Below are 115343 nucleotides of genomic sequence, written 5' to 3'. Positions count from 1 at the left end.
GGAACCTGCGCTTCTCTCACCTGTTGGGCGGCAAGAAGAGCCGATCCCGTCTGGTCAAGCTGTGTCTGCGCCCGGTTTATGCCGGAGGACAGCCCGCTCATCATCGTGCTGAACTGGTTGGCGGCCTGCTGCGCTTTAATGGCATTCAGTCCGGTTGTGATTTGCTTTTGATTTTGTTCCTGCGCGGCCATCAGCAGTTTTTTCTGATTTTCTTGATATTGTTTATAGCGCTCGACCGTATCGGCAAAGTCTTTGAGCGTGGTTTTGGCTTCATCTGCCGAGGTCAATTTTTCTTTTGCCGCGCCCTGCGCTTCATTCATTGATTTTTTCAGTTCGTCAATCATATCTTTTTGCCGTTTGATTTCACCTGCCAAGTCATTGGAGCTCGGCTTGTAAAAGTTGTACATGACGTTTTGAAACTCTGATTCTTTATTGACGATCTTGTCAAAATCGCCTCGGACATTGTTCACTTTTTGTGAGACGAAATTCCAATATAATGCCGACATTTTTTTGTTCATTGATTTTTGGGCGTCTTCTAGCTCACGCTGCACCTTTTCTTTGTTGACGGCGTTCAGGTTGCTTTGAATATTGAATGTCAGCGTGGCTTTTTGCGGGCGCTCCTTGTCATAGCTTAAGATGTCTTTTGAAAAATCGGAGGGAATGTAAACGACGGCGTCATACTTCTTAGCCGCCAGACCGTTTTCAGCCGCGCTCCTGTTGACAACCGTCCATGAATAATCCGGACGGCCGCCGAGAGCGGCCGCTACTTCTTTGCCGAAATGGACGGATTCCTCTTCCTCATTTTCATCTGTTTGTAAGCCCATATCTTCATTCACGACTGCGATTTGGCGGGTGGCGTTGATTTTTTGTTTTCCCGGGTCATCGCCGATAAACCGGAAAAACAGCACCGGCAGCAGCAGAATGATGACGACCGCGGCTATTAATTTGATCAGGCTTTTTCGTTGTTCAGTCATCTGACGGCCTCCCTTTCCGCTGAACATAAAGGTATTTGGATTTTTTGCTCCTTCCCGTTTTCAACCAAATAGCCGAAGCCCGGCTGAATGTCCGGTTCCTGCCTTTGGTAAGGCAGCGGAATGACATTTTGTTCGGATTTTTTCACAAGCAGCATCGCGTGGCGGATCTGTTTCATTTCCGTCGTTAAGGAATCATAGCCTTTTGAGAATTCGCTGTGATTGCCCGCCGGGATAAAACTGAAGCCCACATGCGCGTACGATTTCATAAACATCGCCAGTTTGTCCTGAATGGCGGTGTCGATCGTCTGCTGGAATCTTGTAATACCGTCGGCCATTAACACGACCGGAGAGAAACTGAGTTTGTGCACATCGCCATTTTTGACGGCCTGCGCATACTGAGCTTCGCGCTCCGTGAAAATGGCTTCTGCCGTTTCGATCCACTGCCGGACGTCTTCTTTTGTGTCCAGATAGCTGACCTTTGTTTCCTGCGCATACTGCGACAGTCCGCGGTCAATCGAGTCAAACAGCCCCACCCGTTCCGTACCTTCACGCAGCAGGTGATTCAGCATCACTTTCAGAATGTTTGTTTTTCCACGCTGTGTCTGGCCCAAAATAAGACAATGTTTATTTTTGCCCAGATCAAAGTACACAGGGCTGACCTTTTCCTCATGAAGCCCGACAGGAATGCGGAACGGTTCTTGATCCGGGCCGAGACGGAGTGAAAATTCGCCGGCCGTCAGCCTATCCGGAAGCATCGGAATCGGGTCTGGGCCGGCTGTTCCGGCGTGGCGCTCAGCTAAAGCTTTGACATCATCTTTCAGCGCCTGGAACATCTCGAGGTCATTTTCCGCTTCAGCCGGAAGACACATTTGCGCGAAATACAGTTCTTCTTTTTGGATCATGACGCGGCCCGGGATCGGTTCGAGACTGAACGGCGGACGCCCGTAAATGGAGTATCCTTCTGACTGATCCATTAAATAATGGACGACTTTCGTTTTTATGTTGTTTAACAGCGACTGGCGGACGGCGTTTACCCTCGTTGCGGTCAGCAGGAAGTAAATGCCTAAGCTTTGCCCGTCGCGTGAAATCTGGATAAATTCCGTTTCTAATTCATGCATTTCATCTTTGACGATGTCGAAATTGTCAATTGTGATAAATATAAACGGCAGCTCTTCTTCACTGAGCGAATTGTACATTTTGATATGGCTGACTTCTTTTTCTCTGAACAGCCGTTTCCGCCGCTCGATTTCTTCCTTGATGCGGATCATGAATTTTTCGATCTTTCTCATTTGATCCATTAAGAAATAGTCTGCGGTGTGCGGAAGCTTTGCCAATGGCAAAAGCGTGCCGTTTCCGAAATCAAAGATGTACATATGAAGCTCTTCCGGCGTGTATCCTTCCGCGAAGTTCATCAGGAAGGTGATGGCAGCCACTGACTTGCCGTAGCCGGATGAGCCGAAAATGCCGATGTTGCCGTCATCCATCATCGTATAAGCGAGAGGCGCCTGTCTTTGCTGATCAGGCTCATCAACGCAGGCGATAAAGAAGCGGTCTTTTTCCTGCGCGGGGTAAAGCGTGCGCGGGATACGTTCGGCAAGCGGCGGAAGCCACGGGCTCGGCAGCTTTTCAATGCCCATTTCATTTTGAATCCGCTCGATTTCTTCGACTACGGCTTCTATTTCTGCCGGGGCGTCTTTTTTCGCCGCATCATCCGCGTCCACCTCAGACAGCGGAATTAAGCCGGTGTCGGTAACGATGGCAATGTCATCCTCGGTGCCGTATACATCTTCCATGTAAGGGGCGCCGCTCCAGGCAGACTGGAACTGCTCATACACTTCGTTATTTCCGACTTGCAAGTAGCCGCGTCCGGTGACCGTAATATTCGCCGCATCACTGTTTTTCAGGATTTCTTTACTGTCACTTGCATCCTGCACTTTCAGCGCGACCTTAAAGCGTGAGTTGCTCCATATTTGGTCGTCAATGATGCCGCCCGGCTTTTGCGTGGCGAGAATTAAATGCACACCAAGGCTCCGTCCGATGCGGGCCGCGCTGACAAGCTCCCTGATAAAGTCAGGCTCTTCGCTTTTCAGCTCGGCGAATTCATCTGAAATCAAAAACAGGTGCGGCATCGGAATATCCGTTTCTCCCTGTTTATACAGCTTTGTATAGTCATTGATGTGATTGACGCGATATTGATCGAACAGCCGCTGCCGTTTTTTCAGCTCGCTCTTAATGGATGCAAGCGCCCTGATACTGAAGTTTCTGCTTCCTTCAATATTCGTGATGGTCCCGAGAAGGTGCGGCATTTTGCGGAACGGCTGCGCCATTCCTCCGCCCTTATAGTCAATCAGCAAAAACGCCGCTTCATGCGGGTGAAAGTGAACGGCCAATGACAGGATGTACGTTTGCAGAAATTCACTTTTCCCGGAGCCGGTCGTTCCCGCCAGCAATCCGTGCGGCCCGTGCGCTTTTTCATGCAGGTTTAAATAGACGATGTCGTCTTTTCCTTTATAGCCGATCGGAACAGCCAGCGATTTTGCAGACTCACTTGTCTCCCACTTCTGCCTGATGCCGATTTCTTTTACTTCCTTCGCATGAAACAGCTCCAGAAATGAGACCGTTTCAGGAATGGAATTCGTCATTCCGACCTGATGGTGCAATGTCCGAAGCGTCCGGGAAAACCGCTCGTTGTTTGTCCATTCATGCCTGTCCAGCTTAAACGGGATCTGCACCGCTTTTTTCTGCTGAATGAGAATGTCTCCCTCATCTTCATTAATGTAGCGGACGAGGGTGTGAATGTTTTCCGCCAGGCTTTCCTTCGTTTCCGCGGCGATGATTGCCGAGATGCCGAGATGCTCATGCCGGCCTTCGATGTATTCTAAAATGACGTGCTCTGCGATCAGCTGCTGATTTGTGATGACAAAGACAAAATGCGGCTGGAAGATCTTCTTTTCTTTATCTTCTTCCAAATCCCGCTCCCGCAGCAGCTCGTAAATGGACGATAACAATTGATCGCGGGTCTGTTCATTGTAAATAAATCCTTTCGCGTACATATGAGGCAGCTGAAATTGCGGCAGCCACTTCATCCATTCCCATTCCTTATATTCGTCCTCATGAAAGATAAAGACAAATCGCAGGTCATGGTAGCTGTTGAAGAACGCGAGCTGGCCGATCAGCTGGTGAATTTCATTTTTGACGATCTGAGGTTTCCCGACAAGCCCCATCGGCCCTTCTTGTAAATCAACGGTTACGGGCGCATGGCGGATATCTTTATACACACGCTGCATGTGCTGCGACTGCTCCATCAAATCATCCACATCACGGTTCGCAAGGTCTCCGCCGCTCATTGAAATCTCGTAGCTTGCCGGGACCGTGCCCGTTCCGAGCCGAAGCATCAGAAAATCCCTGCTTTCCAGCGATTTCTCCCAAATGCGGCCGCTGATTTCAGAGGTGAAATATTTCATTTTTTCAAACGGGGGAAAATGATGCGTCAGCACTTGCAGCTGTTTTTCCGACAGCGCCTGAAGTTCTTTCCGTTTGTTTTCCAAATACTGCTTGTACACACGCTCCCGCTTCTCCTCCCGTTTTTTCCGCTGGTTTTTTTCACGGAAATACTGCACGGTGGAGGTAATGAGAGTCATCATAAACATCGCCAAAGAGACAAGGATGAAAATGCCCCTCGGCTGTATAATGGCGACAACCCCCATTACAATCAGCATGACCAAAGGAGGCAGAATGACGAGCCACAGCCCCCTGTTATTCTGTTCGCTTTCCTGCGAGGGAAAGCTGAATGAAACGCGGTCTTCTGGAAGATCGTAGACCATGCGCGGCGTTCTTCGATATAGCGGGTATTTCTTTTTCGTTTCGGTGCTTGGTTTTACCGTTTTGGTTAAACCGGTTTGGAGCTTTTCGTGATGAACGATTTCTAAAAGGTCGTCCTCCGTCAGCCTCACACGCAGAAAATTCCACAGCAGCTCATCTCCCGTGCGGAGCCTTTCGGGAGCTTCTGCAAGCTTTCCGTTCACATAAACGTCCTGGCCATCAGGGACGACAGACCAGCATCCTCCCGACTTTCGCAGATAAAAAGCCCCTGTTTGAGCGGAGGACGGCTCTTTGTATATATCCGCTTCCTCTGTTTCTGATGAGAAAACGATCTCATCCTTCCCGCCGATAAAATAAACGGAGGATTCTTCTTTGTCAGGGGTGAGCAGAAGCCGCATCGTTTCTTCTTCAATCCGGCAGGGCATTTCATTTCCTATTGTCAATTCGCCGGCACAGTTATTTCCCAGGAAAACATCATAACGATCTGTTTCTTTTCGATAAAGGGTTGCGGCGTTTTGCCGTAACGGAAGTGTGCCGACCGTGATTGTATCTTTCATATCCGGACCGATCGTAATCGGCTGAGACGGCGGGAGTTCAGACAGCTGAACCTTTTGTACGTGCTCTCGGTAAAAAACCCATAACAGACTCATATGGCGAACCTCCTGACAGCCTGATCGTTACCTGCGGCCATTTGATGTGTGCTGTTATTTTTTTTCATCTTTTTTCTCATCTTTCTTGTCGTTCTCTTTGTTATCTTTCGCTTTGTCTTGTTTGCTCTCATCCTGTCCGGCGGAAGCTTCGGCGGTGTCACCGTTTTCCTCCGCATCTTTATGCTGCTCCTCCGCCTCTTTTTTCGCCTTCGCAAGCTCGCTTTCCACGGCGTCCAGTTCTTTCTGCTTTTCGTCGTCTTTCATACTGTCATCCGCTAATAATTGCTGTTTATATTTTGTAAGTCCGAGCCAGATGTACGGGTTGTACTCAAGATTGCGGCCGATTTTGATGGCTTCTTCATTTTCCCCTCTGCCGATATCAATCCAATAAAGGAAATGCTTCGGGTCTGATTGCAGCGTGACCAGATTCCCGATGTTTTTCCGCTGCTCTTCCCTCAGATTTTCAACTGCCACATAAGAGGAAGCAAGCTCGTACTGCACAGATTCCGGGAGGCTTTCCGCATCGTATTTAGCGAGTGTGTCAATGACTTTGCTGTACTGCTGATTTAAAAAATAGCGGTTGCTTTCCGTAATTGCCTCTTGCTTTGGCTGGGCGAAAAACAGAACGTATAAGGAGTAAAGAAGTGCCGGCACAAGGAGGACGGCAAGCGCCAGACCGGCGTATCTTTGGATTTTCCATTTCTTTTTCGGCAGTTTTATGTATGTCTTGTCCCTTTCTTCGAGGGAATCAATTGCGGTTTGAATGGTTTCTTCCAGTTCTTCAATCGTCTCCGCCTCTAGCACGCTTTTCACCTCAGGAGAGAAGTGAAGCGTCTCCTTGTACTTCAAATATTCATCGAAGGTGTACGCCCCGTCAGCTGCAAGCGCCGCACAGGCTTTAAGCTCTTTTAACACCCTTTCTCTATCTTCCTCATAAGGCGGAAGGCTCTCCTTTACGCCGTAATGAAGAAAGTAAGGCGTCAGCGCTTTATCAAACACGATATTTTCAGGGGCGGCAATCAGATTGAGACGTTTCAGCTTATGCTGTTTCACGGCTTGGACGAGACGGTAGGCAAATTGCCACCTGCTTTTTTTATCTTTTCCTTTTATATAGCGGAAAGCCTGATAAGAAGAAGGAGGTTTGATTGTGATGGTTACTTCGTCTTCTGAAACTGAGACCTCTTTTTGAAAAAAAGGATCAGCATCTTTAATCACGTTTGCTTCCAGCCCGTCAAGAAGCTTGATTTTTTCCCGCTGGAAGGTGAACGTGAAGCCTGATTCGGTTTCTTCCCGGACGGCGTCTAATTCTGTTTCTAAATAAGATCGGTTATGACCTGTCATTCCACCATGTCCTTTCATAAAATTTCAAGGCGGTCTCCGTTCGTAATGCCGCAGTCAGATAGCTTTTGTTCTCCGGAAAAAACCGCTTCTTTATTGACCACTCTGATCCAATAGCCTTCACGCGGCGGAACGGATACATGCTGAGCCTGCCGGGCAATATCAATGACTTTTTTCACAGAATGGTAATCTGACAATCTGAGATCGAAGACGCTGCCATTATAATGTGTTAAATCTATTGTAATATCGATATACATATTCATATCACCCTTACATAGAAAGAGCGCCGTCTTCTTGATTGAATCAGGCGCTCCGTTTCTTCATTCATCTTATTATCCGCGAATTTGGTTAGCGATATCTTGGTCAGTAGACTCAAGCGTATTTGCCGTTTGATCGAGCTGATGATTCACATCTTGAAGCAATTCAGACATTTTAATAAATGAAGGTTTCAGCTGCTCATATTGATCTGCAAATGCTTCACTTGAAGCACCTTCCCACATGCTTTTCAAATCAGAAATCATGCGGTTCAGGCGGTCAACCTGATTCATGACTTCCTGACTTTCAACGCCATATTGCTTAGCCATCGCTCTTAGCTCTTCGGGTGTGACACGAATTAATCCAGACATATTCCTTATACCCTCCTGTGTCATCAGCCTAAATATGGGCTAATTCACTTATTTTTTGAACGTCATTATTATAAAAACAACCATTCGGCACAGTCAAACAAATCTGTTTTAATTTTACAAAATGAGTCTTATGATATATTGGATTTTTCGGTATATTTACACATTTTGTAAATGAAGTAGTATGATTTTCTTATTATTTTCGTTTTCATCGAATGATCTTATTGTCCTAGTCTATTTACCTGCAAAGATGCCTTTCAGTCTGAAAAGCAAGATGGTAAGATCAAGATATGAAGCTATGAAAAAGTAGGGATACAGATGACCAATCCAAAGGATCCATTTAAGTACAGTTTCGACAGGCTTGAAGATGTTGCCGACCATATCAGTGAAGTTCTTCAATGCCCCATTACAATAGAAGACGTTAATCATAAACTGCTTGCATACAGCACGCACAGCGATTGTACAGATCCGGCCCGGACGTCGACGATTATCGGGCGAAGGGTGCCGGAAAAAGTCATCAACAAACTGTGGAAAGACGGAACCATTCCGGCTCTATTAAAAACGGACCAGCCGATCAAAGTGAAAGAAATTGACGAGGTGGGGCTAAGCAACCGCGTAGCGATTTCCATCTGGAAAAACAGTCAGGTTCTCGGATTTATTTGGGCGCTTGAGATCAAAAAAAAGCTCAATGACGAGGACCTGAAGACACTTCAGCTGGCAGCCAAAGCGGTGCGGAACAAACTTTTGCACCTGCAGATCCGCAAAACGAAAATCGAAGAGCGGGGCCAGGAGTTTTTTTGGAAAATGCTGACCGGCCATATTTATCAGGAAGCCGAGATGGCCGAAGGGTTTCATAAGCTCGGAATGGCGCTGCCGTCCGTGTTCAGCGTCATGATCATCCGTTTACATGATGAGCTGACTGAAAAGACGGAACAGCAGCTGCAATATTTGCAGGAAACGACACAGCAGATTCATGTCATGCTGGCGACTGTCGATTCAAATGAATTAATCTTATTAGCCGCGCCGAAAACCGATCAGCCTTTTAAAGATTTAAAGCACTTCGCCCTTCATATTCAAAAACAGCTGAAGGAACGATATAAAATTGAGGATGCGTCGATTGCGGTCGGCGGTATTTACGAATCGATTTCTTACGTTTACCGCTCCTATCAGGAAGCGCTTTCCGTATTAAAAGCGAAAGAGCGGTTTGTGAGAGAAACCAAACACCTTTTCAGCTTTTCGGAACTCGGCATTTATCAGTACCTGGATGTGTTGGATGAAAAACGCAAGCACAGCGGCTATATGAACTATTCCCTCTCAAAGCTTGAGCAGTATGACAGGGAGCACCAAGCCGATATGGTAAAAACGCTCGAACATTTTATTGATGCCGACAGCAACGTCAACACCGCCGCTAAAGCGCTTAACATCCATGTCAATACATTGAATTACAGGCTGAAAAGAATCAGCCAGATCGCAGAAATCGACTTAAAAAATGTGAATGAAAAGTTTACGATTTACCTTGATATCAAACTTCGCAGCATGGGTTCGTGAAATTTCACAAATCCGTGTTTTTTTATTTTCTGTTTCAAACAAAGAATTTTCGCAAAAATCGCGCTACACTTGAAGCATCACACAAACATTGGGGGAAACAGACATGATTATCGGGGTTCCAAAGGAAATCAAAAACAATGAAAATCGAGTGGCTTTAACACCTGGAGGCGTTTCACAGCTTATCGGAAACGGCCATCGGGTTCTTGTGGAATCCGGAGCGGGACTCGGAAGCGGCTTTACAAATGAAGATTATGTATCAGCAGGGGCGGAAATTCTGGAGGACAGAAAGCAAGTATGGGATGCGGAAATGGTCATGAAGGTAAAAGAACCGCTGGCTGAAGAGTATGCGTATTTCCGTCAAGGTCTGGTCTTATTCACTTACCTTCATTTAGCTGCAGAGCCGGAATTAGCTAAAGCGCTTACAGAAAAAGGCGTGACAGCTATCGCGTACGAAACGGTAACGGACGGACGTTCCCTTCCGCTGCTTACGCCGATGTCCGAAGTGGCCGGCAGAATGGCCGCGCAAATCGGAGCTCAGTTTCTTGAAAAACCAAAGGGCGGAAAAGGAATTTTATTAGCCGGCGTACCGGGTGTATCCCGCGGAAAAGTCACGATCATCGGAGGGGGCGGCGTCGGAACAAATGCCGCGAAAATGGCTGTCGGACTCGGTGCCGATGTGACAATGATCGATTTGAACGCAGACCGCCTGCGTCAGCTTGATGATATTTTCGGGCATCAGATTAAAACATTGATGTCAAACCCTGTAAATATTGCAGATTCCGTCGCGGAAGCGGATCTTCTGATCTGCGCCGTGCTCATCCCGGGAGCCAAAGCGCCGACTCTCGTTACGGAAGAAATGGTTAAACAAATGAAACCGGGTTCCGTCATTGTTGATGTTGCCATCGATCAGGGCGGCATTGTGGAAACCGTTGATCATATTACAACCCACGATAATCCGACTTATGAAAAACACGGCGTCGTTCACTACGCTGTCGCCAATATGCCGGGCGCCGTACCGCGTACGTCTACGCTCGCATTAACGAATGTAACCGTTCCTTACGCGCTTCAAATCGCCAATAAAGGCGCGGCACAAGCCATTGCAGACAGCCCTGCGCTCAAAGCGGGCTTAAATACGGCTAACGGACATGTCACGTATGAAGCGGTAGCCAAAGACTTAGGCTATGACTACGTGCCTGCTGAAAAAGCAATGCAAGGTTCGGCTGCAAAAGCTTAATAGATATGAAGAGGACAGCCTGATCAGCGGGCTGTCCTTTTTTCTTTCTCATAAAAGGAAAAACGCCCCCCTGTCTCGAATATCAATTCATATCCCGAAAGAAAAAGGAGGATTCATATGGCTGTTCAGCACTATGGTGTATTAAAAGGCACTGTGTCAGATATGAAAAGGGAAACAGATGATGATTCTCCGCATTTTCAAGTCGAGGTGCTAGGCGAGCCTGATACGCGCTATCGCTGTGCGATCAATGTCATGTCAAGTTCAAAAGAATCAGAGGTTCTGTATGCGGCACGCGATCATTTTGACGCAAGCGCGATCACCCTGCTGCCCAACATTCCGTATGGATATACCCCAATTGATGAAACCAGCCGTGAGCTGGCGCTGGATTATGTCCGCGGCGGATTGTTTGATCCCCGGAACATGGTGCCCCTCCCGCATGAAGTCACCGGTCCGGATAATGACTTAAATGACTTTATTGAGACGTACATGCAAAAAGCCAAATCAGAAAAAGCCACCGTCTATATTTACGGCTCTAAATTCGGGCCGGAGCCGGGCGCTGATAAGATTTTCGGGTTCAAGCCGACAAACGGCATGCATAATATTCATATGAATCAGGGAAACCCAATTGATACACGCTGGAAGAAGGATAACGGAACGTGGCACGACGGCGGTATTTTAATCCAGTTTGCAGACCAGTGGGCCGCGGTCTTTTTGGCTTTTCTGTCTCAGTCATGGTGCACGAATGAAGAAGGCCACCCTTATACATTTTGTGATCATACACAGCTTAACGGCTGATGTCCGCATAAAAAGCCTGCCGAAATAACGGCAGGCTTTTCTTATTACATTTTAGCGGTTTCGTCCTGTTTCAGGCTTTCCGGCCTCATATCACGCCAGTTTGTTTCAATATATTCGAGACAAATGGGGCGGGTTTCATTCGTGAGGCGGGTTTCCCAGCCGTCCGGCACATCCAGATAGGCCGGCCACAGTGAGTACTGGCCTTCAGCATTGACAAGCACGTGGTATGAGCCGTCTTCCCGTTCAAATGGATTTGTCATATCATCTCTTTCCTTTCTCTACCGGACTGTACGCCGTCCGTTTAATTTCTCTGCCAGAATCGCGCCGATGTCGGCAAGCGGGCCCGGCTGGCACATATCTTTATGGCGGCAGTCTAGGTCATACCGCTCGATTTTCCCCGTAATATACGGTTTCCAAGTATCCGGCTCAATCGGGTCAAACCACTCCGGAATAATCGTGGATCTGAAGAACAGCACATCTCCGTGGAACGGCTTCGGCTTGTATGTTCCTAACAGCCCGACAGAATTAACGTACGTGTCTTTCAGATTCATCATCACTGACTCGTCCAGACTGGCTAATGCGCTTCCCTCACGGCGGAGAATGGTCAGCGCGGTGTCAAAATCAAGCGGCTGATCCCCGAGGCTGTCCGGGTCGTACCCTCCCAGGGCAAGCAGCGCGATGACGGCTTCCTCGTCATCAGGCGCATTTTTTATCGGCAGAAAATGATTCGGATACGCGTCAAGCATCACCAATAGCGAAACCTCTTCACCCCGGCTCTGTAATTGTGTCGCCATGGCCTGAATGACATTCCCTCCAAGAGACCAGCCGAGCAGACGGTACGGTCCTTTCGGCTGCACGGTGCGGATTTTTTCAATATAATCCGCCGCCATGTCATCTAAGCTTTGCGGAAGCGGTTCTTTTTTTCCGATGCCTCTCGCCTGTAAGCCGTATATCGGATAATCAGCCTCTAAAGAAGACATCAGCCCGGCATAACACCAGCTGAGACCGCCGGCCGGATGGACACAGAACAACGGTGTTTCTTCTCCTGCCGTTCTGAGCGGAAGAAGAACATCAAGCGCGCTTGCGCCCGTTCCTGACTCAAGTCTTTCAGCAAGACTTGCCACCGTAGGAGCTTCAAATAGTGTTCCGATACTGAGCTCGGCTCCCATCGCTTCCCGAATACGGCTCATTAAATGAACCGCAAGCAAAGAATGGCCGCCTAAATCAAAAAATCTGTCATCAATACCGACACGCGGCAGATGAAGCACCTCTGCGAACAGCTCACACAGCATTTCTTCCTGCGGCGTTCTCGGTCCCCGGCCGGTGACCTCCGTTTGGAAGTCAGGCGCAGGGAGCGCTTTTCGGTCAAGCTTTCCATTCGGTGTCAGCGGCAGTTCATTCATTTGGACAAAAGCTGACGGAACCATGTAATCCGGCAGGCTTTCTTCGGCAAACCGGCGCATGTCCCCCGTGTCCAAGGTGCTGCCGGCAGATCGGACAAGGTAGGCGGCCAGCCGTTTATCTCCCGGCCGGTCTTCACGGACGACTGCGGCGGCATCCTCGACATCCGGATGTTTGACGAGAACCGCTTCGATTTCTCCCAATTCAATCCGGAAGCCGCGGATTTTAATCTGGTGGTCCGCCCTGCCCATATAATCAAGAGAACCGTCTGTCCGCACACGGGCTAAATCCCCCGTCCGGTACATTCTCGTTCCCGGCGGGCCGTACGGATCAGCCACAAAGCGTTCGGCGGTCAGGCTTTGCCGCCCTAAGTAGCCGCGTGCCACGCCTCCTCCGGCAACATACATTTCGCCAGTGATGCCCGGGGGCACAGGCTCCAGCCGGTCATCAAGCACATATACGTTCAGATCAGGAATGCCGCAGCCGATGAGGCTGTTTGCTCTCAGCTCGGCAATGTTTTTGTCTAATTCAAGGTAACTGACGTGCACCGTCGTTTCCGTAATGCCGTACATATTCACGAGCACCGGCTGATTGTCCGCGTGGCGGCTGTACCAATCCTCAAGCCGGCTCAGCTCAAGCGCCTCGCCGCCGAAGATGATATATCTGAGTGCGAGCTGACGCCCCAGCTCTTTGTGTTCTTTTTCCGCATGCATCAGCTGGTAAAACGCTGACGGCGTTTGGTTAAGCACGGTCACCCGCTCTTTCACGAGAAGATGTAAAAACGCTTCCGGCGATCTGCTGATGTCATGCGGCACGACGACGAGACGCCCGCCGTGAAGCAGCGGCCCCCACATTTCCCAGACAGAGAAATCGAAAGCGTAGGAGTGAAACATCGTCCATACATCATCAGAATGAAAGTGATACCAATGCCGCGTCGACTCAAACAGCCGGATAACATTGCTGTGCGGAATGATGACACCTTTCGGCACACCTGTTGATCCCGACGTGTAAATGACATAGGCCGGGTGAAGCGGTGACAGCGGACGAATACGGTCGGCATTCTCAGGGTTCGTGACGGCATATTGCCGAAGTGTTTCCTTGTTCTGCGGATCATCCAAGATGAAGGCCGGCATGCCGCTTTCGATAGAGAGCTTACTTGCGCCTTCACGGTTGGTGAGCATAAATACAGGCTTGGCATCATGTAACATAAAAGCAATGCGGTCCGCGGGATAATCAGGATCAAGCGGCAAATACGCTGCCCCCGTCTTCAGGACGGCTAACAGCCCGACAATCATATCTAAAGAACGCGGCAGCGCCAGTGCGACAAACTGCTCCGGGCCGACGCCGCGGGCAATCATCATGTGCGCGAGCTGATTGGCTCTTTCATTCAGCTCTTTATAACTGAGTCCGCTCTCTTCAAATACTGCCGCCGTTTTATCCGATTTTGCGGCGGCCTGTATTTCAAACAATTCAGGCAGTGTCTGCCGAGGCTGAATATGCTGTTTTGCCCGTTTAACCGGCAAAAGCTTCCGGCGCTCTTCATCAGAAAGAATGGTTAAGCTTCCGATCGGTTTATCCGGATGTAATACGGCATCTTCGAGCAGAAGAAGCAGGCGTCCGGCAAGTGCTTCAGCCGTTTCTTTTCTGAATAAGTCTGTACTGAACTCCAACAGGCCTTCAATACCGGCAGGCGTGCCGTCATCATGGCGCTGTTCAGCCAATTCCAATGTCAAATCAAATTTGGACGATCCGACACTGCTGATTTGCAGGCTTGTTTCCATATCAGGAAGACTGAGTACAGGGTCAGGCGTATTTTGGAATGCGAGCATCACTTGGAACAGCGGATGTCTTGACCGGGAGCGAACCGGATTCAATTCTTCCACGAGACGTTCAAACGGCACGTCCTGATGTTCATATGCTGCGAGATTCATTTCCCTGACCCTTTCAAGAAGCTCACAAAAGCTCGGATCGCCAGAGGTATCGGTTCTCAGTACGAGTGTATTAATGAACATACCCACAAGGTCTCCTAATGCGTCATCACTGCGGCCGGCTATCGGACTGCCGATCGGAATATCGGTTCCCGCCCCGAGCCGGGTCAGCAGTGCGGAAAGCCCTGATTGAAGCACCATAAACAGGCTTACGCGCTGATTTCTGGCTAGTGAGAGAAGACGGGCATGAAGCTCTTGGCCGATGTTGACCTGAATGACGCCGCCCCTGTAGCTTGATTCAGCGGGACGCGGAAAATCAGACGGCAGCTCCAGCTGATCCGGTACATTTTCAAGCGTTTTCTTCCAGAAATCCAGCTGACGCGCAATTAAGCTCTCAGAATCAGACGCGCTGCCTAAAAGCTGCTGCTGCCAAAGCGCATAATCCGCATATTGAACCGCCAGCGGCGCCCATTCTGCTTTTTCACCTGTTTGCCGGGCGATATAGGCTATGGATAAGTCACGCATGAGCGGATTCAAGGACCAGCCGTCACCTGCGATGTGATGCAGGAGAATCATCAGCGTATACTCGCCGTCACCAAGATCAAACAGCTCAGCCCGGACGGCCGGCTCTTTAGCGAGATCAAACCGATATCGTGCCGCAGCGGCAAGCATGTCTTGGAGCTCGTTTTTGTCCGCACGTGTCACGGTAAACACAGGGCGGGCTTCTTCAGCAGATAAAATGAGCTGATGAGATGATCCCTTATTTTCCGGAAAAACGGTGCGCAGGCTTTCATGACGGCTGACAACATCGTAAAAGGCGTGTTTCAGCGCTGATTGGTCAAGCTTGCCTGACATGCGGACAATCACCGGAATGTTGTAAGTCGGGCTTGGCCCTTCAAGACAGTAGAGAAACCAAAGACGCAGCTGCGCAAATGACAGCGGGATGTGCTCCGGCCGGTCAAATGGCTTGAGCTTAGGCCGCGCGCTCTTTGCGGTGTCAAGCTGTGCGGCGAGCCCGGCAACGGTCGGCGTATCAAACAGACGGCCGATGCCAAGCTCTGCGCCCATCGTCTCCCGGACCCGGCTCATCAGGCGTCCGGCTAAGAGCGAATGTCCGCCCAATTCAAAGAACCCGTCATCAATTCCGACCCGCGCGAGACCGAGAACCTCGGCAAACAAATCGCATAATATTTCTTCCTGCGGTGTCCGCGGCCCTCTGTCAGACAGGACAGCGGAAAAATCAGGTGCAGGCAAAGCGCTGCGATCGAGCTTCTTATTCGGCGTCAGCGGCAATTCTTTCAGCTGTACAAACGCGCCCGGCACCATATAATCCGGCAGGCTTTCGGCCATATATGCACGAAGTCCGCCGATATCAAGGGGCTGATCCGAGACAGCATAAGCCGCCAGCCGCTTATCTCCCGGCTGGTCTTCACGGACAATGACGGCGGCCTGCGAAATACCCGGATATTTCGACAGCACTGACTCAATTTCTCCTAATTCTATCCGGAACCCGCGGATTTTAATTTGGTGATCGGCTCTGCTGATATAATCAAGCGAGCCGTCCTCACGCCAGCGCACGAGATCTCCCGTCCGGTACATCCTCGCGCCCGCGGGGCCGTATGGATCGGCAATGAATCTTTCAGCTGTTAAATCAGGACGGTTATAATAACCTCTGGCAAGCCCCTCGCCCGCGATATAAAGCTCGCCCGCGACTCCCGGCGGGACGGGCTGCAATGCGGCGTCCAGCACGTATACCCGCGTGTTCCAAATCGGCTTTCCGATCGGAGGCGCCCCTGTATGGCCTTTTGCAAGCGGCTGTGCGGCCGACCAGATTGTTGTTTCAGTCGGCCCGTACAGATTCGTCACGGTACAGCCTGATTCAAGCAGAGCATGCATAAGCGCCTTCGGAAGCGCCTCACCTCCGACAAGCACCTGCAGCGCCCGGAGAGAATCCGGTTCATTGGTGACTAATGAATGCCACAATGTCGGCGTTGCCTGCATGATTGAAATACCGTATGAGTGAATCATGTGCGCAAGCGCCCGCGGTTCCTGAATCGTCTCTTTACGTGCGATAACGCACCCCGCCCCGCTGATGAGCGGAAGGAAGAGCTCAAGTCCGGAAATATCAAACGCCGCAGTCGTAACGGCAAGCAGGCGGTCTTGTTCGCCGAGCGGGAACATTTCCCGCATGGATAAGAGGAAATTGCTTACGCTTTTTAATGTGACGACTACGCCTTTCGGTTTGCCCGTTGAACCCGATGTATAGATGATATAAGCGGGGTGCAAAAGCGAACATTCCGCCTGAGCGGGACAGTCAGCATTTTGAGCGGCAACGGTTTTTACCGTATCCGGGTCATCGAGAATGATCCTTTTTGCATCACTGTCTTCCGGCATGCGGCCGGATAATTCCATCGTTGTAATCAGGCATGCAGGCTGTGCATCTTTGAGCATGTATGTGATCCGCTCAGAAGGAAAATCAGGATCAAGCGGCAGGTATGCGGCTCCCGTTTTCAAAACGGCCAGCATGCTCACGGCCAACTCCTGTGACCGCGGAAGCAGCAAAGCGGCAAATTGTTCCGGTCCGAGCCCCTTTTTCTTTAGCATGCCGGCAAGCTGGTTCGCGCGCTTGTTCAATTCGGCATAGCTGAGCTCTTCGTTTTCGGTGATGATTGCCGGCCGGTCCGGTGTTTTTACGGCCTGTTCGTAAAACAGCTCCGGCAGACTTTTCTGCTTCTCGGCCTTGCGCGTGTCATTCCAGCTTTCCAGTACGCAGAGACGTTCACTTTCAAGCAGAAGGTTGAGTGTGCCGATTTTTTGTGTCTGGTCTTTCACAGCGGATTCCAACAGAAGCAGGAAGCGTTTTTGATGGTTTTCAATATCTTCGGCGCTGTACACTTCCGGATTCGCATCAAAGTCCACACGCATTCCGCTTCCGTCCGCTCTGTCGTAAACGTTAATTGACAAATCATCAACGGGCCCTGCTGATAAATTATGGACGGTGCCCGGCGCTCCGGCGAAATCAAGCGCGTAGTCAAACGGCATCACATTGACTTGCGGGCCGAACAGCCTGCGATTTTCTCCGAGCAATTTAAGGTCGCGGCGCATGTCTTCATGGCGGTATTTCTGATGGCGCCGGATGTTTCGGATTTCTTTTGCCACTTGGCTGACGGCCTCATGAAAATTCATATCCGGGCGGAGAGAAAGCCGTAAAGGCAGAAGATTCATGACCATACTCGGAATATTCAGTGAAATCGAGCCGATCCGTCCCATCATCGGTAAACCGAGCACGATATCCCCTGTGTTTGTCATCCGGTGGACATATACCGCTGCTGCGGCCGTAACGGCTTCATGCCAGTTCGGAATCGCTTTTACATGCTGTAAAGCCGTTTCAGAAAGATAAGCCGTGCTTCTCCGAAAACTTGTTGACGTTCGCGGCGCTCTTTCCGCCAAACTGACGACATCAGGTTCATCCGCAAATTTCTCCATCCAAAATTCCCGATCTTTCAGGAATTGATCAGACGCGCGGTATTCTTGTTCTTCTTTTACCAGCTCCTCCAAAGAGCCGAAGGAGCGCCCGTTATCCGGACGTCCTTCCCGTATTGCGGTGTACATTTGCGCCGTACGCCGTGCCAGCAGTGAAAAACCGTAGCCGTCTATCGCAATGTGGTGAATGCGCTGATACCAGAAAAAGCGTTCCGGTCCCGCCTGAAATAAAATGTCGCGGAACAAAGGCCCGGCCGCCATATCAACGGGCTCAGCCAAATCTGTCTGCATGAGTCTGAGTGCGGCCTGCTTCGGATCAGCTTCTGAACTCACATCTATGACATCGATCGCAGCCTCAAATGGAGGATTGATGATCTGCTTCGGCCCGTCTGCTCCCTCTTCGAAGCGGGCGTGTAATGACGCGGCTTCCGTCAGCACGCGTTCGAGAGCGGTTTTAAATATGTTCACATCGATCGCGCCGTTTATCTCAACGTACTCGCCTGTATTGTAAATCGGATTATCAGGATCAAGCTGCTGCGCAAACCAGATACCGGCTTGTGCGCCTGTCAGAGGCAGCTGTTGTGTATCATGCATTCTATTCTCTCCCTTTATAAATAATCTGCGTTCGGCAAGACTTTTTGAGATCGGGAAGAAAGAAGTCTCCACCACTCTTCCAGCGTCGGGTTCTCCGCCAGTTCCACAAACGTCACTTCAGCTCCGTCACGGCGCCATTGTTCGACAAGGCTCATGATTCTGACGGAGTCAAGACCTCTGTCCAGCAGGTCTTCATGATCCGGAATATCAGACGGTGATTCTTGAAGAATCGCCGCAATTTGTTCCCGCACCCGGTCTTTTGTCAATACGGCGGAAACCTTCTCTTCTCCTTCAGAAACCGGCGCGCCGCCCAGCAGCTCCAGCACTTCGTTTGTCAAAGCTGTGTAAGCGCAGCGCTGAGACGCATATTCGATGGCCATCTTATGTTTTTCTGAAGAAAAATCAGCAACGGCATCTCCGATAAAGAAGCTTTGGATATCATCCATAAATGCTTCACATGCTGTGACGAGGCAGCCGATGTGTGCATAAATTCCCGTAATCATGAGCTGGTCTCTGCCGCTTTCACGCATGATCTCAAGGAGATTCGTCCGTTTAAACGCGCTGTATCTCCACTTTGTGAGGACAATGTCCTGATCATCCGGGGCAAGCTCCGGAATGACCTTTTCTTCATAAGGCCCGCTTTTTAGCCCCGGCCCCCAAAAATCCGTCAGCAACGCACGGTCCGCCGGGTCTTGGCTGCCCGGCTGCGCGGTATACACCACCGGAATGCCGAGTGCTTTGCATTGCTCTTTTATTTTTTTGATATTCTGAGACACCTCTGTGATCGGAGCGACACCTTTCGCAAAAGCATCGACGAAATAATTCTGCATGTCATGGATCAGAAGCACCGCGCGTTTCGGATTCAGCGTCCACGATACTTTATTTTCAGGCATATCTGACGCTGTCGGCAGCGCATATGCGGGAATAGACGGTATAGCCAATGTAAACACTTCCTTTTTTTAAGATTGTTTGATTTCAGCCGGCTTTACTTTTTGGGCGATCGTTTCGCGAAGATCCTTTTTACTGACCTTGCCGACGCCGGTTTTCGGAAAAGAAGCGATAAATTCAATCCGGTCGGGGATTTTATATGCCGCCAGTCCGCGCTCACGCAAAAATGCTTTCAGCTCTCCCGGTTTCGGTGCTTCTCCTTTCGGGATGACGAACACACAGGATCGCTCCCCGAGAAAATCATCCGGCATTGAAACCATGGCGGCATCATGAACGGCAGGATGCGCAAGAAGGTGATTTTCCACCTCCTCAGCGGCTATTTTTTCACCGCCCCGATTGATTTGATCTTTCGCACGTCCTTCGACGATGATATAGCCGTCCGCCGTCAGTTTGACGATATCGCCGGTCTGATAAAATCCGTCGGCTGTGAATGATCTTTCATTATGTTCTGGCGCTTTATAATATCCGCGAATCGTGTAAGGGCCGCGTGTAAACAAATGTCCTGCTTCACCGGGGGCTACATCCCGCCCGTCATCGTCTAAAACCCTCACCTCATCAAAAGGGGACATCGGTCTGCCTTGCGTATTGACAATGATCTCTTCAGGATCATCCAGTCTCGTATAATTCACCAATCCTTCCGCCATTCCGAAAACCTGCTGAAGGGTGCATCCGAAAGCGCTCTTTACGCGGCGGGCTGCCTCAGCGCTGAATTTGGCGCCTCCCACCTGCAGCACTTGAAGGCTTGATAAATCATCACTTCGCGAACCGGATGCGTCCATCCACACCATCGCAAGCGGCGGGACGAGCGCTGTAATCGTGACACGTTCTTTTTCAATTAACGGGAAGCAGTCATCCGGACTCGGCGTCGGTGACAGAACAACCCGGCCTCCGGCATATAAAGTTCCCAGCACACCCGGCGAGCTGAGCGGATAATTATGCGCTGTCGGCAGAGCGGCCAAATAAACGCTGTGATGATCCAAGCCGCATATTTCCGCACTGATGCGCAAACTGTATATGTAATCGTCGTGTGTTCGCGGAATCAGCTTGGACAGCCCCGTACTGCCTCCTGAAAGCTGTAAAAAGGCGACTTCCGCCGGGCTTACATCTTCCAGCTGAACAGGCTCTCTATGCAGGCTGCTCAGTTCCTGAAACTCTTCAGCTTCGCCGGCCACAATGACATGCGCCAAATCCGGAAGTTTGTCTTTCACCTGTCTGGCAAGCGCCCTATAATCAAAACCTGAATGCATATCAGGAATGATGTATGCTTTCGCCTCTGCAAACTCGCAGAAATACGTAATCTCACTGCTTCTATGAGAAGGCAGCGCGAAAACGGGCAGTGCTCCGAGGCGGAACAGCGCGAAAATCACTTCAAAAAACTCAGCGATATTCGGCAGCTGAACGACAACGCGGTCTTCCTTTTGAATTCCGAGCTCATGCAGCCCCGCCGCTAAACGATCGGCCCTTTCATCTAATTCTTTGTAGGTCCAATGTACATCTTTACACGTCACGGCAGTTTGATTTCCGTATAAAGCCGCGCGCTCTTTCAGCATTCCTCCGAACGTCTCACCCTTCCAGCAGCCGTCTTTTCGGTATTTGTCAGCCCATTCTTCCGGCCATGGCGTAAATCCAGTCAGCACGATCCGTTCCCTCCTTTTTTACAACTCATCTTGGTAAAGCCCCATCGCCCGGAGCATGGTGCGGAATTTCGCCGATGTCTCGTCCAGTTCATCCTGCGGCTTTGATCCGGCGACAATTCCGGCACCCGCAAAGAGCCGGAGAGACCTTGTTTCCGCTTCGGCGCAGCGGAGTGCGATAATCCATTCTCCGTCACCTTCAGCATCACACCAGCCCGCCATTCCCGTGTAGAAATTGCGGTCAAACGGCTCAATATCCTGAATCGCTTCTCTTGCCGCATCTGTCGGTGTTCCGCATACCGCGGGTGTCGGATGCAGGGCGATGGCCAGCTCAAGCGATGTCGTTGACGGATCACGCAGCTCTCCCTTTACCTCGGTGGACAGGTGCCACATCGCCTCAGTTTTAATGAGTGACGGTTTTTCCGGCACATCAAGCACACGGCAGAACGGTTTAAGGGCGGCGGCCACGGCGGCCACAACTACGGCATGTTCATGCAGATCTTTTGCTGATTGCAGCAGTTCTTCCGCTCTTCTCTGATCCTCGGCGGGATCTGTGCTGCGTGGTCTGGAACCTGCCAGCGGATTGGACAGAATCGATGTTCCGTTTTTGGACAGCAGCAGTTCAGGACTTGCGCCGAAAAGCGTTTTTCTTGTTTCTGACGTTCCCGTCACATCCGCAGCGAATGTATAGCCGCGCGGGTTGTGCTGCGCCAAATGCTTGACGGCCTGAGGAATGTCGATATCCTTTTCAGCGGTCAGATGAAGCGTCCTTGACAGCACGATTTTGCTGAGCGGACCGTCCGTAATGTTGAATACGCCTTGTTCCACACCGCTCATAAAGCCCTCAGGCTCCGGAACGGGACGGATGTCATATGTATTGGATTGCGGCTTTTCTGCGGAAGATTCCGCAAACGAAAGCGGGCCTGCCGTATGGACATTCTTCGGTACAAAAAGCCGGGAAGCTTTTCTGCCGTCAAAAGGAATGGCGCCGGCCGCAATCGGATGTTTGATGCCGGCTTTCTTTGCCTCAAGAAGCGTCTGTCTCACGCGTTCAGGCAGTGAATCCAGCTGATTTTCCGTGTCTGTATCAGGCACTTCCGCAAACATTCCTTCCGCAAGCATCGTACCTTTCGGGGAAGCTAAAAAGAACGCCCCGGGCTTGTAAGCGTCCAGCACCTCTTTTGCTGACACTTCCGTCAATACATGTTGATTTGTCATGTTTGTCCCTCCTTCTCGTTAAATCAAACGCCTAAAGTAGCGCCGCCATCAACGCATAAATCATGCATCGTAATATGGTTTGCCTGTTCAGAAGCCAGAAACAAAACGGCATTTGCAATATCAGAAGGCTTCGCCAGCTTTTGAAGCGGAATTCCCGTTTTATATGTATCAAGCGAACCTCTGATGACGTCCCGCGCTCCGTTCTCGTCCTGCCACAGCGCCCGCTGCATGTCGGTTTCCGTTGAACCCGGAGATACGATGTTGCAGCGGATATGATGGGCCGCAAGCTCCAGTCCGAGGCATTTCGTAAACATGACGGCAGCCGCTTTTGACGCCGCATAAGCCGCCATGGAAGCACGCGGAACGCCGGCTGCATTCGAACCGACCGTAACGATGGCGCCTTTTTGACGCTCAATCATGTACCGGCTTACAGCCCGCGATACATGAAAAACGCCGGTCGTATTAACAGAAAATGTTTGATCCCAATCTTCATCACTGAGGGATTGCACCGGACCCGGCCGCAGCACGCCGGCAACGTTCGCCAATATTTCAATAGGCCCCATGTCGCGTTCAACGGCGGCGATGATATCATTGACAGCCGCACTGTCAGATACATCTGCGGCAAACCCCTGCGCCTGCACGCCTTTTTTCCGAAGTCTGTCAGTAAGCCCGAGAAGCAGGTCTTCATTTGTATCTATAGCTGCCACATTTACGCCTTGTTCAGCAAGGGCAAGCGCTGTTGCTTCTCCGATGCCTTGAGCGGCGCCGGTGACAACGGCCGTTTTCCCTTTCATTCCCAATGCGTCCATATTATCATTCCCTTTCTATATTGATAATGATTATCATTATCAATTATGATTCAAGACAATCATATCCAAATCAAAACACGCAGTCAATTAGAAAATTAGAATCAGTCGCATTTAGTTCGAAGGGCCTGTTTTTTCTCATGCGGGAGAATACGGGGTATGCGGCCCTCCCGGATTCAGGCAGAAACGCAGGGCTCTGCTGATTAAAACGGGCAGGACAGAAATATGGCCCTCTCCTTCAAACTCGCTGTATTCAGTACGGACTCCATCATCTTCAAAACCGGATAATAAAGAGTACAGCGCCTCTGCGTGCTGCGGGATTCTGCTTTTATGTGTTTTTTCAATTTCTCCCGCAGCCAGCAATACGCTGACTTGAAGATTTTCCGCAGAGAGCCGGTCCGACAAACGTTCCGCTTTTTCCTGAATAAAACGCTTGTTCCAGTGAATTGACGGACTCCCGGCAACATAGGTCTGAAACATGTCCGGCCTCGTCAAAAGCACTTGCAGCACAAAAAGACCGCCCAGCGAATGGCCGAAAATCGTCTGCCTGCCTCTGTCGATCGGATAATCCCGCTCCATCGCGGGCTTTACTTCTTCTTCTATAAAACTCAGAAACGCTTCCGCCCCTCCCTGTTCGGGCCATGCCGCGCCGCGCGGATGCACCGGCAGTTCTGATTCAGAAAGCGGCATCGTAAAATCACTGTGCCGTTCGGCGGAAAACGGCTGATCTGTCGGGTAGCCGATTCCGACAATCACCGCCGGAACAACGCCTGTTTTTTCAGGCCGTCGGCTTTGCACCCGCAAAGCTTCGGCCATTGTGCCGAATACGGAATTCGCATCGAGCAGGTATATGACAGGGAAACCGGATGCAGGCGGTTCTTCCTGAGGAAAAGAGACAAAGATACGATACGTACGGCCTCCTTTAGAGCGCATTTCTCTTACTTCTGTGCCCGGAACCGCGTATCGGCCGGCCGGCGTGAAACCCCGTTTTATTTGTTTTCCGTCCATTATGTGTTCATCCCCTTTGCGGCAATTACTTTATCTATGCTTATTGATAATGATTTTCAATATCAAAAGACACCTCAAATAATAGGTTTTTTGCCAAACAAAGTCAATGGATTTTTGATATAAAAAAAGCACCTTATTTCAATAAGGTACCTAAGAACTATATAGTGATAGGGGCTTAATCCCATGTAAAGCGCTCATTCTTCCATGGATCTCCCCTCATATGGTAACCGTTTTTCTCCCAAAAGCCGGGGTGGTTTTCCTTTGTGAACTGAATGCCGCGCAGCCATTTGGCGCTTTTCCAAAAATAAAGGTGGGGGAAAACGCCTCTGAGCGGATAGCCGTGCTCTGGCGTTAACGGCTCGCCGTTATGCGCATATGCCAGCAGGGATGTTTCCCGCGTAAAATCAGAAAGCGGCAGGTTGGCCGTCCAGCCCTCTTCAGCGTGCAGAATGACGAATCCCGCTTCTTTGTGCACGCCCGCTTTTTCAGCGATGTCTTTGGCGCGTATTCCCTGCCAGATATTATCAAGACGGGACCAGCCCGTGACGCAATGAATATCATTTTTCAATTCGGCTTCAGGAAAGGCTTTGATATCTTCAAAGCTTAACAGCATAGGACGGTCAACAAGCCCGTACACCTGCAGGTTCCATTTTGACATATCTTCATAATAAGGAACATTTCCGGCGTGAAGCACGGGAAACTTCGTTGTGACATTTTGGTTTGGCGGAATCCGTTCCGACTGTTTTGTTTGTTTCGTTTTCCCGAAAAACATATGGCTCCCTCCATTTAGTAAACCTGTATTAAATCTGTGTTGACAATCAATCACCCTTCGATTACGCTAATCTGGTACAAGTGTAAGGGGGAAAAACAAATGAAACAACGCAACCTTCGCGCGGGCGATATGGCGCTTATCGGCATGTTTGCCGCACTGATGGCCATCGGCGCCAACATTACATCAATGGCTCCTTTTTTGCAAGTTGCGGGAATTCCGTTATCGCTGCAGCCTTTCTTTTGTCTGTTAGCCGCGATGCTTCTCGGCGCCAGACGGGCAGCCATCGCAATGACGGTATACGCATTGGCCGGACTCGCGGGGGCGCCTGTTTTCGCCCAATTCTCAGCAGGCTTTGCGCCGTTTATCGGAAAGAGCGGCGGATTTATTCTCGCTTACATCCCGGCGGCATTTGCAGCCGGATGGCTGCTGGAAAAAACAAAAAAACCCGGCCGCCTGCATTATGCATGGGCCTCTTTGATCGGTACCGCCGTCATTTATATCATTGGCACGACCTATACGTATATTGCGCTGAAATTATGGCTTCATGCTCCGATCAGCTACGGAATGGCCTGGTTTTACATGATATGGTTTTTCATAAAAGATATCATTTTAGCACTGTTATTGGCATCAATCGCGCCTGCCGTTTACAGGTCTATTCATAAAGCGACGGGGTTCAGCAGAAATCCGGCGTAAGATGTTCTCAGCATACAAAAAGGCTCCCCTTTCCGGGAGCCTTTTTTTACAGAACAAGCGCGGCAATCCAGCCGAATATCACAAGCGGGATGTTATAGAAAATAAATGTCGGTACGCACGTATCCCATATGTGGTGGTGCTGTCCGTCGGCGCTGAGGCCTGACGTCGGGCCGAGCGTACTGTCACTTGCAGGAGAACCCGCATCGCCGACCGCCGCAGCCGCTCCGATTATCGCGACCGTCGCCATCGGGCTGAATCCGAGCTGAGCGCACAGCGGGACGAATATGGTTGTAATGACGGGTACGGTTGCAAATGATGACCCGATTCCCATCGTGATTAATAAACCGACGATTAGCATCAGGAGCGCGCCTACTGATTGGCTGTGGCCGATCCATCCTGTTGACGCTTTGACTAAGGAAGCCACATCGCCCGTTTTATTCAATACATTTGAAAAACCGGCCGCAACAAGCATGACAAATCCGATAAAAGCCATCAGAGTCATACCGTCCGTGATCAGCTTATCCGCTTCATTGCGCTTCATGACTCCGCTGATAAACAGCGTAAACAAGCCGGCAAGCGCGCCCATGATCATACCTTCCACTCCGAGCACTTGTGACAGATAGAGCTGAACGGCAAGCGACACGGCAATGGAGACCAGGGCGATGGCAATGCTTTTTTTCGTATAAGGAGAAGACGATAGTCCGGCAATCTCCTTCGTCTCATATTTCTTCGGTTTCCGGAAGACGATGACGGCTAAAATTAAACCGACCGCCATCCCGGCCGTCGGGATGATTAAAGCATACGGGATATCACTGAGCGGCACCTTTAAACCGGCTGAGGCCATATTATCTCTCAGCATCCCCTGGAAAATCTGTCCGAATCCGACAGGCAGAACGATATACGGCGCAGTCAGTCCGAATGTCATCACACACGCGATCAGCCTGCGGTCTATTTCAAGTTCGTTAAATATTTTTAAAAGCGGCGGAATCAATACAGGAATAAACGCAATGTGAACGGGCACCACGTTTTGCGAGAAACAGGATATGATTAAAATAATCAGTACGATTAACACTTTTGACAGTGCTTTTTTCCGCGAATCTTCCTTTTTTCCGATTAGTTTGACAGACGCTTCCACCATTGCATCGGGAAGCCCCGTCTTTGTCAGCGCCGCGGCAAATGCTCCGAGCAGCGCGTAGCTGACCGCGACGGTGGCATTTCCGCCGAGACCGTCCGTAAAAGCCTTCACCGTCTCTCCGAGGCCTAAGCCGCCGGTCAGCCCGCCGGCAAGCGCGCCGATCATTAAAGCTATAATAATATTGACACGCAGCAGGCTTAAGACGAGCATAAGCAATACTGCGACAACAACAGCATTCATTGATGAGTCCCTCCAAAAATCCTTTAGTTTACTAATGTAGTAGATAATTAAAGTTAACATATATTCTGTGCTTTAGTCAACTAAAGATTTCGGAAATCAAAAAACCCGCTGCATCAAGGCAGCGGGATGCTGTTATCTTTCGGGCGTAAAGCGCTCAGTCAAAACAGCCAACGTCCTTGCCATGACGCCTGTTGCGCCGGCAGGGCCGAAGCATGTCGCTTTATTCGCCGTCGCGGTTCCCGCAATATCGAGATGAACCCACGGCGTGTTTTCCGCGAATTCACCAATGAATGCCCCCGCCATAATCGCGTGGCCTTCTCTTCCCGGAGAATTGTTCAAATCAGCCATCTGACTGTTTCTCACCCGTTTTTTATCCTTTTCTGTAATCGGAAGCTGCCAGATCGGCTCGCCGGATTCTTTCGCCGATTCAGCCACCTGTTCATAAAACGCGGCGTGATTGGTCATGGCGCCCGTCATTTCGTTTCCTAAGGCGACAATGACACCGCCCGTTAACGTTGCGACGTCTATGAGGACAGAGGCTCCGTGCTGCTTAGCGTATGTGATGCCGTCGGCAAGCACGAGACGCCCTTCCGCATCGGTGTTCAGAATCTCAATGGTTTTTCCGCTGAGCGAAACGATGACATCATCCGGCTTCATGGCATCGGACGAAATCATGTTGTCCGTAGACGGTATGACGGCGAGCACGTTTTGTTCAGGCCGCAGTTCGCCGATAATTTCCATCGCGCCCAATACCGAAGCGGCTCCTCCCATATCGCTTTTCATGCCGACGATGCCGGTTTTCGGCTTAATTGAATATCCGCCCGTATCAAAGGTAATTCCTTTACCGACCAGGCCGATGACGTCTTCCCACTGATCTTTGCCCTGATACTTCAGAACGATCATTTTCGGCGGTTCGGATGAGCCCTTGTTAACAGCAAGCAGCCCGCCCATGCCGAGCTCTTCCATTTCATCTTTTTCTAAAACTTCACACTCGAAATCGTATTTTGCCGCAAGCTCAGCGGCATATGACGCCAAATCGGTGGCCGTCAGCATATTACCCGGCATATTTACAAGCGTGCGGGCTGAATTCGTCCCTTGGCCGTATGCCGCGCCGACGTTCAGGCCGGCCTGAACTTCCCTCAGGTCTTCTTCGGTCACGGCGCAGACTGATTTCAGTTCCTGATCCGGCTCATTTGATTTATGTTTATAATCCTGCACTTCGTAAACCGCAAGCAGACAGCTTTCTGAAAGCGCATGAGCGGCATCGGCGGCAGGCACTTCACCGGAGACGAATGTATCGAGCAAAACGGATACTTCCTGTTTTTTATCTTGATGAATCTGCTGAAATACTCGTGCAAAGCATTCTTTCGTATCTTCAAACGAATAATCCGCTTCTCTTCCCAGGCCGATAAAATAAATACGTTTCATACCGGTCGCAGCCGGAGGGTATACTTTTGATACACGATTGCGTTTGGCGGACACATCACCATCCTTTAACAGCTGGGTCAGATGACCGTCCAATTTATCATCCAATTCCTTCGTAAATCCGTTCAGCGTGCTTTTTTGAAAAAGACCGATGACCAGTGTTTCGGGATGCCGCAGTTGATCAGATGCATAAAACATGAGTACACACTCCTTATGTGGGTATTTGTTATGTAAAGTGGTATAATGAAAAAACATTTTTCATTGATTTTATTTTACCAAACTAAGGGCGTTTTCTGCAGTTTTTCGATACGATCGGAATCAGCAGATACAGAAAGGATGTCGCATATGGATGTACTTATGAATTTTCCTTTACTGGCGAGTTTTGCCGCCATTATTTTTGCCCAAGTTGTAAAAGTGCCTATTCAATTTATCGTATCCAAAAAACTTGACTGGTCTCTTGTGACGAGCACCGGCGGCATGCCGAGCTCCCATTCCGCCGCCGTCACTGCGCTGTCAACCGGAGTCGCTTTGCAACAGGGGCTGGACTCGCCCCTGTTTGCAGTTGCGGCGATTTTCGCCGTCATTACGATGTTCGACGCTACAGGTGTCAGGCGGCATGCGGGTGAACAGGCGACGGTCATTAATAAACTGGTCATCGACTTTAATCGGTTTGTCAGCGAAGCGAAGGACTTTCAGAAAGCGGAAGAGAAGGAAAAACAGAAGAAACTGAAAGAACTGCTCGGCCATCAGCCGATTGAAGTGTTCTTCGGCGGCGTCACCGGTATTGTGCTGACATTGATTTTAGATTATCTCTTTATGTAAAAAACGCTTCAGCGGATGCTGAAGCGTTTTTATTCTTTTACCGTTTTGTATTGATTTCTGAACACTTGCATCGACTTTGTTTCGTTCAGCTTTACAAGTTCGTCCTCGGTCACTGTGCCGTTCCCTTTTTTAATCATGTAGACCTCAAGTGTTTTTTTGCCCCAATTGTTATAGACGTCCTTGACGGTGTCAAAGTAGAGGTCAAGGCGGCTGCCTTTAATTTTTGAGCCGGTATCGGCGACAACCCCGTAACCGTAATTCGGTATAAACAGAATCGTCCCGATCGGGAAAACAGACGGATCGGCCGCAACAGTTGAATATAAATCGCGTTTGACCTTCACGCCTGAATATGTAATTCCGTACTGCGGATGACCCGGAGATTTTCCGGTAGATTCCGCTCCGGCGGTATAACCGGTGGCCGTCACCTTATGTGACGGATAGCGTTCCCAGTCAAAAGCTTCTTCCAGCGGTTTTATCCTGCCTGATGCCTTCTTTTCCGGCTGATTCTGTAAGGATTGAAACGGAGTGCCGATGTTTTTCAAAACGGCGCCGCGATGCTCGGTCATCCAGTTTGTCAGATCCTTTGCTTCAACACCGGTTATGGAAAAGTATGTCGCATGGCATGCACCCAAAAAGAGCACGATCATGAATACGCGTCTGATTATCGTCAATCTGAAATCACTCTCCTCCGAGTCATTGTTCCCAACTCGGTGAGGTGCTATACAAAAAGCGCCGCGACACAAAAAAAGCTTTCTCAAATAAGAAAGCGGCTTAAAACATTTGATATCCTCTTTTTCTGAGCGCCTTTATGGCAATGCCTGACGTGATGGCTCCCGCCAGTCCGCCCGCCAAAATCACGACATCCGCAACCGCTAATGACATGATACGCTGAAACAGGCTTTGAAAGGATTCCCCCGGCGCCTGCACGTAACTGATCATCTTTTGATTGCTGATAATGAAAAGGCATACAATCGGATAGACAACAGCCATAATCCACGACATTCTAAGCAGCATGTTCAACAGAAAGCCTATGCCGAAAAACAGTACAAAAAATAGTACGATTGAGATCAGGACAACCGGCAAACTAATCACAAACATCCACCCCCTACAGCACTTTCAGTGTACCTCGGGGGCGGTAAAAAAGTCAACGTCTGGAAAAATCATCGTCTCTCTTTGCCGCTTCCCTGGCAGGAGGGACATGTTTCGGAGCCGCCAAGAAGCAATTGAAAATACCCTTTACCTGAGCAGAACGGACACGCCGCCGTGCTTTTTGCTGTCGTTTTCATGCGGATCACCCTTTTTCTCAATTTTCTGATAATATATCATATTTACTTGTCAAGCACCAAGTCAGAATATGTAACAAAACAACTCATGTAAGCGGAAACATTCTTTTTTTTCTTTTACATGCTTTTGATAGCGCTCTTTTTTAAAAGAAGAGAAAACCCGCGGCCGCGGGTTTTCAGAAGAATTTAAACTTCCCTTTTTTCAGCGTCAGGCCCAGCCCGCCGATCATAAAGAGCGAGCGGTTGTCAATGACCTTTTTCATAAAGGACGCCGGCATGCCTTTGAGCTTCCTGCCGTATACGACTCCGACAGCGTTATGCTCACCGAGGGAGGCGACGGTTCCTTTAATGTCAGGCTTGAACTCTTCAAGCTGGCCTCCTTTAATCAAACCGCCCAGATTTTTGGCGACCGTTTCTCCTTGCTGCATCGCGATCTGAGCAGTCGGCGGGTACGGCCGTTCCGTCTCTTCATTGATAAAGAGCGAGCTGTCGCCGAGTATAAAAACGTCATCATGTCCCGGCGCCCGAAGATCAGGGTTGACCTTGACACGGCCGCGCATATTTTCAAAACCCGCTTCCTCCACGATCGGATGTCCGCGCACGCCCGCCGCCCAGACAACGGTCTGCGATTTGATTTCTTCCGGCTCTTCATCTTTCTTGCCGACTGTGACACCGTCTGCGCGGCATTCTTGAACCGCGGTGCCGATTTTAAATTCAACGCCTTTGCTCTCAAGGTATTGAACGGCGTAATCGACAAGCTCCGGATCAAATCCCGGCAAAACCGTCGGGGCGGCCTCGACACAGACGATCCGGACGAGACTTTCATCTATATCATAATATCTGCATAACTCCGGCTTGCGGTTCGCAAGTTCACCGAGAAATTCAATTCCCGTAAAGCCCGCTCCGCCGACAACGATGGTTAAGCGGTCAGGGCGTTTTTCAGCCTCCGTATTGTATGTCGCAAATTGGAGCTCAATATGGTCTTTCAGCTGGCGCGACGTATTAATATTCGCGATCGGAAAAGCGAATTCTTTTAAGCCTTTAATCCCGAATGTTTCAGGGACGGCGCCAAGCCCGATGACGAGATAATCATAAGGGATGTCCCCTTGTGAAAGCGTCACCTTTTTATTTTGCACATCTATCGCTTTTACGGTATCCTGCACAAATTTGACCCGTGATTCATTGATTACATCTTTTATTTGATATCTGCAGCGGTCATGATGCAGCGTTCCTGCGCTCGCTTCATGCATCCATGTCGTTTCATAATGATAATTGTGTTTATTGACCAAAGTAATGTCAGCGTCATTTGCCCCGATATGCTTCGGAAGCCTTGTTACTGTCATTAATCCACCATAACCTGCACCTAAAACCACGATTTTGGGTTTATTCAATGCCATCACATCCACCTTCTTTTTTTTGCTGTTAGACGCATAATCAAATCAACATTTGTATTAGCTTCAGCTTATTGGCGGGATTTTATGAAATGAAATATAAATTTTTTTAGAAAACCGCACATGTCTGCATATCACCATACTATCCGGAAGAATCGGAAAACATTCAGGAAAAAACAGATTGGAATTTGTCCCCATCTTAGCGGCGGCCGCAATTTTTTTCAAGAATGAAGCGGCCGGGCGGTTTTCGGCACTCGTCATCCTTTCAAATTCTATGTTATAATTAATAACAATTTTCAATTAGGAGGCAATTTGGTATGCAAGAGGATTCAAAGGTTTATGATATTACGGTCATCGGCGGCGGCCCGGTCGGCCTGTTTACCGCTTTTTACGGGGGAATGAGACAGGCGAGCGTCAAAATCATCGAGAGCCTGCCTCAGCTTGGCGGCCAGCTCAGCGCGCTGTACCCTGAAAAATATATTTATGATGTAGCCGGATTCCCGAAAATCCGCGCCCAGGAACTTGTGAACAACTTAAAAGAGCAAATGGCAAAGTTTGATCAGACCATCTGCTTAGAGCAGGCCGTTGAATCTGTTGAAAAACAGGCGGACGGTGTGTTTAAGCTTGTCACGAATTCAGAAACGCATTATTCAAAAACGGTTATTATCACCGCGGGAAACGGCGCATTTAAGCCGAGAAAGCTTGAGCTGGAATCAGCGGAACAATATGAGGGCAAAAACCTGCACTACTTCATTGACGACCTCAATCAATTCGCAGGCAGACGCGTTGCCGTTCTGGGCGGCGGCGATTCCGCGGTGGACTGGGCGCTCATGCTTGAGCCGATCGCCAAAGAAGTCAGCATCATCCACCGCCGTGATAAATTCCGCGCGCATGAGCACAGTGTCGAAAACCTGCATAATTCTAAAGTCAACGTGCTGACACCGTTTGTTCCCGCTGAACTTGTCGGTGAAGACCGGATCGAACAGCTCGTTCTCGAAGAAGTGAAAGGCGACCGTAAAGAAATCATCGAAATTGATGACCTGATCGTAAACTACGGCTTTGTTTCTTCTCTCGGCCCGATTAAAAACTGGGGCCTTGAAATCGAGAAAAATTCCATCGTCGTCAAAAGCACGATGGAAACGAATATTGAAGGCTTCTTTGCCGCCGGAGATATCTGCACATATGAAGGCAAAGTCAAGCTGATCGCCAGCGGTTTCGGCGAAGCTCCGACAGCCGTGAACAACGCGAAGGCTTACATGGACCCGAAAGCACGCGTCCAGCCTCTGCATTCTACAAGCATGTTTGAAAAATAATATAAAAAAGAGTCTGTGTCCTGCCGGCACAGACTCTTTTTTATTTAAATATCCAAATATAATTCATGACGGTTCCGACAACGAGCGCAATGACAAGCGCCGACACGGCCCAAATCGTGCCTAAAATAATCCGGTCCTGTATTTTCTGGGCTTTCGGGCTGTGCCCGGGCTGTTTTTGTTCCACACCGGCCCCTCCCTTCTTCTGCAAATCTATCTATCGTAACAAATGTCTTACAACACCCAATACTACTATGATAACCAAACTGCAAATGGATGACAAGCTGACCGCATATGAGGCAGCATGAAATCATTTGACATTCCTGACAAAACAAAGTACATTATAAAAAGACGAACATTTTAGTTTTATTTAATTATATTATTCGCTTTTAGGGGTGTTATATATGGAAAATGTATTTGATTACGAAGATATTCAGCTGATTCCTGCAAAATGCATTGTGGACAGCCGATCTGAATGTGATACATCAGTTACATTGGGCGGACACACGTTTAAACTTCCGGTCGTGCCGGCCAACATGCAGACGATTATAGATGAAAACATCGCGGCTTGGCTCGCGGAAAACGGGTATTTTTATATCATGCACCGCTTCGAGCCGGAAAAACGCCTGGCTTTTGTCCGGGATATGAAAGCGCGCGGACTGATTTCTTCCATCAGTGTCGGCGTGAAGGAAAATGATTATGAATTCATCCGGGAGCTGAAAGCACAGAAGCTTGTGCCGGATTATATTACCATTGATATCGCTCACGGCCATTCCAATGCCGTGATCAGCATGATTCAATTTATTAAAGAACATGTCCCGGAAAGCTTTGTCATCGCAGGGAATGTCGGGACGCCTGAAGCTGTAAGGGAGCTGGAACGCGCGGGCGCCGACGCGACAAAAGTCGGAATCGGCCCCGGGAAAGTCTGCATCACCAAAATTAAAACCGGCTTCGGAACCGGCGGGTGGCAATTAGCCGCGCTTCGCTGGTGCGCAAAAGCGGCGAGCAAACCGATCATAGCCGACGGCGGCATCCGCACGCACGGCGATATCGCGAAATCCATCCGATTCGGCGCGTCTATGGTCATGATCGGGTCATTATTCGCCGGCCACGAAGAATCACCGGGCCAAACGATCGAAATCGACGGCAAGCTGTACAAAGAATATTTCGGCTCCGCTTCTGAATTTCAAAAAGGCGAAAAGAAAAACGTCGAAGGCAAAAAAATGCATGTCGAACATAAAGGGTCTTTACAGGACACGCTGATTGAAATGGAGCAGGATCTGCAATCTTCCATCTCTTACGCCGGCGGCAATACACTCGAAGCCATCCGCAATGTCGACTACGTGATCGTAAAAAACTCTATTTTCAACGGCGACAGATTTTAACACACAGCAGAGCCGCTCGAAGATAAAAAAATGACATTCAATATGAATGTCATTTTTTTATTAAATACCGAAATAAAGAGCCGCACTGGCTAACAGATTAATCACAAAAATAAACAAAAAGATGTAACGAATGAATTTATTTTGCACCGGTGCAAATATAAAGAGATATAGTCCTGCCACCCCAAAAGTAAGAACAGGAAACAGCCACTCAAAGGATAAAGAAATGATATAACCGATAATCATAACAATCGGCACACCGATTAATGATAATTTACTTCTCATATGATTTCTGCCCCTTTTACTTAAAAATTGGTGTGATGTAAGCTTCAATAATGGCAGCGGCGATCAGCAGACAAATAATTATGAGCACCAATATTCCAATATGCCTGAACATTGAAGCCATTATCTTTTTTTCCTTAGAAAAACACAGCCTGATGACCAATTCAACGCCCTTAAAACCAATGGCGCCACTTAATAATAACGCGGGAACTTCAAATATACCATGAGGAATTAGCAGTAAAAAAATCTGATAAAAAGGAACCCCGCTATGCAGATTTTCTATGATAGAGCCGCTTAAAATAAACCCGTTGGTGAATAAATAAAAGATTGAGGTCAACCCAAAGGTAAAAAAACCCGCGGCTAAAAACAGACAAGCGATTGCATTGTTTTTCAGCAGTTCAACCGCGCCTGACGAACCGTTGTAAGACGCGGTTGAAGCAAAGTGATCGAAAAAAAACGCAGCGATCACACCGCCTGAAAAAAACAGCAATGACGCGGTTAACGGAATGGCGGACGTTCTGATTGCCGGCAACATGCGGTTCATCATGTATAGATACTCTCAGCCAATTCTTCAATCTCTTCTAATGAATGCTCGGATGACTGATACTCCGCCGCAAAAACGCCTTCATGTATAATACCGATCGTATCGCACAGCGAATGCGCCAGCTCCAGCAGGTGAGTCGATAACAGGACCGTATTTCCCTGCTTGACGTACTCCTTTAATAACGTCCGTATCGTTTTACCGCTGATTAAATCAATGCCCGTCAGCGGCTCGTCAAGAATTAATATCTTTGGCTGATGAATGAGCGCGGCCGCAATTGATAATTTTTGTTTCATTCCATGTGAATATGTTTTAATCAGCTGATTTCCGTCTTGAGCAAGCTTCAGCGTCTCTAACATATTCTTTATATAATCATTTGTCCGCTGAGACGGCACTTGAAACATCTCCGCTGTAAAACGCAAGTATTCGACTCCCGTTAAGTAATCATATAAAAAAGCATGGTCGGGCACAAAACCGATATCAGCCGATATTTGCCCCCCCTCTTCTGAATCCAGTTCCTTGCCGTCAATCATGACGCGGCCTGAAGTCGGTTTAAGCAGGCCCGAAATGATTTTCAAAGTCGTTGTTTTCCCGACTCCATTAGTCCCCAGCAAGGCATAGATTGAGCCTTTTTTCACCTCAAACGAAATATCTTTCAACACCTGTTTTTCACTATAGTTTTTTTGTATATTCACTAATTTAATCATTGTTCGCAAACCTTTCCGCCATATTGATTCTGCGAAGAAACAGAAACATGACTCCATAGTTTAATAGTGTGAACAGGACAAAAATACCTGATGCCGAATGAATAAGCATCGTTTCAAGTTCCGGCTTTTTATAGATAAAATACGACGTGATCGCAGCGATTTGAAGCGACACAATGAAAATGAAAGAACTGTATAAGTTGTTATACGTCTTTGCTTTCCCCGCTTCTCCAATCTCGTACAGATGCTCCCAGTTTTTCTTAGGATACAGGGCGGTGCTTGAAATCTGGACAAGACTGTATAAAAAACCCGAACATAAAAACACAATAAACAAGTAGATCGTCAGCGCCGCGGAAGACGGAAAAAACACCGTAATCAAAATGGTGATGATGAACGAATAGATAAGAGCGGCGAGATTATAAATACATACTTTCGGAAACACCAGCTGCCACGCATGTTTAATATTCCGGTGAAACAAATGCTGATTTTTTATTTCCCCGTCAACTGACAATACTGTTTTGAGCGCATCTCCGACGAGCTGATACGAAAAGTTCGCAATGATAACCGCCGCAGACACGATGGCGGCTGCCGAATACCCGATAAAGTGATGCGATAGAAGCGGAATACAAAAACCTAAAAACAGCATGAACAAATACAGCATACTGCCGAAGTTCCTGATAAAAAACCCGTCAATTCTCGATAAGAACAGCAGATCCTTTTGAAAAACGGCATGAAATATTTTGTTATTTCTATATAATTTCAGCTTTGGCGCAAAATCTGCGTTTGTCAAAAACATATATGGAATAAGGTCCATTTTCTTCAGGGTGGCCGACCACAGTTTAAACATTCCCGCCGTTAAAAGGATGGCGGCCGCAAACACCGCAGCGAAAACGAGCACGGAATGTGAGCTGAATGCTAACCATACATACGGCGTATTCATGAGGATGTTCCGGAAAGCCGGTGTCTCCGTAAAGCTTGAAAGATCCTTTGCGGTATACTCCCCAAACACGAGAAGATAAACGGCATACCCGACTGCAAGCGGAACCAGCAGGCTGACGCTGAATAAAACGCCTTTCATGATTTTCAAGTAAAACAATTTGCTCCACATATTTGTAAGAAGATAAACAACATAAGAAAACAGCATAGATAAAAATAAATTGAGAAGAAAATAAACGAAGCCCAAGAAAAATACGATGATCGCCGCAGACCCCGTCATGCCTGCGCTTGATAAAAACAAAAAAACCGGAAAAACAAAAAGATACCATACGAAAATGGTTTTTTTGATCGCCTGGCCGGCAAAAACAGAAAACAGCTGTAAAAAACGAACCTTTTTTAATTGATGAATGACCTTACGCGTATCCAGCAGAAAGGCATTGTGATGTTCTTTAAAGAAGCCGGCAGCCCAAAAAAGCTGCTCAAGTGAAACGGCGATTAAAACAAATTGCCCCCATGCGCTGAGGGGCAGCTGAATCAGTTTTGTCCCGAATACAACACCGCATCCCAGGAAAACGAGATATAAACATAACAGAGAAATAATAATGGCAGACAGCACTTTGCTGTTGAGTTGAGGAATGCCCCAATCTTCCTTTCTTTTTCGAAACGATGACAGGGTATTATATTTGATAAGAGCCGCAATTTGTTTGACTATCATACTTTCAATCCTTACATATGTATTTGGGAGAGAGGCTCTTTTTGCAGCTTGTACAAAAAGAGCAATTATTTATTGATCGATTTTACCAAGCAGCTGCGTATTTTTTGCCGTATTTCTTAATCATTGTTTTTGCTGTTGCAACGATTGCATAAGAAATTGCGCCTGCGCCTGTAACGATACCGATAAGAGAAATGATAGAAGCAATTGTTGATGCCGCATCAATAATATCAATTGCTTTTTTAGCTGCTGCTGTAGAGATGCCTAGAGTTGAAGCTAATTCAGCATTGGCTGAGAATGCATGAGCCGCCGCCACGTTTAATTCAGTTCCCGTTAATAATAGTGCATAAACCAATGTTGCTGCAGCAAGAGCCGCGCCAAACAAAATGAAAGACTTTTTATTAGATTTTACTAAGTTCATCATAACATCTCCCTACTCTGTTTTTTAATTTATAATAAAATTCAGCTTAATTGACTCTCTCCCGAGCTAAATTTTATCCGCCATAAAATAGTTTAAGAAAATAGTAAAGAGTTTTAGTAAAACAAAACATCCAGTCAAAATGATTCTCTTGCCTTTACTGAGATCGGTCAGTTTTCCTGCGGCAGCATAAAGAGCCGCGATTGATATGAGCAGAAATGGGTCCAGCAGCTGCAGACTCAAGCTGGTGCCGCCGGCAGAATATATAAGCGAGGAATCAGCCGTTAAGTAATTAACAACTGAAAGAATCAACATTTTAAATGCCGAGATTAAAGAAGTCAGTGTATATAGAAGCAAATATATTTTTTTCGGTTTTTTTGTACCGAGAATAAAAGCGGCAACGAATAACAGAAATCCGCCTATCAGAATTTCCACAAAAGTTGTAAAGATCATAAACCCTTGCAGAAACATGACAATCGTACGAACACTTTTCTCCCCGATATCATAGGTACTTTCTCCGACGGAAGAATAATACGACTGCAGAACTTTATCTGAAATACTGAATTGGAAGAGTAATGAACAGATCAAAATGATGAAAAAAGAACTTAAAAATATTTTTTTATTGCTCAATTGACCTATCATATTATCATCCTTTTCTTACAAAATAAATTAACTATTCTATACTTTTACAATTTAGTTTAATCCTATCAAAAAATCAATATCCTTTCGAAAAATATGACTTTAGGACGTGTTGACAAAGAGCATATCTTTCAGAGTTTTTGGTGCTATGTACCCTTTATTTTTTTTCGAATTTGCAAATAGTATGATTTAGACAATTGATTTGAAGTTTTAGGAAGAACCTGTCGAAAGAGACGCAGGATATAAAAAAGGAGGATATCGTCATGTATCCTCCGGATGTATGATCGCCAGCACCTGATGATCTTCCCATTTTCCATTTATTTTTACATTTTTTCTCGCAATGCCTTCTTTATGAAAGCCAGCTTTTTCGAGCACCCGGATTGACGCCTTATTGTGCGGCATGACTCCGGCTTCTATCCGATGCAGTTTCAGCTCATTGAATGCATAATCGACTGCCAGCTTGACAGCCTTCGTCGCATAGCCTTTTCCGTTATGTTCACCATCTAAAAAGTAACCGATAAAAGCGCTTTGGAGGGAACCCCGAACCACCTGAAAAAGGCTGATCGTGCCAATCAGGGTCTGGTCCTGAAGAAAAATGCCGAAGCTGTATTCTGTGTCATTTTCCGCATTCTTCAGTGATTGTTCAATTCGTTTTTTCCGGCCTTCCAGCGTATAAAAATCCTCTTGTCTCGACATGGCAAACCGTTCAAAAAACATGCGGTTTTCCGTCTGCAAAACCAGTTCTCGCTCTGCATCATTCAGGCTGAGCGGCCTGATATCAACGCTGTTTCCTTCCTGCACATGCATCGCCGTCCTTTTGTTTTGATCAGAAACGTTTTTTAATTGTCTCTTACCCATGTTATACGGTACGCTTTATCGCATCAAGAAAATTCCAATACTTCACATTCACCTTTCCTTTCGTGACCTATGTCTGATGTGAGTAACCGAAACGGAATCACAAGGTTCTTTTGTTGACTTAAACCGTGCTTTAAGCCGTATCATCATATTGTGACAAGGAAAGAATAGTTTTGGCGGGTTTCCCGATGGATCTAAAAATCAATTTTACAGAATCACTGCTGTCTTATTTCATGCCTATTTGCGGGATGAATATATTGATTGGATCAAAGCTGAAATGTGACAAAGAAATGTAAAAACAATCGGAAAAGAGGAGATAATATGAAACTGACGGGAAATACAATACTGATTACAGGCGGAAATGCCGGAATAGGATTGGCTTTCGCAGAACGGTTTTTAAAAGCGGGAAATAAAGTCATCGTGACCGGACGGCGTGAGCACGCTCTTCAAAAAGCAAAGGAAACATTCCCGGATCTTATTACATATGTCAGTGATTTGAGCATTCCATCTGAACGTATATCACTGTTTGATTGGGTGAAAGAAAATTATCCGGAAGTGAATGTGTTAGTAAACAACGCGGGGATTCAACAACGGTTTCATGTGCTGAAAGCGGATGCGAAGGATAATTGGGACTATTTCAATAAAGAAATCACAACGAACATTGAAGCTCCCTTCCACCTGTCTATGCTGTTCGCTCCGTTTTTTGCCGGAAAAGAAGATGCGGCTGTCATTAACGTCTCTTCGGGATTGGCTTTTACACCGCTTGCCATTGCACCGATCTATTCAGCAACGAAAGCGGCGCTTCATTCATTTACAATGAGTCTGAGACATCAGCTTTCTGATTCATCTGTAGAAGTGATTGAAGTTGCGCCTCCGGCGGTGAATACAGATTTAGGCGGAGCAGGGCTGCATACTCAAGGAGAACCGCTGGATGAATTCGCTGATGGGATTTTTAAAGGACTGAAAGAGGGCAAACAAGAAATCGGATATGGTTCTTCAGTCGAACGGCTGCGCATGCCACGGGATAAAGCCGATGAACATACGGCAAATATGTACAATGCGATGAAACATACAATTGAATAACCTCTTTGAAAAAGCAAAACCCGCTTCTGTTGAGCGGGTTTTATTTTTATTAAACAGATAAACGCCTTTCTTAACAATGGTGCAAGCGCCATCGAAAAGAAAGACGTCATATTTTTTCATCCTAAGAATAGCGGGTTGACCCTTAGCACTCTTCCGGCGTACCGGCGTTTTTGGCCGTGCGGAAAGAAGATCCGCAGCCGCAGGAAGCGATGGCATTCGGGTTGTCAATGGTGAAACCGCCGCCCATCATGGACTGTTTGAAGTCAATGATCGTGCCGGTCATAATATCAAGGCTTTCGCTGTCGACCAAAACGGTGATTCCGTGCTGTTCAAACATGCTGTCTTTTTCGCCTTTTTCGTGCTCAAATCCCATTCCGTAAGACAGGCCGCTGCAGCCGCCGCCTTTTACGCCCACACGGAGAAACGCGTTTTCTTCTTCATGCTCTTTCATCATATCTTTTATATGCAAAGCCGCTGCTTCAGTGATGGTTACTGGAACACTCATAGGTAGACCTCCTTTTTTAAAAACGATGCTAGTATCTATTATAAACCTTGAGGAGAGTATTTCTCAAACGAGCTGTTTACAAATAAAAGACGCCGCTGCATACGGTTTCGGCGGGTCCCGTCATCAGCACGTGCCCGTTGTCCTGCCAATTAATCACAAGGTCGCCTCCCGCTAAATGAACGGTGATATCCCGGTTTCGTTCAGAAACACCGTTCAATACGGATGCGACAGCCGCCGCACAGGCGCCTGTTCCGCAAGCCTGCGTAATGCCGGAGCCGCGTTCCCATACGCGGAAATGAAGTTCATCCGCGCTGACGGTTTCCACAAATTCGACATTGACGCCTTCCGGAAATCTCGGGTCTTTTTCAATGACGGGGCCGAGCGTTGTAAGAGGCGCTTGATTGATATCCGCAACCGGAAAAACAATATGGGGGTTTCCCATTGATACGGCTGTTCCGGAAAGCTCCGTTTCTCCAAAAACAAAGGTTTCATCGATCGTCCGTTCATCTTCATTGCCGAGCATCGGCAGCTCTTTTTTGGTGAGGCGCGGTTCGCCCATATCAACGGCGACTTCACGCACAATCCCGTTGTCCTCTGTAATGTCTGCTTTCACAAGACCTGAAAGCGTCTCAATGAAAAAGGACGTTTCTTCTGTCAGCTTATGTTCGTATGCGTACTTTGCCACACAGCGAAGGCCGTTGCCGCAATTTTTCCCTTCTGAGCCGTCATTATTAAAAATCCGCATTTTGACGGGCGCTTTTTCTGACGGACAGATGAGGATCATTCCGTCAGAGCCGATGCCCGTGTGAATGCTGGACACTTTAACGGCAATCTCAGCCAGCCGTTCTTCCGGCAGCTGTTCTTCAAATTGATTTACATATATATAACTGTTTCCAAGACCGTGCATCTTGGTAAAACGGAATGAATTCATATCGGCCTCCAACTTTTTTTCTTTTACTTAGTATAAAAGCTCTTCTGCTCGGACACAATACAAATATCCCCCGTTTTTCATACATAAAAGCTCCCTGCATATGCAGGGAGCTTTTATCGTTTACTAAATAAACATGCCGGCAATCGCCGCGCTGAGAAGGTTTGCGAGTGTTCCCGCAATAACCGCTCTTAATCCGAGGCGCGCAATGTCCGAACGGCGGCTTGGGGCCAAACCGCCCAGTGTGCCGAGCATAATCGCAATCGAAGAGAAGTTGGCAAATCCGCACAGCGCAAAGCTGATAATCGTAGACGTTTTTTTAGAAAAGTCCGCAATATGCGGCCCGAAGTTTGAATAAGCGACAAACTCATTCAGCACAAGTTTCTGTCCGATATAGCTTCCCGCTCCGAGCGCTTCATGCCAAGGAACGCCGATTACAAATGCGATCGGTGAAAACACGTAACCGAGAATGGATTCTAATGTAATATGTTTGAAACCGAACCAGCCGCCGATTCCGCCGAGAATTCCGTTCACTACGGCGATGAGCGCGACAAACGCAAGCAGCATGGCGCCGACATTTAAAGCAATCTGAAGGCCAGTGGACGCGCCTTTTGCCGCTGCATCAATCACGTTAGCGGCGCCTTCGCCTTCTTCGTCCATATTAAAATCGCCTTTTATCGTCTGCGTTTTTTCCGTTTCAGGTATTAAAATTTTTCCGAACACGAGACCGGCGGGAGCCGCCATAAAGCTGGCCGCAAGCAAGTATTCGATCGGAATGCCTAACAGGGCGTAACCGAAAAGCGTCGAACCCGCTACAGCCGAAAGGCCGCTCGTCATAATCGTAAACAGCTCGGAACGGGTCAATCCCGCAATCAACGGTTTAATGGCAAGCGGTGATTCAGACTGTCCGACAAAAATATTCGCAGCAGCCGCAAGCGATTCCGTTCTGCTTGTCCCAAGAAGCTTTGACAGTCCGCCTCCGATGACGCGAAAGATGAGCTGCATGATTTTCAAGTGATACAAAACGGCAATCAGCGCTGAGAAAAAGATAATGACCGGCAGAACGCTCAGCGCAAAAGCCGGGCTGCTGCCCACTTTTAACAGCGGGCCAAAAATAAAGCTGATGCCTTCGTTCGCATAATCAATGAGAAGCTGCACACGGCTTGAGAACCATAAAAATACGGCCCGTCCGGCGTCCCACTTTAATACGATGAATCCGAAGGCCATTTGTAAACACAAACCGACAATGACGGTTCGCAGGTTAATTTTGCTTTTCTTCTCTGATAACAAAAAAGCAATGGCTAATATAGCAACTGCCCCGAGCAGCCCCCAAACGATATTCAATGAATCCACCTCTAAAATTTTATTTAAAAAAAGTCTTTATTAAGATAACAATATTTATTTTTGCTGTCTACAAATTTTTTATTTTGCCAAAACCCGGGCGCAATAAAAAAGAGACCCCGTTCGGAGCCTCTGATTAAAACATCGGATTTTCTTCTATGAATGTATATATGTTGTCAACCAATTCAGCAGGCGTGCCCCCCGTGACCACTTCGCCGTTGACCAGGGCGAACAGGGACTCCATGCATTTCCCGCAATAGCTTAAACAGCCGTATTCAAGCACGTCCAAGTTCGGATCCTTCTCTAAGATCTCAAGTGCTTCCTGGGAACCGCGCGCTAAATTGCTGACACAGAATTCAATCATCGGATTCATGCGGTTTCACCTCACATATGTACCTTATCCTAACGGAATTTCCTCTATTCGTCAAAGATCCGGTTTCACGTTCAATGTTATCGTAACATATTAATTCAGGTTAAAGGTTTTACTATTACGTGTTTTCTGGTCAATTTGTAGGTTATTTTAAAACTATTATTGTGGTTTTAGATCAAATTCGATATAATTCTAGATGTTATTTTACATAGTTCGTTATTTTGTAACAACATTGACTACCATATTTTTCGGGCAAAAGGGGAATCATTATGAAAAAATTGGTCTTGATCGGCGGGGGTTACGGAAACATGCGGGTGCTGCACCGCTTACTGCCGAACCAGCTTCCGTCAGATATATCCATCACGCTGATTGACAGAAACCCGTATCACTGCTTAAAAACAGAATATTATGCGCTCGCCGCCGGCACGATTTCTGATCATCATATCAGGGTGTCTTTTCCTGAGCATCCGAATCTGGATGTTCAATACGGTGAGGTGGCTTCCGTCGACACGAAAAACAAACAGGTTCTGTTTCATGACCGCGAACCGATTTCTTACGATGACGCGGTGATCGGACTGGGCTGCGAGGATAAATATCATAACGTGCCCGGCGCGCCGGAACATACTTACAGCATTCAGACCATTGATCAGTCACGCGAAGCCTATCAAAAGCTGAACAACCTCGGCGCCAATGCATCTGTCGCTATCGTCGGAGCGGGATTAAGCGGCGTGGAGCTTGCCAGTGAATTAAGAGAGAGCCGTGACGATCTGAAGATTATGTTATTTGACCGGGGCGACCTGATTTTATCAAGCTTTCCGAAAAGACTCAGCAAGTACGTTCAGAAATGGTTTGAAGAACACGGCGTCACCATTATCAATAATGCGAATATTACAAAAGTGGAAGACGGCATCGTTTATAATCATGATGAAGGAATACCGGCCGATGCCATCGTGTGGACGGCGGGAATTCAGCCGAATAAAGCCGTCAGAGAACTGGACACTGAAAAAGATCCGCAGGGCCGCATCGTTTTAACACCGCACCACAATCTTCCGGGCGATGAGCATGTTTACGTCGTCGGTGATTGCGCGAGCCTGCCGCATGCGCCGAGCGCCCAGCTGGCTGAAGCACAAGCGGAACAAATTGTGCAGATCCTCCTGAAACGCTGGAACAATGAAGAGCTGCCGGAAACAATGCCGCAATTTAAGCTGAAAGGCGTTCTCGGTTCACTCGGAAAAAAAGCGGGCTTCGGTCTTGTCAACGACCGTCCGCTCATCGGGCGTGTGCCCCGTTTATTAAAATCAGGCCTTTTATGGATGTACAAGCATCATAACGGCTGATAAGAAAAAAGCCGCTGATTGCGATCAGCGGCCATTTTTAAGAGCCCGCCACATAGCCGCGCTTTTCCATTTCTTCATATATATCTTTTAAATGCGGATTCCCTTCCCCCACAATGACATCCTCCACCAGCACGAGCGGGTAGAAAAATTCATCGTTTCTGATGCGCTCCGCAAGCTCTTCTGTCTCCTTTTGCTGAGGCGGTGCGTCAATATCAATATACCGTATGTTAAAAGGCTGCTCCGGATATTTCCGTTTCAGCGCCGCCTCCAGCCATTCAAACGTATCTTTGGCGCTCGGCATATTCACGCAGCTTGCGCAGAGCGTTTCAGCGCCGTAAACACTGAGCATAACCGGCTTTGTCATGTATATCATCCCCTTTACACCAGTATACAAAGGACGGGGCAGCTTTTGTATAAAAAACGGTTTTTATGTTCAAGTTTAAATATGCTATAATGGAGAAAGCAGCTTTGCAAACCAAACATTAGATTTTTACCGTTACTGTGAATATAATGGTTTTATGTATATGAAAGGAGCGAATCTCATGACTGAGGTTGAAATGAAAGAGCAAGTACAGGAAGTATTGGATAAATTACGTCCGTTTCTGCTTCGTGACGGCGGTGACTGTGAGCTTGTTGACGTAGACGAAGGCATCGTAAAGCTTCGCCTCCTTGGCGCATGCGGCAGCTGCCCAAGTTCAACGATTACGCTGAAAGCCGGAATCGAACGCGCCCTTCTTGAAGAAGTACCGGGTGTCGTTGAAGTAGAACAAGTATTTTAATCATAAAACCAGGCTGCATGACAGCCTGGTTTTTTATTTTTTACAAATAGTCATCAAACCATGAACAAATATAACGGATGCGTTTCATCCGCTGTTCCGGATGGCCGCTTCTCGACAGCTCATGCGTGGCTTTCGGAAACCGGATGAACGACGTCGTTTTGTTCAGTTTCTTCAACGCGGTAAAGAGCTGCTCGGCCTGCTCTATCGGACAGCGGTCATCTCGCTCACCGTGCAGAATCAAAAGCGGCGTCGAAACGCGGGACGCATATTTTACAGGAGAACGATCCCAAAGCTTATCCGCTTCCTCAAACAAATCATGCCCGAGCTGCCAGTCGGTAAAAAAGAAACCGATATCGCTGACACCGTGGAAGCTGAACCAATTTGAAATGGAGCGCTGCGTGACGGCTGCTTTAAAACGGCCTGTCTGCCCGACAATCCAATTCGTCATAAACCCTCCGTAGCTTCCGCCCGTCACACCGAGACGGCCGCTGTCAATAAACGGATACGCCTGAACGGCTTCATCCACCGCCTGCATGACATCACGGTAATCTCCGCCTCCGTAATCACCCCTGACACGATTGACAAAATCCTGCCCGTAGCCATGGCTTCCTCTTGGGTTGACATACATGACAGCATATCCTTGTGCGGCCAGCACTTGGAATTCGTGAAAATACGTATGGCCGTACATCATGTGAGGCCCGCCGTGTATGTATAGAATGAGGGGATAAGTTTGATCTTCTTCAAAAACGGCGGGCTTTAAAAACCAGCCGTTTACCGTCAGCCCGTCCTTTGTTTCATATTGCAGCTTTTCCGGCACGGATATGATGCGCTCCTCAATAAACCGATCATTGTCGGATGTCAATTGCTTCTCTTCCCCATCTTCGAGCGAAATGCTGTAAAGCTCGGAAGGCTGTGCGGGTTTGGCAATGACAGCGATACAGCTTTTCTGATCAGGATGAAAAGCAAAACCGTTCACATACTCTTCTTCTAATCGGATCGGATATACGAGGCCGTCAATCGAGATATAATAAATACCGGTGCTTCCCTGCTCGCTCCCGAGAACGTAAAAGCCCTGCCCGTCGTTTGTCCATACCGGCCGGGGCGTCACGCCTCCTATGATTGAATCCGCAATCAGCGCATCGCTCAAATGAACATCCAGCATGTCGGTCAGGCAGGACAGCCGCTCAGTTTTCACGTCGTACAGCCACGCTTTTTCTAAAGTCGCATTGCGAAATTCATTTTCATGGCCCAGCATCGCGATATAAGAACCGTCCGGTGAAAACACGCAGGAACCGAAAGAACCGCGGTGCGGCGTAATCTGCTTCAGGCTTCCGTCCGCCAGATTCATCAGATAGACATCGCTCGGCTTTCCGGCGTCACCCGGCTCGCATAAATTGGCGGTAAACGCAAGCTGCCTGCCATCCGGTGAAAAGGCCGCGCCATAATGATCCGCTTCATGATCCGTCAGCTGCTGAATCTCCCCCGTTTCAAGATGAATCAGCACAAGCTGGGCCCAGCTTCCGTTCAGCAGGCCTTTCCCATCACGTTTATATGTTAATGACTGAATGTCAACCGGCTCATACTCGTCATGCTTCTTTTTTTCTTTCTCATCGGCGCGCTCCGCTGATGTCAGACTGACGGACACAAGCACGGATCTGCCGTCGGGCGCCCATATCGGATCTGATACGCCCCAAGGAATATCGGCCGCCTGCTCCGCCTCTCCGCCGGCAGCGTCGATGATGTACAGCTGAGGGATGCCGTTCTCCCTGTCAGAAACAAAGGCGAGTCGCCGTCCGTCAGGCGACCACCGCGGACTTGTATTTCTGTTGTCCCCGAAAGTCCACGGGTTTGAGATGCCGGATTCTGTGTCATATACCATAATGGCTGAGGAATAGGCATCACGCTTATGATTGACTGTTGTCCGGACGTAAGCGGCTCTTCTGCCGTCAGGGGCATATTGCGGGTCTGTCACGGATACGAGAGTCGCAATGTCCTCCTCGGTTATGAGTTTTTTCAAATCATTTCTCCTCCTTTTCTTTTTTATTTCGCTTCCCTAAATAAAAATCCTTCTCCAGAAAAAGAAAGCGTCCTTCTCTGATGGGAAGAACGCTTTTTTTCATTATACACTTTTCACCTGCTCTAAAGGATTCCGTTCAATTACGCTTCCTTCTGACGGGACGGTAAGCGCCGCAATCTCACAGTGGGGGAAATGCTCAGAAAGCTGTTTTCTCAGCTCTTCTCCCTTTCCTTTTTCAATCAGGACTAGAATCGTCGGTCCCGCTCCGCTCAGCGCCGTTCCGTAAGCGCCTTTCATTTCGGCCGCATGTTCCACTTTTGAAAGCTCAGGAACAAGCATGGCGCGGTACGGCTGATGGAGGATGTCTTTTCTCATCATTTTCCCGGCGAGCGCCCAGTCATTTGACATGATCGCAGCAACGAGAAGGTTGCTGACGGCGCTTGCTTTAACGGCGCGTCGGTACGGCAGCTCTTTCGGGAGCACGTCTCTTGCGTCCCTGGTCAGAACTTCGTAAAACGGAATCACTGCCACAACGTCGATATCCGCTTCGGCAACACGCACGATATGTGTTTCATCTTCTTCGTGAAGGCCGATCACAAGCCCTCCTGCAAGGGAAGCAGCGGCATTATCAGGGTGCCCCTCTTCAAGACTCGCTAAGTGCAGTTTGTCGCTTTCCGACAGCTGCAGGCCGCATAACTCATCCGCAAGCTCAATGGCGGCGACAATAGCGGCCGCGCTGCTTCCGAGGCCCCGTGCAAGGGGGATGTCACTCCACACTTTGACATGGGCGGGCGGCAGCTCTTTTTGATAGCGGTCAGCCGTCCGTTTGGCGACTTGGTAGATGAGGTTGTCCGTTCCTTGAGGGATGCCCGCGACAGTTTCGGTTTCCGCCGAGAACTGCCATTCATCGTTTCGGAAAACCGAAAGCTTCAAATATCTGCTGAGCGCCATCCCGACGGAATCAAACCCGGGCCCTAAGTTGGCGGTGCTTCCCGGAACCGTAATGGAAAACAGCATCTCCGCCTCATTCATACACGCGCCGCTCCATTTAAGTATTCCAGAATACTGTCCTCATCTGTCGGCAGTGTGATCGGTTTTATGTCAGATACGTCTACAGCCGTGTTCGGATCTTTCAGGCCGTTTCCGGTCAAAACTGCGACAACCTTGCTGCCTTTTGGAATTTCACCGGATTTTACCTGTTTCAAAACGCCGGCGATGGATGCACAGGAGCCCGGTTCGGCAAACACGCCTTCTTCACGGGCAATCAGCTGATAAGCGTGAAGAATTTCTTCATCTGTGACTTCATCAATTTTTCCGGCTGATTCTTCCGCAGCGAGCACTGCTTTGTCCCAGCTGGCAGGATTCCCGATTCGGATTGCCGTCGCAACGGTTTCTGGATTTTTAATGACTTCGCCGCGGACGATAGCCGCAGAACCTTCCGCCTCAAAACCGCGCATTTTCGGAAGTCCGGTGCCGTTTTTCTCATGATATTCTTTGAACCCTTTCCAGTAGGCCGTGATATTCCCGGCGTTACCTACCGGGATCGCCAGAATGTCCGGCGCTCCGCCAAGCTGTTCGCATACTTCAAAGGCCGCTGTTTTTTGCCCTTCAATCCGGTAAGGGTTTACTGAATTCACTAATGCAATCGGTGATTTTTCGCAAATTGACCGGACGATGGCCAGCGCGTCGTCAAAGTTTCCGTCAATCGCAATGATTTCCGCACCGTACATGACGGCCTGCGCAAGTTTTCCGAAGGCGATTTTTCCGTCCGGGATGATGACGATGCATTTCATGCCGGCTCTCGCCGCGTATGCCGCAGCCGCCGCGGATGTGTTGCCTGTAGAGGCGCACATGATGGTATCATTGCCTTCTTCTTTCGCTTTGGCGACCGCCATGACCATACCGCGGTCTTTAAAAGATCCCGTCGGATTAACGCCCTCTGTTTTCACATGCAGTTCAATTCCGAGCTTTTCGGAAAGTTTCGGCAGGTGAATCAGCGGCGTGTTGCCTTCATGCAATGTCAGGGCCGGCGTCCGATCCGTCACCGGCAGAAATTCTTTATATTGATGGATGAGTCCTTTCCACATTAGCTCCAACCGTTCCCTTCTACGCGATATGTGCTTTTTACTTCTTGTACGACTTCGAGGTCATTTAAGTTTTGCAGAATGTCACTGAAATCTTCTTCCGATGTATGATGCGTGACGATGACGATTTCCGCGAGGTCGTCATGGCCTTTGATCGGCAGCTGCAGAATTTTTTCAAAGCTGACGCCGCGCTCTGAGAAGGCCGATGTGATTTTTGAAAAAGAGCCGACCTGGTCTTTGACGTGAATTCTTAAAAACTGCTGGGCATAGATATCAGACGGCTGCTTCAGATTTCTTTCAAACTGCGGGGCGACAAAGCTGTTTCCGTTTACGCCGAGACGCATGTTTTTCATGACCGCGACCAGATCGGAAACGACCGATGTCGCAGTCGGCATGCTTCCGGCTCCGGGGCCGTAAAACATCGTTTCGCCGACGGCTTCTCCGTACACGTAAACGGCATTAAACTCGTTATGCACCGCAGAGAGCGGATGATGATCCGGAAGCAGTGTCGGCTGAACGCTGACTTCGATTTTATTGTCATCACGCTGGGCGATGCCGATCAGCTTCATCGTATAGCCGAGCCGTTTGCTGAAGCTGATATCTTCATCCGTAATCCGGGAAATTCCTTTTACTTTGACATCGTCCAGATCAACGTCCATAGAGAAGCCGAGACGGGCTAAAATCGCCATCTTGCGCGCGGCATCGAGCCCTTCTACATCGGCGGTCGGGTCCGCTTCCGCGAATCCGAGATCCTGCGCTTCCTTCAGCACTTCTTCATACGGGCTTTTTTCTTTAATCATTTTCGTTAAGATGAAGTTCGTCGTTCCGTTGACGATTCCCATCATTTTTGTGATCCGGTCAGAGGAAAGGCCTTCTTCGAGCGTGCGTAAAATCGGGATTCCGCCGGCGACACTCGCTTCATAATACAAGTCACAGCCATTTTCCTTTGCGGCGGCTAAAAGCTCTGACCCGTATACGGCGATCAGATCTTTATTTGCGGTCACAACATGTTTTTTCGCTTTCAAGGCGTCAAGAAGATATTGCTTCGTCTGTTCGACACCGCCGATGACTTCAATAATCACGTCGACCTCAGGGTCATCGATTACATCATAGACTTCTGTCGTCAGCACTTCTTTCGGCAGGTCTGCGTCTCGTTTTTTATCAATATCTTTAACCAGCACTTTTTTGATCGTCACCGGACAGCCGACCTGGTGCATAAGCTTATCCTGATGATCTTGTATAATTTTGACGACTCCGCTTCCCACGGTTCCCAGTCCTAACAGTCCAATACGAATCGCTTCCAAAGAGAAACTCCACCTTTCTTCCTTTCGTCCACTAGAAAAGGACAATTGTTAACCCTTCACAGACATTTAAGTTACAAATATTATATAAGCCCGCATTTGTTTTGACAAGCGGCTGAATATTGTTTCTACAGCTATGAAAACGCTTAACACACTGATATGACAAGATTCCCTATTTTCTAAATATTTTTACGTCATATTTTCTTACGAACTGATTCCTTTCCCGAGCCACGCCACAGGCGGGACAAAAACCTGCGCCGACCTGACATTCATCATGTTGTGACATGTCTGTAAAAACTGTTCATAGCGGGTGCAGTCGGCAAGAATGTAGTCAAGCTGCTCTTCGTAAAACTGTTTTTCAGAATCATGAGAAATGTAATAGCTCTCCACCGTCTCGAAGAAGTGGAGCGGAAACAGCAGGCGGCTGTAAAACAGGCGCTTGGAAAAGGAGGATAACGGCGTAACTTGCTCATATTCCTGCAGAAACAAAAACCCATCTTTGAGCAGGTCGTCACGATGATACAAATATGTGCTGCGCATATATTCCGCAATATCACGGGCGGCATGGTCGAATACCCAATCGCCCGGAATGCGGATCAATGATTCCTCCGACCATGTATCCCGTTCCATCCGCTGATGGCAGATTGTCCCCGAGTCTTCTGCGCCGGGGTTGTCATCCAGCTCCGTATCCACTAAATATTGAATGGCGTTTTCCGCTAAGCCTGAATAATAAGGAAATGCTTCGATCATTTTCTTTTCGAACGGTTCAAGCGGAGACATATGAATTTTCTGCATCCAGAATGATTCCAGCTGATCCACCCGTTTTCCCCATAAGTCCTTCCATTGGCCGATCCTGCCCGCTTCTTTCACTTCGTACGGAAAACCCCGCCCTTTTCTGTGAAATTCGGCAAGCTCCCCTCCGACAGAAAACGACCGGTTTGAGACGGGAATCGGCGCTTTTAAGAGCGCATACGTTTTGCCTTCGTCCTCAAAGGTCAGTTCTCCTTCCTTCGTAAAGATAAACACTGAAACGTATGGGTCACTTTGTTCTTGTAAATACTGACTCATGTAGTAAAGCTCCGTCAGCTCTGATTGCGAAAACCCGGAAACGGGAATTATAAGAAAGAAGGAATTAGGCGTCTGGAAGCATTGGTATTTCTGATAAACGGAAAGCTGTCTGACGTGGATGCCGTACTTTTCTTTAATGATGCTTTTCATCATAATCACCTGCCTGAAAAATTAGAGCTATTCACATCGTAGTCATACGCCGGCGGAATTATGAATACATATTGTAATCCTTTGAATCAAGTGGAGAAACATCGTACACATCGGAAGGATGTTGTATAAACTAGTAAAAAAAGATTGGGTGAAGCAAATGTCAGAAAAGGAACAACTGAATCAGGTGGAAGCTGTCGCCAGAGCGCGTTTAAAAGAACGGGGGGTTGAGACGGACGATATTGCCGAGCTGGTGTATTTCCTTCAAAAAAAATATCATCCTGATTTGACGATGGAGGTATGCAGGCTCAATGTGGACCGTGTCATCGCAAAACGCGAGGTGCAAAACGCCATTTTAACGGGAATAGAATTAGATGTACTCGCCGAACAAAAAAAGCTGTCTGAACCGCTTCAGACCATTCTGGCGATTGATGAAAGCCTGTATGGGGTTGACGAGGTGCTCGCCTTCTCTATCGTGAATATATACGGCTCGATCGGCTTTACGAATTACGGCTACATTGACAAAGAAAAACCCGGCATTCTCGGGCGGTTAAATGATAAATCTACGGGCGAATGCCATACGTTTCTTGATGATATCGTCGGCGCAATCGCAGCAGCGGCTTCAAGCCGGCTTGCTCACAGCGCCAGAAATACAGAATAAGGACGGCCGTCATGGCCGTCCCTTTTTTTATAGATGTTCAATCCATTCGGTTAAAGAGTCAATCGCATATGTCGGCTTTTGGTCGTAATCTGCCATATGCTCACGCTTTGTCACTCCGGTATGAACCAGCAGCGTATCCATGCCCGCATTGATGCCGGCCATAATATCCGTTGCATAGTTATCACCGACCATGAGTGTTTCGGAAATATCCGTTCCGAGCACACGCATCGCCTGTTCCATAATAATGGATTCAGGCTTGCCGATAAAGACAGGCTCAACGCCCGTTGACACCGTCAAAACGGATGTAAGCGAACCGTTCCCTGGTAAAAGCCCTCTTTCAGTCGGAATGGCGACGTCGCCGTTTGTTGAAATGAACCGGGCGCCGTTTCTGATCGCAAGGCATCCCGTTGCCAACTTTTCATATGTAATGCCGCGGTCGATTCCCACAACGACAAAGTCCGCGTTTTCTTCTCCGAAGCTCAGCCCGTTTTCTTCAATGGCCTGACGGATGCCTTCTTCGCCGATCACATACACCGACGCGTGTTTTTTCTGCTGGGCGATATGCTGCGCAGTCGCCATGCTCGTCGTGAAGACCTGCTCTTCAGATGCCGGAATGTCAAAGCTCATCAGCTTGTCCGCCACCTGCTTCGGCGTCCGGGAAGAATTGTTCGTCACGAATAAATACGGAATGCCGCGCGCTTTAAGCGTTCTCACGAATTCACACGCTTCTTCGATTTTTTCCGTCCCGTTGTACATTGTGCCGTCCAAATCTATCAAATATCCTTTATAATCCTTCATACTCAACACTCCTGTGGATTTTCTCACTCGTTGTTATTTAAATGCGGAAACAGGCCCTAATTCTGTTTCCAGGTAGGTTCTTACACGGGCCGGAAAGGCTTTCAGCACATCTCTGTTTGACGTGATCAGCGTAAACAGCTCCTGATGATCGGCGTGCTGATATTCCTGGACAAGCTGCTTTCTGGAAGAGATCAGCTGCTTCAGCTTATTCCCTTCATCCTCAGCTACCACCTTTTCATCCGTCAGAATATCCATGATGTCGTCATAACTCCCCGGATCGCGCATGATAAAGCCGTCAATCATATCATTTCCGACATCGAGAATGCATTCGATCATAAGATGGCTGATCCGCTCAAGCGCCCTTTTGTCGATTTCGCTCTGCCATGCAGGCGTGCTGTCAAACAACGCCAGCTGGGTCTCAAAAAAACGGAGTGTTTGTTCGATATTATTTCTGTCAACAAAATACACGTGACAGCATCCCCTTCTGCATCAATTATTTTCTGATTCGTTTTAAAACAAAATACGCGCAGCCGAAATTGCAGTATTCGTAAATGTATTCGTCCAATGTGCTGATTTTCGTTTCAAAGGTTGCTTTTTGATTCTGGTCATCAAAGAAGCCTTTGAGCCGCAGCTGACTGTATCCCCAGTCTCCCACAATGTAATCATATTTATTTAATATGTCCGAATAGCGGGCTTTGAACGCTTCTTCATTAAAGCCGTTTTTAAAATCGTGTACGAGTTCAAACTCGGCATTTTGAATAAGAATCATGTCTTCACCTCTTTTATCACTCTTTACTATCATAATTCATTGACTTCTGTCCATCAATTGCAAAATGAGACGGTTCGGACGGACGGAGAATTTTTCCTCTTTATATCCAGTGTAGCGGTTCAGACGATCCTTATTCAAGAATGACTTTTTCCCTGCAAAAACGGCTCCATCGCAAAAAACCCAAAACCTGCGGCGTTTTGGGTTTTTTCGGCTTATCTTATGCTTGGGCCTGGCGTTTTTTAGACGCTTCGTTCACTTGTTCATCCGCATGGTAGGAAGAACGGACAAGCGGGCCTGCTTCACAGTGGCTGAAGCCTTTTTGCATCGCGATTTCTTTCAGTTCGGCAAATTCGTCCGGATGATAATATTTTTGGACTTTTAAATGTTTTTTCGACGGCTGCAGGTATTGGCCGATCGCCATGATGTCGACATTGTTCGCAAGCAGGTCGTCCATCACTTCAATAATTTCTTCCTTCGTTTCGCCGAGACCGATCATAATGCTTGATTTCGTCGGGATGTCAGGCTGCATTTCTTTCGCACGGCGCAAGAATTCCAAAGAACGGTCATATGTTGCGCGGGCCCGGACTCTCGGTGTCAGGCGGCGGACGGTTTCAATGTTGTGGTTCAGAATATCAGGGCGGGTATCCATTAATGTTTTCAGGTTGTCGTAATTTCCGCCCATATCGGATGGCAGCACTTCAATTGTCGTGAACGGGCTTTTTCTGCGAATCGCCCGGACCGTTTCCGCAAAGACGCCTGCTCCGCCGTCTTTCTGATCATCACGCGCTACGGCCGTGATGACGGCGTGTTTTAAATTCATCAGCGCGACGGAATCAGCTACGCGTTCCGGTTCCTGCAGATCCAGCTCAGTCGGCAGTCCCGTTTTTACAGCGCAGAAGCGGCATGCTCTCGTACAGACGGAACCGAGAATCATGAACGTCGCCGTACGTCTGACAGCCCAGCATTCATGGATGTTCGGGCATTTTGCTTCTTCACATACGGTGTGCAGATTATTTTCACGCATTAATTTTTTCAGGCCCGTATAGTTTTCATTCGTGTTCAGCTTTATTTTGAGCCATTCCGGCTTTCTCAGATGCTCGTCTTTCTTTGCCATTTCCCCATCATCTCCATTATCCCTTTATTCATGTTCGTGTGCGAAAAATTTCTATTTCACGATGGATATAAAACTTGCGGATTTCTATTCAATAGTCACTTTAACATAGGAAAAATTTCTCGACAAGGGAAGAGAATTACTTACATTTTCTCGGATTGTTGCCGCAAACTATTTGTATTCAATCCTGAAAGGAGATCATGTTGTGAAAGTTCTGTTATCTGCTCTTCTCCTTTTATCAGTTTTCTGTCCGGCTGCAAGCGGGAAAGAACAATCGGCTCCTGTTTATGGCGAACGGATGCAGTTGTACCGCAAAGCCGAAGCAGTCACGCAGATTCCTTGGTATGTGCTTGCGGCGGTTGACCAATATGAAGAAAATGTCCGCTCGAACCGAAAGGATCTGCCGGAAAAAGCGGGAATCATCAGCATTTATATTCCGGATCATTTGTGGAGCGGCCCTGAAAATCCAAATCCTAAGGACGATGCGCCTCTCAGCATTAAAGTATTTGACGGGATCGGCCTGGACGGCGACGGCGACGGAAAAGCCGAGGTAAGCAATGATGAGGACATTCTTTATACATTTGCACAGTATTTAGCGGGATTCGGAACGGATCTTGATCATATCCGCATCGGCCTCTGGAATTATTACCGCCGCGATCAGACGGTCGGCATTATCACCGAATTCATAACACTGTTTAAAACGTTCGGCCGCCTTGATCTCGGAGAGCACGCTTTTCCGCTTCCCGTGAAGACGGATTACAGCTACCGCAGCACATGGGGCGCCGCACGGGGTTTCGGCGGGCGCCGGATCCACGAAGGAACGGATCTGTTCGCTCATTACGGGCTCCCCGTCAGATCGACCTGCTACGGTATTGTTGAAATGAAGGGCTGGAACCGTTTCGGCGGCTGGAGAATCGGCATCAGGGATATCAATAACACGTATCACTACTTCGCTCACCTGAACGGCTTTGCAAAAGGTGTGCATAAAGGCCGGATCGTCAAACCCGGAGAGGTGATCGGCTCTGTCGGCAGTTCCGGATACGGACCGCCGGGCACCGCGGGAAAATTTCCGCCGCATCTTCACTACGGGATGTATAAAGATAACGGCAGATCGGAATGGTCTTTTGATCCGTATCCCCATTTAAGGGCATGGGAACGAAAAGAAATCCGCAGGAAAAAGTAAACACACAGCCGCCAGGAAAGATTGCGGCTGTGTGTTTTTATTTATCTTTCTTCTGTTTTTCATTCGGCAGCTGGACGGAAGGCGTCACACCTGACCCGCCGCTTCCGTTATAAAACTGCGGCACCTCTCCTTGAATCGCTTTAATGGAGACCGGAATATTATTTGTCACGACTGAAGTCTTACTGGCAAACGGAATAATGACCTTCACTTTAATCTCCACAAAAATACTGATATCGATCAGGGCATTGTTAATGCCGTACGGCTTTATTTTTGTTTTCACATCAGTTAACGCATCTCCGATCAGGTTAAAGCGCACGGGGATTTTCGGCCCAAGATTTCCGAGAATGCTGTTTCCCGTGACCTGCCCTAAGGGAATATCGATCATAATTTCATCGGCCGTTTTCGCGCCTTTTTCTGTTTCATGCTGCTTATTGTTCGACTCCACTTCCTTCAGATGAGCCTGGAGCTGCTTTGTCACTTTCGCCTTCATACTGTTGACCATTTGTGTATTAAAATCCATCGTTGTGACTTTTCCGTTTTCATCCGTTTTCATATCGACCATATCTTTCACATTGTCGCTGTGAGACATGTATTCTTCTATGGATTCCGTAATGACCTCTGTCGCCACCCGTTTGGTTTCCATTTCTCCTATGTTCATCAGCACCGGTTTGATTGAGGAATTGATCATCCAAAGGCTGATGACCGTCGATATGATGAAAAAAGCAAACGACAGAAGAAGCACATATCGAAAAGGCAAAGGCCCTCTCTTGCGAAGAGCGCTCCGGTATCTAGGCAAGAAAAATCCCCCCTTACATATCACAATGTATGCTTGTAAGAGGGGACATAGTATTTTATTTTCACTCTTAAAAAGTCCCGCTTACCTTCACTCGGGTGAAATGGAACGGCGGACAGCTATATGACATTACCGCTGCCGCGCGAGCTTCCAGGCGAGCAGATCTCTTAAAAACTCCGGCATAAAGTATTGTTTTTCTTTTGAATCGCGGATGTAAGGGAACAGCTTTCCGAGTGTAAACATATCGAGAACGGCAACCGAGTATATCCGCTCCGGATCAATCTCTTCTCCGTTCACTTTCACATTGAGGAGATGCGTCACACCGTCTTCAAGAATGCCGGCCTCTGCCTCCGCTCCGGCATATACCATCCTGCCCATCACTTCCCCGCGGAAGCCGAGACCTTTTATCCGCAGCTGCTCCATTTGTTCCGAGGCGGCCTGACTGATTGTTTCCTGGAGTTCCCTGCCTGAAAGACGAACGGCCACCGGATTGATCGGATGAGGGCAGATGCGGTGCAGGTCAAGCTTTGTGACAGGCCCCTTCTGTAAAGGCCCCAAAATGACGCCTGAATTCACCATGCTGACTTCACAGCCGCACCAGCTTTTCAGCGCTTCGGCTAATAGAAGCGGGAGCGGCGATTCCTCAAACCACTTCACGCCGGCATCTTCATTCAGATTGGCGACTTGTACGGAGAGCAGGTTTTCCGCTTCCCGTTCTTTCTCTTTCAGAAAAGCCGCCGTATCTTCAGATTCCCCGTGCCAATCAGCCATTTTCTGTACAGATGCCTGTTTGCTGACAATGGTTCGTGATTCACTTTCTATTGTCAGCTCGACACAGCCGACATAGTTCCCGTATTTCTCCGCACATGCAAGCAATACGCCGTTTATGTCCTGTCCGTCCTCAAGAAGGTGGTGCGTATGTGATTCAAGAATGACATCGATGTCCAGAAATTTTTCCGCTGCTGCCCGGTCATCGATCAGGCCTAAATGAGAAAGCAGAATGATGATGTCCGCTTTGCCCTTGATATCGTCAAGTGATTCTTGAATGCTTTTTTCCGCATCCGTCACCGTCCAGCCGAGTTTTTGATAGACGGGATAATACGGCACCGTGACGCCCAGTATCCCGGCGGTCATCCCGTTTTTCAGCGTTTTAATCACGTAGGGCTCGGCCCATTCCGGCCGCTGTCCGTCCGCGTCAAACAGGTTGGACACAATGACGGGAAACGCGGCATGAGTATATAAACCCGCCAGCTCATCGTGAGGCAGCGTAATTCCTTCATTATTCCCGACGGCAGCCGCATCGATCTCAAGCCGGTTTAACAAGTCGACATTCGCTTTGCCGAAGGTCGCTTCCGTTATCATTTGGAATCGGTCCATATGATCGCCGATGTCAAATACGAGTGTTTCCTCCCCGTTTTTTTCATGCTCACTTCTCTTCTGCTCAATATAATGTACGATTTTCGGCCAATTTTCGAAATGGCTGTGCAAATCATTCGTATGATATAAACGGAGCTTCTCTAACATACCATCTCTCCTACCTTTTAGCTGAATATCCCTTGATAAATCAATTCACAGCCGATCAAAATCAAGACGACCCGCATGAAAAGCACGATCGTTTTCGTCTGCACCCGCTTATTGACCCACGCGCCCATTTTGCCGCCGAACCACGCGCCCGGAACGAGGCACAGCGCATACAGCCAATTGACATGGCCCTCTGCGATATGTGACACGGAACCCGTCACGGAGGATAAGAAAATAATGAGCATTGACGTCGCCACAGCCACTTTCGGCGGGAACAAAAATAACAGCATCATGGCCGGAACCATAAGAGAGCCGCCGCCAATGCCGAAAAGACCGCCCAATAAACCGACGAAAAAGGCAATCACGATACCGGTGAAAATACGGTACGAATATGTATAAAGCTCACCTGATTCATCCTCATATGTCCGGATCATGCCTTTATGCGCTTTATTGACCGGTTTTGCTTTCGCCTTCAGCATTAATGTAATGGAAATCAAAATCATAAAAAGTCCGAACCAGACGGAAAACGTATGCGCATTAAAAAGTTTAGACAAATACGCGCCGATGATGCTGCCCGGGCCGGAACCGATAAAAAAGATCAGTCCGCTTTTGTAGTCAACGGTTTTATATTTCATATAGGCCAGAGTTGATGACAGGCCCGTAAAAATAATCACCAAAAGGGACGTGCCGATGGCAGTCTGCGGTGTTACGTCATGGAAAAACGGAGTCATCGTGCTTAAATAGAGCATCGCCGGCACGATGATAATTCCTCCCCCAAGCCCGATCAGGCTGCCGACCGTTCCTGCGATAAATCCCAATATGATCAATATAAGATAAGACATGTGTCTTGAAACCTCTTTTCTAGCTGAATAGGTCGAGCTGCTTCGGAGCAAGCCCGGTATATGAGATATCTAACATTTCAAGCATCTCAAGCCCGTTATCGGCGGCGTCTCCGCCTGAGTTATTGTTGAAGAGCACATACAGATTTCGCGACTGCTTTTTCAGCTCCTGAAGATTGTTTTTCCAATCTTTGAGCTCCTGTTTGTTATAGCGGTATAAATATCTGACCTCACGCCAGTTTTGTCCGCCGTCTGGTTTGATCCAGCCCTGCTTGTTCCGTCCGTGAAAACGGACAAGCGTTTTTTCTTCATCCGTTGCTTTCAGGACGGTCGGAATGCTGCCCTCGCCGATTTGCGGCTCGTCACATATGCTGTGAATCCAGCCTTCCTCCTTCATAAAGGAAAGCGTCTGTTCATAAAATGGCGGGGAAAACCAAGACCGGTTGCGGAATTCAAGCGCGCACGGAATATCGCCCATCTGCTGCCTGCACCATCTTAAATATGCGACGTTTTCTTTCTTGCAGTCAAACCACGGCGGGAATTGGAACAGCACCATGGCAAGCTTTCCATGCTCTATATACGGCGATAATGACAGCTTAAACGCCTCAAACATTTCTTCCTTCGATTCAAAGGGAATATCGCCGCGCTGATGGCCCGTCATTCCTTGATATGCCTTAATGACAAATTGAAAAGATTCCGGCGTCTCTTTGACCCATCTTTCATTATTACGGGCGGGCTGTATCGCGTAAAAGCTCGCGTCCAGCTCGACGATGGGAAAATGGGAGGAATACACCTGCAGTTTTTGCGGGCCCGCTGTTTTCGGCGGATAGATGCTGTCATGATCCCCCCACCCCGTCAGTCCGATATAAATCACAATCCTTCACCTCTCACTCTAGTTTATCACAGGTGTTTTTCTCTTTCTGTTTCCATGTTTTTTCTGAATGCACTTTTCAGGAACCGGTACTGATGTTCATTGGTGTCCGAAAATGCCTCATCTCTGGAAGAAAGAATGTGCTGATAGACGATCGGCTCTGAAAACTGACCGCTCGTGAAATCATATATCTCCCCGTCTATTCGGTTATAAAAATGCCAGCTTGTGCCGGTTTTTGTTTTGAGAATGTCACCGCCGTAAACATCTTGGATGACTAAAGCCGTTACGCCGCACTGGCCTTTGGCCGGGCAATCTTCCGTCCATTTTGTACTGGTCTTGCGCGACCAGGATGCCGTTAATATGTTCAAGATTTGATTATACAATGTGTTTTACTCCTTTTTATAAAAAGATACCACGAGACCCGCTTTCCAAACGACAAAAAAAGCCGATTCTCATCAGAGAATCGGCTCTTTTATTTCAGAAGGCTTCAGGAATGTTCCGAAAGCCCCGCTCTGCTTACCCACGCCATCCTGATACACACAGCGCCCCTTGCTGTAGGTCGCAGCAATTCGGTATGGAAAGGTGCGGCCTTCATACAGGCTTTGCTTATGTTTGGAAAACATCGTTTCTTTTGTGACGGTAAAAGGTTCCGGCCGGACAATGGCAAAATCAGCGTCAAATCCTTCTTCAAGCCGTCCTTTATTCGTTAAACCGAAGCGCTCGGCCGGTGCTTCGGCCGTCCATCGGGCCACATGTTCAAACGGAATCCCATGATCGATCGCTAATTGAATCATGCCGAGAAGCGTAAATTGGCCTCCGCTGATCCCGCCCCACGACAGAAACATATTATCCTCGCGTTTCAAAGACGGATGACAGGGAGAATGATCCGAAGACACCATATCAATCAGGCCCTCAGCCAAAACTCCGATCAATTCCTCTTTATCAGCCTCTGAGCGGAGCGGCGGAGCGCATTTGGCGGCCGCCCCTTTTTTGAGGAAGTCTTCAAAGCTGAATAATAAGTAGTGCGGACACGTTTCAACGGTGACATCCAACCCGTCTTTTTTCGCCTGCTGAATGGAGAGCACGGCCCGTTTCGTGCTGATATGTACAAAATGAAGCGCGCATCCCGTCGCTCTCGCATATTCAATCGCCCGCTGCACAGCCTCGCATTCGGCTTCTTCCGGACGGGAGGAAGCGTAAGCGTGGGCATCAATTTTCCCTTGGAGCGCGTACTCAGCTTCAAGGAATCGGGTGAGGGCGTCGCTTTCTGCGTGCAGAGCCAAAATCTTGCCGCACGCCGCGATTTCCTTCATTCCCTTTAAAAGAGTCCGTTCATCGGCTGATTGAAATTCATCCGTTCCCGATTTAGACAGAAACGCTTTAAACCCGATTGCCCCCGCTTCTGCCATCGGCCGGATATGTTCGGTATATCCGGGCATCAAACCGCCCCAAAGCGCAAAATCAACCGCTGACTTCCGTTCGGCGATTTCCGCCTTTGCCAGCAGGTTTTCAGCAGTTACCGTCGAAGGGATGCAGTTAAGCGGCATATCAAAATAAGACGTACAGCCGCCGGCAGCCAGCATGTTTGAGCCGGTTTCAATGCCTTCCCATTCTTCGCGGCCGGGTTCATTGAAATGCACGTGACAATCGACCGCGCCGGGAAACACATACATGCCGTCAGCCTGCACCACTTGTTCCGCGTTTTCGTCAATGCCGGGCCCGATCAAGGTGATTTTCCCGTCCTTGACAGCGATATCAGCCCGCTCTGTCCCGCCTTTTCGCACAGCTTTCGCACCCTTTACAATTACGTCATAGGCCATTTTATCTTCCTCCCTGTAAGGATGACGATTTTTCTGTCAGTTTTTATCACAACATGCGTCTATGATTGCCAGTTTACTGCTACTATGATCGTAATACATCAGCAAAACCGCTATAATTTTTGATGATTTTTATTCATATTAACCAATGGTTGTCTTTAGAACCTAAAAGGAGATTGACTGATGAACATTTATGATGTGATGAAGATTCCCGCTTATGAGCGGGCCGCAATAATCGCAGGCAGATCCGGCGGCTGGAGGGAGGTGCAGCACGTCAATATGATGGATGCGCCGGACATCGCTGATTTTTTACATAAAAATGAACTGCTCGTCACGACGGCTTACCACTTGAAGGACCGCCCGCAGCTGTTGAAAGATTTGATCCGCCTCATGGCAAAACGGGGCTGCGCGGGACTGGGGATCAAAACGAAGCGTTATCTTGATGTCATTCCGAAAGATGCCGCGGAGCTTGCCGACCGGTATGAATTTCCGATTATTGAGCTGCCGGAAGACATCCGGCTGGGAGATATCGTCAACGCCACACTGAGTCATATTCTTGATATGCGTTCAAATGAGCTGCAGCAGGCCATTTACGCCCATAAAAAATTCACAAACCACATCATGAGCGGCAAAGGACTGCAATCCCTGCTTAAGAAGCTCTCAGACATTCTCCGGCTTCCCGTGCTGCTTCTGGATCAGCATACAAAACTCTTATCATCGTCCCACCGCATACCCATTGACACGTCTTTATTGAAAAACATCTGTTATTCCCTTTCCGGGCCTTATTTCACCTACTTTTCCATGCTGTCCGACAGAAAGGCGTATTCTGTCCTGCCGATTCTGAATGTTGAAAAAAACTGCGGTTATCTGGTGATTCCGGAGCTGGTGCAGACCGCTGATAAAGGCATGATTTTGACAATTGAACAGGCGGCCAACGTCATTTCCTTTGAACTGCTGAAAGAAAATGCCGTCAAACAATTCGGCAGACGGGCGCGCAATGAATTTTTCAGCAATTTTATCGACCGCTCGTTTACCGGCCATGAAGAAATCAAAAGCCGCGCCAAAGAATTCCGGCTCCGCTGGGATCAGAAATACATGTGCATTTGCGGAAAGCTCGACCGAAATGAGAAAACAATCAGCTTTACCGAAAATCAGCTCGTTTCCGATCATGTATTTGATCTGCTTGAAGGGGAGCTGTCATCCTTTCCGTTTCCCCCTCATCTCTTTATTAAAGGAAATGTCGGTATTCTTTTAATTGAGGCGACAGACAGCTGGAATGAAATGCACGCGTCTGTCATCAGCTTTTTGGAGCAGTTTCAAAAGCAGGTCCGGACGCAGTTTAAACGGACTGTCTCCTTCGGCATCTCAAACATATGCCAAAAGCTGATCGACGTCCCTGACGCTTTTACTGAAGCTTCAGACGCCATTTCATCCGGGCATTTGTCCAGAAGCGCGGAGTTTATTCAAATCTATCATGCCAAAGACGTGCCGGAGCTGCTCCGCCTGCTTCCCGCGGAAGATGTGAAGAAGTTTTACGAAGCCACCCTCCAAAGCCTGGCCGACCGGCAAAAGGAGGACCAGAGCCTGCTTCATACGCTGTCTGTTTATCTGGAGACCCACTGCCAGATTTCAGAAACGGCTAAGCGCCTGTACGTCCATCGAAATACGGTGATCTATCGTTTAGAAAAATGCGAGGAACTGCTCGGCAAAAGCTTAAAAGATCCGGAGACGACGATGCGCCTGCGGCTCGCGCTGAGAATGCAGCGGCTGATCGGTTAAGGAATCGTTAGAGACAGGGATGCGGGTGTTCTCCCGCATCCTATTTAAGTGGGATTCATTCAGCTAAATCCTCAAAAAATGCTGCCATCAAAATCTGCTTCCATTGATATCATCAGGCTTTTTCGATATCCGGGATGTAACCGATAATCTCACCCTTTTAAATCGCATCCTAAACTGCCTCGGGAGCCTTTGTCACAAGCACCCATGACCCTTTTTTGATGGTTTCGCCATTTATTTGAAAATCAGCGGGGAGCGACACAAGACTCAACCACTTCACCAACGCCGCCCTGAAAGTCATGCTGCTTTTCCTTTTCTGATTTCATAAAAAAACGCTTTTGATTAACAGCCTTGTCTACGTAAGAAACATGTGTGATGTTTGCGTTTACCAGTTCTCTTGGCATGTGTTCACTCATTTCAAAGAATATTTAACAATTTCTCCATTGTTATACTTCCATTAAGTGTTATTGTTATCCTATAAATACCAAAAGGAGGTTTTTACTTTGAAACTAGCTAAAAATGCTTTGTTATCACTTGCAATTGTTTCATTCATTTTCGCGCCTTTTTTTAACTCTTCAGCATCAGCTGCCGGTCCCGCTACTAAAGTGAATAAGAACATATGGGACCCAGCAGAAACCCGTATCACCTTAAAAATTGGAGATGTAAGAACTTTTGCTAATGCAGGTAACCACATTTCCTTTAATCCGCTCACAAAACCTAATGCTATTAAATATACAACGTTAGGTAGCATCAGCACTGTCCAAGTCTTTGCAGTAGCTAAAGGACAAGCATACATCGAATTCTATGATGACTCCTTCACTTGGAGAACCCGATACTATTTTTTTGTTGAGTAATAACCTGAAGAGATAGATTCTATCTCTTCTTTTTAATTAAATGATTGCGGCGTTTCGAATTTTTTATTTTTCCTCAGCTGTCAGCCCCTAAATTTCGTTATTTACCACAGGCGATAGAACGCAGTGACAACTAACCCGCTCAGCGGCGGAAAGCTTTGTGTCTCGCTGATACATACAAGTTTCGCTGCTTCCAGGTATCTTGAATTCTTCGTCAACACCAACAGTCGAACACATCAAGACCAAAAACCGCTCTGACAGGCCATGCAAGGGGATTTTATAAAATTTCCGAAAAAGGAGGGGCGGTTCCCCTCCGTGAATCGTAATGAAGCTTCGTGTGTTGGCTAATGGCTGTCTGGATAATGGTCTCACTGTCATCCTGGAAAAATCACTTACTTCTATAAGTCTTTCTTTTTAACAGAAACCGCAGATATAGCAGCAGAAATAGCTATCCGCTCCGCTTCTTATGCACTCTCTGTAACATGGAGAATTATAAAAAGGAGGGCGCGCGGAAACATAGGGGGAGCTCCCTGAATGGGTCAATTGATTGGCCCATGGATAAGAATTAAATTCTTGCCGCTGATACAAATGGAATGACGGGTAATAATACAACATTTTCAACTCCTTTTCCGTACACCATATTGTACTTACCGACACCCTTTTTAGATGATTGTCTCTTGCATAATTGTGTGTTGGCCTAATTGCGGGTTTTAGCCTGCAAAATTCGTGCAGGAGAGCCATCACAACATCTTCCGTGAGAGGTTTTATAAGCTAACCTCTCCTTGTTGTCACCAATCAACCCCTATACCCGACTGAACGGTTCGTATTATCCCAATGACCCGTTTAGGCAGACTGTTCTCACTCTGCATGCGAAACAGCAAATACCAACACCGCTGCTTTTTCCCTTTCTTCATTTACGTCGATCTATGTTGTTCCCGCCTGACTGCCTTCTTTTTTGATCAACTTCCGGCAGATCAAATTCGTCAGACTCCTCAAGAGATAAAGCTGGTTTTACTATATCTACACCTGTTCCGGTTTCCATTCGCGCTATGCTTGAGCATACGGAACAACTGATTTCCCTATAATTCACAATGGCGTTCGATATGATTTTCCCTCTATGCGCATCTCTACAATTTCAGAGATGCAGACAGCCGAAGAATAAACGACAATAGCAAAAAGCCTCCGGATACACGGAGGCTTTGATTCCTTATCCTTGCTGCGTGAACGGCCGGGTTTGTGTCTTTTTGCCCCAGCCAAGCGCGGCCAGAAAACTGATGGCGAGAATGGCTGCTCCCAGCATATACGGAAATTCCATATTTACGTCAAAGAGAAAACCGGCGGCAGACGGTCCGGCGATATTCGCTAAGCTGATGAATGAGGTGTTCATCCCTCCGGCAAACCCCTGCTGGTCACCGGCGAGCTTCGACAGCATCGTGTTAACGGCCGGCCGGAGCAGCGATGTCAGCGTCAGGAAAAAGATTGCCGCGGCAAAAACGGCCCAATATGAACCCGCAAACCGGCACCACACAAGTCCTGCAGCAGCCCCGATCAACGTCACGTTAATCACGCGTTTTTCCCCGAACTTGCGGACGAGATAACTGACGCCGACCGCCTGCACAAACACGCCGATGAGACCCGCAGCCGTAATAATAAAGGCAATATCAGACGCTTTAAATCCGTGTTTATGGTCAACGTAAAGGCCGAAAACAGATTCAAAGTTCATAATTCCGAAGTTCAGCACAAAAACCAGAATCAGCATAAACGCGAACGGCGACTTGAGCGCGCGTGACATTTGCTTAAACAGATGCTCACGTTTTTCCGTTTTTGCCCGGGCTTCCAGCTGCTTTTCACGTCCCAGCGTTTCGGGCAGAAAGAAAAATGAAAGCACACTTGAAAAGCAGGCAAGACTTGCAGACACGATGAACGGCACAGACATGCCATAATGAACCAAATAGCCTCCGACACCGGGCCCGATGACGACACCGAGCGTCATCGCCGCGCTGAACAGCCCCATTCCTTTCCCGCGTTCTTCTTCGGTCGTAATATCCGCTATGTAAGCGAACATTGACGGCATTAAAAACGCCGCGCCCATTCCGCCCAAAAGCCGGGATGCGAACAGTTGCCACAGGCTTCCGGCAAAGGCGAAGATCAATTGTGACACGGCAAAGGCGGCAATGCCGAAAATAATCAGTTTCCGCCGTCCGTATTTGTCGGTTATTTCCCCGGCAATAGGCGCAAATAAAAGCTGTGTAAGCCCCGCCGCCGCAACAAGCAGACCCATCGTGCTGCCCGTCGCGCCGAATTCGGTAATATAGGTGGGCATAATCGGAATAATCAATCCGATTCCAAGCATCGCAATAAACATATTCAGCATTAAAATTGACAATCGGCCTATGTACGCCATGATTTCTTACCTTCTCCCCAGACAAACAGATGATCATTCCATATTTGTCATTTTTTATACCATTCAGTATAACGGGCAAAAGGGAAAAAAGTCCAGATGATTTCAATCTCGTTTTCAAGTCTCATGACAGCACACCGGTTTCAGCCGGCAGATCATATATGTTAAGGGCCGCCTGCAGCGCTTCCCCGGCTTTAACGGCAACTCCGTGTCTGATCAGAACCGCTTCAAGTCCAGCCAGCACAAACAGCACATTTTCCTTTCTGCAGCTGTAGCCCATCGTTCCGATTCTCCAAATTTTCCCCTGCAGCGGACCGAACGAGCTGGCGATTTCAATTCCGAATTGAGACAAAAGCATCCTTCTGATCGATTCGCCGTCTGCTTCCGGCGGAATCTGCACACATGTGACGACAGGCAGCTTCGCCTCCGGATCGCCGAATAAATCAAGACCCATCGCTGCAAGTCCCGCCGTAAGCGCTTTTTCATGACGCCGATGCCTGCGGAACCGTTCTTCAAGTCCTTCTTCCAGGACAAGGCGCACACCTTCCCGCAGCGCATAAAGCATTGTTGTCGCTTCTGTGTGGTGATTCAGCCTTCTTTCACTCCAATAATCTTCGAGCTGGCTCAGATCAAAATAGTTGCTCGTAATGGGCCGATGACCGGACAGCATTTTACCGTCAGCCGCCGTCGCAATGCCCCGTTCTACCTTTTTACGCGCGGCAATGACAGCGGCCGTCCTGTCATTATAAGTAATCGGCGCCATTCCGGAAGGGACCGACAGACATTTTTGCGTTCCCCCGATGACTGCGTCAATCTTCCATTCATCCGTCTTTACGGCGCAGCCTCCGATCGTGGCCACGGCATCCACGATAAAGAGTGCGTCTTGGGCGCGGCACGCTTCCCCGATTTCTTTCAGCGGGTGAATCCGCCCCGTTGATGTTTCTCCGTGCACCATAGCGACGATTTTCGGGGAAATCTTTTTCATCTCGCTGATAACCTCTTCAGGCCGGAAGACCGTTCCCCATTCACACTCGATCGTATGAACGTGCGCTCCGTATCGCTCGGCGATTTCAGTCAGCAGGTATCCGAAGCGTCCGTATATCGGAACGAGCACGCTGTCACCCGGTTCTATCACACTTGCGAGAACAGCCTCAATCCCCGCTCTTGATGTGCCGTCAATTGGATAGGCCCAGCGGTTTTCCGTTTGAAACAATTCACGGAGCATTTGCATCGTTTCGTTCATGATGCCGGTAAATGCCGGGTCAAACTGGCCGATGATCGGAGCGCCCATCGCCCTCAGCACTCTCGGTTCAGCTTCTGTCGGTCCCGGTGTCATAATCGTTCTTTGCGGAATGCACAATTCTTTTCTGGTCGGCACGCCGATTCCCCCTTTACGTTAATAGGCAAGTTTATGTAATACATTCGCCAGCGTAAGGACGCCGGTTTCAAGCTGATGTGCGGGTGTGAACTCAAGCGGCGAGTGGCTGATCCCGCCACGGCTCGGCACGAACAGCATGCAGGCCGGAAAGGTTCTGCCGAGCATCTGGGCGTCATGTCCCGCTCCGCTTACAATTTCCTCCGGGTCCGCCCCCTGCTCTTTTGCAGCCTCCGCTGCGGTTCGTGTCAGTGTCTGATTCATTTGAACCGGCTCTATCCTCATATATTCATCAATAACGGGTCTGACTCCTTTGCTGCGGCTGATGTTTTCAACAATCGATACCAGTTTCTGATGGAAGGCTGCCAGCACGTCTTCCTGCCGGTGGCGAATATCAACGGAAAACTGGATACGGCCCGGAATGACATTCGCCATATTCGGTTCAACCGTCATTTTCCCGCACGTCAGACGGAGCTCTTCCGGCTGTCTTTCCGCTGAAAGCATCAGTTCGTGGATGATGCTGCTTCCCGCCGCGAGCGGGTCTTTCCGCCATTTCATTGAAGTGGTGCCGGCATGGTTGCATTCACCGTCAAGCGTAACGGTATAGCGTCTCTGTCCGGCAATCTCGGTGACAATCCCGATATCCTTTCCTGATCGTTCAAGCGTTTGCCCCTGTTCAATATGAATTTCCAGAAAGGCACTAATATCAGTGCGCAGCGGCGCTGGATAACGGCCTGCACCGAAGCCGTTCTGCCGCATGGCTTCTCTCAGAGAAATGCCGGACGCGTCTTTCGGCGTTTCCGCATCTGAAAGCGAGAAAGCACCGGTGATATTGCCTGAGCCCCAATAGGTGATGGGAAAACGGCTCCCTTCCTCTTCACAGAGCGACACAGACTCCAGCGTTTTTTTCGGACGCCCGCACATCTCATGCAAGTGCCGGATCGCCAGCATGCCCGCCAGCACGCCGAACGCACCGTCATATTTGCCGCCGTCAATAACGGTGTCAATATGCGACCCGGTGAGAATCACCTCATCAGGCGATTCTGTGCCGCTCAGACGGCCGAATACGTTACCGACATCGTCAAATGCCGTTTTCAGCCCGAACGCCTCCATTTTCTTTTTGACGGCAAGCTGGGCGTCCATCCATTCTTTCGTATATAAAAGCCTCGTCACTCCGCCGGAAGCGGAAGCGCCGAATTGAGACAGCCATTGTATGTCATCGGAAATCCCGATATTCGCCGCCGAAAGCTGCTGATGTTCCATACACGCCCTCCTTTTAAACTGAAAAACTGACAGATGATCTTCATTATAGAAGGAGCGCATAACGAGTTCATTATCATATCTTCCAAAAAATCAATGATTTTCCGGATACTTTGACCAATAAGCCGAAGGAACTATTTTTCAAAAAAGATAGAATATTAGATTTATTTTTTGGATAATAGAGGTAAAGGAGGGCAAGTCATGACAAAAAAACTTTGGTTTCTGCCGATTGTCTGCCTGTTTTTCATTTTTGGATGGGCCGCGCCGTCAGCCTCTGCGGGCGCGCCGGCTGACACGAATCTGTACAGCCGGATGGCGGTTTCAACTGCCGGCGGCACAACTCTTTTTCCGCAAACTGCCTCAGCTGTCATCACTCCGTCTGCGGATACGGACACATATTACAAAGAAGCTTCCGGAAAAAGCGGAACAGCCTTAAAGAGCGCCCTGCACCGCATCATCAGCGGACATACAAAGCTGTCTTACAGCCAAGTATGGAATGCATTGAAGGAAACTGACGAAGATCCGGCAAATCCGAACAATGTCATCTTGCTCTACACCCAGGAATCACGGGCCAAAAGTAAAAACGGCGGCAGCGTCGGGGACTGGAACCGTGAACACGTGTGGGCAAAGTCACACGGAAACTTCGGAACAGCTGACGGCCCCGGGACGGACATTCATCATCTGCGCCCTGCAGACGTCCAGGTGAACAGTGCCAGAGGAAACATGGATTTTGATAACGGCGGCTCAGAATATTCGAAAGCGCCGGGCAATTATTACGACGGTGATTCCTGGGAGCCGCACGATGAGGTTAAAGGAGACGTCGCCCGCATGCTGTTTTACATGGCGGTGCGTTATGAAGGAGACGACGGGTATCCCGACCTTGAGCTGAATGATAAAACCGGAAACGGCTCAGCTCCTTACATGGGAAAACTGTCCGTTTTGCTCAAATGGAATCAACAAGACCCCGTCGACAGTAAGGAAAAACGGCGGAACGAAATCATTTACGAAGACTATCAGCATAACCGCAATCCGTTTATCGACCATCCGGAATGGGCGGACGAAATCTGGTAATCGTATCATAAGAAGTGATAAGGGAGCCCTGATCATCAGGCTCCCTTTTTCAATATACGGCGTTTTCAGTGTCGGCATCAAAAAAGACGGCCCGGTTCATATTGACCGCAAGCAGAATGGCATCGCCGGGTTTCACCTGTGAAGCGCCGTCAAGACGGATCGTCATGCGGTCATCTCCGCTCACCGCATGAACGTACATCTCCGCGCCTAAGTTCTCACATACTTCCGCCACAGCGCGGCACGCCGCTTCAGGCGGGTGCTCTGATTGTCCGGCAAGCGTCAAATGCTCCGGACGCAGCCCCGCAATCATCTCCTTACCGCTGTATCCTTTCTGCACAAGAACGGCCGCTTTTTCTTTCGGAATGGGCAGACGAACGGACGAACCGGCAAAATACCATTGCCCGTGACTTTCTTCAATGACGCCTTTTATAAAATTCATACTCGGAGAACCGATAAAACCCGCCACAAACATATTCGCCGGATAATGATAAATCTCATGGGGGCTTGCGGCCTGCTGAATATCTCCTTCATTCATCACGACAATCCGGTCGCCCATTGTCATCGCTTCCGTCTGATCATGCGTCACATAAACGATAGTCGCTTTCAAACGCTGATGGAGCTTGCTGATTTCCGCGCGCATCGTCACTCGCAATTTCGCATCTAAGTTGGAAAGCGGCTCGTCCATCAGAAACACTTTCGGCTCCCGTACGATCGACCGGCCGAGCGCAACCCGCTGCCGCTGTCCGCCTGAAAGAGCCTTCGGTTTCCGCTTGAGCAGATGCCCGATTTCCAAAATATCAGCGGCCGTCCGGACTCGCTCTGCAATTTCTTTTTTCGGCAGCTTTCTGAGCTTCAAACCGAACGCCATATTGTCAAACACTGTCATGTGGGGATACAGCGCGTAATTCTGAAAAACCATCGCGATATCACGATCCTTCGGGGGCAGATCGTTTACCGCGTCTCCATCGATATAAAGCTTCCCCTCAGAAATGCTCTCCAGTCCGGCAATCATTCTGAGTGTCGTAGATTTGCCGCAGCCGGAGGGACCGACTAGCACCAGCAGCTCCTCATCTTTTACATCTAAGTGAAAATCCTTCACTGCCGCCGATTGGGCGCCGTATGTTTTTTTGATATGGTCAAATGTTAATGATGCCATTCGAAACCTCCTCCAATACTGGAAACCGCCACATCTTTCTGTTATGTTAAAAATGTTCGGGGTTTCTGACAGATTCATAAATGAAAAGCAAATTTGTATTATAACGTCATAATACATATAATAGTACTACTACTTGACAAAGGAGGTCCGTCCCATTGTTAAATAACGGGAGCTCGAAACCTTTATATATTCAGCTGAAACAAATTATCGCGGACGATATCAAGAAGGGCGTTTATTCGCCGTCCGTAAAACTGCCGACTGAAAATGAGCTGTGCGAAACGTACAACGTCAGCCGCATAACGGTCAGGAAGGCCATCCTTGATCTTGTGGAAGAAGGCTGGCTCGTCCGGCAGCAGGGAAAGGGAACGTTCGTTAAAAGCCCTAAACTGAAGCGGGAGCTCATCGCGGTCAACGGCTACTCTGAATTTATGGAATCAACGGGGAAAAAACCGAAACACCAGATCCTTTCCCATGAAATCATTGAAGCGCCTAAATCCATCGCCCAAAAACTTCGCGTCGCTTCCGAAAATCCCGTTCTTGAATTAAAACGCATTTTATTTCACGACGACCAGCCGCTCTCATTCGAAATCGCCCACTATCCGCTCAGTTTATTTCCCGACATCGGCAAGCATATTAAAGGCGGCGTGTCGATGCATGACATTTTGAAACAGCACTATCAGGTGGTGCCCACCCATAATACGAAGCTGTTAAATGTCGTATACGCCAAGCAGGAAGAAAGCCGCTATCTGGCTTGTGATATCGGGGATGCGCTTTTTGAAATTGACAAAACCGCTTTTATGTCAAAAGACCAGCCGATATACAGCTCGCTGTTTGTAATGCATACAGACCGCGTCACGTTTACCATTAACAGCCCCTATGCGTAACAAGTATAAAAAACGAGACAATGCTTATCGTATTCTCGTTTTTTCACTGCTTTTCCCGCCGCCCGGCCTGTAGGGATGCCCGTAACCGAACGCTCCGAACCCTCCGCATGTTTTGGCAGCCGTCCCGGCGGCCGCAGTAAGCGCTCGCCGAATATCCTGATGCTCGAAGAAATCGGTAAGAAACCCGGCGATAAAAGAATCACCCGCGCCCAATGTATCTATTATATCAGCTCTTACCACCGGCTGATGATAGACGCGTTCCCCATCCGATAACACCGCGCCATATTCTCCCCTTGTCAGACAGACGATTTTCGCTCCGAAACCGCGGGCTTTTTCGGCAAGCCGCACACATTCACTTTCACTCAAATCACTCCCGGAAAAAAACGCATACGTCACGTATGGGCAGACCGCTTCTAAATAGGCTTCGTCACGTTTTACAGAGAAGTCAAAGGAAATCGGCACATGGCCGCTCAGCATCGGAAGGTCACGTTCTATCCTGCTGTATACGCTCGTATGCAGCAGATCATGTCCGGCGATAAATGAGATGTCATTCTCCTGAAAAGCGAGCGTCAGACGCGATTGCACACCGCCTTTATTTGATCCGGCAAATATCCTGTCCCCTCTTTCATCAAGCGTGACGACCGCCATCCCGTTTTCTCCGTATGCCCGGCGGATCAGATCGGCATTCACCTTTTCCAGTTTCAGCACATTCAATACGTGATCCGCCGCTTCATCACTGCCGAGAATCCCGATATAAGAAGTTTCGTGGCCTAAGCGCCGGGCAAGCACGGCTACATTTAACGCATTTCCGCCCGGGTAAAACGTCTCCTGATCCTGATAATAATCTACTACATTATCTCCGGCCGCTATCAGTTTCATCTTTTCATCCTCCTTATCCTTTCACGCTTCCCGCAGCAATGCCGCGGATAAAATATCTCTGCATTAATAAAAACAACGCGATGATCGGGGCAGCAGAAATCGTCAGCCCGGCCAGCAGCACGCCCCAATCCGTCTGCAGCGCATCTCTGAACTGCATCAGCCCGGCCGGAATCGTCCGTAAATTTTCATCATCGATAAAAATAATCGCAAACATAAACTCATTCCATGTATGGTAAGCCGTCAAAATGCCTGATGTCACCAGAATCGGCACGCTCATAGGTAAGAATATTCTGAAAAATATTCCGAAACTTGTACATCCATCCAGATAGGCAGCTTCCTCAAGCTCTTTGGAAATCGACAAAAAATAGGAACGGATCAGAATCACGGTAAACGGAATACGGTAGGCGGCGTACGGGAGAATCAATGCCCAATACGTATTGTACAGTCCCAATGACTGGATAATGGAGTACAGCGGCACAAGACTGACCTGCGGCGTCAGCATCAAGCCGCCAAGACAAATGATCAGCACAAACCCTTTTCCTTTAAATTGAAAACGGGCCAGCCCGTATGCCGCCCAGGCGCTCACAAATACGGTGATGAGACAAGTCAGCACGGTCACAATGACGCTGTTCATAAAATAAGCGGAAATTCCTTGGTTCCATGCGGATACGAAGTTTTCGGGATGCCAGACAGAGGGCAGCGACCAGCTGTGCTCAAAAATCTCATCCGAGCTTTTAAAGGCGCTGACCGCCATCCATAACAGCGGATAAGCAACGGCAATGAGGTAGATAAAGAGAAACAGCCACACAGACGTTTCCCCGACATACCATTTTCTCGGTTTTCCGCCTGTTCTGACGGCCTGACGGGCATGACGCAAGTCCGTCTTTTCAGGAAGCATCGGCTACTCCTCCTTTCCGGTCTTAAAGAATTTCATCTGAATAAGAGACAGAGCAAGCGTCAGCAAAAGCACTACCGTCGCGATCGCAGAAGCGTAGCCCATCATATCTTTTGTAAAAGCGCTCTTATACAAAAATGTGCTCAGCACTTCTGAAGCATTGCCCGGCCCTCCGCCGGTCAGAATATACGGTTCATTAAATACGGTAAATGCGCCGGTCAGCGTCATCACCACGGCAACAAACGACATTTCTTTCGTCTGCGGCACCGTAATGTGAAAAAACTGCTGGATTTTTCCGGCTCCGTCCAGCTGCGCCGATTCATATAATTCAGCGGGAATGCTCTGAATCGAGACAATGTACAGCATGGCAATGTAACCGACAGACTGCCATTGAGACACAAAAATGACAGACAGCATAGCGGTGTTTTCATCGCCCAGCCACGCCCGGGTCAGTTCATCAAGTCCGACGGCTTCCAGCAGCTGATTCAAAAGCCCGATTTCCGGGTTATAAATAAAATCAAACAACAGCGCAATGACGGTCATGGAAATGACGACCGGAAGAAAAAATACCGTACGGAAAAACGGCGACCATTTTCTTACCAATCTGTCTTCCAGCACGGCCGCCAGAATTAAGCCGCCGCCAACCTGGCAAATCAGCGATATGACCGCATACAGCACATTGTTGCGGAGTGCTGTAAAAAACACGGGATCGTGGAACAGGTCAATATAATTTTTCAAACCGATAAACGTCTTTTCGGGTTGAAATGAGCTCCATTCAAACAGACTGAAAAACACATTCTCAATAATCGGAATGTAAACGAACAGCAGAAAAATCAGCGCGGGCGCGAGAAACAGATACGGAATGAAACGGTTTCGGCTGACCAAGGAAATCCTCATCTCCTTTCTCCAAAGAAATCTGTTCTATTCAGATGACGCTTTGACCTGACGCGCCGCTTTCTGCACGGAATTCATCACCTCGCGCGGTGTCATTGTGCCGCCGAGCATCTGCTGAACGCCTGCCGCATACACATCGGCGATTTCAACGTCAACATCCATATCAAACCACGGCACCATTGTTTCTGCGCGGACGATATCCTGCACGGCTTCGCGCTGGATCGGGGCGGAATTGTTTTCTGTCGCCGTTCCTTGAACCGCGCTGTATTTACCGACGTCTTTTATCAGCTTCTCTCCCATTTTTTTCGAGGTTAAAAACTGAAGAAATTCCATGGCTTCTTTCGGGTGCTTCGTTTTTGAGGAAATCATAAATCCTTCCGGAGATCCGGTCAGTGCACGGGGAGATCCCTTTTCGCCGCTGATTTTCGGGAAAGGAAACAAGCCCAGATTGACCGGTTCGACGAGCTTAATTTCTGCCGTTTCCGCATAAATCATCGCCGCTTTGCCGCTCGTAAACTGCTGGCGCACGTATTCGTGATCGACAGAGTTCACGTGCTTTGTAAAGTACGGCAGAAGTTCCTGAAGCTTTTCAAGCGCTTTGACATAGCCTTCGTCCGTAAACTCCCCGGTTTCCGGGCTGTAATCCTTCGCCCGCGTTTTTTCATCCACCATACGCTGGTTCAGCGTCCCGATATAATGAGAAATGGTCCAAGGCGCTTTTGTGCCGAAACTGATCGGAATATATCCGTTCTCTTTCAATTTCTCAGAGACTGTGATCAGTTCATCCCATGTCGCCGGGGGCTTCAAATGTAATGTATTAAAAATGTCCTTATTATAAAAGAATGATTTAGCGTCCATTTGCCACGGAACACCGTACTGTTTTCCGTCATGCGTAAAGGGTTTGATTTGTGACTGCACAAGCTGTGAGGACCAATCTTTATCCTGCTGATAGTAAGACGACAGATCGAGGGCTTTATTTCCTTTGATGAATTTATAAGCAAACCGGTCGCTCCATGAAAAGAAAATATCAGGGGGGCTCGTTGTTCCGAGCATGACTTTCACCTTGTCTTTATAAGAATCGTTTAAGACCGCTTCCGTTTGGATATGAATATCCGGATGAGCGGATTCAAATTCTTTGACCGCTTCTTCAAAATAGCTTTTTTCCGGCTCCTTCGGCCACCTGTGAAAAAACTTCAGGGTCACTTTTCCGTCAGAGGAACTGCTTTGGCTTGAACAGGCGGCGGCTGACAGACATACAGCTAACAGAACGAACAGGCAGATGAGCTTTTTCAGATGCTTTTCCTCCTTTGTCACCGGACTATAACGTTATATATCATTATAGTCCGGTGAAATATAATGCGCGTTCTTAATATTCGACTTTCCACATGTAACGCCGCTTGCTTAACGGATGGTTCCTTGCTTCCGCCAGCGCATCCGCATAGCTTCTGAGCACCCGGTTTAATACGAGAGGAGCCAGGTAGCCTTTTACAGAATCGTCAATTCCGGAAAAATCATATGCTGCAGCATCAAGCACAGTCAGTTTTTTGCCGTATCTTTTTGAGAAGGAAAGCGCCCGCTCTTCAAGGGGTCTTGTTTCGTCTAAGCCGAGCAGGATAATAAATGGAACGGATTCATCAATGATTTCGAACGGTCCGTGAAAATATTCTCCGGCATGAATGGCGTGGGAATGAATCCATTGCATTTCCATGAGAATGCAGATGCTGTAGGAGTAAGCGACGCCGTAGTTCGCACCGCTTGCCATCGTGTAAATGATATCTTCTTTTTCGTGGGCTTTCGCGAATGCCTTTGCGTGATCCGCTTCTTGTTTAAGCGCTTTGTCATATACGATCTGGAGCTTATTGAGTCCGTCGATCGCCTGCTCAAACGCGGGATGGTTTTCCAGCACGTGTAAAACACCGAACACGATTTGATACAGAACTCCGTAATTCGTATTTATCGCCTGTGCGTTCTCACCCCAGTCATACACCGCGACATATTCGGCTTCTTTCGCTAACGGCGAATCAGGCTCAAAGGTCATCGCAATCGTAAGCGCGCCTTTTTTTCTGGCGAAACCGGCGGCTTTCACCGTTTCCGGCGTATTGCCTGACTGAGAACATAAAATCACGAGAGAGTTCTCTCCGAGCTGAACCGGATTGCGCTGAATAAATTCATTTGAACTGTAGAGATCAGAGCTGATGGCTTTCGCCTCTCTGTCAAACACGTACTTGCTCGGATACATAATGGCTGAAGAACCCCCGCAAGCGACGAAAAAGACGTGATCAATCGTTTTTCCTTTCAGATCATCCAAGAAAGCCTGAACCTTGTGATTCACTTGTGCGGCAGTTTGACTCAAATCCTTCACTCCTCAGTATTTTATTATATAATGTTATATAACATTATATAACGTTATATTAATCGCAACAAAGGTGCGTTGTCAATCATATTTTCTGAAATTTCTAAAATATAAAACAAACCCGTCTTATTTCCCTCCCTCTCTTGACCTGACCCTTAGAGACACGTTTAGAATGAAAAGCAGGGAGTGATTCAGAATGAATATAAAAGAAGCCGCCAGGCAGACGGGTCTCACGAAAAAAGCCATCAAATGAATACTGAAAAATGAACTTTTTTACACTAAAATACTATTATATGTAAAAAAGGGGAGTGTTCATATGTTTTTGATGAATGATAAAGTGCTGTGGGGAGCTGTGGTTCTCGCCTTTATTCTTTCGATTGTGTTTTATCCGTTTCTTCCTGCTGATATGGCCATTCACTATGACGTGTCGAACCGTCCGAATACATCAATCAATAAAACAGCCGGCGTCCTGATTTTTCCCGTGCTCATGATGATCTGCATGTTATTCAGAAAAAAGGTCGTCCAGCTATTCCTCGTCGTTTACTGTCTGCTGATCGTGCATATTGCCGTGATGTGGCTGGCACTGTAAACATAAAGAAAACCGGAGCCCTTAAGCTCCGGTTTTTCTTATTTATAAAATACTTTCTCAATGTTGTATTTCGACTGAAGGGTATTGATCGCGTACGTTTCGTAAATCTCCCTTTCCATCGGATCATTTACGACACATACTTCAATTTTATACACTTCGTCCCTGTGATGTTTAACAGGCGACACATTGTCTTCAAAATGCTTTTTGATTCTTTGTCTTAATTTACGGGCTTTCCCGACAAACAGCAGCTCATCATGAATGTTATAAAACATAAAGATGCCGCCTTTGTCTCTCGGAATTTGGTGAAAATCAATAAAACCGTAAATCGCTTTAATCGCCGGTTCATTCTCCGACGGTGACTGCTGCCGTTCCGTAATGGTTACATCAGGAGCAGGAAGGTTTATTTTTATCAAATGGGTCACGTCCTCTTATTCATTAAAGCTCCATCCTATCATAAGAATGCGCCAAAAGCTATTTTTTATTCAAGCGCCCCGGCCGGATCATAAAGGCTCAAATCAATTTCCGTCTGCTGCCCGAGCGCGAGTTTCGCCAGTTCAGCCCCCAGATACGGCCCGCTCGTCAGCCCTGAGGCGCCCAGCCCGTTGGCAACGAGGAGTCCGCTGATATTCGGCACTTTGCCGATGACGGGAAGAAAACCGGGAGTAAACGGCCTGAAACCGACTCTTGTCTCTATCATAGTACTGTCTGAAAGCCCCGGCGCCACGGTTAATGCTTTGTCAAAAATCTCGCGGAGACCGCCGGCCGTCACCCGCAAATCCATGCCGGTATCGTTTTCATGAGTCGCGCCCGCTATGATTCTGCCGCTGTCAAAAGCGAGAATGTATTGATCGTTTGGGGGCATGACGACGGGCCAGCCGCCCGTCTCCTCTCCCTGAAGCTCTAAATGAACGATCTGCGCCTTTTGGTATGATACTGAAAAACGGATGCCGAGCGGCTCAAGCAGCTCTCTCGCCCAAGCGCCGGCCGTTACGAGAACCTGGTCGGCAGTAAGCGTGCGTTCTGCGGTTTTCACACCGATGACGGCACCGTCCTCTGTCAATATTGACGCTTCTTCATTGTAAACAGCCGCTCCGTGCTTAACGGCCGCATTTAACAGCGCCTTACGAAGCGCTCTCCCGTTCACCCGGGCCGCGCCGCTGACATGAACCGCCCCGTATTCCTCCGACAGCGCGGGGAACAGCGCCTTCGTTTCTTCCGGAGTCAGTCTTGTAATGTCACCGATTTCAGGGGCGTCCTCTCTTCTTTTATAAGCTCTTTCCTCCATTTGGCTGAGTTTTTTTTCATCCGTATGGAGGCTGACAGCACCGACCTTTTGATAACCGGTTTCTGTTTCTCCATCAGCTTCAAGCTGCTGTATCAATTGGTTATAATAGCGGGCTCCGCCTTTTGCGATCGCATACCATGCCTGATTGCGGCGCTGTGACAGCCACGGGCAGACGATCCCCGCCGCGGCGTCAGTCGCCTGCCCCGGGTGCTTCCGGTCAATGACCGTTACATCCGCCCCGGCCTTTACGAGATGATAAGCCGCGGACGCACCGAGAATGCCGGCCCCGATAATCAAATAAGACTTCATATATAACACCTTTTCTATCTGTTTTGTCTTATTTATTTTAACAAATAGAGCGCCCGGTTCCTACCGGAGTCCTGACAGCAATGATGAGTTTCGAAAACGGAAACGTATAATAAAAGGAATACGTTCTTGTCTGAAAGCCGTTTTCCTCAAGAATCTCTCTGTATTGTGATGTATTTTTTATATCTGACACGGCCAATGTGCCGCCAGGCTTCAGCACCCTCACCATTTCTGCAATCGCCCGTTCCCTCTCTTTTCTGCCTGAAATGTTGTGTACGACAAAATGCGAAATGACAAGGTCAAACGTTTTATCAGGAAACGGCATGTCTTGCGCGAGTCCGTCATACAAATCAATTTCCGGCGCTCCTTCTGCCCGTCTGTTCTTTTCAAATGCGTCTCTCCCGTTTCCGCCCAGATCCCAGCCTGACCATTTGTCAATGGCTGAGACGTCAGCGCCTTTTTGAGCCGCGGCGATGGCTAGCAGCCCCCGTCCCGTCCCAATATCAAGCACCTTCATGTCCGGCTTTAAACCGGAAAGCGCAAGAATGCGATGGCGGTGTAAAAGTTTAATGGCCGTTGAATACAAGAGCATCCAAAGACCGAGCAATAAAAACAAGGTGCCCGTCAGCCAGCCCCAGTAAGGAGGAATCATACCGCATAACGTGGCTGCGGCATAAAGGAGCGCAAGAAAGATAAATCCAAACGCTCCATAAGGCGCATCAATTCCGTATCGTGTTGTCATAACACCCACCCCTTTCAATATTTATCCAAATGGTATACCATATTATTCTAGCAAAAGCTGAAAGGAGATACGACCATATGAAACGCTGCATTACATTTGACATCCCAAATGAATTCGGACGGTTTGCGGCAGATATATTACAACCGTTCCCCCTCTCTTCCTATACGTGGTTTATCGGTGATGGAGAAGCGTATACTGAATTCAAAGAAGACACCGATACAGACCTGTTTCCGCAAAATCAGCGCATCATTCAGGGTCAAGAACTCCGTCAGCGTCTGGAAGGAAACCCTTATTATATGATTTTTGCTGAATTGAAAGCTTTCCCGGGCGGGATGGTAACGGAAATCAATACGTACGAGGAGTATTTGGAGAGTTCCTGTGAACTTGTGCTTCTCATTGCAGATTGCTCGTATGTAACGTTATATTGCAAAGATCCGGATATGCTCGAAGCCCTTTATCAGCAGGCTGTACAATGCGGGTTTCACCGCGTTGACTATGTGACAGATGAGAATGACGCGAGAACGGGATTGTCTGTCTGATGAAGGTGCGTTCTTTTTATGAAGCGCCTGATAGGGCTTAGGATTCAAAATATTGACAAATTCGTGTGTTTTCAACAAAAAAACAACCCCCTCATGTATACTGAGTGCGTAACTTACATATGAAAGGGGTATGGCAATGAAAATCAGCTTGAAGAAAAAAGCAGGTTTTTGGAAGAAGACGGCGGTTTCGTCACTTATTTTCACCATGTTTTTTACCCTGATGATGAGCGGTACGGTTTTTGCGGCCGGGCTGAATACAGATCAAAAGCGCCGGGCGGAACAGCTGACCAGCATCTTTGAAAACGGAAAGACGGAAATCCAATACGGATATGTTGAAGCGTTGGATGACGGAAGAGGTTACACTTGCGGGCGGGCCGGCTTTACGACGGCTACCGGAGATGCGCTGGAAGTAGTCGAAGTATACACGAAAGCGGTGCCGAATAACAAATTGAAAAAGTATTTGCCTGAATTGCGTCGTCTTGCGAAGGACGAAAGCGATGACATCAGCAATCTGAAAGGATTCGCTTCTGCTTGGCGCTCACTTGGCAATGATAAAGCCTTCCGCGCTGCCCAAGATAAGGTAAATGACAGCTTGTATTATCAGCCGGCGATGAAACGTTCAGAAAATGCCGGACTGAAAACGGCCTTGGCAAAAGCGGTGATGTACGATACGGTGATTCAGCATGGCGACGGCGATGATCCAGACTCCTTTTATGCCCTGATTAAACGCACGAACAAAAAAATGGGCGGGTCACCGAAAGATGGGATTGATGAGAAGAAATGGCTCAATAAATTCTTGGATGTGCGCTATGACGATCTGATGAATCCGTCAGATGAGGACACTCAGGATGAATGGAGAGAATCGGTTGCCCGTGTCGACGTTTTCCGCGAAATTGTCAAAGAGAAGAACTACAATTTAAACGGGCCGATTCATGTCCGGTCAAGCGAATACGGTAATTTCACTATTCAATAAACAAAAAAACCCCGCCATATGGCGGGGTTTTACTATTAACCGATGGAGCCTTCCATTTCGAACTTGATCAAATTTGCTCGAAATGGGATGGACTGATTTACAACAAAACCGTTTAAGCCTTTGATATATAGCCATTTCTTTAAATGGTTTAAAATGGTTTAAAATGGTTTAAAATGGATTATAATGTCAAGTTGGCATGAACTAGAATCCGCATACAATATCAGCTAAGTCCCCCAACTTTCGTTGTTCCCAAATGTTTGTGAAAAGAGCCAAGGTTTAAATCCTCCTTAGCTCTTTTCTAACAATATTATTTACCTAAAAGACTGATAAATTTACTCAGTTCCTCTTTGGCTTCATCTGTTGTCCCTTCCAGCTCATTCAATAGCCCAAACAAATTATCATATGAACTCGCAATTTCCGCTTTAACTTCTGCCAACTCTTGAGCTACTTGTGAAAGTGGAATTACTTCTTCTTCTTCAAACGTGTCGACATAACGTGGAATGTTTAAATTGTAATCATTTTCTTTGATTTCATCCAAAGATGCCACATGAGCATATTTCTCAACGTCTTTACGGTTACTGTATGTTTCAATAATTTTGTCGATGTTTTCAGGAGAGAGTTTGTTTTGGTTCTTTCCTTTTACAAACTCATTTGAAGCATCAATAAATAATATGTCTTTATTCTTGCGAGCTTCACGACCTTTAAACACAAGCACACATGTGGGGATGCCTGTGCCAAAGAACAAGTTAGCTGGCAATCCAATCACAGTATCTAACAGATTGTTGTCGATAATACTTTTACGAATTCTACCTTCCGACGCACCACGAAAAAGTACCCCATGCGGCAAGACTATAGCCATTGTTCCTGCTTTATCTAAATGGTAAAGTCCATGAAGAACAAAAGCGTAATCTGCCTTAGATGCTGGTGCTATACCATAACCCTTGAAACGTGTGTCTTTTTCTCTATCAACGTTTTTTGTATCCCACTTATGGGAATATGGGGGATTTGATACGACTGCGTCGAACTTCAAAGGAATTTGTGTGCCATCTTTTTCAGCAAATGGCCAGTCAGCATCCAGTGTGTCTGCTCGTTTCAACTCCATATTGCGATAATTTACCCCATGCATCATTAAGTTCATGCGAGCTAAGTTATAAGTCGTCGTATTTAACTCTTGACCGTAAAACTCAACACTTCCTTCTTCATCACCATTTGGTAATTCTTTTTGGACTGTTAGAAGAAGTGAACCAGATCCCATTGTAGGGTCATAAACACGGAATTGACCGCCAGTTCCATCTGCATCATTTGTGACAATTTTTGCTAGAATTTGACTAACTTCATGAGGTGTATAAAATTCCCCGCCTTTTTTACCAGCATTTGCAGCAAATTGTCCAATCAAATATTCATAAACGTCACCCAAAATGTCGTGCCCTGAATCGTCTTTGAAAGTGAACTCGTTAATCATCAATACGATATCATTCAAAGCCTTTGCACGTTCGTTTGTACTTGAGCCAAGACGTGTGTCCCCAAGGTTAACATCTGAAAATACATTAGCAAAGTCCGCTTCTGCGACTGCGTTACGTTTAGCATTTGTATTGAATGAGTCAAACATATCTTGGAAATCACTAGCTTTGATTTTGTGATTTTCGATTTTTGATACGATTTTGTCCCAGGTATAGGCTGGGTCAATCGCATATCCGATACCTTTACTGATTTCTTCGAGGTAATCCTCTTTTTCAGTGTCATCTTTCACTTCGTAGAAATCTTCCAAATCATTAACTCTCAAGTATTCATCCTGATTTTCTGATAAGTAGCGATAGAACATAAATGGTAAAATATAATTCTTATACTCACTTGCATCCATTGTTCCACGCAGTTTGTTAGCCATTCCCCACAGCTTTGATGTAATATCTGTTGCATTACTCACTTGTGTCATCTCCTTTTTTATACAAACATTTGTTGAAGCAGCGATTTCTTCACATTTTTAAGCGAATTTAACTCACGCTGATGAAGCGCGATAGTGTCATCAAGTTGTTTAAAAAAATTTCCTATTTTAGCTTGTTCATCTTTTGAAGGAACTGAAGCTGTTATCTGTGAAAGGGTTGGAAACTGCACTCGTTGCCTTTCTATTAAAGAACCAGTTGCAAACATCTTATACATCTTTATTGCTAGAGGTGTTTTTAGCCAGATACCGAAGTACTTGCTGTCATAGTTCTCAGTTGTTTTCATAGTGATGTAATATCCTGAAACAGCAACTTTTTTACCAGTTAAATTCAAATCAACAGCACCTAAAGTCATGTTCATCGGATTATAAATAAATTCGTTATCTGAAACAGATTTGAATTGATCTTCCTTTTTAACCAAAAATTCTCTATTGTAGCGCTCTGTTTTCGGCGTAAGGCCATTCTCAACTGTTAGACTCCACAATTCAAGGTTTTCTACTTTCGGGTTGACGTATTCTGAAGTCTGTTCAAAAACCTCTCCCAACTTACACTGTTCCCAAGGATCAGTAAATCCTTCAAAGCGAATTTCAGGAACATTGGCTCCATCTTTCGGAAACATTTTTTGAAGTAGACTCTTTTTCGTATCCTTAAACAGTTCCAACTCACGCTGATAAAGGGTGAGGGTATCCTCCAGTTGTTTGAAAAATGAACCTATTTTTTCTTGTTCTTTCCAACTAGGTACTCGTATAGGGATTTGATAAAACGACTCTAATTCAAGGTTTCGACGAACAACACTCGCTCCTTGTGTTGAAGCATTTTTGTACTCTTCCAACATTCTTGGAAGTCTAAGTTGTGGTTCGATGAACTGGCTATCTAAATCTATAAATTTAAACGTCCTATAGCTAGGTGATACAATTCCTTTACCAATGTTATTAACGTTAATATTTCCAAGCCAAAGATTCTGTGGCGACAATACTAAATCACCATCTTCAATAATCTTATATCCTAGGTTTGATGTCCCCGAGACTCGACCATTTCTAATTTCCATCCCAGAATTTGTACTTGATAGAACAGGATATTCGTTTTCAGTCTTTGTCTTAATACTAAATTCTTTTAGCTTATCTCCCAACTTTCGTTGTTCCCAAGCATCTGTATATCCTGCGAATCTTATTTGAGGTGATTTTGATATTTTCTCGCTCATTTCTGATCTCCTTTTTGTAGTAGGCTTAATTTTATCACTTGACTATTCTCCCTTCTTAATTTCGTCAGCCATTTCGTAAAATGCTTTACGAAATTCAATGCGATACCGAACCCAGCTTAAAGCTGCAATCTCTTCAACTGCGATTTCTTTATAATCAGCTCTTGCGTCATTCATGATTGCTGTTAACTCCCCTTGTTTATCCATATCCTCTTGACCTAATCGGTGTTTCTTAATCAAGTTTTCAAGTTCCTTAGGCTTTGTACTGTTATCAAGTCCCCAAGTGCGGATGAAGTTCGTTACAAGTTGGATATTCGTATCCTTTTGTGCTTTATCCATTGCTTGGTTCATTTTCTCAACACTTCGTGGTGCTGGATAATGATCAAATTCAAACTCTTTCGAGAAAATCTTAGATACAAAATGACTCATCTTAGATTTTTCTTTTTCATTGTCAGACTTGGCAATTTCAAGATGGATTTCATCACGTGTACTTTCCGCTTCCGACATTTTGTTTGCGTGTACTTCGTCAGCCATCTGGGCGATCAACTCAATCAAATAATCATAGTTGATGGTCACATCGTGAATATGAACCATAGAGAGATTGACTTGCGAAATATCAATGTCTTCTCGCTTCGCACGTCGTTCTTTCAACTCACCAGCAATGACAGTTGTTAAAATGACTTCCTGCTCTTCAGTAATACCTAAACGTTCATAGAACTCTTCAGGATTATCATAGGCAGAAATAGGATTTTGGTCATCATCTACGGTATATTGTTTCAACTGACTCAATAAACGATTATACTCTTTCAGATTCTCAAAAACTTCATCCTGTGCTTTTTCACTTGGTGGTAATTGTATAAAATCGTCTGTGAGTGTGGAAAGCTTCTTGATGACTTCTTGCATCTCAGCTTGGACCTTGCTAAATGGTTTGGAAGTGATACCAGACTCTTCGTTGCCTTTCTTCAATTCTTCAAGTGAAAGTTGTTCGTCGGCAGATGCACGATTTGAATAAATAGCAAAAGCCTTATTCATTTCATACTCGTTTTGCTCCGGCCAACGAAAATTCACGACATTTCCCCAAGGCTTATCGACAACGTTATGTATTCGATTTGTACGTGAGTATGCCTGAATCAAGTTCCCTCCCTTTAGCGTTCGATCAATATAGAGCGTATTCATCTCAGGCGCATCAAAACCGGTCAAAAGTTGATCCACAACAATGACCAAATCTAAATAGTTGCCATCATCAGCTGTCTTGTTCAAACGTCGTGCTAAGTCTTCTGTGTAGGCTTTAACTGTAGTCATATCAAAAGCTGTGCCAAACATTGCGTTATAGGTTTTGATGGCTCTGTGCAAGTTTTCGTTCGTTTTCAGCTGATGAATACTATTGGATGTGTCTGCTGAGAAACTTACTGCAATTTTTAACCGTTGATCTGCTGGACGATTCGCATTTTCTTCAGCAAACTTATCAAAATATTCCATCGCTCTTGGTGTACTTGCTTTATTACCACCAACGTGGACTGTAAACAAGGCATTATACTTACGATCATTTGAACGTTTCTTCCAATTATCAAAGATGTCTTTCACTACTAACTTCACATGTTCTGGACTATAGTCGTAAACACTACCACGAATATTATCATCAATATCCTCTTCGGTAGGATCTTCGGGAGCCTCGATCGTTTCCTTAAATTCAACGTTAAACCCTAATACATTTTTATCCGCAATAGCTTCTTTAATGGTATATGCATGTAATAGTTCACCAAAGATTTCTCGTGTTTCGGGGAATTTTGGTGTACCAGTATAACCAATCCAAGCAGAATTAGGAATTGCTTTTCGAATCGTTTCAAGCATCCCTTCATTTTCAGTACCACTGCCAGTTGAACGGTGGGCTTCATCCACGATAAAAAGAATATTTTCATTAAGTGGCTTGAAGCTGTCCCGCGCTACATAACGCGACATTTTTTGGATACTTGTTACAATGATGTTCTTATCGCTTTTCTTCGTTAGTTTGCGATGAAGATCTGAGATATTGGCTGTGTCACCCACCACACCAGTTTTCCCTTCAAAACCAGCAACAGGATCATAGGCTTTATAAGCATCTGCTGTTTGGTTGGTGAGTGCGATCCGGTCAACCAAGAAGATCACTTTATCTACATTTGATAGACGGCTTGCCAGCCACGCTGTCTTAAAACTTGTGATTGTTTTACCTGAACCTGTCGTGTGCCAAATGTATCCTAGTTTACCACCATCATATTTAAAGTCAAACTTTCTAACTTTATCAAGCACACGCTTTGTGGCATAGACTTGATACGGACGCATGACTTTGATACTTTCTTTGTTTTTTGTACCATCTAGTACCATGTAACGTGTTGCCAAATCATGGGCCATTGGAATGGACAACACTTTATCCGCAAATGTTTTCCATGATCGAATAGGGCGAGCATCATCTTCGTTTTGCCAGTTGAAAGCAAAAGCTCGGTTAAAGTTTTGGAGTGGGGTATTTGCCATATAACGAATATCAAACGGTGTCATCGCGATTAAAATCTGCAAAGTTGAAAAGATACCGCTGAATTGTTTTTCAGCTATATACTGTTCCATCTGATTTAAAGATTTCGTAGCGCTATGAAGTGCTTTCTTTAATTCGATTTGAATAATCGGCAAACCATTAATGAGCAAAGTCACATCAAACCTGCGAGTCGTTTTACCATCAACAACTTTTGGCCGTTTAATTTGATTCACTACTTGATAAACGGTATTCCCGCCACCGACTTGGGCTTGGTCGAATACTGTCAAGAACACATGTCTACCATTATCAAGGTCAACTTCAATTTCAGAAACACCATTAACGCCATACAAAAACTGTCCGGCCTGGTAAGGTGATTCGATACTTGTGATGATTTTCTTCACTTGGTTAAATTCAGTAACAGACAAGGGCTCATCTAATCGAGCGCTATTGTTTTGTTCTAGGATTATTTTAAAGTTATCCCAAAGTTGTTCAGTTGTTTTAATGTCTTTTTTGTATTCCCATTGTTTTACTCCACCGATTTTGGTCAAATAATCGATAACTTCATTTTCAAATGCTAATTCCGATTGACTTTTCATTTAATTACTCCCCCTTTAATGTTCCTTCTATTACCGAGCTCGTAAACTGCCCTATCAAGTCTGCGTATTGGCTTAACTTATTTTGTAGCTTCATTGTTTCTACGTATATAGTGCCTATTTTCTTCTGTTCCTCGATCGGAACAACTGGAACGATCATTTCCCCAAGGGCACGAAGCGGAATTCTTAGAACAAGACCACTCCCCTGTAACTCCCTTTCTTTTTGTCGCTTCACATCTTTATGAGCATTAAATAAGTAAAGAAAATATCTCTTATCAAGTTGTTCGCTATCAAACTCTATTTTCGTAAAATTGAGGGACAACACTTTACCAACATTATTTTCACCGACAATTGTTGCTAGCTGCAATGAGTTACTGATAACAACATCACCTTCATTTAACGATAGGTTACTTTGAAATAAAGGTTTTGCCTTTTCTTCAACAGCTACGTCCTCACGATTATAATCCGCTTCAAAAGACGCTTGGTCATAATAATTTATTTTTCGAGTTTCAAACTGCTTTTGTGCTCTTGTTGGATTAATACCAGGAACGAATGTTACGAATTCATTTAATTTTCTTTTCTCCAAATAAATCGCCCCTAATCATAGAAATTATTTTTTGAAATATTTATATATTACATATTAAAACATATCGAGTTTGCTTCGTCAACGATAATATGAAATATTTATATATTTCATTATTGCTTTAAAAAATGCCTGCTGAAACTATTTTAAATCCTTGTTTCTTCACTCTTCCGCACCAACTTGTTAAACCATCATTGCAAAAATGCATCCCCTATTCAACGTTATTTTTGTTTCCACAAACGACATCAAACCGCTAAAACCAAATTACTCATGATTAATCTCAAATCCCACAAAACAAACAAAACCCTTGAAATCACACCATAAGCGATTCCAAGGGTTCAACTATCATATTTTCGTCAGCAGTACGACTGTCTCCTCATGATATTGATGATTGATGTAGCTTTGTTCACCTAAAACAAGCCGTATTTTTTTGATTTCACCATTATATGGATAAAAATGAATAATAAGGTGGTTTAACATCCTATCCTAGACTGTTTTGTGTTAATAAAAAGGTGGGAAACGTGATTAACCATCAATTGAAGTATTAAAAAAGCTTAGAAGTTCCATACGAGGGTTTGATGAAAGCAGCAGGATATATGAATTTAAATATAACTATGCAAGGTGAAAAAACAGAGGATATTATTGAGCATATACAGGAATTACCTGAAAAGTTTGAACAACGGTTATGCTACGAGTTAGAGACGAACGATTGAAACTTGATCATTTATTAGATTCTAATGATCCACTATTTTTTAAGGACAGGCTTCTGACAACAGAAGAAAAATCAAAATTAGGGGCCTTATCGAAATTGCTTTAAAGGATGGAAAGGGGAAAAGGTGTCATGGCAAACTTCAGAAAGTTAGCCAGTGGAAAATGGCAGGCAGGGGTACACAAGGATGGAAAATTAGTAAGCCTTACAAAAAAGGAAGCAGAAAATAGAAGCAGCAAAAGTTGAAGAAAGAAAATATTATGGACAAACAATAAATGATCGCAATATGCTTTTTGATAAAGTTGTGAAAGGATCAGCTTGAGGATAAAAAAGCAAATGTAAAGGAATGAACCTTTGTTCAGCTTGAAGTAATTTTAGAAATTACATCGCTTGGAGCATAAAACCATCAAAACAACAGCTGATCCTTATCTTGATATTACCGAAAAATAGAAGAAGACGAACTTCAAAAGTTCGCCTCCTATACTAAAAGATAAGGTCAACTTGGCACAAATTTGGCACGCCACCAAGTTGGCACGGGATGAAACCCCTCAAACCTTTGATATATATAGGTTATCCGATACTACCTTCCATTTCGAACTTAATCAAACGGTTCATTTCAACTGCGTATTCCATCGGAAGTTCTTTTGTGAATGGCTCGATGAAGCCCATAACGATCATTTCTGTTGCTTCTTCTTCAGAAATACCGCGGCTCATCAGGTAGAAAAGCTGTTCTTCAGAAACTTTTGATACTTTTGCTTCGTGCTCCAATGAAATGTTGTCGTTCAGGATTTCATTGTAAGGGATTGTATCAGAAGTTGATTTGTTATCCATAATGAGCGTATCACACTCGATGTTTGAACGGGCGCCGTCCGCTTTTCGTCCGAAGTGGACGATACCGCGGTATGTTACTTTTCCGCCTTGTTTAGAAATCGATTTTGATACGATTGTGGATGACGTATTCGGTGCAAGGTGAATCATTTTCGCACCTGCGTCCTGATGCTGCCCTTTGCCCGCAAGAGCGATAGAGAGCGTCATGCCGCGCGCGCCTTCACCTTTCAGAATGACAGCCGGATATTTCATCGTCAATTTAGAACCGATGTTTCCGTCAACCCATTCCATCGTCGCGTTTTCTTCACAAACCGTACGTTTCGTTACTAGGTTGTAAACGTTGTTCGCCCAGTTTTGAATTGTTGTATAACGGCAGTAGCCGCCTTTTTTGACAATGATTTCAACAACTGCGCTGTGAAGCGAGTTTGTTGTGTACACAGGAGCCGTACAGCCCTCTACGTAATGAACGCTTGCTTCTTCGTCAACGATGATCAGCGTACGTTCGAACTGACCCATGTTTTCGGAGTTGATGCGGAAGTAAGCTTGAAGCGGTGTTTCAACCTTCACGCCTTTAGGCACGTAGATGAAAGATCCGCCGGACCAAACAGCTGAGTTCAGCGCCGCAAACTTGTTATCAGTCGGCGGAATGACTTTCGCCCAGTGCTCGCGGAAAATGTCTTCATTTTCTTTCAGCGCGCTGTCTGTGTCTTTGAAGACGATGCCTTGCTCTTCAAGATCTTCTTTCATATTGTGGTAAACAACTTCGGATTCGTACTGTGCAGAAACACCGGCAAGGTATTTTTGCTCAGCTTCAGGAATACCGAGTTTGTCGAATGTCTGTTTAATTTCCTCAGGCACTTCATCCCAAGAACGCTCTGAACGCTCAGACGGCTTTACGTAATACGTAATTTCGTCAAAGTTTAAAGAGTTTAAATCCCCGCCCCACTGCGGCATCGGCATGTTGTAGAAATGCTCAAGAGATTTCAGGCGGAAATCAAGCATCCATTGAGGCTCTTCTTTCATGCGTGAAATTTCTTCTACGATTTCTTTTGTCAATCCGCGCTCTGAACGGAAAATGGAAACGTCCTTATCGTGAAAACCGTACTTGTATTCACCAATTTCAGGCATTTTTTTAGCCATCCATTTTCACTCCAATCTTTTAATTGCCGCCTTTTTCGCCAGCGACTCCTTTTTCAAGTGCTTTCCATGAAAGGGTGGCACATTTAATCCGGGCCGGGAATTTCGAAACGCCTTGAAGAGCTTCAATATCCCCGAGATCTATCGAGTCGTCATACTCTTTCCCTTGCATCATGTCTGAGAAAATCTTAGACATGGAAAGGGCGGTATCAATATCTTTTCCTTTAATCGCCTGCGTCATCATGGAAGCTGAAGCCATGGAGATAGAACAGCCTTCCCCTTCAAACTTCGCTTCCTGAACGGTATCGCCGTCAAGCTTCATTGTCAGTCTGATCCGGTCGCCGCAAGTCGGGTTGTTCATATCGACGACGATGCTGTCATCCAAAACCCCTTTGTTGCGCGGATTTTTGTAATGATCCATGATCACTTGTCTGTATAATGTATCTAAATTTGCATTAAAAGACATTTGTAAAGTACTCCTTTGTCTTTTGGAGGGCTTCCGCGAGCTTATCGATCTCTTCCTCTGTATTATACAGATAAAAACTCGCTCTCGCAGTAGCAGATACATCCAGCCATTTCATGAGCGGCTGGGCGCAATGATGTCCGGCTCTGACCGCAATGCCCTCAGCATCGAGGACAGTCGCGACATCATGAGGGTGAACCTCATCAAGATTAAATGTCACAAGTCCCGCCCGCTCTTTCGGACCGTATACCGTCACGCCGTCTAGCTGCTCGAAACGGTCAAGCGCATAGGCTGCAAGCTTATGCTCATGCCGGGAAATCTCGTCGAGTCCGATCTCTTCAAGAAAATCAATCGCGGCTCCCAATCCGATCGCGCCTGCGATAATCGGCGTGCCTGCTTCAAATTTCCACGGAAGCTCTTTCCAAGTTGATTCATAAAGCCCTACAAAGTCGATCATCTCGCCGCCAAATTCGGCCGGCTCCATATTCTCAAGCAGTTCTTTCTTGCCGTACAGCACGCCGATTCCCGTCGGGCCGCACATTTTATGGGAAGAAAGCGCGAAGAAGTCGCAATCCAAGTCCTGAACGTCGATTTTCATGTGCGGTGTGCTTTGCGCCCCGTCCACCACGATGACCGCGCCATTGTCATGAGCGATTTTGGCGATCTCTTTAATCGGGTTGATCGTGCCGAGCACGTTTGACACATGAGCGACTGCCACGATCTTCGTATGGCTTGTGACAGTCTGCCGGACGTCGTCCAACGAAAGCGTGCCGTCTTCCTGCATCGGGATATATTTTAAAGTCGCGCCGGTTGCTTTGACAGCCTGCTGCCACGGAATGATATTCGCATGATGCTCCATTTGGGTGATGACCACTTCATCACCGGGTTTTAAGCTGGCGCGGGCATAGCTCAGCGCCACCATATTCAGTGAAGTTGTCGTGCCTTTTGTGAAAATGACCTCAGCCATTGATTTCGCATTGATAAACTTACGGACTTTTTCACGCGCACCTTCATAGCCGTCTGTCGCTCTCGTGCCAAGAGTATGAACGCCTCTGTGGACATTGGAATTGTATTTGCTGTAATACTGATCCACTGCTTCAATGACAGCACGCGGCTTCTGGGAAGTCGCCGCGCTGTCAAGGTACACGAGGTCATGTCCGTTCACTTGCTGATGAAGGATCGGGAACTGTTCACGAATATCGGTGATATTCATTATTTTACTTTCCTTTCGATGACGGAGACGAGCTGTTTCTTAACTCCTTCAATCGGAAGCTCTTTTACCACCGGAGCAAGGAATCCGTAAATGACTAAGCGCTCCGCTTCTTCTTTCGGAATTCCGCGGCTCATTAAGTAGTAAAGCTGGATCGGGTCCACACGGCCGACAGATGCCGCATGTCCTGCAGTTACATCGTCTTCATCAATTAAAAGAATCGGGTTTGCATCTCCGCGTGCTTTTTCACTCAGCATCAGAACGCGGGATTCCTGTTCAGCGTTTGCTTTCGACGCGCCGTGCTCGATTTTGCCGATTCCGTTAAAGATGGAAGATGCGGCATCTTTCATGACTCCGTGCTTCAGGATATAGCCTTCAGAAGCCTTACCGAAGTGGATGATCTGCGTCGTAAAGTTTTCCGTCTGTTCTCCTCTTCCGACAACTACGGTTTTCGTATCGCCGTATGTGCCGTCTCCGTAGAGGTTTGTCGTATTTTCAGAAATCGTGTCGCCGTCGTTCATCAGTCCGAGCGCCCACTCGATTCTGCTGTCGCGTCCGCGCGCGGCTCCGCGGCGGTTGACGTATGTTGTGACGCCTGCTGACAGGTTGTCAACGGCTCCGTACGTCACGCTGGCATTATCACCTGTGACCACTTCACTGATAATGTTGAATACAGCTTCTTTCGGATTCACCGTGCTGATGTAGTTCTCAACGTAAGTGACGGAGCTGTGGTCTTCAGCGACGATCAGCACGTGGTTGAACAATGCCGTGTCATTGCTTTCATGAACGTAAACGGCCTGAACAGGCGTCTCCACCTGAACGTTTTTAGGAACATAAAGGAATGCCCCGCCGTTCATTAATGCTGCATGAAGCGCGGTCAGTTTATGTTCGTCGACCTTAACGCCGTCTTTCATGAAGTACTTCTCAACGAGGTCGCTGTGCTCACGGGCAGCCGTTAAGATGTCCGTAAAGATGACTCCTTTGTCTTTCAGTTCTTTAGAAAGAGAAAGAAAAGCGGGCGTTTGGTCACGCTGCACGTATAACGTTTTGTCTTCGTTTTCGATATCGATCAGCGCTTTTGCTTCATCAGCTAAATCTTCTAAAGAAGCAAGCGGCGCATTTTCTACTGTATGCTTGTTGAACTTTGTAAAGTTCCAATTTGTGATTTTTGTTTTATCAGGCTTAGGCAGCGGCAGATCTTCAGCTTTTTCAAGAGCCTGTAAGCGCAGGTTTTTCAGCCAGGCAGGTTCTTGATGCTTTTCGGAAAAGCCTTTGACATATTCCTGATCTACGGATAGTTTCGTTTCCAATGTCATGATTATCCCCCTAACGCTTACGCTTCTTGGCCTACAGTTTCGTCTTCAATGCCCAGTTCTTGTTTAATCCAGTCATAACCTTCCGCTTCAAGGCGCTGTGCAAGCTCCGCGCCGCCGGATTTCACTACGCGTCCCTGCATCATAACGTGAACGACATCAGGCGTGATGTAGTTCAGAAGGCGCTGGTAGTGAGTGATCATTAAGCAGCCGAAGTTTTCGCTGCGCATTCTGTTGATTCCTTTAGAAACGACTTTAAGCGCATCGATATCAAGACCTGAATCGATCTCGTCAAGAATGGCGATTTTCGGCTCGATCATCATAAGCTGAAGGATTTCGTTGCGTTTTTTCTCCCCGCCTGAGAAACCTTCGTTCAGGTAACGCTGCGCCATTTCAGGGTCCATTTCAAGGAACTCCATGTTTTCGTCCATTTTGCGGATGAATTTCATAAGAGAAATTTCATCGCCTTCTTCACGGCGTGCGTTAATCGCAGAGCGAAGGAAATCGGCATTTGTCACACCGCTGATTTCGCTTGGGTACTGCATCGCAAGGAAAAGACCCGCCTGAGCGCGCTCGTCCACTTCCATTTCCAGTACATCCTTGCCGTCAAGCGTGATGCTGCCTTTTGTAACTTCGTATTTCGGGTGTCCCATAATCGCTGCTGAAAGCGTGGATTTACCGGTACCGTTCGGCCCCATGACAGCGTGGAATTCGCCGCCTTTTATTTCAAGGTTTACACCTTTTAAGATCTCTTTTCCTTCGATTTCAACGTGAAGATCCTTGATCGTTAATGTTGAAGCAGCCATATCTATACCTCCAAAATATATAATCATTATTCTCAATTTATTCTCATTCTAATTTTATAACAAATGAAAAGTAAATACAACTTTTTATATTACCCGGAACATTCCTAAAGTTTATCAAAGATCAAGGCGTAATTAAAGCTGTTTGAAACAGAAAAAGGGCGGAAATCCACCCTTTTTTACTGACCGATTTTCTCATTAAGCTGCGCTGCGAGGAACTTGCTTTTTTGATATTCAAGCTCCCTCTGCCGTTCGACTTCCATCCTTTTTGAAAGACGCCGTCCGTATTCCTCGTAGCCGATGCCGTGTGACTTCTGCATCGCTTTTTCCATTTCAGGCGTATAGTCAAGGTCCAGTCTCTCGTGGCTGGTGCAGATAATGAATCAATCCCTTCATCTATTTGTTTCTATTGTAACAATGATCCGCTGCTCCGGCCAAAGGGAGTGTGCCCCTGAATCCTTTCGAATGTGCCGGAATCCGGCGCTCGCTTTATCTGAAAAACGGTATTCACACGATTGCTCTTTCTAATGCGTCGTATGTCCGAATTCCTGAATGCACTGCTGTACGAGGGTCACTCCCTGACTGAGAGCCGCGCCGCCCCCGAATGCCGCTGCGACGCTGATGACCTCAAGGATGTTTTCTTCTGTCGCCCCTTGGTCAAGGCAGCCCTTCGTATGATAAATCATGCAAAATTCATCTTGAGCGCTGATGCTGATGCCCAGAGCGATTAATTGTTTCTCTTTTTCAGTTAATGAATCCGCTGAGAAACACTGTTCAGTAAATTCATTAAACTTCCGCCCCATCATCGGCATTTTTTGCTCGAATATACCTAAACCTTCTTTATATTGTTTCAGTGCGTCGTGCACGCTTTTTCCGTTATCCTGGTATTGAGCCACTGCCATTCCCTCCAATCGTTAACCTTCCTTTTTATTATGGACAGTTCTCCGATTAATACCCGAAAAAAACCCCGGATGATTCATCCGGGGTTTTCGTTTTATTCAGATACGGGAAGCACAGCTCCGTCGTATTTTTTCTCAATAAAGTCTTTGATTTTCTTAGAGTGAAGCACTTCCATAAGCGCTTTGATTTTCTCTGATTTTTCGTCACCTTTGCGTACGGCGATGATGTTTGCGTACGGGTTGTTTTTCGTTGATTCCACTTGAATCGCATCTTTTAACGGATTCAGTTTGTTTTGAATCGCATAGTTGACGTTAATGAAGACTGCATCGCCTTCTTCTTCATTATATGCTTTCGCCGTTAATTCAGGGGCGATTTTTTTGAATGTCAGGTTTTTCGGGTTTTTCGTAATGTTTTTCGTAGTGGCTTCAATCGTTTTTACCTTCGGATCAAGTGTGATCAGTCCGGCTTTTTCAAGCATCGCCAGCATACGGCCTTGTTCAGCGACATTGTTAGTCATGATGATGGTCGCGCCTTTAGGCAGGTCTTTCAGTGATTTGTATTTTTTCGTGTAAATTCCGAATGGCTCAAGGTGAACGGCTCCGGCATTCACGAGTTTGTAATCTTTATTTTCTTTCATTTCCTGTTCAAGGTAAGGAACGTGCTGGAAGAAGTTCGCATCCACTTCATTATCAGCTAACGCTTTGTTGTACATTTTGTAATCGTTCAGCACTTTTACTTTTAATGTGTAGCCTTTTTCCTTCAAGAGCGGTTCCGCTTCTTTTAAGATTTCAGCATGCGGTGTTTTTGTGGCGGCGACGACGATTTCCTTTTTATTTGAGCCGTTTGATCCGCAGGCGGCCAAAACTCCTGCGAACACAAGCAGCAGCGCACTTAATACAATCTTTTTCAATGTAAATCCTCCCTTATCTTTTGTCTATTATATTTGTAATCACATCACCGATAATCTGAATGATAAAGACGATGATGAGTATAAATACTGTCGCTACAAACGTTACATCCGTATTATTGGACTGGTAGCCTTCTACATATGCAAGGTTTCCGAGTCCGCCTGAACCGATGGCGCCGGCAATGGCGGTAGATCCGATCAGGGCGATGGCCGTAACGGTGATGCCTGAAATTAACGCAGGCATTGATTCAGGAATCAGCACTTTGAAGATAATCGTCGATGTCTTTGCTCCCATTGATCTGGCAGCTTCGATGACTCCTTTATCGACTTCCCGGAGCGCAATTTCCGCAAGACGGGCGTAAAACGGCGCGGAGCCGATAATCAGCGCCGGCAATGCGGCGTTCGGCCCTAAAATCGATCCGACCAAAATCTTAGTAAAGCCGAGAAGCAGAATAATTAAAATAAGAAACGGAATAGACCTGAAAATATTAACGACCGCCGCGATCACGGTGTTAATGATTTTATTTTCCCATAAGCTTCCCTTGCCCGTTAAAAAGAGCAGAAGACCGAGAATCGCTCCGATGATAAATGAAAAAACTAATGCGATGACCGTCATATAAAGGGTCTCGTATGTGGCCGTCCACAGCTCGGTTATATCAACGTTCGGGAACCATTTTTCAAACATTTGTGATCACCTCTGCTTCTACCTGTTTGTCTTTGATGAACCGGATCACGTTTTCTACTTCTTTTTCCTGACCGTCAATATGAATGAATAAAGAACCGTAGGCTCCGTCCTTCGTCTGTGAAATTTTCCCCTGCAGAATATTGACGTCCACATCAAAGTTTCGGATCATTTCCGTAATGAGGGGCTGCTCGGCGGCCTGCCCGACAAATGAAAGCTGAATCGTTTTTCCTGTCGCTGTTTCCTGCAGAAAATGCTGGATGGTTTCTTTCGTCTCCTCCGGTTCTGTCACCTGCTGAACGAAACGCTTGGTCATCGGTTCGCGCGGGTTTCTGAAAACTTGGAGTACTTCGCCTTCTTCAACGACTTTCCCGTTTTCCATGACGGCGACTCTGTTGCAGATTTTTCGGATGACGTGCATTTCATGGGTAATGAGCACGATCGTCAGACCGAGTCTGTCATTTATATCGGATAAAAGATCCAAAATTGAATCGGTCGTCTGCGGATCAAGCGCTGATGTCGCTTCATCGCACAGAAGGACTTTCGGATTATTGGCGAGCGCCCGGGCGATGCCGACACGCTGCTTTTGACCGCCGCTCAGCTGCGACGGATAAGACTTTTCTTTCCCCTCTAATCCGACCAGTTTAATCAATTCATCAGCGCGGCGGATCCGTTCGCTTTTTTTCACGCCGGCGATTTCCAGCGGGAACATAATGTTCTCCCGGACGGTGCGCGACCACAGAAGGTTAAAATGCTGGAAGATCATGCTGATTTCCTGGCGCGCTTTTCTCAGTCCGCGGCTGCTTACTTTATTTAATTCCGTCCCCGCGACTTCCACGGTTCCCGACGTCGGCTTTTCAAGGCCGTTCAGGAGACGGATTAAGGAACTTTTACCAGCTCCGCTATATCCTATAATTCCAAATATTTCGCCCTTTTTGATATCAAGAGTGACATCTTGGACAGCATTGACATCCCCATGCTTCGCTTTGTAAATTTTTGAAACATTTTGAAGATGGATCAAAGCAATCACCCGCCTTACACTATTCTAAGAAATCTTCCGGGTTTCTCCGCAAAAGAAAAGCCTTTCTGCATAAATGAGCAGAAAGGCTGATTGAAAAAGGCCTTTCTCTCATCTTTCAAAGCAGACCGCTTCGAGTGAATTGGCACCATTTCAACATTGTTGATGGTTGCCGGGCTTCATAGGGCACTTCCCTCCACCTCTCTTGATAAGAGAAAACATATCGTATTTTCGTCCGGAAATTCTTACTGTAGAATAGCACGGCGAATGATAAAAAGTCAATAAAATAAATATTGGAAGCTATTGTCACATAGTAGATTGGCAGTTACGGCCGTTTACTGATCGCCTGAAAAAATCCGTTTGTCAGCCAGAGGATGGCCTCCAGCTTCAGCAGAGCTCTGAATGATCCTTTCACTTTGAGTTTTCCGCTTTGGATAAGCTTTTGCAAAGAGACATCACCATGCAGGAGATGGATGATTTCCGTCTGGTTTCCGTAAAAGGTCAAATTAGATTTTTCCTTTGAAACCGACGTTTTTCTCATTTCTCCCTGTCCGTTAATTGAGACCGTTAAGGCTTCTGTTTCTCCTTGGAATGTAATCAGCAGCGTTGAGGCGTTTAATAGCGGTTTCAAAAACAGATGCTGTCCGTCATTCTCTGAAACTTCTATTTTCTCCACTCGTATAACCTCCCGTTTTAATGGCCATACATACACTTTCTCTTTTTAACGGACAGAACCCTTTATAAACCGCACGACATTTTCCTGTAAATATTGTCACATCGGGAACGTTTGCGATGTTTTTTGTTTAATCAGCTCATATAAATAGGAAACGGAGCGGAAGGCGTATCCTTTCTCAACAAGCTCTCCGCCTTTAAACAGCAAAAAGCACGGAACGCTTTCAATCTGATAGGCTTTGGCGAATGCAGGGGAATAATTCACGTTGTTTTTATAGAAGGCGGCGCCGGGCAGCATTTCTTCGACGACAGTAAGCATTTTGGACGCCAGCTGGCATGTGCCGCAAAACGGGGTGTACAAATACAGGAGATAAACGTCATCCTGAATCGATTCGAGTTCATTTTCTTGGAGTTCTTTCATGATTACCACCTCAGGTCGTTCTTTTTCAAAAATACAGTGTCAGCATCAAAGCCGGCTCTGATCAGCACAGATGCGAGATGATGGCCCGGGCACGACTCGACTTGCCTGTATGTTCTGTCTATATAAATATGGCGCGCTTCGGGAAGCTCCCGTTTCAGCTGTTTTCTTAATTTTTCTCCGGAGTCATCTGCGTCTGTTAAAATATAGACGTCTCTGTCAAACAGGCGGTCCGCCAGATCTTCCAGTTCGGTTTGGCCGATCGTCCCGTTTGTACAGACGATTTCCGCGGGTTCGATGAGCACTTCGCTGACTTTGATTTTATCAGATTTTCCTTCTACGATAATGACCTTTTCATCTCCGTTGTACATAAGCGCGTCACCTGCCGATTGTTTTAGCGTCAGATTGAAAAAGAAGGCAGTGAAATTCACCGCCAACTGTTAACACCAGCCATTCTCATAATCGCAATCGACATATTTCGGATCGCTGCCGTTTATGACATCGGCTGTTTTATAAAATTTTTGATTTTCAAATGAAAAGCCCTGTTTGAGCTCGTACTGGTCCATGCCTGTCATCTCGCCGATGGCTTCATTTTCGTGAAACAAGGAAAACCGGCCGTTTTGAAAGCGGCCCGTAACGTTCTCCGTCACATCGACCTTTTGTTTATCAAAAGCCATTTTAGACACCTCCCGTTACAGATAGAATGTCCAAATGGCCCGTTTGCTATCCGATCAGTCTTCCTGTGTCATTTCGTCATATTGCTCGGAAGTCATGAGGTTTTCGATTTCTTCAGCATCAGCCGGTTCCACGACGATCATCCACGCTTTTTCATACGGAGACTCGTTTACGAATTCAGGACTGTCATCAAGGTCTTCGTTCACTTCCGTCACCGTTCCGTTAATCGGTGCGTACAGTTCGGAAACGGTTTTGACGGATTCCACGCTGCCGAATGGCTCGTCCGCTTTAATTTCGGCGCCGACTTCCGGAAGCTCGACAAAGACGATGTCGCCAAGTTCGGCTTGCGCGAAATGTGTAATCCCGATGCGGGCTTTTCCGTCCTCAACTTTGACCCATTCGTGCTCTTTGGAATAACGCATATCTTTCGGTGTGCTCATCTAAATCCCTCCATTTTTTTCTTATAATAAGAAGATACCATAATTCTTTGAACCTGGCATTACATCCAATATTTTTCGAATTGGTCTTCTTTAAAGCCGACAGTGACTTTTTCGCCGTCTGTCGTAATCGGGCGTTTCAGGAGCATACCGTCTGATGCCAGGAGTTCGAGCTGTTCATCCTCTGACATGTGGTACAGTTTTTCCTTTAAGTTCAGCTCGCGGTATTTCATTCCGCTCGTGTTGAAAAACTTTTTGAGCTCAAGACCGCTCTTCTCATAGAGGTCTTTAATTTCTTCTTTCGACGGAGTTTCCTCCGCGATATGTATTTCGTTTATTTCCTTACCGCGGTCTTCCAGCCATTTTTTCGCATTACGGCACGTTCCGCATTTAGGGTACCAGTAAAAATTTAACGACATCTTCTTCACCCCTTGTAAATGATCGTCGTTATTTTAACACAATCACTTGTAAAAACCTATAACGTTGCTTCGTGAAAAAGCGCCCCTGATGAAGGAGCGCTTTCAGCATGTGATCAGACCGTATATTTTTCTTCACGGAAGACGGCGGCTGCCGCTTCACGTTTTTTCTGAATGAGGTTTTTCGGCGTCAGGCGCGTCAGTTTGCGCAGCACGGAAAGCATCATGCGGAGGGAATCTCCTTCCTCCATGGCGATCAGTGATTCTTTGGCGTGCGCTTCAATGTTCTGAAGGGCTTCCTGGGCAAAGATTTCCGTATATAACAGCTTCTGCGCGGCTTTTTCGGCACCGTCCGCCGCAATTGCTTTTTCCGTTCTGAGGACGGCAGATTCCAAAGCGTACAGCGCGCTGACAATATCGGCAATGTTCACCATGATTTCCTGCTCGCCTTCGATCTCTTTGCCGTATTTCTGCGCCGCGAGACCCGCTGTCAAGAGGGCGATCTTTTTCGCCTGTCTGACAATGTATTTTTCCTGTTCAAGAGGTTCTGAGCCCGGCTCTTCAGGCATCAGCATCATGAGTTCTTCTTGGAGCGCTTTTGCTTTTTCAAAGAGCGGCAGCTGACCTTTTACGGCTTTTTTCAGGAACGTGCTCGTTACGATCAGGCGGTTGATTTCATTTGTGCCTTCAAAAATTCTGTTGATTCTTGAGTCGCGATAGGCACGCTCCACTTCATATTCCTGCATAAATCCGTAACCGCCGTGAATTTGAACGCCTTCATCGGCAATATAATCAAGCGTTTCAGAACCGCACATTTTGTTGAGCGAGCATTCAATCGCGTACTCGGCGATTGACTTCGCGACTTCGCGTCCGTCTTTTTGCTCCTCTTCCGTCAGTCTGCTCATATTATCTTCGAATAAGCCCACTGTTCTGTATACAGAGCTCTCCATCGCGTAAAGCCGAGCTGACATCGTCGCAAGCTTTTCCTGAGTGAGCGTGAAGCTTGAGATCGGCGTTTTAAATTGCCGGCGCTGGTTCGCATAAGCGGCAGACAGCTCAATCACCCGTTTTGAAGCGCCGATTGTGCCGACGGCAAGCTTGTAGCGCCCGATATTCAGGATATTAAAAGCGATGACATGGCCTTTTCCGATTTCGCCGAGAAGGTTTTCTTTCGGGACTTCCGCCTGATCTAAAATCAGCGTTCTTGTCGATGAACCCTTAATCCCCATTTTTTTCTCTTCCGGTCCCGTTGATACGCCCGGATAGTTCTTTTCTACGATAAATGCGGAAAATTTATCTCCGTCCACTTTAGCGTAGACGACAAAGACATCTGCAAAGGCGGAGTTTGTAATCCATTGCTTTTCTCCGTTAAGAATATAGTGTGTGCCCGCTTCATTCAAAACAGCCGTGGTCTTCGCGCCGAGGGCATCTGAACCTGAACCGGGCTCAGTTAAGGCGTATGCCGCGATTCTTTGTCCTGAAGCCAAGTCCGGCAAATAGGTTTTTTTCTGTTCTTCCGTTCCGAAGAACACGATCGGCAATGAGCCGATACCGACGTGAGCGCCGTAAGACAGCGAAAAGCTGCCGGCACGTGAAAACTTTTCCGTAATGAAGGCTGAACTGATTTTATCCAGGCCGATTCCGCCGTACTCTTCAGGCACGTCTGCTCCGAGGAGGCCGAGATCTCCGGCTTTTTTCAGCAGTCTGACCGAATGCTCGAACTGATGGTTTTCAATTTCATCGATATAAGGAAGCACATCGTTTACGACATAGTCTTCTGTCGTTTTGCCGATCATTTTATGTTCGTCTGTAAAGTCCTCCGGGGTGAATATTTGATCATATCCCGTCTCTTCAATCAGAAAGCTGCCGCCTTTTTTGACGTTGACCGTTTCCTGTTTCATGCTTCGTTTCCCCCTTGTTTTAAATGAGCTCAAATACGCCGGCAGCGCCCATGCCGCCTCCGATGCACATCGTCACCACGCCGAATTGCTCGTTTCTCCGTTTCATTTCATGAATGAGTGACAGGGTCAGCTTCGTTCCCGTGCATCCGAGCGGATGTCCGAGCGCGATGGCGCCTCCGTTAACGTTCACCTTTTCTTCATCTATCCCAAGCGATCTGATGACTTGAATGGCCTGTGAAGCAAAGGCCTCATTCAATTCAAAAAGTCCGATATCCTGTAATTCGAGTCCGGCAAGCTTGAGCGCCCGCGGAATAGCTTCAATCGGACCGATCCCCATGACCTCAGGCGGAACGCCGCCTACGGCAAAAGAACGGAATTTGACAAGCGGCGCCAATCCGAGCGACGATGCTTTTTCGCGATCCATCAGCATGACAGCCGCCGCGCCGTCACTTGTTTGTGAAGAGTTCCCGGCCGTCACGGTTCCCGTTTTAGAAAAAGCCGGACGGAGCTTCGCCAAGACGTCAGCCGATGTGCCGGGACGAACGCCTTCATCTTGAGAAAAGGTAAATTGTTTTTTCCGCGGCTTATGGTCATCACCGACTTCTGTCAGTGATACTTCAACCGGCACGATTTCGTCATTGAATTTGCCTTCTTTGAGGGCTTTTGCGGCATTCTGATGGCTGCGGACGGCAAATGCATCCTGGTCTTCTCTGGATACGCCGTACGTTTCGGCGACCTGCTCCGCTGTGTGCCCCATGCTCATGTAATACTCAGGCGCATGCTCCGCCAAAGCGATATTCGGGCGGGTCACATGTCCCATCATCGGAACTTGCGACATGGATTCCGCACCGCCCGCAATAACGGTGTCACCCGCGCCGATCATGATTTTTTCAGCACCGTAAGCGATGGATTGGAGTCCGGAAGAGCAGTAGCGGTTCACCGTAATAGCCGGCACCGTATGAGGAAGCCCCGCCAGCGCACCGATATTCCGCGCCATATTTAATCCTTGTTCGGCTTCAGGTGTTGCACAGCCGATAATTAAGTCATCGATATTTCCTTCATAGCCGCCTGCCCGTTTCAGCGTTTCTTTTACACAAAGCGCGCCTAAATCATCAGGACGAACGGCTGCAAGCGATCCTTTTTTCGCTTTTCCGACCGGGGTTCTCGCACCGGCCACAATGACTGCTTCTCTCATAAACACCCTCCTAGTTCCGTAAAGGTTTGCCTTTGACGAGCATATGCTGCATTCTCGCTTGAGATTTCGCCTCGCCAGCGAGGCTTAAAAAGGCTTCTCTTTCAATCTCAAGTAAATATTCTTCAGAAACCTCCGTGCCGAACGGGACTCTTCCGCCGGCAATGACATGGGCCAGCTTCTTTGCAATCTTCATATCGTGATCGGATAAATAACCCGACCGTCTCATTTGGTCTGCTCCGAGCAGTAATGCCGCACAGCCGGTTTCTCCGGTGACTTTCACTTTTTTGCGGGCAGGCGGGCGGTATCCGCTGTCATATAAGGAAGCAGCCAGCTGTTTCGCATCGTGCAGCAGGTGATCCTGATTCATGCTGATACGGTCTGCCGCGGACAAAATCTGCATATCACGGGCTTCGTGTGCCGAACCGGACACTTTGGCAAGCGCGATTGTTTCAAAGGTTTTGATGGCCGCGTCCATCAGTTCACTTCCACCATCCAAATAATTCATGTACAGCTCTTTGTTTCCTCCGCCGCCCGGAATAAGGCCGACGCCGGTTTCAACGAGACCCATATACGATTCGCTCGCCGCCTGAACGCGTGCCGCCGGGAGACAGACTTCCGTGCCGCCGCCGAGTGTCATCCCAAATGGCGCCGCTACAACGGGTTTAGCGCTGTATTTGATGTTCAGCATCGTCTGCTGAAAACGGCGGATAACAAAATCGACTTCCATGAAGTTATCATCCTGAGCTTCCATCAAAATCATCGCAAGGTTTGCCCCCGCGCAGAAATGTCTGCCTTGGTTACCGATGACAAGACCTTTATAATTCCGCTCCGTTTCCTCAAGCGCATTGTCAATCATCTGAATAATGTCTAAGCCGATCGCGTTGCTTTTCGTATGAAATTCCAGCAGCGCGACATCATCGCCGAGATCAATCAGACTTGCGCCGCTGTTTTTAGTGATAACGCCTTTTGTTTCTTTTAACGTTTGCAGGCTGATCCGTTTCGGATTTTCTTTCACAGCCCTGTATTGGCCGTCTGAATAGTAAAATGGTGTTCCGTTTTCCTTCATATAAAATGTTTCATGGCCCTGATCAAGCATTTCTTTCACCCAGCCGGGGAGTGCTGCGCCTTCTTCTTCGAGCCGCTCCGCTGATTTTCTGACGCCGATGGCATCCCACATCTCAAACGGTCCGAGCTCCCATCCGAAGCCCCATTTCATGGCGTCATCAATTGCTTTAATATCATCAGCGATCTCACCTAAAAGCCTGGCTGAGTATAAAAGTGTTTGCGATGTGATATTCCAAAGCAGGCGTCCTGCGCGGTCATCGGAATATACAAGCGCTTTCATTTTGCCTTTGGCACCCTTTGCCTGTTTGGCGGCTTCTAACGCGGGCATCTTCATTTTCGAACGCTCACCGTATGTCATGGTCAGCGGATCGAGTTCATATATTGTTTTACCTTCTTTTTTGTAAAAACCTTGGCCTGATTTGCTGCCCAGCCAATTGTTTTTCAGCATGTCATTCATAAATTCAGGAAGCTTAAACATGTCTTTTTCAGCGCCGTCGGCTTTATCATACACATTTTTTGCCACATGGGCGAACGTATCAAGCCCCACAACGTCAAGGGTTCTGAAGGTCGCGCTTTTCGGTCTGCCGATCAAAGGCCCGGTCACCGTGTCCACCTCGCCGATGCGGCAGCCGGAAGAAAGCATTTCTCTTACCGTGACCAGCAGGCCGTACGTACCGATGCGGTTGGCGATAAAATTAGGCGTGTCTTTTGCGATGACGACACCTTTCCCAAGCGTGTTTTCTGCAAATGAAGTCATAAACTCCAGTACGTCAGGATCTGTTTCCTGAATCGGAATGATTTCCAGAAGCTTTAAGTAGCGGGCCGGATTAAAGAAATGGGTTCCTAAGAAATGAGCTTTAAAATCGGCAGATCGGCCTTCCGCCATTTTTGTGACGGAGATACCGGACGTATTGCTCGACACGATGCTTCCCGGTTTCCGGTATTCATCAACGAGTGAGAAAATCTGTTTTTTTACGTCAAGATTTTCGACGACGACTTCAATAATCCAATCAGCATCCTTCAATTGAGCTGCGTCATCTTCCAAATTCCCCGCCGTTATATAGTCGAGATTGGCAGCCGAAGTCAGCGGCGCCGGTTTTTGCTTCAGCAGCTTTTGCATGGCCGATCGGCTCAGTCTGCTGCGGACCTCCGGGCTTTCTAATGTAAGCCCTTTTTTCATCTCATCCTTTGTCAGCTCGTTTGGCACAATATCAAGCAGCAGGACGGGAATTCCGATGTTAGCCAAGTGCGCGGCAATTCCGGACCCCATAACGCCTGATCCGAGAACGGCTGCTTTCTTTATAAACTTGTGCATGAGTCATCCCCCTTGAACTTTGAATGAATAGTCATTCATTTTTTCGGCAAAAAAAATGAAACCCTTTTCTTCTTTCATCTTAAAAGATTTTCAGGATGACTTCAATAGCAAATATGGAATTTTTTTAAATTTTTCGGCTTCCGCATGTTCCATGGTGCGGGCGGGAAACTTAAACCCGGAGGTGAAGGGAATGGTGCGAGGGAGAAAAGATCCGTCTTCTGCCGCAGTGAGCGCGGCCAGCATGAAAGGAAATGCGGGACCGAAGCAAAAATACGGCGGCGGCAAACGGACGAGCCAAAATCAGCAATATAAAAAAGACAACATGGAATAACATGCTGCGGCTGCTTTTTGGAGCAGCCGTTATTTTTTGAAGATCCCTTTCAGCACAAATGCCGCGTTTGCCGGGCGCTCGGCAATTCTTCTCATCAGGTACCCGTACCAATCGGTTCCATACGGGACATACACCCTCATCCTGTATCCTTCTTCAGCAAGCTCCTTCTGGCGCTCCGTTCTGATGCCGTACAGCATTTGGAATTCAAACTGCTCCCGGGGAATCTGATGTTCGCTGATGAGTGTTTTCGTATAAGAAATAATGTCATCATCATGTGTCGCCACCGCCGTTTCATGGCCGCTCAAAAGCTGCAGCTTAATCAGCTGCTGAAAATGAAGATCGGTTGCTTTTTTATCAGGGAATGCAACGGCCGCCGATTCTTTATAAGCGCCTTTTACAAGCCTGAGCCGCGGCTTGTATGGCATCAGACCGCTGATGTCTTCAGCTGCGCGGTACAAATAAGCCTGAATGACGGTGCCGAGCATCGGAAAATCCGGCTTGCACCGCTTATACAGCTCAAGCGTACGGCCGCATCTTGAATAGTCCTCCATATCAATCGTTACAGGCACGCCGCGTTCTTTTGCCTCCGTCAATATGTCTCTGACATGCTGTTCCGCGAGTTTCTCGGAAATATCCAGACCGATGGATGTTAATTTCAGCGACAGCTCACAATCCAGTTGATTCTCGGCAATCGCCCTGATTGCTTTTTTACATTCTTCCGCCGTCCTTTTCGCATCCTTCTCTGACCCCGCATATTCACCTAGATAATCAATCGAAGCCGACAGCCCTTTTTGGTTCAGCCGCTTTACCGTTTTCACAGCTTCCGTGAGTGTTTCCCCTGCAACGAACCTTCCCGCGCCGAAGCGGATTCCGTAAGCCTGGGCGAATTTTGTAAGCATTTTATTTTTCGACAAAAATAAACATATGCTCCGCAGCAAAGATGAACTCCCTCCTTTTTCTTTTATTCGTGTATGAATTTCCGATCGCAGAGAAAGCTAAAAAGAACAGAATTGAAGGAGGCGTTTATATGAACAACCAAGAGCAGAACGGAAACTTGCCGCCTGCCGTCATCTCAACGAAAGACCATTTGTATCTTGAGGACATGCTGAACTGGAATCTGCTTGCCATGAAAAAAGCGCATTTTATGGCGGAACACTGCCAGGATCAGACGTTAAAACAAGAACTTGATCAAATCGGCCGGATGCATCAGAAGCATTATCAGCACATATTGGGCCGCTTGAACCCCGATCAAGGCGGGCAGACAACAACAGGCTATATGCAATAGGAGGACAATACATGGAACAGCAAAATCAAAAAATCACGAATCCGCAAACGCCCGTGCCCAATACGGCGCAAATGAATGACAGAGACTTGGTGAATGAGCTGCTGACGACGGAAAAATACATCACGGCTTCATATTGCACAGCCCTGCACGAGTTCAGCCACGAGTCTCTTTATCAAGATATTCAGGCGATTTTCGATGAGTCACAAAAAGCGCAAAGAAGATTATACGATGTGATGTTTCAAAATGGCTGGTATTCCATTGAAGCAGCCGATACCCAAAAGCTTCAGCAATCGTATCAGAAGTTCCGGCAGACTATTCAGCAGCAGTCTCCCTACCAGCAGTAAAACGAAGAAGGATTTGATGTTTTCGCCAAGCATCAATCCTTTTTTTATTTTTGCACAAAAAGATTGACTTATCATTAATCCTTATTTATATTTAACTAATGTTAATTATTTTCTCAAGGAACAAGATGAGGAGGAGTTATGAAAAACGCGGATCAATATGTGTCTGACATCCAGAAATCTCTTCAGACGCTGCTGCAAAACATACAGCCTGAAATGGTGGAAAGCATGGCAAAACACGAGGTGACGCCTGCCCAATTATTTGTTTTAGCCAGCCTGAAAAAATACGGGAGCTGCAAAGTTTCCGAAATTGCGGAACGCATGGAGGTAAAACCGAGCGCAGTGACGCTGATGGCCGACCGCCTCGAACAAAAAGGACTTATCGTCCGCAAACATAACCAGCAGGACAGACGCGTCATCGACATCAGCCTCACCAAAAAAGGCGAAACAAAATTCGAAGAAGTTGTGGAAGGACGGAAAGCGATACTGGCGCGAAACCTGTCCGTTCTGACTGACGATGAACTGATTCAGTCCGTGAACATCATCCGTAAAGTAGCTGAAGCAGCCGAGAAATACGCGGCTGATCAAAAAGAAAACGAATAGAAAAGAGGAGCTGCCGAAACATGAGCATTGAAAAGAAAGATCCAAAACGCACATTATTAATAACCGGCTTAATCATCGCCATGTTTTTCTCAGCCCTTGACGGCACCATCGTAGGAACGGCGATTCCTAAAATCGTGGGTGACCTCGGGGGATTAAGCATGATGACGTGGCTGACCACAGCATATCTTTTAACTTCGACGACGATCGTTCCGATTGCGGGGAAACTTGCAGATTTATTGGGGCGCCGCGTCGTCTATGTGTCAGGTTTATTGATTTTTATGGGAGCTTCCGCACTGTGCGGAATGGCCAGCAACATGACGGAACTGATTATTTTCCGCGGACTTCAGGGAATCGGCGGCGGTGTCATGATGCCGATGGCTATGATCGTCATCGGGGATTTGTTCACAGGGAAACAGCGTGCCAAGTTCCAAGGGCTTTTCGGGGCGATTTACGGGCTTGCTTCCGTGATCGGCCCGCAAATCGGAGGATGGATTGTTGACTCATTAAATTGGAAATGGGTTTTCTATATCAACCTGCCTGTCGGAATTTTAGCCGTCATCTTTATCGCAAGAGGACTTCAAGGCAGAAAACAGACTGGGCCGATTAACTTTGACATCGCCGGCATTTTCACAATGATCGTCGGAATCGTCAGCCTCCTCCTCGCGCTCAGCTTCGGAGGAAAGGATTACGCATGGGGCTCTTGGCAGATTCTCGGTCTCTTTGCGCTTGCACTTGCCGGGATTGTCGGATTCATTTTCGCTGAAATCAAAGCAAAAGAGCCGATTCTGCCGATGTACCTGTTTAAAAACAGAACGTTTACCGTACTGAATCTGATCGGCTTTTTCATGAGTATCGGCATGTTCGGCGCCGTTACGTTCGTTCCTTTCTTTATGCAGGGAATTATCGGAGTCAGCGCCACCGCGTCCGGCACGATTATGACGCCGATGATGGTATCTATGATTATCACAAGTATTATCGGAGGCCAGCTGGTTTATAAGATCGGTATTAAACCGCAAATCATGATCGGCATGCTGATCATGGCCGTCGGCTTCTTCTTATTAACGACTTTGCAGCTGGATACAAGCAAGCTCGCGGCGACGTGCTATATGGCCGTGATCGGTCTGGGAATGGGGCTCGTCATGCCGCTTCTCACACTCGCTCTGCAAGAAACGTTTTCAAAAGAAGAACTGGGTGTTGTGACCTCTTCAAGCCAATTTTTCCGGATGATCGGGGGAACGTTCGGCATTACGGTGCTCGGCGCTGTCATGAATGCCAGATCAGGAAGCCTTTTAACCGACAGACTGGTGCCTTACTTAGACTCACTGCCGAAACAGGCAAGTGCCTTTGCTGCCCAGTTTAAAGGTATGATTGACAAGAATCCTGAAGGGCTGCTTCAATCCTTGTTCAGCCAGGAATCGATTAAGCAGATTCCGGCCGCATTTTCTTCCCATATCGTGCCGGTTTTGAAAACGTCACTGATGGATTCGCTTCACAGCGTGTTTTTCACAGGCCTGGCCTTTATCGCTGCCGGATTGATCCTCACGCTGTTTGTTAAATCAATTAAACTGACAAACAAAAAGACAGGCAAACAAGAAGAAAAGGCGAAAGCCGTTTAACAAAGAAAAATCCCGCGGATGCCGCGGGATTTTTTTATATCATCTGGGAATGACCAGTCTTCCGCCTCATTGGAAATGGGGGAAAAATTCAAAAAAATAATGATGAAACCCTTTAATAAACCTTAAACATTTCATAGTTATCTTTATAGTACGACATAATAAAGTCACGAAAATTTCTTACCGAAGAAGATAACAGCTTATGTCTCATCCAAGATAAGCCGACTGGATATGAAGCAGAGTGATCAGTCACTTTTATAAAATTCAGCCCCAATGTTCTGCAAACTGAAATGGGAAGCAACGCCACACCTTGATCCAGCTTTAAAATCTCGACCAGTAAATGAGAATCTGCCTCAAACGCAATATTTGGGGTGAAACCAGCTTTCTCACAAAGCGAGGCTGTAAAACCGCTATACTCTTCATTATTAGCAAGGGTAATAAATGGTTCATTGGCGACAAGGCGTAAAGAAATTTCTGTTTTACCCGTAAATCGGTGGTTTGAGGGCAAAGCCAGAACAATATCTTCATTTACCAGCACACAACTCTCTATCTCTTCATCTTGAATCGGATGACCTGTTATTCCTAAATCAATGTCCCCTTTTTTTAAACTTGTTATGATCTCGCTTTTAACTCCGATTGCTTGGAGAATTTTTGATTGAGGGGAGCGGTTGATATATTCACTCATCAGTCCTGCAAGGAATCTTGGATTGGAAATAGATATTCTTATCTTGTCAGAAATTTGATGTTCCTCCAATTGAATTTCTGTTTGTGCATTTTCAATCTCAGTAAAAATCCTGTTTACATGTTTTAAAAGAATTTTCCCTGCTGAACTCAGCTTAATATTTCTGCCTTTTCTCTCAAACAAAGTTGTTTCCAGTTCATTCTCAAGTCTTTTTATAGTGAGACTTAAAGAAGGCTGGGCAATCTTTAATTGTTCTGCCGCTTTAGAAATATGTTCAGTATAGGCAACTGTCTGAAAGTATTTTAGCTGCAGCAATTCCATCTGTCTGCACCCCCCTCATTTATTTCAATAAATATATATATACCTTATTATGTATTGGATTAAATGTAAATGCGAATGTAAGATAATAGCATAGTTAAATTGAAAAAACATAAAAAAGAAAAAGAAAGGGGTCTCATACTATGAAAATTGATGTGAATAACATTGTGAAAAATTTAAACACACCTTTAACATCACCTGCTTACCCCGTGCCAACCTATAAATTTGTTAACCGGGAATATCTTAATATTATTTACCGAACGGATGAAAAAGCTTTACGTGCGGCAGTGCCGGAACCTCTTGAAATTACTGAACCTTTAGTGAAATTCGAAGTGATGTGGATGCCCGATGTTTCCGGACTTGGTGCCTATACAGAGGCAGGACAAGTCATCCCTGTCAGCTTTAATGGTGAAGAAGGAGATTATGTACATTCTATGTATGTTGACAATTTCCCGGCTATTGCAAGCGGACGGGAACTTACTGCATATCCAAAGAAATTGGGTGCCCCTAAGCTGTATATAGACTCTGATACTCTTGTTGGCACATTGGATTATGGCAGTCTTCGTGTGGCAACTGCCACTATGGGATATAAACATTTCGAAATGGACAAGGAAAAAGCGAAAAGGGAAATTTGCCGACCTAATTTTATGGTTAAGATTGCTACTGATTACAATGGTGATTTAAGGGTTTGTGATTTGGTGCGAACGCAAATAACGAATATAGAAGTTAAAGGTGCTTGGACTGGACCGGCGCGGCTTCAATTATTTGAACATGCTCTGGCACCTCTTGCAGATTTGCCTGTATTAGAAGTCGTTTCAGCATCTCATATCCTTACAGATTTAACCTTAAATGCAGCACAGCCGGTTTATAACTACTTAGAGGAAAAATAAGGAGCGTTGACAATGAGAATTGCAGTTTTAGGAGCAGGTTCTTTAGGAACCATAGTTGGAGCATATCTGTCTGCTGGCGGAATGGATGTCGAATTGATTGATTCGTACAAAGAACATGTAGATACTCTAAATCAAATAGGTGCTAAAGTAGTTGGTACAACGGAATTTCAAGCAAAGGTGAAAGCCATTACCCCTGAAAACAAGTCAGGCAAGTATGATTTAATATTACTTCTGACGAAACAATTATATAATGACTCCATTCTTAAAGAGTTGCTGCCTTTTTTAAAGGATGACAGTGTAGTATGTTCCTTGCAAAACGGTATACCTGAACAGAAAGTTGCTTCGATCGTTGGTGATGAACGTGTTATTGCAGGTTCTGTTGAATTTGGTGCTACGTTTATTGAGCCGGGCGTATCCAGACTTACAACTGAGTATACTCAATTTAAAGAGTACGCTTTTCAAATTGGAGAATTACATGGTGAAACAACAGAAAGAATCCTGCGTATTAAATCGGTTTTAGACCTTATCGGCGGAACACATATTTCCGATAATTTAGTTGGAACGAAGTGGTCAAAATTACTTATCAATAATGCATTCAGTGGTTTATCGGCAGCATTAAACGGAGAATACGGAGACATTCTTGACCATGAAATCGGCATTGTTAGTGCAGTCCATATCGCAGATGAGACGATTAAGGTGGGACACGCCAATGGTGTCAAATTTGCGAAAATGGGCGGCCTTGATTTAGAATCTTTGGAATTAAGAAGTGAAAATGATATTCCTGAACGTATCCAAACATTTAGGTCAGCCATGGAACCATCTAGGCTGCTAAGAGCAAGTATGCTCCAGGATCTTGAGAAAAAACGTAAAACTGAAATTGATTATATTAATGGAGTTATTCCCAAAATGGCAGAAGGTACTGGCATTTCAACACCTTTTCATGATTTGGTTGTGGCACAAGTCAAATGTGCCGAGGAATCCCAAACAGTGCCCAATTTTGATACAAATATAAAAGCATTTGAAGAGTTATTACGTAGCCGAAAGGAAATGTGATATATAGGAAAGAGAGAAAGGGATTGCTGCGGCGGTCCTTTTTTCTTGGTTCAGCAAGCGGAAGAAATATACGTAAACAAACGGGTGCATTAGTTACATTAAAGTTCTTCGCCTATGAATTGAACGAAGCCTTTATTGATTCCTTTTCAGCAAAAAAAAGCTTCCGGCACCGGGACTGCCCCCCGTTTTTGAGACAGGGGTCAAAACACCTTTTAAACAGCCAATTGCCGATAGTTTATCGGTGATT

Annotated in this window: 111 protein-coding genes, 2 pseudogenes and 1 riboswitch (1 of these 114 running past the window's edge); of the genes and pseudogenes, 27 read left to right on the top strand and 86 right to left on the bottom strand. The window is 47.1% G+C overall.

Annotation, left to right across the window (positions count from 1 at the left end; genetic code table 11):
* From esaA to SB724_RS15585, 5 genes are all read right to left on the bottom strand, one after another.
* Window positions 1-974: the beginning of a type VII secretion protein EsaA gene (esaA, locus tag SB724_RS15605; RefSeq protein WP_410571827.1), read on the bottom strand. It extends 2158 nt beyond the left edge of the window; only the first 974 of its 3132 coding nucleotides appear in the window; the start codon lies at window positions 972-974; its stop codon lies off the left edge, out of view.
* The gene (essC, locus tag SB724_RS15600; RefSeq protein WP_410571825.1) at window positions 971-5446 is read right to left on the bottom strand and encodes a type VII secretion protein EssC; all 4476 of its coding nucleotides are present in this window, start codon (window positions 5444-5446) and stop codon (window positions 971-973) included. The genes esaA and essC overlap by 4 nt, the downstream gene beginning before the upstream one ends.
* A gap of 54 nt (window positions 5447-5500) precedes the next feature.
* Window positions 5501-6787, bottom strand: coding sequence for a type VII secretion protein EssB (essB, locus tag SB724_RS15595; RefSeq protein ID WP_285979811.1), 1287 nt, complete (start codon window positions 6785-6787; stop codon window positions 5501-5503).
* 14 nt (window positions 6788-6801) lie between these two features.
* Window positions 6802-7041 (bottom strand): ESX secretion system protein YukD, encoded by a 240-nt coding sequence (yukD, locus tag SB724_RS15590; RefSeq protein ID WP_007408690.1) that lies wholly within the window; start codon window positions 7039-7041, stop codon window positions 6802-6804.
* Window positions 7042-7116: 75 nt separating this feature from the next.
* On the bottom strand, window positions 7117-7410 hold the full coding sequence (locus tag SB724_RS15585; protein ID WP_015418116.1) for a WXG100 family type VII secretion target: 294 nt from the start codon (window positions 7408-7410) through the stop codon (window positions 7117-7119).
* Window positions 7411-7725: 315 nt separating this feature from the next.
* Here SB724_RS15585 and adeR point away from each other — a divergent pair, with 315 nt between their 5' ends.
* From adeR to SB724_RS15570, 3 genes are all read left to right on the top strand, one after another.
* Window positions 7726-8955 (top strand): sporulation transcriptional activator AdeR, encoded by a 1230-nt coding sequence (adeR, locus tag SB724_RS15580; RefSeq protein ID WP_014418775.1) that lies wholly within the window; start codon window positions 7726-7728, stop codon window positions 8953-8955.
* Between the two features lie 103 nt (window positions 8956-9058).
* Window positions 9059-10189: an alanine dehydrogenase gene (gene ald / locus SB724_RS15575; protein ID WP_003152011.1), complete on the top strand. Its 1131-nt coding sequence runs from the start codon at window positions 9059-9061 to the stop codon at window positions 10187-10189.
* Between the two features lie 117 nt (window positions 10190-10306).
* On the top strand, window positions 10307-10984 hold the full coding sequence (locus tag SB724_RS15570; protein WP_007613467.1) for a YukJ family protein: 678 nt from the start codon (window positions 10307-10309) through the stop codon (window positions 10982-10984).
* 44 nt (window positions 10985-11028) lie between these two features.
* Here the strand turns inward: SB724_RS15570 and SB724_RS15565 are convergent, their stop codons facing one another.
* The 8 genes from SB724_RS15565 to SB724_RS15530 all read right to left on the bottom strand — a co-directional run bounded on the left by SB724_RS15565 (window position 11029) and on the right by SB724_RS15530 (window position 24776).
* The gene (locus SB724_RS15565; protein WP_410571822.1) at window positions 11029-11244 is read right to left on the bottom strand and encodes an MbtH family protein; all 216 of its coding nucleotides are present in this window, start codon (window positions 11242-11244) and stop codon (window positions 11029-11031) included.
* 18 nt (window positions 11245-11262) lie between these two features.
* Window positions 11263-18390, bottom strand: coding sequence for an amino acid adenylation domain-containing protein (locus tag SB724_RS15560; RefSeq protein ID WP_410571820.1), 7128 nt, complete (start codon window positions 18388-18390; stop codon window positions 11263-11265).
* Between the two features lie 14 nt (window positions 18391-18404).
* A complete protein-coding gene (locus tag SB724_RS15555) occupies window positions 18405-19331 on the bottom strand; it encodes an isochorismatase (RefSeq protein WP_038459688.1) in 927 nt (308 codons plus the stop codon).
* Between the two features lie 18 nt (window positions 19332-19349).
* Entirely contained in the window at window positions 19350-20975 is a 1626-nt protein-coding gene (locus tag SB724_RS15550) for a (2,3-dihydroxybenzoyl)adenylate synthase (RefSeq protein ID WP_349552399.1), read from the bottom strand.
* Between the two features lie 18 nt (window positions 20976-20993).
* Entirely contained in the window at window positions 20994-22190 is a 1197-nt protein-coding gene (gene dhbC, locus SB724_RS15545; protein WP_410571817.1) for an isochorismate synthase DhbC, read from the bottom strand.
* Window positions 22191-22213: 23 nt separating this feature from the next.
* The gene (locus tag SB724_RS15540) at window positions 22214-22999 is read right to left on the bottom strand and encodes a 2,3-dihydro-2,3-dihydroxybenzoate dehydrogenase (RefSeq protein WP_014418780.1); all 786 of its coding nucleotides are present in this window, start codon (window positions 22997-22999) and stop codon (window positions 22214-22216) included.
* 135 nt (window positions 23000-23134) lie between these two features.
* Complete coding sequence (locus SB724_RS15535; protein WP_082998516.1) at window positions 23135-24004, bottom strand: alpha/beta hydrolase; 870 nt, start codon at window positions 24002-24004, stop codon at window positions 23135-23137.
* Between the two features lie 175 nt (window positions 24005-24179).
* Window positions 24180-24776 carry a sulfite oxidase-like oxidoreductase gene (locus tag SB724_RS15530; protein ID WP_410571814.1) on the bottom strand — a complete coding sequence of 199 codons (597 nt, stop codon included), beginning with the start codon at window positions 24774-24776 and terminating at the stop codon, window positions 24180-24182.
* A gap of 99 nt (window positions 24777-24875) precedes the next feature.
* On the opposite strand from SB724_RS15530, the gene SB724_RS15525 reads away from it, so the two are divergent.
* Window positions 24876-25469: a biotin transporter BioY gene (locus SB724_RS15525; RefSeq protein WP_032857615.1), complete on the top strand. Its 594-nt coding sequence runs from the start codon at window positions 24876-24878 to the stop codon at window positions 25467-25469.
* Between the two features lie 46 nt (window positions 25470-25515).
* Here the strand turns inward: SB724_RS15525 and SB724_RS15520 are convergent, their stop codons facing one another.
* Together SB724_RS15520 and SB724_RS15515 are read right to left on the bottom strand one after the other, a co-directional pair.
* Window positions 25516-26844, bottom strand: a complete 1329-nt coding sequence (locus SB724_RS15520) for a Na+/H+ antiporter NhaC family protein (RefSeq protein WP_410571812.1) — start codon at window positions 26842-26844, stop codon at window positions 25516-25518.
* A gap of 132 nt (window positions 26845-26976) precedes the next feature.
* Entirely contained in the window at window positions 26977-28467 is a 1491-nt protein-coding gene (locus SB724_RS15515; protein ID WP_410571810.1) for a leucyl aminopeptidase, read from the bottom strand.
* Window positions 28468-28614: 147 nt separating this feature from the next.
* Here SB724_RS15515 and SB724_RS15510 point away from each other — a divergent pair, with 147 nt between their 5' ends.
* Window positions 28615-29091, top strand: a complete 477-nt coding sequence (locus tag SB724_RS15510) for a divergent PAP2 family protein (protein WP_014418782.1) — start codon at window positions 28615-28617, stop codon at window positions 29089-29091.
* A gap of 29 nt (window positions 29092-29120) precedes the next feature.
* Here SB724_RS15510 and SB724_RS15505 read toward each other — a convergent pair whose 3' ends face one another.
* The 4 genes from SB724_RS15505 to SB724_RS15490 form a co-directional block, all read right to left on the bottom strand.
* Window positions 29121-29762, bottom strand: a complete 642-nt coding sequence (locus SB724_RS15505) for a 3D domain-containing protein (protein WP_015240498.1) — start codon at window positions 29760-29762, stop codon at window positions 29121-29123.
* Between the two features lie 100 nt (window positions 29763-29862).
* Window positions 29863-30183 (bottom strand): YuiB family protein, encoded by a 321-nt coding sequence (locus SB724_RS15500; protein WP_224181084.1) that lies wholly within the window; start codon window positions 30181-30183, stop codon window positions 29863-29865.
* 68 nt (window positions 30184-30251) lie between these two features.
* Window positions 30252-30377: a YuiA family protein gene (locus SB724_RS15495; protein ID WP_007408708.1), complete on the bottom strand. Its 126-nt coding sequence runs from the start codon at window positions 30375-30377 to the stop codon at window positions 30252-30254.
* A 173-nt stretch (window positions 30378-30550) separates the two neighbouring features.
* Entirely contained in the window at window positions 30551-31771 is a 1221-nt protein-coding gene (locus tag SB724_RS15490; protein ID WP_007408709.1) for an NAD(P)/FAD-dependent oxidoreductase, read from the bottom strand.
* Between the two features lie 311 nt (window positions 31772-32082).
* Here SB724_RS15490 and yumC point away from each other — a divergent pair, with 311 nt between their 5' ends.
* Window positions 32083-33078 carry a ferredoxin--NADP reductase 2 gene (gene yumC, locus SB724_RS15485; protein WP_007613496.1) on the top strand — a complete coding sequence of 332 codons (996 nt, stop codon included), beginning with the start codon at window positions 32083-32085 and terminating at the stop codon, window positions 33076-33078.
* A 40-nt stretch (window positions 33079-33118) separates the two neighbouring features.
* Here yumC and SB724_RS15480 read toward each other — a convergent pair whose 3' ends face one another.
* Window positions 33119-33262 (bottom strand): hypothetical protein, encoded by a 144-nt coding sequence (locus tag SB724_RS15480; RefSeq protein WP_170919549.1) that lies wholly within the window; start codon window positions 33260-33262, stop codon window positions 33119-33121.
* Between the two features lie 217 nt (window positions 33263-33479).
* Between SB724_RS15480 and guaC the strand changes: the two genes are divergently transcribed.
* Entirely contained in the window at window positions 33480-34460 is a 981-nt protein-coding gene (guaC, locus tag SB724_RS15475) for a GMP reductase (protein ID WP_105937367.1), read from the top strand.
* 60 nt (window positions 34461-34520) lie between these two features.
* Here guaC and SB724_RS15470 read toward each other — a convergent pair whose 3' ends face one another.
* From SB724_RS15470 to SB724_RS15440, 7 genes are all read right to left on the bottom strand, one after another.
* A complete protein-coding gene (locus SB724_RS15470) occupies window positions 34521-34742 on the bottom strand; it encodes a DUF5970 family protein (protein WP_003151978.1) in 222 nt (73 codons plus the stop codon).
* Window positions 34743-34758: 16 nt separating this feature from the next.
* Window positions 34759-35286: a stage II sporulation protein M gene (locus SB724_RS15465; RefSeq protein WP_410571806.1), complete on the bottom strand. Its 528-nt coding sequence runs from the start codon at window positions 35284-35286 to the stop codon at window positions 34759-34761.
* Window positions 35283-35987, bottom strand: coding sequence for an ABC transporter ATP-binding protein (locus SB724_RS15460; RefSeq protein WP_007613514.1), 705 nt, complete (start codon window positions 35985-35987; stop codon window positions 35283-35285). The genes SB724_RS15465 and SB724_RS15460 overlap by 4 nt, the downstream gene beginning before the upstream one ends.
* Window positions 35980-37635, bottom strand: coding sequence for a hypothetical protein (locus tag SB724_RS15455; protein WP_088461311.1), 1656 nt, complete (start codon window positions 37633-37635; stop codon window positions 35980-35982). Before SB724_RS15455 ends, SB724_RS15460 begins: the two co-directional genes overlap by 8 nt.
* 82 nt (window positions 37636-37717) lie before the next feature.
* Window positions 37718-38053: an uberolysin/carnocyclin family circular bacteriocin gene (locus tag SB724_RS15450; protein WP_003151973.1), complete on the bottom strand. Its 336-nt coding sequence runs from the start codon at window positions 38051-38053 to the stop codon at window positions 37718-37720.
* Between the two features lie 66 nt (window positions 38054-38119).
* Window positions 38120-38692, bottom strand: a complete 573-nt coding sequence (locus SB724_RS15445) for a hypothetical protein (RefSeq protein ID WP_007613520.1) — start codon at window positions 38690-38692, stop codon at window positions 38120-38122.
* A gap of 258 nt (window positions 38693-38950) precedes the next feature.
* Window positions 38951-39496: a GNAT family N-acetyltransferase gene (locus SB724_RS15440; protein WP_038460881.1), complete on the bottom strand. Its 546-nt coding sequence runs from the start codon at window positions 39494-39496 to the stop codon at window positions 38951-38953.
* Window positions 39497-39865: 369 nt separating this feature from the next.
* Here SB724_RS15440 and SB724_RS15435 point away from each other — a divergent pair, with 369 nt between their 5' ends.
* A complete protein-coding gene (locus tag SB724_RS15435) occupies window positions 39866-40627 on the top strand; it encodes an SDR family oxidoreductase (RefSeq protein ID WP_088461309.1) in 762 nt (253 codons plus the stop codon).
* 142 nt (window positions 40628-40769) lie between these two features.
* Here SB724_RS15435 and SB724_RS15430 read toward each other — a convergent pair whose 3' ends face one another.
* The 4 genes from SB724_RS15430 to SB724_RS15415 form a co-directional block, all read right to left on the bottom strand.
* Window positions 40770-41132, bottom strand: a complete 363-nt coding sequence (locus SB724_RS15430; RefSeq protein ID WP_003151967.1) for a HesB/IscA family protein — start codon at window positions 41130-41132, stop codon at window positions 40770-40772.
* Window positions 41133-41208: 76 nt separating this feature from the next.
* A complete protein-coding gene (gene dapF / locus SB724_RS15425; RefSeq protein WP_014418790.1) occupies window positions 41209-42063 on the bottom strand; it encodes a diaminopimelate epimerase in 855 nt (284 codons plus the stop codon).
* A gap of 123 nt (window positions 42064-42186) precedes the next feature.
* Window positions 42187-43404, bottom strand: a complete 1218-nt coding sequence (locus SB724_RS15420; protein ID WP_012118346.1) for a NupC/NupG family nucleoside CNT transporter — start codon at window positions 43402-43404, stop codon at window positions 42187-42189.
* Between the two features lie 133 nt (window positions 43405-43537).
* The gene (locus SB724_RS15415; protein ID WP_007408721.1) at window positions 43538-43774 is read right to left on the bottom strand and encodes a YuzB family protein; all 237 of its coding nucleotides are present in this window, start codon (window positions 43772-43774) and stop codon (window positions 43538-43540) included.
* Between the two features lie 266 nt (window positions 43775-44040).
* Between SB724_RS15415 and SB724_RS15410 the strand changes: the two genes are divergently transcribed.
* A complete protein-coding gene (locus SB724_RS15410) occupies window positions 44041-45108 on the top strand; it encodes an NAD(P)/FAD-dependent oxidoreductase (protein ID WP_044801765.1) in 1068 nt (355 codons plus the stop codon).
* A gap of 37 nt (window positions 45109-45145) precedes the next feature.
* Here SB724_RS15410 and SB724_RS15405 read toward each other — a convergent pair whose 3' ends face one another.
* Window positions 45146-45472 carry a YuzD family protein gene (locus tag SB724_RS15405; protein ID WP_410571803.1) on the bottom strand — a complete coding sequence of 109 codons (327 nt, stop codon included), beginning with the start codon at window positions 45470-45472 and terminating at the stop codon, window positions 45146-45148.
* A gap of 79 nt (window positions 45473-45551) precedes the next feature.
* On the opposite strand from SB724_RS15405, the gene SB724_RS15400 reads away from it, so the two are divergent.
* Window positions 45552-45887, top strand: a complete 336-nt coding sequence (locus SB724_RS15400; RefSeq protein ID WP_169510385.1) for a NifU family protein — start codon at window positions 45552-45554, stop codon at window positions 45885-45887.
* Window positions 45888-45927: 40 nt separating this feature from the next.
* Here the strand turns inward: SB724_RS15400 and SB724_RS15395 are convergent, their stop codons facing one another.
* The 5 genes from SB724_RS15395 to cotNH form a co-directional block, all read right to left on the bottom strand.
* Complete coding sequence (locus SB724_RS15395) at window positions 45928-47904, bottom strand: S9 family peptidase (protein WP_410571801.1); 1977 nt, start codon at window positions 47902-47904, stop codon at window positions 45928-45930.
* A 102-nt stretch (window positions 47905-48006) separates the two neighbouring features.
* On the bottom strand, window positions 48007-48936 hold the full coding sequence (gene thrB, locus SB724_RS15390; RefSeq protein WP_007613546.1) for a homoserine kinase: 930 nt from the start codon (window positions 48934-48936) through the stop codon (window positions 48007-48009).
* Window positions 48933-49991 carry a threonine synthase gene (gene thrC / locus SB724_RS15385; RefSeq protein WP_014721762.1) on the bottom strand — a complete coding sequence of 353 codons (1059 nt, stop codon included), beginning with the start codon at window positions 49989-49991 and terminating at the stop codon, window positions 48933-48935. The genes thrB and thrC overlap by 4 nt, the downstream gene beginning before the upstream one ends.
* Window positions 49991-51292: a homoserine dehydrogenase gene (locus SB724_RS15380; RefSeq protein ID WP_007613551.1), complete on the bottom strand. Its 1302-nt coding sequence runs from the start codon at window positions 51290-51292 to the stop codon at window positions 49991-49993. The genes thrC and SB724_RS15380 overlap by 1 nt, the downstream gene beginning before the upstream one ends.
* A 201-nt stretch (window positions 51293-51493) precedes the next feature.
* The gene (cotNH, locus tag SB724_RS15375; protein WP_007613555.1) at window positions 51494-52510 is read right to left on the bottom strand and encodes a spore coat-associated protein CotNH; all 1017 of its coding nucleotides are present in this window, start codon (window positions 52508-52510) and stop codon (window positions 51494-51496) included.
* Between the two features lie 154 nt (window positions 52511-52664).
* Here cotNH and SB724_RS15370 point away from each other — a divergent pair, with 154 nt between their 5' ends.
* Window positions 52665-53165 (top strand): phosphatidylglycerophosphatase A family protein, encoded by a 501-nt coding sequence (locus SB724_RS15370; protein ID WP_003151934.1) that lies wholly within the window; start codon window positions 52665-52667, stop codon window positions 53163-53165.
* A gap of 27 nt (window positions 53166-53192) precedes the next feature.
* On the opposite strand, the gene SB724_RS15365 is transcribed toward SB724_RS15370, so the two are convergent.
* The 4 genes from SB724_RS15365 to lipA form a co-directional block, all read right to left on the bottom strand.
* Window positions 53193-53963 carry a TIGR01457 family HAD-type hydrolase gene (locus SB724_RS15365; RefSeq protein ID WP_105937358.1) on the bottom strand — a complete coding sequence of 257 codons (771 nt, stop codon included), beginning with the start codon at window positions 53961-53963 and terminating at the stop codon, window positions 53193-53195.
* 33 nt (window positions 53964-53996) lie between these two features.
* A complete protein-coding gene (locus SB724_RS15360) occupies window positions 53997-54431 on the bottom strand; it encodes a DUF86 domain-containing protein (RefSeq protein WP_265973111.1) in 435 nt (144 codons plus the stop codon).
* Window positions 54432-54456: 25 nt separating this feature from the next.
* Window positions 54457-54732: a YutD family protein gene (locus SB724_RS15355; protein ID WP_003151928.1), complete on the bottom strand. Its 276-nt coding sequence runs from the start codon at window positions 54730-54732 to the stop codon at window positions 54457-54459.
* A 217-nt stretch (window positions 54733-54949) separates the two neighbouring features.
* Complete coding sequence (lipA, locus tag SB724_RS15350) at window positions 54950-55846, bottom strand: lipoyl synthase (RefSeq protein ID WP_003151923.1); 897 nt, start codon at window positions 55844-55846, stop codon at window positions 54950-54952.
* A gap of 202 nt (window positions 55847-56048) precedes the next feature.
* Here lipA and lytH point away from each other — a divergent pair, with 202 nt between their 5' ends.
* Window positions 56049-57026, top strand: coding sequence for an L-Ala--D-Glu endopeptidase (lytH, locus tag SB724_RS15345; protein WP_265973109.1), 978 nt, complete (start codon window positions 56049-56051; stop codon window positions 57024-57026).
* 37 nt (window positions 57027-57063) lie between these two features.
* Here lytH and yunB read toward each other — a convergent pair whose 3' ends face one another.
* The 6 genes from yunB to SB724_RS15315 all read right to left on the bottom strand — a co-directional run bounded on the left by yunB (window position 57064) and on the right by SB724_RS15315 (window position 62870).
* Complete coding sequence (gene yunB / locus SB724_RS15340; RefSeq protein WP_032876717.1) at window positions 57064-57822, bottom strand: sporulation protein YunB; 759 nt, start codon at window positions 57820-57822, stop codon at window positions 57064-57066.
* Window positions 57823-57948: 126 nt separating this feature from the next.
* On the bottom strand, window positions 57949-59343 hold the full coding sequence (locus SB724_RS15335) for a bifunctional metallophosphatase/5'-nucleotidase (RefSeq protein ID WP_265973106.1): 1395 nt from the start codon (window positions 59341-59343) through the stop codon (window positions 57949-57951).
* A 17-nt stretch (window positions 59344-59360) separates the two neighbouring features.
* A complete protein-coding gene (locus tag SB724_RS15330) occupies window positions 59361-60182 on the bottom strand; it encodes a sulfite exporter TauE/SafE family protein (RefSeq protein WP_007613562.1) in 822 nt (273 codons plus the stop codon).
* Between the two features lie 19 nt (window positions 60183-60201).
* Window positions 60202-61053, bottom strand: a complete 852-nt coding sequence (locus SB724_RS15325; RefSeq protein ID WP_007613564.1) for a DUF72 domain-containing protein — start codon at window positions 61051-61053, stop codon at window positions 60202-60204.
* Between the two features lie 26 nt (window positions 61054-61079).
* Window positions 61080-61433 carry a YunG family protein gene (locus tag SB724_RS15320; protein ID WP_007613566.1) on the bottom strand — a complete coding sequence of 118 codons (354 nt, stop codon included), beginning with the start codon at window positions 61431-61433 and terminating at the stop codon, window positions 61080-61082.
* A gap of 72 nt (window positions 61434-61505) precedes the next feature.
* A complete protein-coding gene (locus tag SB724_RS15315; protein WP_410571796.1) occupies window positions 61506-62870 on the bottom strand; it encodes an allantoinase in 1365 nt (454 codons plus the stop codon).
* A gap of 180 nt (window positions 62871-63050) precedes the next feature.
* Between SB724_RS15315 and SB724_RS15310 the strand changes: the two genes are divergently transcribed.
* On the top strand, window positions 63051-64646 hold the full coding sequence (locus tag SB724_RS15310) for a PucR family transcriptional regulator (RefSeq protein WP_410571794.1): 1596 nt from the start codon (window positions 63051-63053) through the stop codon (window positions 64644-64646).
* A 172-nt stretch (window positions 64647-64818) separates the two neighbouring features.
* On the opposite strand, the pseudogene SB724_RS15305 reads toward SB724_RS15310, so the two are convergent.
* Window positions 64819-65047, bottom strand: a pseudogene (locus tag SB724_RS15305) (XkdF-like putative serine protease domain-containing protein); the annotation flags it as partial.
* Window positions 65048-65146: 99 nt separating this feature from the next.
* Between SB724_RS15305 and SB724_RS15300 the strand changes: the two are divergent.
* Window positions 65147-65497, top strand: a complete 351-nt coding sequence (locus tag SB724_RS15300; RefSeq protein WP_410571792.1) for a hypothetical protein — start codon at window positions 65147-65149, stop codon at window positions 65495-65497.
* Between the two features lie 87 nt (window positions 65498-65584).
* On the opposite strand, the pseudogene SB724_RS15295 reads toward SB724_RS15300, so the two are convergent.
* From SB724_RS15295 to allC, 4 genes and pseudogenes are all read right to left on the bottom strand, one after another.
* Window positions 65585-65719: pseudogene (locus SB724_RS15295) on the bottom strand (hypothetical protein); the annotation flags it as partial.
* 982 nt (window positions 65720-66701) lie between these two features.
* Window positions 66702-67898: an MFS transporter gene (locus tag SB724_RS15290; protein ID WP_015418151.1), complete on the bottom strand. Its 1197-nt coding sequence runs from the start codon at window positions 67896-67898 to the stop codon at window positions 66702-66704.
* A 121-nt stretch (window positions 67899-68019) separates the two neighbouring features.
* Window positions 68020-69231, bottom strand: coding sequence for a pyridoxal-phosphate-dependent aminotransferase family protein (locus SB724_RS15285; protein WP_410571876.1), 1212 nt, complete (start codon window positions 69229-69231; stop codon window positions 68020-68022).
* 60 nt (window positions 69232-69291) lie between these two features.
* Window positions 69292-70533, bottom strand: a complete 1242-nt coding sequence (gene allC, locus SB724_RS15280) for an allantoate deiminase (protein ID WP_410571790.1) — start codon at window positions 70531-70533, stop codon at window positions 69292-69294.
* A gap of 198 nt (window positions 70534-70731) precedes the next feature.
* Between allC and SB724_RS15275 the strand changes: the two genes are divergently transcribed.
* Window positions 70732-71601, top strand: a complete 870-nt coding sequence (locus tag SB724_RS15275; RefSeq protein ID WP_410571788.1) for an endonuclease I family protein — start codon at window positions 70732-70734, stop codon at window positions 71599-71601.
* 49 nt (window positions 71602-71650) lie between these two features.
* Here the strand turns inward: SB724_RS15275 and SB724_RS15270 are convergent, their stop codons facing one another.
* Complete coding sequence (locus tag SB724_RS15270) at window positions 71651-72757, bottom strand: ABC transporter ATP-binding protein (RefSeq protein ID WP_265973097.1); 1107 nt, start codon at window positions 72755-72757, stop codon at window positions 71651-71653.
* Window positions 72758-72912: 155 nt separating this feature from the next.
* On the opposite strand from SB724_RS15270, the gene frlR reads away from it, so the two are divergent.
* Window positions 72913-73641 carry a transcriptional regulator FrlR gene (gene frlR, locus SB724_RS15265; protein WP_265973095.1) on the top strand — a complete coding sequence of 243 codons (729 nt, stop codon included), beginning with the start codon at window positions 72913-72915 and terminating at the stop codon, window positions 73639-73641.
* A 24-nt stretch (window positions 73642-73665) separates the two neighbouring features.
* On the opposite strand, the gene SB724_RS15260 is transcribed toward frlR, so the two are convergent.
* From SB724_RS15260 to SB724_RS15240, 5 genes are all read right to left on the bottom strand, one after another.
* Window positions 73666-74520: a PfkB family carbohydrate kinase gene (locus SB724_RS15260; protein ID WP_007613586.1), complete on the bottom strand. Its 855-nt coding sequence runs from the start codon at window positions 74518-74520 to the stop codon at window positions 73666-73668.
* A 13-nt stretch (window positions 74521-74533) separates the two neighbouring features.
* Window positions 74534-75418, bottom strand: a complete 885-nt coding sequence (locus tag SB724_RS15255; RefSeq protein WP_003151895.1) for a carbohydrate ABC transporter permease — start codon at window positions 75416-75418, stop codon at window positions 74534-74536.
* A gap of 3 nt (window positions 75419-75421) precedes the next feature.
* Window positions 75422-76312: a carbohydrate ABC transporter permease gene (locus tag SB724_RS15250; RefSeq protein WP_007613590.1), complete on the bottom strand. Its 891-nt coding sequence runs from the start codon at window positions 76310-76312 to the stop codon at window positions 75422-75424.
* Between the two features lie 24 nt (window positions 76313-76336).
* A complete protein-coding gene (locus tag SB724_RS15245) occupies window positions 76337-77602 on the bottom strand; it encodes an ABC transporter substrate-binding protein (protein ID WP_410571874.1) in 1266 nt (421 codons plus the stop codon).
* Window positions 77603-77675: 73 nt separating this feature from the next.
* Complete coding sequence (locus SB724_RS15240; RefSeq protein ID WP_038459750.1) at window positions 77676-78662, bottom strand: SIS domain-containing protein; 987 nt, start codon at window positions 78660-78662, stop codon at window positions 77676-77678.
* Between the two features lie 316 nt (window positions 78663-78978).
* Here SB724_RS15240 and SB724_RS15235 point away from each other — a divergent pair, with 316 nt between their 5' ends.
* Window positions 78979-79251 carry a DUF1648 domain-containing protein gene (locus SB724_RS15235; protein ID WP_007410095.1) on the top strand — a complete coding sequence of 91 codons (273 nt, stop codon included), beginning with the start codon at window positions 78979-78981 and terminating at the stop codon, window positions 79249-79251.
* A gap of 38 nt (window positions 79252-79289) precedes the next feature.
* Here SB724_RS15235 and SB724_RS15230 read toward each other — a convergent pair whose 3' ends face one another.
* The 3 genes from SB724_RS15230 to SB724_RS15220 all read right to left on the bottom strand — a co-directional run bounded on the left by SB724_RS15230 (window position 79290) and on the right by SB724_RS15220 (window position 81584).
* Window positions 79290-79664, bottom strand: a complete 375-nt coding sequence (locus SB724_RS15230; protein ID WP_007410094.1) for a nucleotide excision repair endonuclease — start codon at window positions 79662-79664, stop codon at window positions 79290-79292.
* Window positions 79665-79729: 65 nt separating this feature from the next.
* The gene (locus tag SB724_RS15225; RefSeq protein ID WP_410571786.1) at window positions 79730-80845 is read right to left on the bottom strand and encodes an NAD(P)/FAD-dependent oxidoreductase; all 1116 of its coding nucleotides are present in this window, start codon (window positions 80843-80845) and stop codon (window positions 79730-79732) included.
* A gap of 37 nt (window positions 80846-80882) precedes the next feature.
* The gene (locus SB724_RS15220; protein WP_072177425.1) at window positions 80883-81584 is read right to left on the bottom strand and encodes a class I SAM-dependent methyltransferase; all 702 of its coding nucleotides are present in this window, start codon (window positions 81582-81584) and stop codon (window positions 80883-80885) included.
* A gap of 77 nt (window positions 81585-81661) precedes the next feature.
* Between SB724_RS15220 and SB724_RS15215 the strand changes: the two genes are divergently transcribed.
* Together SB724_RS15215 and csn are read left to right on the top strand one after the other, a co-directional pair.
* Window positions 81662-82123 carry a DUF2691 family protein gene (locus tag SB724_RS15215; RefSeq protein ID WP_410571784.1) on the top strand — a complete coding sequence of 154 codons (462 nt, stop codon included), beginning with the start codon at window positions 81662-81664 and terminating at the stop codon, window positions 82121-82123.
* Window positions 82124-82259: 136 nt separating this feature from the next.
* Window positions 82260-83096 (top strand): chitosanase, encoded by an 837-nt coding sequence (csn, locus tag SB724_RS15210; protein WP_410571782.1) that lies wholly within the window; start codon window positions 82260-82262, stop codon window positions 83094-83096.
* Between the two features lie 307 nt (window positions 83097-83403).
* On the opposite strand, the gene SB724_RS15205 is transcribed toward csn, so the two are convergent.
* From SB724_RS15205 to SB724_RS15190, 4 genes are read right to left on the bottom strand one after another with little or no spacing between them, the layout of a single operon-like run.
* Window positions 83404-85020, bottom strand: a complete 1617-nt coding sequence (locus SB724_RS15205; protein WP_410571780.1) for a type I restriction-modification system subunit M — start codon at window positions 85018-85020, stop codon at window positions 83404-83406.
* Window positions 85021-85037: 17 nt separating this feature from the next.
* Window positions 85038-86237, bottom strand: coding sequence for a restriction endonuclease subunit S (locus tag SB724_RS15200; protein WP_410571778.1), 1200 nt, complete (start codon window positions 86235-86237; stop codon window positions 85038-85040).
* A 42-nt stretch (window positions 86238-86279) separates the two neighbouring features.
* Complete coding sequence (locus tag SB724_RS15195) at window positions 86280-89336, bottom strand: type I restriction endonuclease subunit R (RefSeq protein WP_410571776.1); 3057 nt, start codon at window positions 89334-89336, stop codon at window positions 86280-86282.
* Window positions 89337-89340: 4 nt separating this feature from the next.
* On the bottom strand, window positions 89341-89919 hold the full coding sequence (locus SB724_RS15190; protein ID WP_410571774.1) for a restriction endonuclease subunit S: 579 nt from the start codon (window positions 89917-89919) through the stop codon (window positions 89341-89343).
* A gap of 575 nt (window positions 89920-90494) precedes the next feature.
* On the opposite strand from SB724_RS15190, the gene SB724_RS15185 reads away from it, so the two are divergent.
* Window positions 90495-90629, top strand: coding sequence for a hypothetical protein (locus SB724_RS15185; RefSeq protein WP_410571772.1), 135 nt, complete (start codon window positions 90495-90497; stop codon window positions 90627-90629).
* A gap of 566 nt (window positions 90630-91195) precedes the next feature.
* Here the strand turns inward: SB724_RS15185 and sufB are convergent.
* The 19 genes from sufB to SB724_RS15090 all read right to left on the bottom strand — a co-directional run bounded on the left by sufB (window position 91196) and on the right by SB724_RS15090 (window position 107980).
* Window positions 91196-92593: a Fe-S cluster assembly protein SufB gene (gene sufB / locus SB724_RS15180; RefSeq protein ID WP_007410090.1), complete on the bottom strand. Its 1398-nt coding sequence runs from the start codon at window positions 92591-92593 to the stop codon at window positions 91196-91198.
* A 19-nt stretch (window positions 92594-92612) separates the two neighbouring features.
* On the bottom strand, window positions 92613-93056 hold the full coding sequence (sufU, locus tag SB724_RS15175; protein WP_003151877.1) for a Fe-S cluster assembly sulfur transfer protein SufU: 444 nt from the start codon (window positions 93054-93056) through the stop codon (window positions 92613-92615).
* A complete protein-coding gene (gene sufS / locus SB724_RS15170) occupies window positions 93046-94266 on the bottom strand; it encodes a cysteine desulfurase SufS (protein ID WP_007410089.1) in 1221 nt (406 codons plus the stop codon). Before sufS ends, sufU begins: the two co-directional genes overlap by 11 nt.
* A complete protein-coding gene (gene sufD / locus SB724_RS15165; protein ID WP_007613603.1) occupies window positions 94266-95579 on the bottom strand; it encodes a Fe-S cluster assembly protein SufD in 1314 nt (437 codons plus the stop codon). Before sufD ends, sufS begins: the two co-directional genes overlap by 1 nt.
* Before the next feature lie 17 nt (window positions 95580-95596).
* Complete coding sequence (gene sufC / locus SB724_RS15160) at window positions 95597-96382, bottom strand: Fe-S cluster assembly ATPase SufC (protein WP_003327022.1); 786 nt, start codon at window positions 96380-96382, stop codon at window positions 95597-95599.
* Between the two features lie 176 nt (window positions 96383-96558).
* A complete protein-coding gene (locus tag SB724_RS15155; protein WP_003151857.1) occupies window positions 96559-96711 on the bottom strand; it encodes a YuzK family famiily protein in 153 nt (50 codons plus the stop codon).
* A gap of 192 nt (window positions 96712-96903) precedes the next feature.
* A complete protein-coding gene (locus tag SB724_RS15150) occupies window positions 96904-97281 on the bottom strand; it encodes a carboxymuconolactone decarboxylase family protein (RefSeq protein WP_031306536.1) in 378 nt (125 codons plus the stop codon).
* A 92-nt stretch (window positions 97282-97373) separates the two neighbouring features.
* Entirely contained in the window at window positions 97374-98189 is an 816-nt protein-coding gene (gene metQ, locus SB724_RS15145; protein WP_032876641.1) for a methionine ABC transporter substrate-binding lipoprotein MetQ, read from the bottom strand.
* Window positions 98190-98202: 13 nt separating this feature from the next.
* A complete protein-coding gene (locus SB724_RS15140; RefSeq protein WP_003151851.1) occupies window positions 98203-98871 on the bottom strand; it encodes a methionine ABC transporter permease in 669 nt (222 codons plus the stop codon).
* Window positions 98864-99889 carry a methionine ABC transporter ATP-binding protein MetN gene (gene metN / locus SB724_RS15135; RefSeq protein WP_174737189.1) on the bottom strand — a complete coding sequence of 342 codons (1026 nt, stop codon included), beginning with the start codon at window positions 99887-99889 and terminating at the stop codon, window positions 98864-98866. The genes SB724_RS15140 and metN overlap by 8 nt, the downstream gene beginning before the upstream one ends.
* A 105-nt stretch (window positions 99890-99994) precedes the next feature.
* A riboswitch (SAM riboswitch) is annotated at window positions 99995-100101 on the bottom strand.
* Window positions 100102-100211: 110 nt separating this feature from the next.
* The gene (locus SB724_RS15130; protein ID WP_007410085.1) at window positions 100212-100562 is read right to left on the bottom strand and encodes an SCP2 sterol-binding domain-containing protein; all 351 of its coding nucleotides are present in this window, start codon (window positions 100560-100562) and stop codon (window positions 100212-100214) included.
* Between the two features lie 96 nt (window positions 100563-100658).
* Entirely contained in the window at window positions 100659-100979 is a 321-nt protein-coding gene (locus SB724_RS15125; RefSeq protein ID WP_003151847.1) for a thioredoxin family protein, read from the bottom strand.
* A gap of 2 nt (window positions 100980-100981) precedes the next feature.
* Window positions 100982-101347: a toprim domain-containing protein gene (locus SB724_RS15120; RefSeq protein WP_022553744.1), complete on the bottom strand. Its 366-nt coding sequence runs from the start codon at window positions 101345-101347 to the stop codon at window positions 100982-100984.
* 69 nt (window positions 101348-101416) lie between these two features.
* Window positions 101417-101653 (bottom strand): YusG family protein, encoded by a 237-nt coding sequence (locus SB724_RS15115; RefSeq protein WP_003151845.1) that lies wholly within the window; start codon window positions 101651-101653, stop codon window positions 101417-101419.
* Between the two features lie 54 nt (window positions 101654-101707).
* Entirely contained in the window at window positions 101708-102091 is a 384-nt protein-coding gene (gcvH, locus tag SB724_RS15110) for a glycine cleavage system protein GcvH (RefSeq protein WP_003151844.1), read from the bottom strand.
* Window positions 102092-102150: 59 nt separating this feature from the next.
* Window positions 102151-102507 (bottom strand): arsenate reductase family protein, encoded by a 357-nt coding sequence (locus SB724_RS15105; protein WP_003151843.1) that lies wholly within the window; start codon window positions 102505-102507, stop codon window positions 102151-102153.
* A gap of 113 nt (window positions 102508-102620) precedes the next feature.
* Window positions 102621-104405: an acyl-CoA dehydrogenase family protein gene (locus tag SB724_RS15100; protein WP_007613612.1), complete on the bottom strand. Its 1785-nt coding sequence runs from the start codon at window positions 104403-104405 to the stop codon at window positions 102621-102623.
* Window positions 104406-104424: 19 nt separating this feature from the next.
* Window positions 104425-105600: an acetyl-CoA C-acetyltransferase gene (locus SB724_RS15095; RefSeq protein ID WP_003151841.1), complete on the bottom strand. Its 1176-nt coding sequence runs from the start codon at window positions 105598-105600 to the stop codon at window positions 104425-104427.
* A gap of 10 nt (window positions 105601-105610) precedes the next feature.
* Entirely contained in the window at window positions 105611-107980 is a 2370-nt protein-coding gene (locus tag SB724_RS15090) for a 3-hydroxyacyl-CoA dehydrogenase/enoyl-CoA hydratase family protein (protein ID WP_410571767.1), read from the bottom strand.
* A 190-nt stretch (window positions 107981-108170) separates the two neighbouring features.
* On the opposite strand from SB724_RS15090, the gene SB724_RS15085 reads away from it, so the two are divergent.
* A complete protein-coding gene (locus tag SB724_RS15085; RefSeq protein WP_003151836.1) occupies window positions 108171-108311 on the top strand; it encodes a YuzL family protein in 141 nt (46 codons plus the stop codon).
* 29 nt (window positions 108312-108340) lie between these two features.
* Here the strand turns inward: SB724_RS15085 and SB724_RS15080 are convergent, their stop codons facing one another.
* On the bottom strand, window positions 108341-109249 hold the full coding sequence (locus SB724_RS15080) for a proline dehydrogenase family protein (RefSeq protein WP_144664277.1): 909 nt from the start codon (window positions 109247-109249) through the stop codon (window positions 108341-108343).
* A gap of 89 nt (window positions 109250-109338) precedes the next feature.
* Here SB724_RS15080 and SB724_RS15075 point away from each other — a divergent pair, with 89 nt between their 5' ends.
* The 4 genes from SB724_RS15075 (at window position 109339) to SB724_RS15060 (ending at window position 112156) form a co-directional block, all read left to right on the top strand.
* Window positions 109339-109596 (top strand): hypothetical protein, encoded by a 258-nt coding sequence (locus SB724_RS15075; RefSeq protein WP_410571765.1) that lies wholly within the window; start codon window positions 109339-109341, stop codon window positions 109594-109596.
* A gap of 11 nt (window positions 109597-109607) precedes the next feature.
* On the top strand, window positions 109608-109940 hold the full coding sequence (locus SB724_RS15070) for a spore coat protein (protein WP_003151830.1): 333 nt from the start codon (window positions 109608-109610) through the stop codon (window positions 109938-109940).
* A gap of 138 nt (window positions 109941-110078) precedes the next feature.
* On the top strand, window positions 110079-110540 hold the full coding sequence (locus tag SB724_RS15065; RefSeq protein WP_032876626.1) for a MarR family winged helix-turn-helix transcriptional regulator: 462 nt from the start codon (window positions 110079-110081) through the stop codon (window positions 110538-110540).
* Window positions 110541-110560: 20 nt separating this feature from the next.
* Window positions 110561-112156 (top strand): MDR family MFS transporter, encoded by a 1596-nt coding sequence (locus SB724_RS15060; protein ID WP_007410079.1) that lies wholly within the window; start codon window positions 110561-110563, stop codon window positions 112154-112156.
* Between the two features lie 112 nt (window positions 112157-112268).
* Here the strand turns inward: SB724_RS15060 and SB724_RS15055 are convergent, their stop codons facing one another.
* Window positions 112269-113156, bottom strand: coding sequence for a LysR family transcriptional regulator (locus tag SB724_RS15055; RefSeq protein WP_265973062.1), 888 nt, complete (start codon window positions 113154-113156; stop codon window positions 112269-112271).
* A gap of 140 nt (window positions 113157-113296) precedes the next feature.
* On the opposite strand from SB724_RS15055, the gene SB724_RS15050 reads away from it, so the two are divergent.
* On the top strand, window positions 113297-114043 hold the full coding sequence (locus tag SB724_RS15050) for an acetoacetate decarboxylase (RefSeq protein ID WP_007613633.1): 747 nt from the start codon (window positions 113297-113299) through the stop codon (window positions 114041-114043).
* A 12-nt stretch (window positions 114044-114055) separates the two neighbouring features.
* Window positions 114056-115096 (top strand): ketopantoate reductase family protein, encoded by a 1041-nt coding sequence (locus tag SB724_RS15045; protein WP_101669748.1) that lies wholly within the window; start codon window positions 114056-114058, stop codon window positions 115094-115096.
* The last annotated feature ends 247 nt before the right edge of the window (window positions 115097-115343 follow it).

This window comes from Bacillus sp. SIMBA_031, from assembly GCF_046535225.1.
GTDB classification, from domain to species: Bacteria; Bacillota; Bacilli; order Bacillales; family Bacillaceae; genus Bacillus; species Bacillus velezensis.
Note: the sequence above shows the minus strand (reverse complement) of the source record. Positions and strands in the feature narration are given on the sequence as shown.

Excerpts from the sequence above, each read along its gene's own strand:
- essC (WP_410571825.1), bottom strand. The coding sequence starts at position 5,446 with ATGAGTCTGTTATGGGTTTTTTACCGAGAGCACGTACAAAAGGTTCAG.
- essB (WP_285979811.1), bottom strand. The coding sequence starts at position 6,787 with ATGACAGGTCATAACCGATCTTATTTAGAAACAGAATTAGACGCCGTC.
- yukD (WP_007408690.1), bottom strand. The coding sequence starts at position 7,041 with ATGTATATCGATATTACAATAGATTTAACACATTATAATGGCAGCGTC.
- SB724_RS15585 (WP_015418116.1), bottom strand. The coding sequence starts at position 7,410 with ATGTCTGGATTAATTCGTGTCACACCCGAAGAGCTAAGAGCGATGGCT.
- adeR (WP_014418775.1), top strand. The coding sequence starts at position 7,726 with ATGACCAATCCAAAGGATCCATTTAAGTACAGTTTCGACAGGCTTGAA.
- ald (WP_003152011.1), top strand. The coding sequence starts at position 9,059 with ATGATTATCGGGGTTCCAAAGGAAATCAAAAACAATGAAAATCGAGTG.
- SB724_RS15570 (WP_007613467.1), top strand. The coding sequence starts at position 10,307 with ATGGCTGTTCAGCACTATGGTGTATTAAAAGGCACTGTGTCAGATATG.
- SB724_RS15565 (WP_410571822.1), bottom strand. The coding sequence starts at position 11,244 with ATGACAAATCCATTTGAACGGGAAGACGGCTCATACCACGTGCTTGTC.
- SB724_RS15560 (WP_410571820.1), bottom strand. The coding sequence starts at position 18,390 with ATGCATGATACACAACAGCTGCCTCTGACAGGCGCACAAGCCGGTATC.
- dhbC (WP_410571817.1), bottom strand. The coding sequence starts at position 22,190 with ATGACAAATCAACATGTATTGACGGAAGTGTCAGCAAAAGAGGTGCTG.
- SB724_RS15540 (WP_014418780.1), bottom strand. The coding sequence starts at position 22,999 with ATGGACGCATTGGGAATGAAAGGGAAAACGGCCGTTGTCACCGGCGCC.
- SB724_RS15535 (WP_082998516.1), bottom strand. The coding sequence starts at position 24,004 with ATGGACGGAAAACAAATAAAACGGGGTTTCACGCCGGCCGGCCGATAC.
- SB724_RS15530 (WP_410571814.1), bottom strand. The coding sequence starts at position 24,776 with ATGTTTTTCGGGAAAACGAAACAAACAAAACAGTCGGAACGGATTCCG.
- SB724_RS15525 (WP_032857615.1), top strand. The coding sequence starts at position 24,876 with ATGAAACAACGCAACCTTCGCGCGGGCGATATGGCGCTTATCGGCATG.
- SB724_RS15520 (WP_410571812.1), bottom strand. The coding sequence starts at position 26,844 with ATGAATGCTGTTGTTGTCGCAGTATTGCTTATGCTCGTCTTAAGCCTG.
- SB724_RS15515 (WP_410571810.1), bottom strand. The coding sequence starts at position 28,467 with ATGTTTTATGCATCTGATCAACTGCGGCATCCCGAAACACTGGTCATC.
- SB724_RS15510 (WP_014418782.1), top strand. The coding sequence starts at position 28,615 with ATGGATGTACTTATGAATTTTCCTTTACTGGCGAGTTTTGCCGCCATT.
- SB724_RS15495 (WP_007408708.1), bottom strand. The coding sequence starts at position 30,377 with ATGAAAACGACAGCAAAAAGCACGGCGGCGTGTCCGTTCTGCTCAGGT.
- SB724_RS15490 (WP_007408709.1), bottom strand. The coding sequence starts at position 31,771 with ATGGCATTGAATAAACCCAAAATCGTGGTTTTAGGTGCAGGTTATGGT.
- yumC (WP_007613496.1), top strand. The coding sequence starts at position 32,083 with ATGCAAGAGGATTCAAAGGTTTATGATATTACGGTCATCGGCGGCGGC.
- guaC (WP_105937367.1), top strand. The coding sequence starts at position 33,480 with ATGGAAAATGTATTTGATTACGAAGATATTCAGCTGATTCCTGCAAAA.
- SB724_RS15470 (WP_003151978.1), bottom strand. The coding sequence starts at position 34,742 with ATGAGAAGTAAATTATCATTAATCGGTGTGCCGATTGTTATGATTATC.
- SB724_RS15465 (WP_410571806.1), bottom strand. The coding sequence starts at position 35,286 with ATGATGAACCGCATGTTGCCGGCAATCAGAACGTCCGCCATTCCGTTA.
- SB724_RS15460 (WP_007613514.1), bottom strand. The coding sequence starts at position 35,987 with ATGATTAAATTAGTGAATATACAAAAAAACTATAGTGAAAAACAGGTG.
- SB724_RS15455 (WP_088461311.1), bottom strand. The coding sequence starts at position 37,635 with ATGATAGTCAAACAAATTGCGGCTCTTATCAAATATAATACCCTGTCA.
- SB724_RS15450 (WP_003151973.1), bottom strand. The coding sequence starts at position 38,053 with ATGAACTTAGTAAAATCTAATAAAAAGTCTTTCATTTTGTTTGGCGCG.
- SB724_RS15445 (WP_007613520.1), bottom strand. The coding sequence starts at position 38,692 with ATGATAGGTCAATTGAGCAATAAAAAAATATTTTTAAGTTCTTTTTTC.
- SB724_RS15440 (WP_038460881.1), bottom strand. The coding sequence starts at position 39,496 with ATGCATGTGCAGGAAGGAAACAGCGTTGATATCAGGCCGCTCAGCCTG.
- SB724_RS15435 (WP_088461309.1), top strand. The coding sequence starts at position 39,866 with ATGAAACTGACGGGAAATACAATACTGATTACAGGCGGAAATGCCGGA.
- SB724_RS15430 (WP_003151967.1), bottom strand. The coding sequence starts at position 41,132 with ATGAGTGTTCCAGTAACCATCACTGAAGCAGCGGCTTTGCATATAAAA.
- dapF (WP_014418790.1), bottom strand. The coding sequence starts at position 42,063 with ATGAATTCATTCCGTTTTACCAAGATGCACGGTCTTGGAAACAGTTAT.
- SB724_RS15415 (WP_007408721.1), bottom strand. The coding sequence starts at position 43,774 with ATGAATCCGATGATTGAATTCTGTGTCAGCAATTTAGCGCGCGGTTCC.
- SB724_RS15410 (WP_044801765.1), top strand. The coding sequence starts at position 44,041 with ATGAAAAAATTGGTCTTGATCGGCGGGGGTTACGGAAACATGCGGGTG.
- SB724_RS15405 (WP_410571803.1), bottom strand. The coding sequence starts at position 45,472 with ATGACAAAGCCGGTTATGCTCAGTGTTTACGGCGCTGAAACGCTCTGC.
- thrB (WP_007613546.1), bottom strand. The coding sequence starts at position 48,936 with ATGAATGAGGCGGAGATGCTGTTTTCCATTACGGTTCCGGGAAGCACC.
- thrC (WP_014721762.1), bottom strand. The coding sequence starts at position 49,991 with ATGTGGAAAGGACTCATCCATCAATATAAAGAATTTCTGCCGGTGACG.
- cotNH (WP_007613555.1), bottom strand. The coding sequence starts at position 52,510 with ATGATGAAAAGCATCATTAAAGAAAAGTACGGCATCCACGTCAGACAG.
- SB724_RS15370 (WP_003151934.1), top strand. The coding sequence starts at position 52,665 with ATGTCAGAAAAGGAACAACTGAATCAGGTGGAAGCTGTCGCCAGAGCG.
- SB724_RS15365 (WP_105937358.1), bottom strand. The coding sequence starts at position 53,963 with ATGAAGGATTATAAAGGATATTTGATAGATTTGGACGGCACAATGTAC.
- SB724_RS15355 (WP_003151928.1), bottom strand. The coding sequence starts at position 54,732 with ATGATTCTTATTCAAAATGCCGAGTTTGAACTCGTACACGATTTTAAA.
- lipA (WP_003151923.1), bottom strand. The coding sequence starts at position 55,846 with ATGGCAAAGAAAGACGAGCATCTGAGAAAGCCGGAATGGCTCAAAATA.
- SB724_RS15335 (WP_265973106.1), bottom strand. The coding sequence starts at position 59,343 with ATGTTAGAGAAGCTCCGTTTATATCATACGAATGATTTGCACAGCCAT.
- SB724_RS15330 (WP_007613562.1), bottom strand. The coding sequence starts at position 60,182 with ATGTCTTATCTTATATTGATCATATTGGGATTTATCGCAGGAACGGTC.
- SB724_RS15315 (WP_410571796.1), bottom strand. The coding sequence starts at position 62,870 with ATGGCCTATGACGTAATTGTAAAGGGTGCGAAAGCTGTGCGAAAAGGC.
- SB724_RS15310 (WP_410571794.1), top strand. The coding sequence starts at position 63,051 with ATGAACATTTATGATGTGATGAAGATTCCCGCTTATGAGCGGGCCGCA.
- SB724_RS15290 (WP_015418151.1), bottom strand. The coding sequence starts at position 67,898 with ATGGCGTACATAGGCCGATTGTCAATTTTAATGCTGAATATGTTTATT.
- SB724_RS15285 (WP_410571876.1), bottom strand. The coding sequence starts at position 69,231 with ATGACACCGGGACCGACAGAAGCTGAACCGAGAGTGCTGAGGGCGATG.
- allC (WP_410571790.1), bottom strand. The coding sequence starts at position 70,533 with ATGGAACATCAGCAGCTTTCGGCGGCGAATATCGGGATTTCCGATGAC.
- SB724_RS15275 (WP_410571788.1), top strand. The coding sequence starts at position 70,732 with ATGACAAAAAAACTTTGGTTTCTGCCGATTGTCTGCCTGTTTTTCATT.
- SB724_RS15270 (WP_265973097.1), bottom strand. The coding sequence starts at position 72,757 with ATGGCATCATTAACATTTGACCATATCAAAAAAACATACGGCGCCCAA.
- SB724_RS15260 (WP_007613586.1), bottom strand. The coding sequence starts at position 74,520 with ATGAAACTGATAGCGGCCGGAGATAATGTAGTAGATTATTATCAGGAT.
- SB724_RS15255 (WP_003151895.1), bottom strand. The coding sequence starts at position 75,418 with ATGCTTCCTGAAAAGACGGACTTGCGTCATGCCCGTCAGGCCGTCAGA.
- SB724_RS15250 (WP_007613590.1), bottom strand. The coding sequence starts at position 76,312 with ATGAGGATTTCCTTGGTCAGCCGAAACCGTTTCATTCCGTATCTGTTT.
- SB724_RS15235 (WP_007410095.1), top strand. The coding sequence starts at position 78,979 with ATGTTTTTGATGAATGATAAAGTGCTGTGGGGAGCTGTGGTTCTCGCC.
- SB724_RS15225 (WP_410571786.1), bottom strand. The coding sequence starts at position 80,845 with ATGAAGTCTTATTTGATTATCGGGGCCGGCATTCTCGGTGCGTCCGCG.
- SB724_RS15220 (WP_072177425.1), bottom strand. The coding sequence starts at position 81,584 with ATGACAACACGATACGGAATTGATGCGCCTTATGGAGCGTTTGGATTT.
- SB724_RS15215 (WP_410571784.1), top strand. The coding sequence starts at position 81,662 with ATGAAACGCTGCATTACATTTGACATCCCAAATGAATTCGGACGGTTT.
- csn (WP_410571782.1), top strand. The coding sequence starts at position 82,260 with ATGAAAATCAGCTTGAAGAAAAAAGCAGGTTTTTGGAAGAAGACGGCG.
- SB724_RS15200 (WP_410571778.1), bottom strand. The coding sequence starts at position 86,237 with ATGAGCGAGAAAATATCAAAATCACCTCAAATAAGATTCGCAGGATAT.
- SB724_RS15195 (WP_410571776.1), bottom strand. The coding sequence starts at position 89,336 with ATGAAAAGTCAATCGGAATTAGCATTTGAAAATGAAGTTATCGATTAT.
- SB724_RS15185 (WP_410571772.1), top strand. The coding sequence starts at position 90,495 with ATGAAAGCAGCAGGATATATGAATTTAAATATAACTATGCAAGGTGAA.
- sufB (WP_007410090.1), bottom strand. The coding sequence starts at position 92,593 with ATGGCTAAAAAAATGCCTGAAATTGGTGAATACAAGTACGGTTTTCAC.
- sufU (WP_003151877.1), bottom strand. The coding sequence starts at position 93,056 with ATGTCTTTTAATGCAAATTTAGATACATTATACAGACAAGTGATCATG.
- sufS (WP_007410089.1), bottom strand. The coding sequence starts at position 94,266 with ATGAATATCACCGATATTCGTGAACAGTTCCCGATCCTTCATCAGCAA.
- sufD (WP_007613603.1), bottom strand. The coding sequence starts at position 95,579 with ATGACATTGGAAACGAAACTATCCGTAGATCAGGAATATGTCAAAGGC.
- sufC (WP_003327022.1), bottom strand. The coding sequence starts at position 96,382 with ATGGCTGCTTCAACATTAACGATCAAGGATCTTCACGTTGAAATCGAA.
- SB724_RS15155 (WP_003151857.1), bottom strand. The coding sequence starts at position 96,711 with ATGGAAAAAGCGATGCAGAAGTCACACGGCATCGGCTACGAGGAATAC.
- SB724_RS15150 (WP_031306536.1), bottom strand. The coding sequence starts at position 97,281 with ATGGCAGTGGCTCAATACCAGGATAACGGAAAAAGCGTGCACGACGCA.
- SB724_RS15140 (WP_003151851.1), bottom strand. The coding sequence starts at position 98,871 with ATGTTTGAAAAATGGTTCCCGAACGTTGATATAACCGAGCTGTGGACG.
- SB724_RS15125 (WP_003151847.1), bottom strand. The coding sequence starts at position 100,979 with ATGAAAGAACTCCAAGAAAATGAACTCGAATCGATTCAGGATGACGTT.
- SB724_RS15120 (WP_022553744.1), bottom strand. The coding sequence starts at position 101,347 with ATGTACAACGGAGATGAAAAGGTCATTATCGTAGAAGGAAAATCTGAT.
- SB724_RS15115 (WP_003151845.1), bottom strand. The coding sequence starts at position 101,653 with ATGGCTTTTGATAAACAAAAGGTCGATGTGACGGAGAACGTTACGGGC.
- gcvH (WP_003151844.1), bottom strand. The coding sequence starts at position 102,091 with ATGAGCACACCGAAAGATATGCGTTATTCCAAAGAGCACGAATGGGTC.
- SB724_RS15105 (WP_003151843.1), bottom strand. The coding sequence starts at position 102,507 with ATGTCGTTAAATTTTTACTGGTACCCTAAATGCGGAACGTGCCGTAAT.
- SB724_RS15100 (WP_007613612.1), bottom strand. The coding sequence starts at position 104,405 with ATGAAACAGGAAACGGTCAACGTCAAAAAAGGCGGCAGCTTTCTGATT.
- SB724_RS15095 (WP_003151841.1), bottom strand. The coding sequence starts at position 105,600 with ATGAGAGAAGCAGTCATTGTGGCCGGTGCGAGAACCCCGGTCGGAAAA.
- SB724_RS15090 (WP_410571767.1), bottom strand. The coding sequence starts at position 107,980 with ATGCACAAGTTTATAAAGAAAGCAGCCGTTCTCGGATCAGGCGTTATG.
- SB724_RS15085 (WP_003151836.1), top strand. The coding sequence starts at position 108,171 with ATGGTGCGAGGGAGAAAAGATCCGTCTTCTGCCGCAGTGAGCGCGGCC.
- SB724_RS15075 (WP_410571765.1), top strand. The coding sequence starts at position 109,339 with ATGAACAACCAAGAGCAGAACGGAAACTTGCCGCCTGCCGTCATCTCA.
- SB724_RS15070 (WP_003151830.1), top strand. The coding sequence starts at position 109,608 with ATGGAACAGCAAAATCAAAAAATCACGAATCCGCAAACGCCCGTGCCC.
- SB724_RS15065 (WP_032876626.1), top strand. The coding sequence starts at position 110,079 with ATGAAAAACGCGGATCAATATGTGTCTGACATCCAGAAATCTCTTCAG.
- SB724_RS15060 (WP_007410079.1), top strand. The coding sequence starts at position 110,561 with ATGAGCATTGAAAAGAAAGATCCAAAACGCACATTATTAATAACCGGC.
- SB724_RS15055 (WP_265973062.1), bottom strand. The coding sequence starts at position 113,156 with ATGGAATTGCTGCAGCTAAAATACTTTCAGACAGTTGCCTATACTGAA.
- SB724_RS15050 (WP_007613633.1), top strand. The coding sequence starts at position 113,297 with ATGAAAATTGATGTGAATAACATTGTGAAAAATTTAAACACACCTTTA.
- SB724_RS15045 (WP_101669748.1), top strand. The coding sequence starts at position 114,056 with ATGAGAATTGCAGTTTTAGGAGCAGGTTCTTTAGGAACCATAGTTGGA.